Raw genomic sequence first — 103,571 nt, 5'->3', positions numbered from 1 at the left:
CAACAGCGCCCCCTGCCCCAGGGGCATTTTCCTTCCGCCTCTCCCCCCTCTTGCCCCCCGGCGCCCGGCCCCCCCCCCCCCCCCCACAACGCGTCTAGGCTGTGACGGCACCCCCGATCGTCCCGAGGAGCCCTCATGCCCGTCCCCACCCGCGTCGCCGTCGTCACCGGAGCCAGCAGCGGGATCGGCGCCGCCAGTGCCCGGGCCCTCGCGGCGGCGGGCTTCCACGTGGTCCTCGGCGCGCGGCGGATGGACCGGCTCGAGCGGGTGGCCGCCGAGACCGGCGGCACCGCCCTTCCCCTCGACGTCACGGACGACGCGTCCGTCGCGGCGTTCGCGGCCGCCGTCGACGAGAAGCTCGGGCGCTGCGACCTGCTCGTCAACAACGCGGGCGGCGCGCTGGGGACGGAGTCGGTGGCCGACGCCGACCTCGCCGACTGGCAGCGCATGTACGACATCAACGTGCTGGGCACGGTCCGCGTCACCAAGGCGTTGCTGCCGCGCCTGATCGCGAGCGGCGACGGCCAGGTCATCACCATCGGCTCCATCGCCGGCCGCGAGCCCTACAAGGGCGGCGCCGGGTACAACGCGGCCAAGCACGCCGAGGCGGCGCTGACCCGGGTGCTGCGCCTGGAGCTGCTGGGGCAGCCGGTGCGCGTCAGCGAGATCGACCCCGGCATGGTCCACACCGACTTCTCCCTGGTCCGCTTCAAGGGCGACCAGGAGCGCGCCGACGCCGTCTACGCGGGCGTCGAGCCGCTCACGGCCGAGGACGTCGCCGAGACGGTGGCGTGGATCGCCACGCGCCCGGCGCATGTCAACGTCGACCAGGTGCTGCTCATGCCGCGCGACCAGGCGGCGGCGCAGGTCGTGCACCGCCGCGAGGTCTGACGCGCGTCAGTCGGTGGGCGCCTCCGGGCGTTCGCGCCCCTCGGCCTTGTCGCCGACGAGCTTGAGGCCGATGGCGCAGCCGATGATCCCGGCGAGGAACAGCACCTTGAGGGCGGACGCCGTCTCGGCGCCGCTCGCCATCGCCCACGCGACGGTGAGCGCGGCGCCGATGCCGGTCCAGATGGCGTAGGCCGTGCCGATGGGGATGTGCTTCGCGGCGTAGCCGAGGCCGAGCATGCTCAGCGTCAGGGCGACGAGGAAGACGATCGTGTCGACCGGCACGGTGAAGCCGCGGCTGGCGTCGAGCGCCGTGGCCCACACCGCCTCGAGGACGGCGCTGGCCAGCAGGACACCCCAGGCCACCGAGGTCGGGTTCTTCTTCAGGTCCTTGCTCATGTCAGCTCACCACCTTGAGTCCCACGACCGACCCGACCAGGCCGACCAGCAGCAGCGCCCGGGCGACCGTCAGCCGCTCGTCGCCGCGCACGATGGCGACCAGCACGGTGAGAACGGCGCCGATGCCCACCCACACGGCGTACGCGGTGCCCACCTCGATGGTGAGCATCGCGTGCGCGAGGCCCCACATGCTCAGGGCCAGGCCCACGACGAACAACACGGTCGGGACCGGTCGCTTGAAGCCGTGCGACGCGGCCAGCGCGGTCGCCCACACGGCCTCCATCACGCCGGCCAGGATCAGGATCAGCCAGTCCACGGCAGTCGCGCCCTCTCGCTCGCAGGATGTTTTCGCACGATCGTGCGAAAGAAGTTCTATCACACCTCGCACGACCGTGCGAACATGGGGTCGTGCCCCAGAAGCTCGACCGTGACGAACGCCGCCGTCAGGTGTCCGAGGCCGCGTGGCGCGTCCTCGTGCGCGACGGTCTCGAAGCCCTGTCCGTCCGCAACGTGGCCGCCGAGGCCGGCCTGCCGCAGAGCTCGCTGCGCTACACGTTCCCCACCGTGGCCAGCGTGCGCGAGCGCGCCGTGTCGCTCGTCGTGGAGCGGCTGCGCGAGCGGGTCGACGCCGTGGACGTCGCCGCCCCCGGCGGCGCGCGCGCCGTGCTGGCGCAGCTGCTCCCGCTCGACGCCGAGCGGCGCACCGAGATGGAGGTCTACCTCGCGCTCGGCACCGCCGCCATGACCGACCCCGCCCTGCGCGAGGGCCACCGCGCCGCCCAGGACGCGATCCGCGGCGTGTGCGGCGACGCGCTCGCCGCCCTCGCCGGCCGCCCCGCCGCCGACGTCGAGGTGCGCGAGCTGCACGCCCTCGTCGACGGCCTCGCGCTGCACGTCGTGCGGCAGGACCCGGGCGCCGGCCCCGCGTGGGCGCTCGACGTCCTCGACGCGCACCTGGCGCGCGTGGCACCCGCGCCGAGGTAGTCCGGATCGCGCCGAGGTAGTCCGGGCTACGTCGCGGCGTCGCGGGCGCGGTCGGCGAACGGCGCCACCAGCTGCTCGACGGCGGCCCACGCCTCCTCGAGCGGGGTGCCCGACTCGATCATCCGCGAGGCGGTGTTCACCATGGCGTTGAGGAGCTCCGCCGTCCGGGCGGGCCGGGCCACCCCGAGCGCGCGCAGCGTGTCGGTCAGCGGCCGCAGCAGCTCGTCGTGCATGGACCGCACCCCCTGCGCGACGGCGGCTGCCGGCCCGACGTCGGCGAGCGCGGTCGCGAGGGCGTGCTCGCCCGCGGCCACGAGCTCGAGGTTGGCCCGCGCGTAGGCGAGGATGCGAGCGCCGTCGTCCTCGGCGGCGTCCATGGCCTCGGCGACCGTGGTCGCCCACCGGGGGAACACGTCCTCCACCATGGCGCGCAGCAGGTCCTCCGCGGAGCGGAAGTACTGGTAGATGCTCGGGCGGGCGAGCCCGGACCGCTCGGCGAGCGCGGCGAAGGTGGGCGGGCGCCCGGTCTCGGCGAGGAGGGCTCGCGCGGCGTCGAGGAGGACCCGCTGCTGCGCCGCGCGGTGCTCGACGACGGTGGGGGCGCTGATGCGCGGCACGGCTCTCCTCCTCGCGGGGCGCCCCGGGCCTGGTGGCCCGGGGCGTGACGGTCAGTCGACCAGTCTTCCATCCTCCATCCGCACCACCCGGTCGCAGTGCTCAAGCACGTCGTGGTCGTGCGTGACCATGACGGTCGCGACGCCGTGCTCGTGCGTCTCCGCCGCGAGCAGCTCGACGACGGCGTGGCTGCGCGCGCGGTCGAGCGCCGCCGTCGGCTCGTCGACGAGCAGCAGCGCGGGCGCCGTGACCAGCGCGCGGGCGATGCCGACGCGCTGACGCTCGCCGCCGGACAGCTCGTGCGGCCGTCGGTTCGCCTTGTGCGCCATCCCGACCTGCTCCAGGAGCTCGAGCGGCGACCGCGCCGAGGCCGCGACCTTGCGCCCCGTGGCGTGCAGCGCGAACCGCAGCTGGTCGACGGCGGTGAGCGCGGGGAGCAGGTTGCCCGACTGGAACACGAAGCCGATCCGTTCCCGGCGCAGCTGCGCCTGCCGGGACGCGGAGAAGGCGCCGACGTCCTCGCCGTCCACCAGGACGGTGCCGGAGTCGGGCCGCGTCAGGGCCCCGGCGACGGCGAGCAGGCTCGACTTGCCGGCCCCGGACGGGCCGACGACGGCGAGCAGCTCGCCCGCCGGGACGGCGAGGTCGACGTGGTCGAGCGCCGTCACGGTGGCGTCGCCGTCCCCGAGGGTCAGGACGACGTCGGTGAGGCGGAGGCCGTCGGCCCCGGTGGCCCGGGGTGCGGTGGCGGTGGTGGGGGCGGGCTGGGTCATCGCTGTCCTCCGAGGGCGGTGAGCGGGTCGACGCGGGCGATGCGGCCGACCGCGGCGGCCGCGCCGAGGAGCCCGAGCGCCACGAGCAGGACGGCGGCCGCCGCGACGGGCACGGGCTCGAGCGAGAAGGGCATGGGGGTGGACGTCAGGAGCGCGCCGAACCCGACGCCGACGGCCACGCCCACCGCCGTCGAGCCGACGAGGACCACCGCCGCCTGCCCGAGGGCGTCACGGACCAGGTAGCCCGTGCGGGCGCCCATCGCGCGGGCGACGGCGATCTCGTGCCGGCGCTGGATCGTCCAGACGGTGAAGAACGCGCCGACCACGAGCGCGGAGATGGCGTACAGGAACGTCTGGATGAGGTCGAGCGTGAGGGTCTCGGCCGCGTACCCCGGCGAGCCCTCGAACGAGTCCTCGAGCGACACGGCGGTGGTGCCGGTGCCGGCGGCGGCCGCCGCCAGGTCGACGTCGGCCCCGTCGGACTCGGCGAGCGCGACGGCGGTCGCCTCGTCGTAGGCGTCCGGCCGCACCTCGTCGCCGGGTCCGGCGCCGGCATGGATCTCCTGCCAGGTGGCGAGCGGCACGTAGGCGACGTCCACGTGCCCGTAGGTGTGCTGGCCGTCCAGCACCCCGACGATCGTCAGCTCGGTGCCGAGCCGGTCGACCGTCACCGTGTCCCCGACGTCGAGCCCGAGGTCGGTCACCGTCTCGCTGACGACGATGCCGTCGCGCGCGCCGAGGCCGTCGCCGCGCGCGACGAGGTCGGGGGCGGGGGCGAGGAAGGAGTCGGGCTCGACGCCGAAGAGGGCCAGGTCGACGGCCTCGCCGTCGGGGCCCTCGGCGTTGACGAGCTGGTTGCCGAAGAGGGCGGCGTCGTCGATGCCGTCCTGCTCGGCCCAGCGCTCCGCCTGGTCGCGCCCCACGGTGCTGCGCGAGAACGCCGAGTCGACGGCGGTGCCCTCGTCGAACGCGAACGCGGTCGCCGGCAGCTTCTTGAGGCCGGAGACGCCGTCGTTCACTAGGCCCGAGGACAGCCCGGACAGGATGACGACGAGGATCGCGACGAGGGCGACGACACCCCCCATCAGGCCGAACCGAGCCCGCGCGAACACCAGCTCGCGCCACGCCAGAAACATCGTGCTCCCTTCCGCGCCGGCACCAGTTGCCGACGTCATGTCGGGAACGATACCAACGCGGCGTCGGGAAACTGTCGGGAGACGGGAGCTCAGGCTGTGGGGTCGGTCACCGGGCCTCGCGGCCGCCGCCCACCAGCGCGTCGCCCACCTCGGAGCGCAGGTACAGCACCGACCGGCCGGCGCGCGCGGACGTCAGCAGGCCCGCGTCGCGCAGCACGCGCAGGTGCTGGTTCACGGCGCTCGCCGTCACGTCGAGGCGGCGGGCGAGGTCCGTCGACGACGCCGGCTGCTCCAGCGCGGTGAGCAACCCGGCCCGCGCGCGGCCCAGGACGGCGACGAGGGCGTCGTCCGCCACGTGCCGCGCCGCCTCCCACAGGGTGCCGGTGCCGCGCGCGCCGTACATGATCACCGGCGGCTCGGCGGGGTCGATGGGGCACGACGCGCCGCGGGTGAACAGGGTCGGCACCAGGGTGAGCCCGACGCCCGTGGTCGACCGGCGCCGGGTCGCGGGCTGCGTGGTGAGCTGCACGCTCACCACGCCGTCGGCGAAGGAGACCCGCTCGGCGAGGTCGGCGAACATCGCGCCCGCGCCGCGCGCCGAGATCACGGTGCCGCGGTGCACGACGTCGGCCTGCAGCACCGCGCGCATCCGCGGCCACACCGGGGCGACGCAGGCGTCCCAGTAGGCCGTCAGCGCGGCGTCGATCCGCCGGCGGACCTGCGGCACCGGGCCACGCAGTGCCGCGGGCAGGCCGTGCGGGTGGACCTCGGCGAGGTCGTGCGCCACCGTCGCGTCGTCGACGGCGGCCACGGCGGCCAGCTCGTCGTCGATACGCGTGAGCGGGCCGCCGGGCCGCGGCGTGAGGTAGTCCGGCGTCCACAGGGAGTCGTTCGTCAGCGCGAGCAGCATCTCGCCGTCGAGCGTCGGCCGCGCCTGCTGCACGCGCCGCAACCACGGCAGGTGCACGGGGTAGCGGCCCGGGTCGCGCCAGGCGCGTAGCGACAAGACCAGCTCGTTCAGCGGGGAGACGGCGAACCGCACGTCCGCCAGGTCCATGCCCGCGAGCTCGTAGTGCATCCATCCCACGGGTCGAGCGTAGATGTAGCGCACCGCTACATCTGTTCGTCGGCAGGCGGAGGGGGCTGCCTACTGGTGCCGTGATCCAGACCCTCCTGCCGCGGGACCCCGTGGCCCGCGCCCTCACCGTCTCGACCATGGCGTTCGCGGCGTCGACGGGCATCTTCTACACCGTCTCCGTGCTGTACTTCACGCGCGTGGTCGGCCTCTCGGCCGGCACCGTCGGGCTGGGGCTGGGGATCGCCGGCGGCGCGGGTGTGCTCGGGTCGTACCTCGCCGGGCGCTGGTCCGACCGGGCCGGCGCCCACCGGGTGCAGGTGTGGGGGCTCCTCGCGCAGGCGCTGGCGCTCGCGGCGTACTCGTTCACCTCCGACGCGGTGAGCTTCACGGCCGTCGCCATCGTCGTCAGCGCCGGCCGCGGGGTGCAGTCCACCGCGCGGCAGGCGCTGCTCGCCCGATGGTTCACGGGCCCCGAGCGCGTCGGGGTGCGCGCCCGGCTGCGCGTCGTGACGAACGTCCTCATCGGGCTCGGCACCCTTGCTGCCGCCGTCGCGCTGCTGGCCGACACCGCCGCGGCCTACCGCACCGCGATGGTCGCGACGGCCGTGCTGCTGCTCGCCGCCGTCGCGCCCCTGGTCACGCTGCCCCGCCGCGTGCCCGACCTGGCCGCGCGCCTCCTCGCCGAACCGCCCGCGCCCCAGGGCGTCGACGGCGACGACGTGGAGTCGCCCGCCCGCCACCCCCTGCGCGACCGGACGTACGTGGCCAGCGTCGCGCTCAACGCCGTCGTCGCCATGCAGTTCGGGGTCATGACCGTGGGCGTGCCGCTGTGGGTCGCGAGCACCGACGCCCCCACCGCCGTCGTCTCCGCGCTGCTGGTGGTCAACACGGTGCTGGTGGCGCTGCTGCAGGTGCGCGCGTCCCGCGGCACCCACGACGTGCGGACGGCGGGCCGCGCCGTGCGCCGCGGCGCCGTGCTGCTGGCCGCGGCCTGCGTGCTGTACGCGGCGGCCGGGTACGGCAGCCTCGTCGCGGCGACCGCCCTGCTGCTCCTGGCCGCCGTCGCGCACTCCCTCGGCGAGGTGGTGTCCGAGGCCGGCGGGTGGGGCATGGCCTTCGAGCTCGCCGACCCGCGTCGTGCCGGCGCCTACCAGGGCCTGTCGCAGACCGGCTACGCGCTCGCCGGCATGGCCGCGCCCGTCGTCGTCACGGCGCTGCCCGTCCGGTACGGCACCCCCGGCTGGCTCGTGCTGGGCGCGATCTTCGTCGCCGCCGGGGTGGGCGCGGCGGGGGTCGCGCGCCGGGCGGCAGACGCCCGGCCGGCCCCGGACGCCGCGCCAGTCGGAGCGTGACGGTCGAGGGGTGACGCTCGGCGCGGCAGTTTCGGCTCACCGCGGCAGTTCGAACTGCCGCGCTGAGCGCGAACTGCCGCCGTGACGGGTGTCCCGCCGCGCCGTTCGGCCCGGTTCGTCCGAGAATGCGGGAGTGACGGACCGGACGGGCAGTGCAGCGGGCGCGGAGGAGAGGCCGGCGGGCGTGGTGGAGTGGTTCGTCGGGACGCACGGCGCGCCGGCGCGGGCCGCGGACGACGACCACCCGGCGCGCTGGCTGCACGTCACGGACAAGGACGCGTTCCTCGCCGCGGTGCGGGAGGTCGACCCGGCTCTGGGGGAGCGGCTCGCGCAGGCGCACGTCGTCGCGCGGGAGGTGCCGAAGCGGCCGGCCGCCGCGGTGCGGTGGCTCGACGACGAGTGGGTGGCCGTGCTCACCCCCACGGTCTGGTTCACGGAGGACGACCGGCAGGTGCACACCGGCGAGCTCGGCGTCCTCGCCGGCAAGGACGCGGTGCTGACGTTCGAGGTGGGCGACGCCGGGGTGCACGACCTCGCGCTGGACCGGCTGAGCGGCCCGGGCCCCGCGCACGGGACGGGCGCGCAGCGGGTGGCGCTCGCCGTCGTGCTGGGCGTGGTGGGCGTGGCGTCGGAGGTGGAGGTGGCGCTCGGCAACGCCGTCGCGGACAGCGAGCGGGTCGTCTTCGACCGCACGATGGCGGACCCGGTGCAGCGGCTGTACGACCTCAAGCGCGAGATCACCGAGGCGCGGCGGGCGCTGCTGCCGGTGTCCGCGGAGCTGCCCGAGCTCACCGTCGACGACCGCCGCATGGTCGCCGACCGGCGCACGCTGGAGCGGGTGGCGTCCACGGTGGAACGCATCGACCGGCACCTCGACGCGCACGACGACCTGCTCTCCGACATGCTCCAGGTGCACCTGTCGCAGGTGTCGGTGCGGCAGAACGAGGACATGCGCAAGATCTCGGCCTGGGCGGCGATCCTCGTGTACCCCACGGTGATCGCGGGCATCTACGGCATGAACTTCCGGAACATGCCGGAGCTGCACTGGCTGCTCGGCTACCCGTTCGCCCTGGGGCTCATGGTGGTGGGCTGCGTGGTGCTGTACCGGGTCTTCCGGCGGGTCGGCTGGCTCTGACCTGGCCCGGTCCCGCGCACCGGTCCGCGGTAGGAGCCCGAAACGTCGCTCCGCTAACCTGTGCGCTCCAGGCGCCCGAGGGAGGGACGGTCCCGTGCAGCTGCTGGTGGTCGAGGACGACGACCACGTCGCGAGCGCGCTCGTGTCCGTGCTGCGGCGGCACGGCTTCGAAGTGGTCCGTGCTCGCGACGGCGCGTCCGCGCTGCGCGAGGTGAGCCCCCGCACGGACCTGGTGCTGCTGGACCTCACCCTGCCCGACATCGACGGCTTCGAGGTGTGCCGGCGCATCCGCCGCGTCTCGGACACGCCGATCATCATGGTCACCGCCCGCACGCGCCTCGACGCGCGCATCCAGGGGCTGGAGCTGGGCGCCGACGACTACGTGACCAAGCCGTACGACGTGCGCGAGGTGCTCGCCCGCATCGACGCGGTCCTGCGCCGCGGCCGCGGCCGCGAGTGGGACGGGCAGCGCGCCGAGGCCCCCGACGCGCGCATCCGGGTGCGGGGCGTCGTGGTGGACCTGGCCCGGCGCGAGGTGCGCCGGACCAGCGACGCCGTGGGCACCGTCGTCGAGCTGACCCGCAAGGAGTTCGACCTGCTCGCGCTGCTCGTGCGTCAGCAGGGGTCGGTCCTCACGCGCGAGCGCATCCTGCGGGACGTGTGGGGGTCGAGCTGGAAGGGCCTCGGCCGCACGCTCGAGGTGCACGTCGCCTCCCTGCGCCGCAAGCTCGGCGAGCCCGACCTCGTCGAGACGGTCCGCGGCGTCGGCTACCGGCTGGCCGCGCCCGACGGCGGGGACGCGGCCGCGCCGCGCGGCGCGGGGGCCTAGACGTCGATGCGGACCCGGCTGGCGATCATCCTGTTCGTGCCCTGCGTGCTGGTGCTGGCGCTGCTCGGCGCCGCGTACTCCGGCAACGTGGCGCGCGCCAACCAGCAGGAGGTCTACCTGGACCGCCTGGCCGACGCCGGCTACCTCGTGATCACGGCCCGCCAGTCGCTGATGGCCGACGACCCGGCGATCGTCGAGGGCGACCTCACGCGGTACCGCGACGTGTACGGGGTGGGCGCGGCCGTCGTCGACCAGTCGGGCGCCGTGTGGGCGTCCAACGGGCTCGACGTCGACGACCTGGACGAGCGGCACGCCGCCCTCGCGGGCCGGCGCGGCGAGGCGGTGCTGAGCACCCTGCCGTGGAAGGCCGACCGGATCGTCGTCGCCGAGCCCGTGTACGACGGCGGGGACCTGGTCGGCGCCGTCCTCACGGTCTCCGAGGCGTCGTCCGTCTCCCGCAGCATCTGGTCGAGCTGGGGGATCCTCGTGGCGGCCGGGCTCGTCACGTGCGTGCTCGCGGTCGTCATCGCGCACCGCACCGCGGGCTGGGTGCTGCGCCCGGTGCGCGCCGTCGACGCCGCCATGGGCGAGATCGGCCGCGGCCGCCTCGACGCGCGCATCCCGCCGTCCACCGGCCCGCCCGAGCTGCGCGAGGTCATCACCCGGTTCAACGCCATGGCCGCGCAGGTGGAGCACTCCATGCACCGCCAGCAGGAGTTCGTCTCCAACGCGTCGCACGAGCTGCGCAACCCGCTCAACGCGCTCATGCTGCGCGTCGAGGACCTGGCCCTCTCGACGCCGCCCGAGCACGCCACCGAGGTGGCGCACGTGCGCGCCGAGGCCGTGCGCATGGCGCACATCCTCGACGCGCTGCTGCTCCTCGCCGACGACGCGAACCTGGCCGCCGGCGCGCACCCCGTGGACGTGGCGGAGCTCGTCGCCCGGCGCGTCGAGAGCTGGCGCCTGCTCGCCGTCGGCCGCCACCTCGCCTTCGAGGAGGCCCCCGAGGGCGCGTGGGCGGAGCTCAACGAGATCGTCCTGGAGTGCGCCTTCGACGCCGTGCTCGACAACGCCGTGAAGTTCTCGCCCGACGGCGGCCGCATCGACGTCACGGTCGGCACCCTCGCCGCCGGCGACGAGGCCGACGATGCTGCCGGCATGGTCGAGGTCACCGTGCGCGACCACGGCGCGGGCGTGCCGCCCGAGGAGCTGGAGCGGCTGGCGGAGCGGTTCTGGCGCTCGCCCGGCCACGGCACCGTCCGGGGGTCCGGGCTCGGCCTCGCCATCGCGTCCGAGCTGCTGGCCACCGGCGGCGGGGGACTGCGCCTCGCACTGCCCGACGGCGGCGGCTTCGAGGTGCGCCTGCGCATGCCGGCGCTCGCGGCGGAGGCGGTGTCGTGAGCGACGCGCGGGCGGTGCGCCGCCGCGGCCCCCTGCTCGCGGTGCTGGCCGCCGCGCTGCTGCTGCTCCCGCTGCTCGCCGGCTGCGTCGGCGACGACGCGGCCGGCGACCCCTGGGGCGGGAACCGGCCCGACGCGCTCACCGTGGCGACCGGCGGCTCCACCGGTATCTACCACGCCTACGGCGTCGCCTACGCGAAGGTGCTGGAGCAGCGGTACGACCTGCCCGTGGAGGTCGACGAGACCGGCGGCTCGGTGGAGAACCTGAAGAGCCTCGACGCCGGCACGGCGCAGGTGGCGTTCAGTGCCGCCGACGCCGCCCGGGACGCCGTCGCCGGCGAGGGCGAGTTCGACGAGCCCCTCGACGTGCGCGCGCTCGGGCGCGTCTACGACGACTTCGTGCACCTCGTGGTGCCGGCGAACTCCGACGTGCGCTCCATCGCCGGCCTGGCGGGCAAGCGGGTCTCGCTCGGCGCCCCAGGGTCCGGCACCGCGCTCATCGCGCACCGACTGCTCGCCGCCGCGGACGTGCCCAGGGCCGCGCTCACGACCCGGAGCCTCGGCCTGGACGACTCGATCGAGGCCCTGCGGGACGGGGAGATCGACGCGTTCTTCTGGTCCGGGGGCCTGCGGACCCCGGGCCTGACGGCGCTCGCCGCGGACGTGCCCGTGCGCCTCGTGCCCCTGGGCGACCTGGTCGAGGAGGTGCGCTCGCGGTACGGCAGCGGCTACCGCCACGGCATCGTGCCGGACGGGATGTACGGGTCGCCGCGGGCCGTCGAGACGCTCGCCGTGCCGAACTTCCTCATGGTGCGCGGGGACATGCCCGACGCCGAGGCGCGCACGCTGGTCACCACCCTGTTCGACGCGCGGGCGGAGATCTCCGCCCAGGTGCCGTCGGCGGCGAACCTCGACCGCGTGCGCGCGATCTTCACCGACCCCGTCCAGCTGCACCCGGGTGCCCTGCAGTACTACCGCGAGACGAAGGACTGACCTGCTGGACCGACCTGCCGGACCGACCTGCCGGACCGACCTGCTGGACCGACCTGCCGGACTGACCTACCAGGACGACGCGGCCGGCACGGCGGAGACGAGCCGCAGCCGGTGCCCGACACCCCCGCGCCACGGCGTGGTCGGGGCGAGCGCCGCCGGGTAGCCGCCGGGGTTGCGCTGGTGCCACCGCCACAGGTCGAGGCAGATGTCCTCGATGCCGCGCGTGGCCCGCCAGCCCAGCTCGGCCTCCGCGCGGCCGGGGTCCGCGTACGACACGGCGACGTCGCCCACCTGGCGGCCCGTGACGCGGTACGGCACCGTGCGGCCGGTGACGGACTCGAACGCCCGGACCACCTCGAGCACGCTGGTGGGCCGGCCGCTGCCGAGGTTCCAGGTGGACAGCTGCTGGTCGGCGTCGTCGAGCCCGGCGAGGGCGGCCACGTGCCCCGCGGCCAGGTCGTCCACGTGCACGTAGTCGCGCATCGCGGTGCCGTCGGGCGTGGGGTGGTCGTCGCCGTGCACGTCGAGCCGGTCGCGGGTGCCGGCCGCCGCCTCGGCGACGGCGGTGAGCAGGCCCGCCGCCGCGCCCGGCCGGTCCGGCCCGAGCGTCGCGGACGGGTGCGCCCCGGCGGTGGTGAAGTGCCGCACGACGCCGACGCGCAGGGCCGGGCCGGCGTCGGCCACGACGTCGCGCAGGATCTGCTCGGTCATCGCGTGGCTGCGGCCCACCGGGCCGAGCGGGGCGAGCGGCGCGTCCTCGCGGTGCGGCAGGTCGCGACCCTCGCCGTACACGGCGGCCGACGACGACACGACGAGCCGGTCGACGCCGTACCAGGCCATGCATCGCAGCAGCGTGAACGTGGTGCCGAGGTTGGTCTCGTAGCTGTCCAGGGGCCGCACACCGCGCGCCCCGGGCCGCTTCACGCCCGCGAGGTGCAGGACGGCGTCGAAGCCCTCGGCGTCGAAGAGCCGCTCGAGGGAGTCGATGTCGGCGCTGTCGAAGACGTGCACGGGGACCGGCCGGCCCGCCAGGACCTCGACCCGCTCCAGCGCGGCGGGGGCGCCCCGGGAGAAGTCGTCGACGACGACGACGTCGTGCCCCGCGCCGAGCAGCCGGAGGACGGTGTGGGACCCGACGTACCCGGCGCCTCCGGTCACCAGGACGCGCATGGGACTCCTCACCTCAGCGATCACGGCAGATGATGTCGCGCCGTCATCATGCTGGCGGGCCCTCCGGCCGCGCAGGCGATTTGAGGAAGGTCAGAGGGAGCCCACCACCACCTGGCCGAGCTCCTGCGTGCAGCGGGTGAGCGCCACGTACAGCCCGTTCCACCCGCGCGGCTCCGCCGCGATCCCGTCCGGGTCGACGACGACGGCGCCGTCCCACTCCAGCCCCTTCGCGTCCGTGGCGGACATCGCCCGGGTGCCGTCCGGCAGGGCCGCGCGGAGCCCCGCGAGCCGCGCGACGGGCGCGACCACGCCCACCGAGCCGCCCTCGTACCGCGCCGCCATGCCCGCCACGGCCTCCGCGACCGCGTCGGCCAGCCCGGCCTCCGGCGTCGTGCGCCGCCAGGGCGCGACCGGGGCGGAGCGGACCGCGCGGGGCGGGTCGTTGCGGCTGCCCGCGCGGCGCAGCACCGGACCGGTGAGCTCCATGACCTCGCGCGGCGTGCGGTAGCAGATGGTGAGGTCGGCGCGCCGCCACCGGTCGCCGAGCGCGTCGCCCACGGCCTCGCCCCAGTCGGTCTGGCGGTGCGCCGACGACGCCTGGTCGATGTCGCCCACCGCCGTCACCGACCGGGTGGGGCAGCGGCGCACCACCATGTGCCACTGCATGCCGGACAGCTCCTGCGCCTCGTCCACCACCACGTGGCCGTACGTCCAGTCCCGGCGCGCGGCCGCGCGGGCGGCGACGAAGACGCCGTCGTCGGTCGGGTCGTGCATCGGGGAGCCGCCGCGGGCCGGGGCGTCGTCGGGGTCTCCGAGGAGGTCCGCGAGGGCGTCGAGCAGCGGGACGTCGCTGCTCGCCCAGCCGTGCGCGCCGCCCGCGGGCTCGGCCGCGACGCGCGCGACCTCCGCGTCGCTGAGGCCGGTGCTCGTGCCCGGGCCGGCGTGGGCGCGCAGCAGGTCGGCGTCGTCCAGCAGGCGCGTCAGCTCGGCGGCGGCGTCGCGGCGCGGCCACCACGCGTCGAGCGCGGCCGCGACGCCCCGGTCGACGGCCACGCGCTCGCGCAGGGCCTCGAGGTCCGCGTCCGACAGCACGCCGTCGACGTCGGAGCCCGTGGCGCCGCTGTGCACGGCGCGGTCGTCGGACCGCGCGAGCGCGGCGTCGAACCGACTGAGCACGTCCTCGAACCCCTCCTCCGCGCGGGCGAGCAGCTCGGCCTGACGGTCGGCGACGGCGTCGACGAGCAGGTCGTGCACCCGGTCGACCACGCGGTCGCGGGCGCGGTGGTACGACCCGGCCCCCGCCGCCGCGCGGCGGGCCGCGGCGAGCTGCGCGGCGGGGATCGCGTACTCCTCGCCGTCGAGCACGAGGGCGAGCGGGCCCTCCGCGGGCTCGAGCGAGGCGACGAACCGCCGCAGCGCTGGCAGCCACGGCGACCGGCCCTTGATCTCGGCGACGTCGCGGTCCTCGGCGCGCGTCGGGCGCACCCCGGGCACGAGCGTGTCGCACGTCCCCGAGACCACCGCCGTCTCGCCGAGCGCCGGGAGCACCTGGGCGATGTAGTCGAGGAACCGCATCGACGGGCCCAGCACCAGCACGCCGCGCTCCGCCAGGTGCGGGTGCGCGAACAGCAGGTACGCGACCCGGTGCAGCGCCACCACCGTCTTGCCCGTGCCGGGCCCGCCCTGCACCACCAACGGGGTGCGGGCGTCCGCGCGCACCACGTCGTCCTGCTCGCGCTGCAGGGTCGCGACGGCGGTGCCCATGCGGCCCGTGCGCCGCTCGTCGAGCGCCGCGAGGAGGGCGCCCTCGCCCACCAGCCCCGAGTCGTCGAGGCCGCCGTCGAGCGGCTCGTCGTCCACGGCCACCACCCGCGGCCCGTCCGTGCGCACGTGCCGGCGCCTACGCAGACCCTGCGGGTCCACCGGCGTGGCCGTGTAGAACGGCCGGGCCACCGGGGCGCGCCAGTCGACGACGAGCGGGTCGTCGTCCTCCGTGGCGCCCGGCAGGCCCACGCGGCCGAGGTGGCGCACGGAGCCGTCGTCGCCGTCGATCCGGCCGAACACCAGGCCGTGGTCCGCCTGGCGCAGCTCCGCCCGCCGCGCGCGCAGCCGCGAGACCCGCACGCGCGCCGCGGCGTCCTCCGGGCGGGCGGCGGCCAGCGTGGCCTCCAGGTCGTCGAGCACCGCGGCGCGTCGTGCCCACGCGGCGTCGAGCGTCGTCTGCTCCTCCGCGACGGCCTGCGCGGCGGGGTCGGTGGCTTGCTCGGATCCCGGGGTGGTCGTGGGGGCGGTCGTGGGGGTGCTCGTGCGGTCGGCGGGAGCGGCGTCGGACGTCGTGGAGGCGGTGTGCGGGACGGGCTGGGGCACGTGACCTTCTTTCGTACGGTGTACGGCGGCCATCGCCCAACGCGGGCCCCCTCGAGATTGTTCCCCGCGGCGCCGACCCGTCGCCGAACAGGCGGTTGCTCACGTTCTGAGCCGCGAGAAGGTGCACAACCGCCTGTTCGCCGTCCGTGGCCGGGGCGAACGCGCAGGTCGGGAGGGCGAGCGGTCGGCGCCGAGCCCTGGCGGAATACGTGCAGGGGGTATAGAGTTCCCGGCAGGAGATACCCCCTAGGGGTATCGACACGAGTCGCGAACCATCCGGACGAGACGAGGATCGAACCGTGGACCACACCACTCCCCACCAGCACCCGGGGCACCGCGGCCCCGACGACGCCGCGCGCGTGCTGGAGCACGGTCACGACGAGCACGCCGGTCACGACATGAGCAACCACGGCATGGGCACCCATGACATGAGCGGCCACGCCGGTCACGACATGGCGGGCCGCGACGCGCACGCGGGCCACGACATGAGCGGCCACGCCGGTCACGACATGGCAGGTCGCGACGCGCACGCGGGCCACGACATGAGCGGCCACGCCGGTCACGACATGTCCGGCCATGGGGGTCACGGCGGTCACGGCGACCACGTGGGCCAGTTCCGCCGGCTGTTCTGGATCATGCTGGCGCTGGCGGTACCGACGGTGGCGCTGTCGCCGATGTTCGCGATGGTGCTGGGCTACGACCTCCCCGCCGCGGCGTGGGTCGACTGGGTGTCGCCGGTGCTGGGCACGGTGATCTACGTGTGGGGCGGCAGGCCGTTCCTCACGGGCGCGGTGTCGGAGCTCAAGGCCCGCAAGCCCGGCATGATGCTGCTCATCGGGCTGGCGATCACGGTCGCGTTCGTCGCGTCGCTGGGTGCCAGCCTCGGGGTGCTCGACCACCAGCTCGACTTCTGGTGGGAGCTCGCCCTGCTGGTCGTGATCATGCTGCTGGGGCACTGGATCGAGATGCGTTCCCTGGCGCAGACCACCTCGGCGCTGGACTCGCTGGCGGCGCTGCTGCCCGACGAGGCGGAGCGCGTGGAGGGTGCGGACGTCGTCACCGTGTCACCCGCGGACCTGCAGGTGGGCGACGTCGTCCTCGTGCGGCCCGGTGGCAGCGTCCCGGCGGACGGCCGCGTCGTGGACGGCCGCGCCGAGATGGACGAGTCGATGGTCACGGGCGAGTCGCGCACGGTGGCCCGCACGGTGGGCGACGCCGTCACGGCGGGCACGGTCGCGACCGACTCCGGCCTGCGCGTCGAGGTCACCGCGACCGGCGACGACACGGCGCTCGCGGGCATCCAGCGGCTGGTCGCCCAGGCGCAGGCGTCGTCCTCGCGGGCCCAGCGGCTCGCGGACCGGGCGGCCGGCTGGCTGTTCTGGTTCGCGCTCGGTGCCGCAGTCGTCACGGCGATCGCCTGGACCGCGCTCGGCCTGCCGGACGACGCCGTCGTCCGGACCATCACGGTCCTCGTGATCGCCTGCCCCCACGCGCTGGGCCTGGCCATCCCGCTGGTGGTGTCCATCGCGACCGAGCGGGCCGCCCGCGGCGGCGTCCTCATCAAGGACCGCCTGGCGCTGGAGAGCATGCGCACCGTGGACGCCGTCCTCTTCGACAAGACCGGCACCCTCACCAAGGGCGAGCCGACCGTGGCCGACGTCGCGGCCTCGGCGGACCTGGACGCCGACGCCGTCCTGGCGCTCGCGGCGGCGGCCGAGGCGGACAGCGAGCACCCGCTGGCCCGGGCCGTCGTCCGGGCGGCCGGGGAGCGCGGCCTCGACGTCCCGCGCGCGACCGACTTCTCCTCGTCGCCCGCCGTCGGCGTGGTCGCGACGGTCGGCGGGCACGAGGTGCGCGTCGGCGGGCCGCGTCTGCTCGAGGAGCAGGGCGGCGGCGAGGTCGCCGAGGCGGAGTCCTGGCGTGCCGACGGCGCGATCATCCTGCACGTGCTGCGCGACGGCGTCGTCGTCGGCGGGCTGAAGCTCGCCGACGAGGTGCGGCCCCAGGCCGCGGAGGCGGTCGAGGCGCTGCACCGGCTCGGGGTCCAGGTCGTGATGATCACGGGCGACGCCGAGGCCGTGGCCCGGTCCGTGGCGGACGAGCTCGGCATCGACCGGTTCTTCGCCGGCGTGCGGCCGGAGGACAAGTCGGCGCGCGTGGCCGGGCTGCAGGCCGAAGGCCACAAGGTCGCGATGGTCGGCGACGGCGTCAACGACGCCCCGGCGCTCGCGCAGGCGGACGTCGGCATCGCGATCGGCGCGGGCACGGACGTCGCCATCGCGTCGGCGGGCGTCATCCTCGCCAGCGACGACCCCCGGTCGGTGCTGTCCGTGATCGAGCTGTCGCGGGCCAGCTACCGCAAGATGAAGCAGAACCTGTGGTGGGCGGCGGGCTACAACCTGCTGTCGGTGCCGCTGGCGGCGGGCGTGCTCGCGGGCGTCGGGTTCGTGCTGCCGATGTCCGTCGGCGCGCTGCTCATGTCGCTGTCCACCGTGGTGGTCGCGCTCAACGCGCAGCTGCTGCGGCGGCTGGACCTGCGGCCCGACGTCGCGGCGCGCGAGGCGCTGGGCCGCTGATCCCCGTCGTCGAACAGGCGGTTGAGCACGGAACGGGCCCTCGTTCCGTGCTCAACCGCCTGTTCGGCGGTCGCCGCGGCGCAGGACCGCGAGGTTGAGCGCCGCCGCGGCGAGCAGCACGACGGCGGTGGCGACGAAGACGGCGCGCAGACCGGCCTGCGCGGCGACGAGGCCGCCGAGCACCGGGCCGGCGACCTGCCCCACGTACTGCGCGGAGACGCCCAGCCCCAGCACCCGGCCGACGGCGTCCGGCGGGGCGAGGTGGCGCACGGCCGCGGTGATCGACGGGAGCAGGCCGCCGAGGCTGAGGCCCAGCAGCACGCGCAGCACGCCCAGCTGCCAGACGTTCGTCACGAGCGCCTGCGCCAGCGCCAGGACGCCCGCAGCGGCGAGGCAGGCGACGACGACGCGCGTGTGCCCGACCCGGTCCGCGAGCCGGCCGACGCGGGGCGCCGCGACGACGCTGCCGACGGCGGTCAGCGCGACGAGGATCCCCGCGACGCCCGCCGCGTGCGAGAGCTGGCCCAGGTCCTCGACGTACACGGTGACGATCGGCTCGATCGACATCGTCGAGAACAGCAGCAGGCTCGACGTGGCCAGCAGCGCGACGACGGCACCCGGGCGCTGCACCTGCGACCACACGCCGCGTCGTCGGGCGGCGGCCCGGGGCGCACGCGGGCCGGTCCGCGGCTCGCGGAGCAGGAACGTCGTGGCGAGGAACGCCAGGAAGATCACCGCGCCGCACACGACGAACGTCGGCCGGATGCCCACCCAGGCAGGCACGAAGCCGCCCACCAGCGGGCCGACGACGTTGCCGGCGAGGATCCCCGAGGACAGCACCCCGATCGCCCACGCGCTGCGGTCCTTCGGCGTCTGCGCAGCGACGAGGATCGTGGCGCCGGAGGAGTAGCCGCCGAGCAGGCCCACCAGCAGCCGCACCGCGACGAGCTGCTCGACGCTCTGCACGAACCCGAGCAGCGTCATCGCCACCGCCATGCCGAGGCTCGCGCGCACGAGCATGGACTTGCGGCCGAACCGGTCGCCGAGCGCTCCCCACAGCGGCGCGGTGAGCGCCGCCGTGAGGAACGTGGCCCCGTACGCGATCCCTGACCACCGCACGACGGCGCCCGGGTCGTCGACGCCGAGCTGCCGCACGTACTCCGGCAGGAACGGCACCAGCAGCGTCATCGCGACGAGCGTGGTGAACGACCCGGCCGTGCCGACGGCGAGGTTGCGCCGCCAGTGCGGATGCTCGACGGCGACGGAGGGGTCCTCGACGGCAGGGCTGGTCATGCCCCTGGTCTACACCCGGCGTCCATGAGACGGGATGATCCGTCTCACATAGCGGTCGCGCTGGCATCGACGTAGCGGTGGGTCGTCGTCCTGGGGCGGGACGACGACCCATCGCTACGTCACGCCGCGGCCTACGACCCGAGCGTGAGGCGCACCGTCGCGAACGCCGCCGGCGGCAGCTCCGCGGTGAGGACGCCGCCCTCGACGCGCACGCCGTCCAGCGGGCGCGGGGCGACGGCGTCGGGCGTGTCGAAGGTGTTGTGCGCGGCCGGGTCGTCGGCGGCGAGCACGGTGGCGACGGGGTCGCTCACCGCGTGGCCGCGCAGGTCGATCCGCACCGTGGCGGGTGCGTCCGGGTCGAGGTTGGTCAGCGACACCAGCACCGCGCCGTCCTTCGTGGACGCCGACGCCGAGACCGTCCCGACCGGAGTGCCGTCGACATCGTGCGTGGCGCGTGCGACGCGCTCGCGCACCGGCAGGCTCGCGGCGTCGTGGTGCCCCGCGCTCATGGCGAACGCGTGGAACGTGGGCGTCTTGATCATCTTCGCGCCGTCGGTGAGCAGCATGGACTGCAGCACGTTCACCGTCTGCGCGATGTTCGCGAGGCGCAGCCGGCGGGCGTGGTCGTGGAAGGCGTCGAAGTGCACCGCGGCGACGAGGGCGTCGCGCATCGCGTTCTGCTGGTACAGGAAGCCGGGGTTGGTGTCCTTCTCGACGTTCCACCAGGTGCCCCACTCGTCGAGCGCGAGCCCGATCCGTGCCTGCGGGTCGTAGGCGTCCATCACGGCGGAGTGGCCGGCGATGATGCGGCGCACGTCGAGCGCCTTGCGCATCGTGGCCCAGTACTCGTCGCGCGTGAACTCGGTGGCGGCGCCCTTGTCCCCCCACGTCCCGGCGAACGTGTAGAAGTGGAACGAGACCATCTGCCACAGGTCGCGCGGGTCGGCGTCGCCGAGCTTCGCCACCTGCTGCATGAGCGTCTCGGTCCAGGCGTAGTCGTCGTCCGACGCGCCCGCGGCCACCCGCACCAGCTTGTTGCCGCCGTGATCGCGCGCGTAGGTCGCGTGCTGCCGCGCGAGCGACGCGAACTGGTCGGCGCGCAGGTTGCCGCCGCAGCCCCACGGCTCGTTCCCGATGCCGAAGAACGACACGCCCCACGGCTCGTCGCGGCCGTGCTCGCGGCGCAGGCGCGCCATCGGCGAGTCGTCGCCGCGGGTCAGGTACTCGACCCAGTCCGCGGTCTCCTGGACCGTGCCCGAGCCGACGTTCCCCGAGATGTACGGGGCCGTGCCGAGCAGGTCGCACAGCGCCATGAACTCGTGCGTGCCGAAGGAGTTGTCCTCCACGACGTCGCCCCAGTGCGTGTTGACGATGCGCGGCCGGTCGGCGGCCGGGCCCACGCCGTCGCGCCAGTGGTACGTGTCGGCGAAGCAGCCGCCGGGCCAGCGCAGGTTGGGGATGGCGAGCTCCCGCAGCGCCTCGACGACGTCGGTGCGGATGCCGCCGACGTTCGGGATGTCGGAGTCCTCGCCCACCCAGAAGCCCTCGTAGACGCACCGGCCGAGATGCTCGGCGAAGTGCCCGTACAGGTGGCGGCTGATCGTGGGGCCCGGGACGTCGAGGTCGACGACGGCGTCGAGGGCGAGGGGGGTCGAGGTCGGGTCGCTCACGGGGCTCTCCTGCAACGTTGTAGGTGGTGGCCAGACCCTACCCGCGCCGGGCCCCGCCACCGCGAGGTGGTTCAGCTCTTGCCGAGGTAGTGGACCAGTCCACTACCTCGGCACGATCCGGACTACCTCGGCAGGGTGCGTACCACCTCGGCGGGCGGACGTGCTCAGATGCCGTCGAGGGTGAGCCGCACGACGACCTCGTCGCCGTCGTCCACGCCCTCGGGCCGGCGCACGGCGTCCTTCAGCGGCACGAGGTAGCCGCCGTCCTTGGGGAACAGCGAGGTGGTGAACGTGGTGCCGCCGAGGCGGCCCGTCACCGGGATGACGCCCCAGCCGTAGGTGACCAGGGGCGCGACCGCGGCGATCTGCTCCGCCTCGGCGTCCGGCACCGCGACGTAGTAGTACGGCGCCGGGCCGCGCCACTGGAACACCACGCCGCGCACCTCGAGCTCCATGCGCCCAGCGTGCCGCCCGCCGGTGACACGGGCGAGCGGCACGCTGGGCCGTGAGCTCAGTCCCGGCCGGCGGCGGAGAACCGCTCCATCGCCATGAGCGGTCGCAGGGCGGTCTCCATCGAGCCGTCGGAGACGTACCGGCGCATGTCGTCGTCCGCCAGCGCGTTGCCGAGGGCGGCCATGATCATGCCCTGGTCGAGCGCCAGGTAGCGCTGCGAGACCTGCCCGCTGCGCACCGCGACGGAGTCGTAGAACCCGCCCGGGCCGTACGCGTCGAAGTCCCGGGCGATGCGGCGCAGGTTCTCCACCGCCTGCCCGGGCGCGTACCGCAGCGCCAGGAAGGACGCGTGCGGCGTGACCACGCCGTCGCCGTACGACGTCGGCGCAGGAGAACCCTCGCGGCAGCCGGCGTACGGCTGGTCGACCGACGTGCGCTCCTGGTCGGAGGTGTAGCCCGCGCCGTCGAGCCCGAGCTGGTCCACGCCGTACTCGCGATAGCCGCCCGCCGGGTTGTTCGACGGGGAGAAGCCCCAGTACCCGTACCGGGCCTCCTTGAGGCCGTGCTCGATCTGGCCCCGCACGTACAGCGGGTGGTTCACCCCCCACGAGTCCGGGCCCCAGGTCTCCTCCGGCACGAACAGCGGCACCATGAGCGCCTCGAACATGCTGCCGCCCCAGGTGGGCACGACCTTCATGCCGCGGTACGGCAGCGCGCCCTCGAAGACCCGGACGCCCAGGTACTCCTCCCAGGTGCCCGCCGCGTCCGTCTCGGTCCACGACCAGTCGCAGCTCTCCGACGGGTAGGCGCGGACCGTGCCGAAGTAGTGCTTCGCCGGGATCTGCCCGGCCGCGATGCCGAGGTACGACGCGATCCGCGGCTCGGTGTTGAACGCGCCGTAGTGGTGGCCCGTGTACCAGACGTCGGTGCCCATGCCGCAGTAGTCGCCGGCGACGGCGGCGTCGTTCGCCCGCGTCTCCCAGAACCCGCCGCGGATCTGGTTCTCCGCGGGGTTGTAGTAGCACCCGAAGTCCATCCGGTCGCGGACGGCGTCGGCCTCGGCGGCGAGCGACGGCTCGGCCCGGCTGGTCAGCAGCAGGCCCGTGGCGAGCCAGCCGTTGTCCACGCTCGAGAGGAACTGGTCGATCGGCCCGCCCCCGGGGAAGGTCTCGAGCCGCTCCCCGGTCGCCGGGTCGTACCAGTTGTAGAACATGCCGCTCGGCTCGTGGATCTGCATCCGCGACACGGTGTCGAGCGTGGCGGTGAGCCGCGACCGGGCCTCGTCGGCGTCGATGAGGCCGACGTCGCGCGCCACGACCGTGCTCCACAGGTACGCGCCGATGTTGGTCGGCGAGGTGTAGCCGCCGCGGGTCCCGGGGTCGAGGTCCCCGCCGATGTTGTCGTCGGGCAGGCCGGTGTCCTCGTCGACCAGCGCCTCGAACGACCGCCAGGTGTCCGCGGCCCACGTGCGCAGCTGCGGCGTCGGACCGTACGGGGAGTCCTGCGTGCCCGGCTCGCCCGGATCCTCCGGGGCGGGGTCGGCGCTCGCGGCGCCGGGGATCGTGGCCAGCGCCAGGCCGGTGGCGGCCAGGGCGGTGACCAGGGTGCGTCGGGTCCTCATGGTGCGGTCCTCACTTCCTCGTGCGGTGTACCAGGTCAGGGGTGTGCGCGGCGGCGGCGCTCCCCAGCGACGCGCCGCCGCGCACGGATCAGGAGGCGATGGCGGCCTCGAAGATCGCCTCGGCCTCGGGGCGCGCCTCGGCGCGGGGCAGCACGTTGCGCTGCGCCAGGTCACCCAGCCAGGCGAGGCTGGGCTTGGGGGAGCGGACGAACGTCTCGCGGTCGACGGCGATGAGCCCGAAGGTGGGGCGGAAGGAGCCCCACTCGTAGTTGTCGAGCAGCGACCAGTGCAGGTAGCCCCGCACGTCGCAGCCGTCGTCGATCGCGGAGGCCAGGCCGCTCAGCGCGCCGGTCGTGTAGTCGATGCGGCGGGAGTCGTCGGAGGTGGCCATGCCGTTCTCCGTGACGATCATCGGCACGCCGCCGGTGACGTCGCGCGTGTGCCGCAGGGCGTGGCCGAGGGCCTCCGGGTAGTACTCCCAGCCGGTGAGGGTGCGCTCGACGCCCTCGGGGAAGTCCACGGGGCCGTCGGGGCCGATGATCGTGCGCAGGTACGACTGGACGCCGACGAAGTCGTCGCCGCGGGACTGCTCGAGGAAGAAGTCCTCGCGCCAGTAGCCCCACGCGTCGCGCTCGGCCTCGTACCCGGGCACGGCCTGGTACACCTGGTTCGCGACGGTCCAGCCGGCCTTGACGTGGCCGAGCCCGCGCAGCACGTCCGTCGACGCGTGGTGCGCGCGGGCGATCACCTCGGCGGCGTGCGGCGACGGGCCGGGGAAGTTCACGCCCACCTCGGTGTCGATCTTCGCCTCGGTCTGGTTGACCATCATGTTCGGCTCGTTGATCGTCACCACCCAGCGCACGTCGTCGAGGATCGCCGACGCCGTCTCCGTGAAGCGGCGGAACCGGTCGACGGCGTCGGGGGCGTACCAGCCGCCCTCGTCCTGCTGCCAGCGCGGCACGGTGAAGTGGTGCAGCGTCACGACCGGCTCGACGCCGAGGTCGCGGCAGGTGTCGATCATGCGGCGGTAGTGGTCGAGCTGGGCGCGGGAGACGACGCCCTTCTCGGGCTCGATGCGGGCCCACTCCAGCGAGAAGCGGTAGGAGTTCAGGCCGGCGTCGGCCAGCAGGCGCATGTCCTCGCCGTAGCGGTGGTACGAGTCGCAGGCGTCGCCCGACGGCTCCTCGACGTGGGTGTCGGGGGCGTGCTCGAGCACCCAGTGCCCGGTGTTGGTGTTGCCGCCCTCGATCTGGTGGCCGGCGGTGGCCGCGCCCCAGAGGAAGTCGCGGGGGGCGGGGGTGAAGTGCGTCATGGGTGGTTCCTTCGTGCGTCGTTGCAGGTGGTCCGTGGTTCTGGTGGTGCCGGTGGGGCGGTTCAGGCGAGGTCGAGGACGGCGTACCCGTGGCCCTCGAGGTGCACGACGTCGCCCTCGGTGCGGAGCCCGTGCGTCTCGACCGCGCGCGCCGCGCCCGCGCCGGGCACCGCGATCGACACGGGTGCGCGCCCCGGGTTGAGCACGACGGCGAGGGTGCCGCGCAGGTACGCGAACGGGTAGCCGGTGGCCAGCACCTCGACCGGGGCGGAGGCGTCCAGGCGGGGGTCGGCGGTGCGCAGGTGCGCGAGCCGCCGCACGAGGTGCAGCAGCGAGCCCTCGTCGTCGAGCTGGGCGGCCACCGTGGGCCGGTCGGGGTCCGGGTCCTGGGGCAGGTACCGCGACTCGGCGACGTCGGGGCCGAGGCGGCCCGCGGGGACGTCGCCCCACTGCATGGGCGTGCGGGAGCCGGCGCGGTCGTAGGTGGGGCTGAGCCGCGACCCCTCGAACGTGGGGGTCTCCGGCACGAAGCGCATGCCGATCTCGTCGCCGTAGTAGATCGACGGCATGGACGGCCAGGTCAGCGTGAGGACCAGCGCCGCGCGCGCCTGCTCGGCGTCGCGCGCCCCGGCCACGAGCCGCGTGAAGTCGTGGTTCGACGTCGGCAGGCCCGTGAGCCCGCCGCGGCCGGCCGCCTCGATCGCGCCCGTCGCCTCCCGCCACGCGGCGACGAACGTGGCGGCGTCGCCGCGCGCCTCGGCGTCGGCCCAGCTCGGTACCTCGCCCCACGACGGGTTGACCGTGCCGGCGCCGTTGTTCCACAGGGAGCGCAGCGGCAGGCCGTCGTCGTCGCCCCCGAACTGGAGGAAGAAGTCGGCGTGGAACCCGGACGGGACGGACACGCGCGGGTCGCCCCACTCGCTGATGAGGACCCGGCCCGGATACGTGGCGTCGAGCCACTCGCGGGTCTCGCGCCACAGCCTCCCGGTCTCGACGAGGCCCGGGTCGTCCTTGACGAGCGACGCGGCCATGTCGACGCGGAAGCCGGCGACGCCGAGGTCGAACCAGTGCGCCATGATCTCGCGCAGCGCGGCCCGGTTGGCCTGCGGGCCGGGCGCGTCGACGGGCTGGCGCCACGGCTCGTCCGGGTGCTGCCGTGCGTAGCCGAAGTTCAGCGCGGGCTGCACCGGGAAGAAGTTCGGCAGGTAGTAGCCGCCGCGGCGGCCCGGGCCGGGCTGGAACCCGTCGACGGGGACGTCGCTCCACACGTACCGGTGGTCGTCGGGGTCGTCGGCGGACGCGACGAACCACGGGTGCTGGTCGGAGGTGTGCCCGGCCACGAGGTCGAGCAGCACGGAGATGCCGCGCTTCCCCGCCTCCGCGGTGAGCTCCGCGAGGTCGTCGTTCGTGCCGTAGCGCGGCGCGATGGTGAGGAAGTCCGCGACGTCGTAGCCGGCGTCGGCGAACGGCGAGACGAAGCACGGGTCGAGCCACACCGCACCCACGCCGAGCCACTGCAGGTAGTCGAGGCGGGCGGTGATGCCGGCGAGGTCGCCGATGCCGTCGGCCCCGGCACGGCCCGAGTCGGCGAAGCTCTGCGGGTACAGCTGGTACAGGACGGTGCGCCCGAGGCGCGGGGCGAGGTCGGTGGCGGCGGTCATCGCGCGTTCTCCTTCTCTCCGGTCCAGGCAACGGTGGCGTGCGCGTCGCCGGGGCGCTGGACGAGCCAGGCGCCCGTCCGGCCGGACAGGGTCATCGGTGCGGGGAGCAGCGCCGCGCCGTCGCGCTCGGGCAGGACCTCGGCGTCCCACGGCGAGACGTTGAGCAGGTGCACGACGCGCGTGCCGTCGGGGGCGGCCGCCGGCACGACGACCACGCCGGGCACGGACGACGTGAGCCCCACCAGCGGCCGGGCGCCGAGCTCGGCGAGCAGGCGGTCCCACACCGGCGGCAGGCACGGGAGGTCCGCGGCCACGACCAGGACCTGCCCGGCGCCGTGCGGCACGCGCGCGACGCAGGCCTCGCGGGCGGCGGTCCCGCCGGCGTCGGCCACGCGGGCGAGCACGTCGGCGTCGTCGGGCAGGGAGAGCGGCTGGACGAAGCCGACGCGGACCTCGGCCATGTCGAGCCGGTCGTCGGCGGGCACGACCGAGGGGAAGAACGTCGGGCTGCCCTCGACCCGCTCGCCGGCGCCGATCCCGAGCGCGTCGACGAGGCGGGTGGCCGGGCGGCCCAGCATGTCCTGCGTGGGCAGCGGGCCGTGCAGGAGCAGGCGGCCGCCGGCGGCCACCCAGTCCACGACCTTCTGCTGGACGTCGTCGTCGAGGTACGGGGTGGGCGCGAGCGCGAGCACCCGGTCGTGACCGAGGTCGAGCGGGCCGTCCTGCAGGTTCACGGCGTCGGGCGCGAACCCGCCGACGACGAGGGCCCGCGTGAGGATGTCGCGCGGCCCGGAGCCGCGGAAGCGGTCCAGCTCGTCGACGAACCGCTGCTCGCGCTCGGAGGCGGGGTAGCGGTACTCGGTCATGTAGTGGTCGGGGACGAAGCCGAGCGTGACCGGCGGCGTCTCGGGCCGCGCGGCGCGCAGCAGGTCGGCCTGCGCGGCGACGCCCGTGGTCGCGGCGCGCAGCATCGGGTACGACGGCGAGGGCCGGCCCTCGGGGTCGATCGGTGCGGCGAACCCGTGGCGCTCGCCGGTGAACGCGACGCGGTCGTTGCCGTCGTACGCGGGCTCGAACAGCGCCGGGTTCCGGCCGCCGGTGAGCAGGTAGTAGTTGACGAACGTGTTGCCCTGGGCGAGGCACGTCTGGAGCTTGAGCGGCGCGGCCTCGGGGCCGGTCTCGACGCCGAGGGACTCGCCGTAGTCGCCCGTGCCGACCTCGAACTCGAGGCTGCCGGTGGGCTGGCCGGGCACGGTGGTGGCGGCGACGAAGGCGTTGGACGCCCAGAACCCGGGCAGCTTCTCGAGCGTGAGGTCGCCGATGTAGTAGTCGGTGCCGGGCAGCACGTCGGTGCGGCCGGCCCACGTGCGGTAGAGCTGGGAGATGCCGAGGGGGAACATGCGCGCCGCGCCGCCCCAGCACCCGTGGATGTTGACCAGGAACGGCACGTCGACGCCGAGCTCGCGGGCCCAGCCGGCCAGGGTCGCCACGTACGACGCGTACTTCTCGCGGGTGAACCGACCGAGGTCGCGGTGGAGGGCGAGGACCACGTCCTCGTCGGGGGAGCGCAGCGCCGGCCCCCAGGCCGCGGCGTCCTCGGGGTCCAGACCGTAGCGGTCCTGCACTGCCTGGGCGCCCTCGGCGGCGACGAGGTGCGCGACCAGCTCGGCGACGGTGCGGTCGGACAGGTCGGGGGAGTTCGTGACCCACGGCAGCATGCCGATCTCGTTGTCGAGCTGCACCCCCACGACCGTGCCGCCGCGGGACGGCGTGCGGGCCGCGAGCACGGGGATCACGGCGTCGTACCAGCGCCGGCAGGCGGCGAGGTAGGCGGGGTGCGTGTAGTCGACGACGGTCTCGGCCGGGGTGCTTCCGTCCCAGCTCGGCGGAACCACCTCGGGGTGGTCGCGGAACAGGCTGAACGGCAGGCCCTCGTGCTTCAGCTCGGCCATGACGAACGGGCCGGGCCGGGCGATCACGGCCAGCCCGCGCGCCGCGCACAGGTCGAGGAACCGGCCCAGGTCGAGGGCGGGCCGGGTGCGGCCGGCGAGGTCGAACGAGCCGTCGGGCAGCTCGTGCACGAGCCACGGGACGTAGGTGGCGATCGCGGTGACGCCGGTGGCGACGGCGGCGTCGAGCCGGCTCTCCCACTCGGTCGCGTCGAGCCGGAAGTAGTGGACCTCGCCGGACAGGACGAGGTCGTCGTGCAGGGTGCGGACGCGCGCCGACTGCGGCGTCGGGGTGGGTGCCAACGAGCTACTCCTTCGTAGGTCTGCGGGTGGCGTGGGTCACGTCGAGAGTTGCATGTAACCGGTACCACGCGCCATAGTAGGCAATGTAACCGGTTACATCTACCGGCCTCGACGACGAGGAGTTGAACCATGGCCAGCGCAGGTCGTCCGACGGTCCGCGACATCGCCCGGCACGCCGGCGTGTCCGTCGCCACCGTCTCGCGCGTCACCCGGGACGACCCGAAGGTGGCGCCCGCCACCCGGGAGCGGGTGCAGGCGAGCATCGACGCGCTGGGCTACACGCCGTCGGCCCTCGGCCTCGGGCTCGCCTACCAGCGGCACCACACGCTCGGCATCGTGCTGCCCGGCCTGGGCGGCCCGTACTTCGCGGACCTCGTCCAGGGCGTCGAGTCCGTCGCCGTCGAGGCGGGGATCGCCGTCAACGTGCTGGGCACCCACTTCCGGCCCGACGCCGCCACGTCCGTGCGCCAGCTCGCGCAGCGCACGGACGCCCTCGTGGTGCAGGGCGGCACCGTGGACGCGGACCTCCTCGTGGAGCTCGCCGCGGCGATGCCCGTGGTGGTCGTGGCCGCCGTCAACGACCGGGTCCCCACCGTCCGCACCGACGGCCGCGCCGCGGCGGACGAGATCACCAGCCACCTGATCGAGGTGCACGGCTACCGCCGGCTGCGCTTCCTCGGGTCGCCGCGGGGCTCCTCCGACCCGGCCGCGCGCTACCGCGGCTTCCGCGACGCGCTCGCGGCGCACGGGCTCGAGGAGTCCGCACCGCCGCTCGACTTCGGCTTCGAGGCCGAGTACGGCGCGATGGCGGCCCGCGAGCTGGACGCCGCGGGCGAGCTTCCGGAGGCGCTGGTGTGCGCCAACGACGAGCTGGCGTTCGGGGTCATGGCGACCCTGCCCGGCCTGGGGCACCCGATCCCCGCGGAGATGGCGATCGTCGGCTTCGACGACAACTCGCTCGCCGCGCTCGCCTCTCCCACCCTCACGACCGTGCACCAGCCGACCTTCGAGCTGGGTGCGACGGCGGCGCGGATCGCGCTGGAGCCGACCCGGGACGGGTCGGCCTCCACGGTCCCGCTGCCACCCGACGACCGGGTCCTGGAGACCCGTGCCGTGATCCGCGAGTCCTGCGGCTGTCAAGGCTGACGGTCCGCAGTCTTCAACGAGGAAGGTTGTTCATGACTCCCACCACCACGCGGCGGCGCGCCGCCGCGCGCTTCGTCGCCTGTGCCGGGGCGGCCGCGCTGCTGCTCACCGGCTGCTCCACGGCCAACCAGGGCGACGGGGACCGCACCACCGACGACGGCCGCATCGCCTACCTGACGCTGGGCAACTTCTCGAACGTGTCCAACCCGCAGGCGAACTACAACCCGTTCTCCACGACGGCGATCGGCCCCCTGTGGACGATCTACGACCCGCTGTTCGAGGTGAACAAGTACGACTGCAGCGAGGTGCCGCAGCTCGCGACCGACTACTCCTGGTCGAGCCCCACCGAGATGCACCTGACGCTGCGCGACGGCGTCACGTGGAACGACGGGAAGCCGTTCACGGCGAAGGACGTGGCGTACACGTTCACGCTGCTCAAGGACACCCCCGCCCTGGACCTCAAGGGCGTCGGCGCGCACGTGAAGTCCGCGGAGGCGACGTCCGACACCGAGGTCACGCTGACGTTCGACGGCCCGGCGTACTCGATCAAGGACAAGATCCTCGAGACGGTCATCGTGCCCGAGCACGTGTGGTCGTCGGTCGCCGACCCCACCACGTACACCGCCGAGGACGCGGTCGGCACCGGGATGTTCACGGTGAAGTCGCTCAACCCGCAGCAGTTCACGGTCGAGGCGAACCCCGACTACTGGCAGGCGGACAAGGTCAAGGTCGACGAGCTGCGCTTCACCAAGGCGGCCGAGGGCCAGGTGGACCAGCTCAAGCTGGCCCGTGGCGAGTACGACAGCAACGCGATGTTCGTGCCGGACGTCGAGAACTCGTACGTGGCCAAGGACCCGGAGCACAACAAGTACTGGTTCGCGTCCGGCTCGCCCATCTCGCTCTACATGAACCTCACGAAGGCGCCGTTCGACGACGTGGCGTTCCGCCAGGCGATCACGCAGGCGATGGACAAGGACCGCCTCACGCAGGAGGCCGGCTCCGGCTACGTGAAGCCCGCGAGCCAGAGCCTGCTGGTGCTGCCCGGCCAGGCGGACTGGCTCGACCCGTCGATCCCCGACCAGGGCATCGTGAAGTACGACCCCGACGCCGCCTCCCAGGCGCTCACCGACGCCGGCTACGCGCTCGACGCCAAGGGCAAGCGCCTCGGCAAGGACGGCAAGCCGATGAAGTTCTCGTTCGAGACCCCCAACGGGTGGTCCGACTGGACGGCCGCGGCCGACTCGATCAAGGCCGACTTCGCGAAGCTCGGCATCGACGTCGACGTCGAGACGCCGGACTACCCGACGGTGGAGCAGCACCGCCTCACCGGCAAGTACGACATGACGTTCGGCGTGCGCGGCGGCCTGTGCTCGATGTACCAGAGCTTCGCCGAGCCGCTCGACTCCGCCAACTCGGCCCCGGTCGGCAAGAAGGCCACCACCAACGAGGTGCGCTGGGACGACGCCGCCACCGACGAGCTGCTCGACCAGCTCGAGGTCACCGAGGACCCCGAGGCGCAGAAGCCGATCGTGCACCAGCTCGAGCAGATCATGATGGACCAGGTGCCCTTCATCCCGCTCTGGTACGGCGGCAAGTGGTTCGAGTACAACACCCAGCGCGCGACCGGCTGGCCCAGCGCCGAGGACCCGTACGCGGGCTCGGACAACTCCCGCCTCATCTACACGTCCCTGGTCCCTGCCCAGGGCTGACGCCGACCCGGCGGGATCCCGCCCGACCCGAGGTGGAAGCACCATGACCTACTTCGCGCGGCGCATCGGATTCTTCGTCCTGACCCTGTGGGGCGCCGTCACCCTCAACTTCCTCATCCCGCGCTTGTCCGCGGGAGACCCCGCCCAGGCGATGCTCGAGCAGGTCGCCGTCAAGGACGGCTACGTCGACCCCGCCCAGCTCGAGGCCGTCCGGGCCATGCTGGGCGTGCCCGACGCCTCCCTGTGGGCGCAGTACGTGGACTACCTGAAGAACCTGGCCGCCGGGAACTTCGGGGTGTCGTACACCTACTTCCCGTACACGGTCACCGACGTCATCGGCGACGCCCTCCCGTGGACGATCGTGCTGCTCGGCACCACGCTGATCCTGTCGTTCGTCATCGGGACGCTGCTCGGCGCCTGGGTGGCCTGGCGCCGCAACTCCGGGTTCGACGCCGTGATCACGGTCGGGTCCAGCTTCCTCGGCACCCTGCCGTTCTTCTGGCTGGCGCTGCTGCTCATCTACGTCTTCGCGATCACGCTGGGCTGGCTGCCGCCGTCGGGCGGGTACTCCGGAGCCGTCGAGCCGGGCCCGTCGCCCGAGTTCTTCGCGGACGCCTGGCAGCACTTCCTGCTGCCCGCCGCCGCCATCATGATCACCGGCCCGATCGGCTGGATGCTCGGGATGCGCAACAACATGGTCGCCTCCCTCGGTGAGGACTTCACGCGGTTCGGCCGCGCCAAGGGCCTGTCCGCGCGCGTCCTCGCGCTCAACTACGGCGCCCGCGTGGCGATCCTGCCGAACATCACGGGCTTCGCGCTCGCGCTCGGCGGCCTCGTCGGCGGCACCGCGCTCGTCGAGCAGGTCTTCAACTACCCCGGCATGGGCCGGCTGCTGCTCGAGGCCGTGGGCAACAAGGACTACCCGCTCATGCAGACGATCTTCCTGTTCTCCACGGTCGGCGTGCTGGTCGCGAACCTCGCCGCCGACCTGCTCTACGGCGTCCTCGACCCGCGGGCCCGACGGAAGGAGGCGGCATGACCGCCGCGACGATCGACCGGCCCGCGGCGTCCGCGCCGGCCGCGGGGCGCCGCCGGAGCCGCGCGCTCCGCACGCCCCAGTGGTTCGACATCCTGTGGCGCAACAAGAAGGCCCGCTTCGGCATGGTCCTGCTGGCCGCGTTCCTCCTCATGGCGCTGTTCGCGCCGTGGCTGGCGCCGTACGACCCGCACCAGAACGGGTTCCCCCCAGGGCTGCCGCCGTCGTCCGAGCACTGGCTGGGCACCACCGGCCGCGGGTTCGACGTCGCCTCGCAGGCGATCTGGGGCGCGCGGACGTCGCTGCTGGTCGGCCTCGTCGCCGGGTCGATCTCCACGGCGATCGCCCTCGCGATCGGCATGACCGCCGGCTACCTCGGCGGGCTCACCGACGAGGTGCTGTCCTTCCTCACCAACCTGGTCCTCGTGGTCCCGACGCTGCCGCTCATGGTGGTCCTCGCGGCCTACATGCCCGGCGGGGGCGGCGTCTGGATGGTCGTCGTCGTCATCGGGATCACCGGGTGGGCCGGCGCCGCGCGCAACAAGCGCGCGCAGATCCTCACCCTGCGCAACCGCGAGTACATCCAGGGCGCGCGGCAGGCCGGCGACGGGATCTTCCACATCGTGTTCCGCGAGATCGCCCCCAACATGACGTCGCTCATCGTCGTCGGCTTCATCGGGGCCGTCGGCGGCGCGATCGGCGCCGAGGCGGGCCTCGCGTTCATCGGCATCGGCGACCCGGAGACGATCTCCTGGGGCACGATGCTCTACTGGGCGAACCAGGACGGCGCACTCCTGACCGGCGGGTTCGCCCGCCTGCTGGTGCCCGGCCTGCTGCTCGCCCTCCTGACCACGGCGCTGACCTTCATCAACTTCGGGGTCGACGCGCTGAGCAACCCGCACCTGAGGGAGCAGTGATGGCACTCGTCGAGGTGGAGCACCTCTCCGTCGACTACCGGTCCCGCGACCTGCCGCCGTCGCACGCCGTCCGGGACGTGTCGTTCGACATCGCCGAGGGCGAGTTCGTGGGCCTGCTCGGGGAGTCCGGGTGCGGCAAGTCGACGCTCGGCAACGCGATGCTACGGCTGCTGGACAAGCCCGCGCACCACGCCGGCGGCTCGGTCCGGTTCGACGGCGACGACCTGTTCGCGATGAGCGAGCGCGACGTGAACAAGCTGCGGTGGCGGGAGATCGCGACCGTCTTCCAGTCGTCGATGAACGCGCTCAACCCGGTGCTGCGCATCGAGAAGCAGTTCCACGACGCGATGGACGCGCACGGCTGGTCCACGGCCGTCGACGGCGACCGGCACGCCCGCATCCGCGAGGTGCTCGGCGACGTCGAGCTGGACGCCGACCGGGTGATGCGCTCGTACCCGCACGAGCTGTCCGGGGGGATGCGCCAGCGCGTAGTCCTCGCGCTCGCGCTCGTGCTGCGCCCGCGCTTCGTGCTGCTCGACGAGCCCACCACCGGGCTCGACGTGCTGGTGCAGCGGTCCATCGTGGAGCTGCTGCGCCGCATCCAGCGCGAGCAGGGGTTCACGGTGCTGTTCATCAGCCACGACCTGGGCACGGTGCTGGAGATCGCCGACCGCGTCATGGTGATGTACGCCGGCGAGATCGTGGAGAGCCGGCCGAGCGCCGAGCTCGCCGCGGACCCGCTGCACCCGTACTCGCACGGCCTGCTGGGGTCGTTCGACGACCCGCGTGCCGAGGAGGTCTCCGTGGCGTACATCGCGGGCCGTCCGCCGGCGCTCACCGAGCCGCCGCCCGGGTGCCCGTTCGCGCCCCGCTGCCCCTCGCGGATGGCGGCGTGCGACACCGTCGTGCCGACGCTCGAGCCGGCCGGTCCGGTGTCGGTGGAGCTCGGCACCCGCCGGGCGGCGGCCGCGTCGTCGGGAGCGTCGGGCGAGTCGCTGGTGCGCTGCCACCTGCACACCGAGGTGGGCCGCGCCGAGCGCGCCGCCGGGGCCGAGCTCGTCGCGCCCCGCTTCGCCGAGGTGACGGCGTGGGCGTCCGAGCGCGTGAGCGACCCCGACCGCGCGCCGCTCGTCGTCGTCGAGGACCTGGTCAAGACGTACGACCGCCGCCGCGGCCTGCGCAAGGAGACGGTCGAGGCCGTGAAGGGCGTGTCGTTCACCCTCGCGCCCGGCCAGGTGCGGGCGCTCGTGGGGCAGTCCGGCTCGGGCAAGTCCACGATCGCGAAGCTGCTGACCCGCAACGAGCGGGCCACGTCGGGCACGCTGCTGGTCGACGGCGTCGACCCGGGCACCCTGCGCCGGGGTGCCCTGCGCGAGTACCGGTCGCAGGTGCAGATGGTGTTCCAGGACCCGTTCGCCGCGCTCAACCCGACCAAGACCATCGGCTACAGCCTCGGCCGGCCGCTGCGGAACTACCTCGGCCTGACCGGCGACGCCCTGCACGAGCAGGTGCTGGCGCTGCTGGAGTCGGTGGGGCTCTCGCCCGCCGCCGCGTACGTGGACAAGCTGCCGCACCAGCTCTCGGGCGGGCAGCGGCAGCGCGTCGTGGTGGCGCGCGCGATGGCTCCGCGGCCGCGGCTGCTCATCGCCGACGAGCCGATCTCCATGCTGGACGTGTCCATCCGGGCGGAGATCCTCGAGCTGCTCGCGGACACCGTGCGGGAGCAGGACGTGGCGATGCTCTACATCACCCACGACCTGCTCAGCGCCCGGCTGCTGGCCGACGAGATCATGGTGATGCGCTCCGGCGAGATCGTCGAGCAGGGGCCCACGGTGCGGGTGGTGCGCGACGCGCAGCACGAGTACACGCGCGCGCTGCTCGACGCGATCCCCAACCCGGAGCGCGGCGGCGAGCCGGCGGTGGTCGCCCCGTGACCGGAACGGTGAGGCGGCCGAACATCGTCCTCGTCCTCACCGACGACCACGCGGCGCACGCGATCGGGGCGTACGGGTCGGTGGTGAACACGACGCCGCACATCGACGCGATCGCGGAGCGCGGGGTGCGTCTCGACCGGTGCTACGTGACGAACTCGCTGTGCACGCCGTCGCGGGCGTCGATCCTCACGGGCACGTACTCGCACGTCAACGGTGTGACGACGCTGTCGACGCCGATCGATGCGAGCCAGCCGACGTTCGTCTCGCAGCTGCGCGAGGCGGGTTACCGCACGGCCGTCGTCGGCAAGTGGCACATGGGCCACGGCGCCGGGCACGACCCCGAGGGCTTCGACTACTGGGACGTGCTGCTGGACCAGGGCGAGTACCACGACCCCACGTTCCGGTCGGCCGTGGGCGAGCGCACCGTGCCGGGGTACGCGACGGACGTCATCACGGACCTGGCCCTCGGCTGGCTGGAGTCGCTGGAGGGCGACGACCCGTGGTGCGTGCTGATCTGGCACAAGGCGCCGCACCGGTCGTGGGAGCCGGACGAGGCGCACGCGGACCTGTACTCCGACCCGATCCCGGTGCCGGCGACGTTCACGGACGACTACGCGACGCGCACGTCGTCGGCCCGGCGGGCGGCGATGCGGGTGGCGGACCACCTCACGTCGACGGACCTCAAGGTGGACCCGCCGGCCGGGCTGTCCTACGACGAGCTGGCGCTGTGGAAGTACCAGCGGTACATGGAGGACTACCTGCGCTGCGTGGCGTCGGTGGACGACAACGTGGGCCGGGTGACCGACTGGCTCCGCGAGCGCGGCGAGGAGGACGACACCCTGGTGCTGTACTCCTCCGACCAGGGGTTCTTCCTCGGCGACCACGGGTGGTTCGACAAGCGGTTCATGTACGAGGAGTCGATCCGCATGCCCTTCGTGCTGTCCTACCCGCGGCTCGTGCCCGCCGGGCAGGTGCACGACGGCATCGTCACGAACGTGGACTGGGCGCGCACCGTGCTCGACGCCGCCGGTGTCGACCCGCACCCGCGGATGCAGGGCCGGTCGTTCTGGCCGGACCTGGTGGGCGGGGCCTCCGGGGGAGCGGAGCCGCCCGCCGACGGCTTCTACTACCGCTACTGGGAGCACCACGACGGCGTCCACCACGCGCCCGCGCACTACGGCTACCGGGACCGGCGGTACAAGCTCGTCTACTACTACAACGACGGGATGGGGCTGCCGGGCGCGGGGTGGCCGACGTTCCCCGGGGAGTGGGAGCTCTTCGACCTGCACGACGACCCGGACGAGCTGCGGAACGTCGCCGACGACCCCGCGTACGCCGAGGTCCGGGCGCGGCTGGAGGTCGCGCTGTGGAGGGCGCAGGCCGCCGTCGGGGACGAACCGCACCCCGGCCAGCCGGTGCCCGCGGGGGTGGTGGGCGCCCCGTCGTCGGGCACCTAGACGGCGCCGGTCGTCCCCAGCAGGGAGCCCAGGGCGAAGGTGACGCCGAGCGCCAGTGCACCGCCGATCACCACGCGGGCCACGGAGCGGGTGCGCGACGAGCCGCCGATCCAGGCGGCGAGGGCGCCGGCGGCGCCGAGGGCGGCCAGCACGACGACGAACGTCGCGCCTATCTTCCACGGCTCGGGGATGAGCAGCACCGCGAGCATCGGCAGGATGCCGCCGGTGAGGAACGCGAGCAGCGACGCCCACGCGGCGTGCCAGGGGCTGACGACGTCGTCCGGGTCGATGTTGAGCTCGGCGGACAGGTGCGCGCCGAGGGCGTCGTGGCGGGTGAGCTCGGTGGCGACCTGCCGTGCCGTGCCCTCGCTCAGGCCGCGCTCGCGGTAGAGGCCGACGAGCTCGTCGAACTCCTCCTCGGGCATGGTGGCGAGCTCGTGCTTCTCCTTGGCGATGAGGGCCTTCTCGCTGTCGGACTGGCTGGACACCGACACGTACTCGCCGAGCGCCATCGAGATCGCGCCACCGACGAGGGCGGCCAGCCCGGCCGTGAGCACGGCGGCGCGCTCCGGGGTCGCGGCCGCGACGCCCACGACGACCGCGGCGACGGACACGATGCCGTCGTTGGCGCCGAGGACGCCGGCGCGCAGCCAGTTGAGGCGCTGCGCGAGGCCGCCGACGTGCGGCTCGTCGGCGTGGCCTGTCGGGGTGGTCTCGGCGCGGGCGGACATGTGCCCAGCACAGCACCGCCGGTCACGGGGCGCCACGGGGACGGGCGCCCCGTGGCACGTCTCACGGGCGCTTCCCGAGCGACATCTCGCGGAACAGCGGGTTGCGCAGCGGGACCATCATGAGCACGGTCATCGCGGCGCCGAAGACGGCGAACGGCACCCACAGGGTGGTGGCCGACGCGAGCGCCCCGAAGGCCGCCATCGCCAGGGGCATGAAGACGTCGTCGCCCAGGCGGGTGATCGACGCCATCCGCCCCAGGTACGACGGGTCGACGGTGCCGGCGAACGTGGCGCCGAGCAGGGTGGAGGCGTACCCGGCCGTGAGGCCGACGACGAGGCACGCGGCCCCGGCGACGCCGACCGGCCCGGTGCCGAGGGCCACGATCGCCAGGCCCTGCACGGCCAGCGCCGCGAACCCGGCGCGGGCCTCGCGCCGCGGCCGCCAGCGGGCGACGGACAGAGCCCCGAGCGCGGCGCCCAGCCCGATGCACGCCTCCAGGATGCCGACGGCGCGGGCGCCCCAGCCGGCGTCGTGGGCCCGCAGGGCGATCCCGATGCCGACGGCGGGCCCGACGGCGAGGTTGAGGCCCGAGAGCGCGATCACGAGGGTGCGGGTGGTGGGCACGTCGCGCAGGTGGGCGAAGCCGCGACGGATCCCGCGGAACGCGGACTCCTTGTCGGCGCGGGGCAGGGCGAACCGCGGGCGCAGCCAGATCGCGACGAACGCGACGACGACGGCGAACGTGACCGCGTTCGCGCTCGCGCTGCCGAGGAGCCCCGACCGGGCGACGAGGAAGCCGCCCACCGCGGAGCCGCCCATCGTGGCGAGCCGGGACGCCGTCTGGGCGACGGCCGTGTACGAGGGGAGGTCCTCGGTCCGCACCAGCTGGCGCGCGATCGTGCTGGCCGACGGTTCGTAGAACGCGTCGCAGACGCCGAACGCGACGGCGGCGAGGGTGAGCAGGAGCACCGTCGGCGGCGAGGACAGCACCCACAGCGCGGCCCCGACCAGCACGGCCACCCGCAGCACGTTGCAGACGATCATGACGCGCCGCGCGTCGACCCGGTCGGCGAGGACGCCGCCGAAGAGCAGCACCACGGCGCGGGGCGCGGTCCCGGCGGCCACGACCAGCCCGGCGACGGCGGGGCTGGCCACCTGCACGGCGGTCCAGGCCAGGGCGATGGACCAGATCGCGTCGCCGGCGTCGGACAGCGCCTTGACGCCGATCCACGCGTGCACGGCGCGGTCGCGGCGGAACGTCGGCGGCTCGCGCAGCAGCACGGGCTGCGGGGCGCTGGTGGTCCCGCTCGTGGTCCCGGTCATGGCACCGTGGGGAAGCCGTGGGCGAAGACGAAGACCGGCATGCGCTCGGGGCTCGTCCTGGGCTCGCCGTCGCCGTCGCTGTCGGGGGCGAGGCCGGCCTGCCAGGCGGCGAACGTCTCGCGCATCGCGGCGGAGAGGGCCGCCAGCTCGTCCGGGGTGGCCCAGGCGACGGTGTCGATGCTGAACGCGGCGCGCGACCACTCCGGCAGCGGCGTGGTGCGGCGGTGCCAGGCGCGCAGCCGGCCGACGTGCGTCTCGACGTTCGCCCGCTCGGCCTCCCGGGCGAGCAGCGCGTCGGCGGGGGAGTCGGAGAAGTCGTCGGCCGACCAGCTCAGGCCCTGCCGTGACGCGCGCCACCAGCTGGTGCGGCGGTCTCCCGTGCGGTCGGGGGCCTGCTCGACGACGCCGGCCCGCTTCAGCATCCGCAGGTGGTGGCTGACGCTGCCCACCTGCTGCCCGAGCTCGCGCGCCAGCGTGGTCACCTGGGTGGTGCCGTGCAGGCTCAGATAGTCGTAGATGCGCCGCCTCGCCGGGTGGTGCACGGCGGTGATCGCCTCGATCTCTTCCATGCCGACGACGCTAGGCGCGCGCCGCAAGGAGTACAAGACTTCTTGTATATCGCGGAATCATGCGGTTTTCGAGGGCGTGGGTGGCTCAGGCGTGCGTGGGGTGCTCGTGGTCCGGGTGGGTGTCCGGCTCCACCTGGAAGGTGGAGTGCTCGACGGCGACGTCGAAGTGGGTGGCCACGCACTCCTGCAGCTCGTCGAGGATGCGGCCCGCGTGCCCGTCGGTGAAGCAGCCGGAGTCCACGACGACGTGCGCGGACAGGATCGGCAGGCCGGTGGCGATGAGGGAGGCGTGCACGTCGTGCACGTCGCGCACGTGCTCGACGCGCAGCAGGTGCGCGCGCACCTCCTCGAGGTCCAGCCCCGGCGGCGTGGACTCCAGGAGCACCGACCCGGCGGCCCGGGCCAGCCGCACCGCCCGGGGCAGGATGAGCGCCCCGATCAGCAGGGCCGCGACGGAGTCGGCCCGCTGCCAGCCGGTGGTGGCGATGACGATCGCGGCCACGATGACGCCCACGGACCCCAGCGCGTCGTTGACGACCTCGAGGAACGCCGCCCGGAGGTTGAGGTTCGCGTCCCGGCGCCCGGCGAGCACCGCCATCGACGCGAGGTTGCCCACCAGCCCGATGACGCCGAAGACGACGAGCTGCGTGGACGGGATCTCCGGCGGGTGCGCGAGCCGCAGCACCGCCTCGACCAGCACGTACACGCCGACCACGAGCAGCACCGCCGCCTGCGCCAGCGCCGCCAGCACCTCGGCCCGCCGGTACCCCCACGTGCGCTGCGGCGACGGCGGCCGCAGCGACAGGTGGGCCGCGAACAGGGCGAGGGCCAGGCCGCAGGCGTCGGTGAGCATGTGGGCGGTGTCGACCAGCAGCGCGAGGCTGCCGGTGACCAGCGCGCCCACCGCCTGCGCCACGAGGATGAGGGCGGTGATGGCGAACGCGATCGCCAGCCGGCCGCGATGGTCGGCGGCGGCGTGCGCGTGGTCGTGGCCGTGGCTCACGCGGCGTCCTCCGCGCCGGTCGGACCGTGCGCCGTGGCGCACGTGCAGTCCGGGCCGCAGCAGTCCGGGTCGACGACGAGCGTGAGGCGCAGCAGGTCGCCGAGCGCGTGCGCGAGGTGCGGGTCGGACAGCCGGTACTCGGTACGGCGCCCGTCCGGGCGGCCCACGACCAGGCCGCAGCCGCGCAGGCACGCGAGCTGGTTGGACATCACCTGCTTGGAGACGCCGAGCGTCGCCGCCAGGTCGGTCGGGTAGGCGGGCGCGTCGCGCAGGGCGAGCAGGATGCGCGTGCGCGTGCCGTCCGACAGCGCGTGCCCCAGCCGCGCCAGCGCCGCGGTGTGCGTGAGCGTCACGGTCTCCATGGCCGCGACGGTACATGGCCTCGTGTACTCACGCCAGGGCGTCCCGCGTCCGGACGCAGGAGCGGGGGCCACCTCCGTGAGGTGGCCCCCGCTCGTCACCGTGGAGAACGGCCCGGTCGGTCCCGATCAGGCCGCGGCGCGGTTACTTCGCGCCGGCCGGCAGCAGCGCGACGATGCCGTGGGCGGGGACGGTGGCCGTGAAGGCGCCGTCGGCGCCGACGGTGTACGTCGCGGCCGAGTCGTCGCCGGCGGCGACGTTCGTGTACTCGCCCGCGGGCAGCGAGGTCGTGTAGGTCTGCTCGGCCTCACCGTCGCCGTTGTTGAGGGCGACGAAGCCGGCGTCGCCGCGGCCGAAGGCGATCTGGTTGCCGCCGTCGTCCCACCAGTCGGTGAGCTCGGTGCCGTCGACGGCGTGGTGGAACGCCACCATCCCGGCGATGGCGGGGTCGCGCTGGATGCAGCTCCAGGCGTCGCTGCCGCAGTCGGCGTCGTCCACGCCGGTGGCGGTGGCGCCGGGCGCACCGGCGTCCTTGTCGCCGAACGTGTAGCCGGTGTAGAGGGAGGGCGACCCGTACGGGAACGCGAGCATGAACGCCGACGCGAGGGTGTAGGCGTCGCCGTCCTTGTACGTCAGGGTCTCGCCGTTGCGCTCGGTGTCGTGGTTGGTGACGAAGACGCCGGCCTCGTCGGACGGGAGCTTGCCGTCGGCGATGCCCTGCAGGCTCGCGAGCTGGCCACCGAACGCGCCCTTGAGCTGGCGGGCGTAGTTGAACTCGTGCACGTCGCCGTTGCCGACGTACTCCGCGGGCTGGACAGGCTCGCCACCGGCGCCGATGACCTCCTGGACCCAGTAGATGTCCGGGTTGCTCAGCTTCGCCTTGATGGCGGCGAGATCCTCGGCCGGCATGTGCTTCGCGGCGTCGATGCGGAAGCCCTGCACGCCCAGGTCGATCAGGTCGTTCAGGTAGCCCGCGATCTTGTCCTGCACGTCCGGGGAGCCGGTGCGCAGGTCCTGCAGCGACACGAGACGGCAGTTCTGCACCTCCTGCTTGTCGCCGTAGTTCGCGATGTTCTTGCGGCAGTCGTTGAAGTCGCCCGGGCCGTAGGGCACGCCGGGGAAGTCGTCGACGGCGAACGACGTGCCCGCCACCCCGGTCCCGGCGCCCTGATCAGCCCCGGTGGTGTGGTTGATGACGGCGTCCGCGACGACGCCGACGCCGGCCTCGCCGCAGGCGTCGACCATCGCCTTGAACTCCTCGCGGGTGCCGAGCTTGGACTCGATCTTGTAGCTGACCGGCTGGTACGACGTCCACCACTCGGTGCCCTGGATGTGCTCCATCGGCGGCGACACCTGGACTGCGTCGATCCCGGCCGGACCGATCGTGCTGGTGCACTCCTCGGCGACGGACGTCCACGTCCACTGGAACATGTTGAGGATGACGTCGCCGTGCGCGACGCCGTCGGCCGCTGCGGCCGGCTCGGCCGCGACGGGCTCTGCCGCGGCAGGCTCGGCCGGTGACGGCTCGGAGCTCGCGGAGGTCGCGGTCGTGACCAGCCCTGCGGCGGCGAGGCCCGCCGCCGCCGTGGCGGCGACCACGCGCCCGACCTTGCGGCCTCGGGTGCGGTGGGTCGTTGCTTCTGCGTGCTTCATTGCTTGCTGTCTCCTTCGTGTTCGAGCGGGTCCCGAGGGGCCCGCCGTCACCCCGGCTGCGATGCCGGGGCGTCGTGCACTGCGGAAAACCGCACCGACGACGTCAGGTCTGACGACATCGTCGACTCGAGCAAGGTTTCAGAGAATTGCTGCAACTGTCCAGTCCGCCATGTCGGAGGGACGTGATCGGCCGACGGGGCCCCGCACCCGCCGGTGGTGCGGGGCCGCGTCGGCGATGGTCACTGTCGCCAGGTGTCCGCCAGCGTGACCGTCCCGTCGGACGCCACCGTCGCGGTGCGGTTGGCGCCGCTCTCCCAGACGACGGTCCCGTGGTCGTCCCGCTTGACGTACTTGTACTCGAAGGACGTTCCGGCAGGGAGATCGAGGGTCGCGCTCCACACCGGGTACGTCGCCGAGGACAGGGGCACCCCGTTCGCCGGTGCCCAGGAGCCCAGCGCGGGGAGGTTGCCCACGACGTAGACCGCCTGGCCCCACGACGTGCTGGCGGTCACCGCGAACGACGCTTCGCCCTGGCCGTCGGGAGGATCGACGGGACCGGGGTCGCCGCCGCCTCCGTCGGTCCTCGCGCCGACGTGCAGGGCGAGCGCGCCGTACGCAGGCACCGTCGCGGTGAAGGTGCCCGCCGCGGAGACGGTGTAGGTCCTGCTGCAGTCCTTGGCGGCGACGACGTCGCAGTACGTACCGGCGGGGAGCGAGGTCTGGTAGGTGCGGGTGACGGCGCCGCCCGTGTTGTTGATCGTGACGTAGCCCTTGTCGCCACGCCCGTAGGCGATGTGGTTGCCGCCGTCGTCCCACCAGTTCGTCACGGCCGTGCCGGCGACCGCGTTGTGGAAGCCGACCATGCCGGCGACCTCCGTCCACCGCTGGGTGCAGGTCCAGGCGGCGTTCGAGCAACTCGCGTCGGGGACTGAGGTGCCGGAGGCGCCCGGGGCGCCGGCGTCCTTGTCGTCCCACGTGTAGCCGGAGTAGACGCTGGGCGAGCCGTAGGGCCAGGAGAGCATGAACGCGTTCGCCAGGACGTACTTGGCGCCCCACTTGTAGTTCATGGTCTCGCCGTTGCGTTCGGTGTCGTGGTTGTCGACGAAGACCCCGGCGCGGTCGGACGGGAGCTTGTTGTCGCCGATCGAGCGCAGGTCCTTGATCTGTCCGTCGAACCTGGACTTGAGGTCGCGGGCGTAGAAGAACTCGTGGGAGTCCCCGGAGCCGAGGTACTCCGACGGCTGGATCGGTTCGCCGGAGGCGCCGATGACCTCCTGGACCCAGTAGATGTTCGGGTTGCTGAGCCTGGCCTTGATGGCGGCGAGGTCGTTCGCCGGGATGTGCTTCGCGGCGTCGATGCGGAAGCCGGACACGCCCATGCCGATGAGGTCGTTCAGGTAGTCCGCGATCTTGCCCCGCACGTAGTCGGAGCCGGTGCGCAGGTCCTGCAGCGAGACGAGGCGACAGTTCTGCACGTTGCCGCGGTCGCCGTAGTTGGAGATGTTGGACCGGCAGTCGTTGAAGTCGGCGTACCCGAAGGGCACGCCCGGGAAGCTGTCGACCGAGTAGCCGGTGCCTCCGGTGCCCGTGCCCGAGCCGGTGTCGGCACCGGACATGTGGTTGATGACGGCGTCCGCGATGACGCCGACGCCGGCCTCCTTGCAGGTGCTCACCATGCGCTGGAACTCGGCGCGGCTACCGAGCTTGGACTCGATCTTGTAGCTCACCGGCTGGTAGGAGGTCCACCACGCGGTGCCCTGGATGTGCTCCTGCGGCGGGGAGACCTGGACGTAGCCGAACCCTGCGGGGCCGATGGTGCTGGTGCACTCGTCGGCGACCGAGTCCCAGGTCCACTGGAACAGGTTGAGGATGACGTCGCCCCGCCCGTTCGGGGAGTCGACGACGGGCGTCGGCGTCCCCGGGGAGGCGGCGGCGGGGGCCGCCGCAGGGACGAGGGCCGCGACGGCCGTCCCCAGGGCGACGGCCAAGGACGCCGCCGCTGCACCGAGCCGTCGCGGCCAGGTTCGGCTGGGTGGTGGCGAGGGATCGGCCGGGGTCGAGGACCAACAGTCGCTGTCGTGGGTGCGCGTCATTGCTTCTCCTTCGAAGTGCGGTACGCCGCCGACCTCGCACGGTGGGCGGCGTGCCGCTGACGATGCACGCCCGCGGGCTGCGGGCGTACGGCACTGCTGTCTTCACACACCCCGGCAGCCGGGCCGTGACGGCCGGCCGGTGCTGCCGGAGAACCAGGTGACGGCCTCGCGGCCGGCAGGTCGCGCTACTCGTGCCCGATGCGCGCGAGGGGGACGGAGAACGCGTCGGCGTCCTCCTTCTCCGCGGACGTGGAGGTGTCGGCGGAGTACGGCTCGGTGGCGTGGTCGAGCACGACCGGGTCCTGCGGCAACGACCCGATGGCCGACTCGCCGAACGTGGCGGTCAGCAGGACGCCGATGCCGTCGGTCGTGAGGGCGTCGGACGTCGTCCCGAGGGCCTTCAGCGGGATCTTCATCTCGTACGTGGTGTCCTGCGCGGCGTCGTGCCCCGCCGCGGCGAGGTCCTCGTAGAGGTCCTCGTCGAGCAGGTCCTCCGGGGCGTAGCCGGAGCCCCCGTTGTCGTCGATCCCGAGGACGCCCTCGGTCACGAGCCCGTCGGCGTGCTCGAGCTCGATGCCCGCCTTCGCGAACCCGAGCACGTTCTCCTCCTCGTAGTCGAAGGAGCCGGAGGCGTTGGGGAGGAAGAGCGACGGCTTGCCGACCCCCGGCTTGGCGGAGAACATCACCAGGCGGTCCACGCCCTGGGTCGGGGCGTAGGTGCTCTTGATGCCCCACACGCCCTTCTTCGTGCCGTCGACCAGGCCGTCGGCGGCGACCTCCGGGTCGACGTCCAGGGCGACCGACATCGGGATGTCGCCCGCGTACGGCTTGCCGTTGTCGCTGACCGGGTAGGTCTGGCCGGGGTCGACGACGTCGGTGACGTTCGTGATCTGCCACATCAGGTAGAGGTTCGCGTCGTCCCATGCCGCCGACAGCGAGTACAGGTCGTAGACGGGTCCCTCGTGGCTGCCGCGGAAGATGCGCGGGTCGTCGTTCGCCACGCCCTGGGCGACCACGGCCTGGGGCGACCACTCGGAGGCGTCGCCGTCGACCACGATGTCGGCGGCCTCGCCGACCTGGTCGCCGGGGTTGGTGACGTAGTACGGGCCCTGCTCGGCGGCCGGCGGGGGAGCGGCGTCGTCCAGGGGCGTCGCCGTGGCCGGGGCGGAGGCCACGAGACAGGTGGCTCCGAGGCAGCAGGCCGCGACGGGGACTGCCTTGAGGGTGCGCATGACGGACGGGTCCTTCCGGACGGAGGTGTGGACAGGGTGGGAGCGGGCTGCTGGAGGGATGAGCCGAGCGACCCGAGCTACCGGAGGTACGGGCCGTCGGCGCCGACCTTGCCGGGCGCGGGGTTGCCGGGCAGGTCGAGGACGTACGCGCGCAGGTTGCCCTTGCCCGGTGCGGCGATCGTGAGGGTGCCGTCGGTGACGGTCGTGGTGTCCCCGGAGACGGCGTCGGTGTACGTCCCGTCCGGGATGCCGGAGAAGGACGCCTTGCCGGACACGGTGACGAGCACGAAGCTGTCCGTCGCGCCGGAGGTGAAGCGCCGCTTGTACGCCATCGAGCCGTCGACCCCGTCGGTGGAGTACTGGCCGGACTGCAGCGCGGGGACGGCACGGCGGATCTGGTTGAGTCGCTGGACGTGCTTCACCAGCGGCTTGTCGAGCGTCGTGGCGACGGCGCCGGTCGCCTCGTCGACGACACCGAACTCGGACGCCTTCACCGTGCCGGCGAGGTGGTCGCCGAAGTACGCCCGCCCGGTCGTGGCCAGGGGGCAGGTGGGGCCGCAGTCGATCTTCTCGCCCTTCTGGAACTCGATCTCCGACCCGTAGAACAGGGTGGGGATGCCGCGGAACGTCCACATCAGCGACATGTTCTCGGCCCATGCGTCGGTGCCACCGGTGTAGCGGGTGGACGACTTGTTGGGACCGTAGTCGTGGCTGTCGACGTACACGGCGTTGTAGGTGGCGTCGTTGACGGAGTCGTCGGAGTCCTTGCCGTTCTGGAACGCGTTGACGGCGTCGGAGAAGTTCATGTGCATGCGCATGTCGATGATGTTCATGCCGGAGAACTTGGTGCGGTCGGGGGCGTGGTAGGCGTTGCCGTCGAGGAACGCGTTGTCGCTCGTGGGCTGGTTCGACGGACCCTGGGCCTGCTCGTACTCGTACATCTCGGCGGCGGCCTCGGTGTCGTCGGCGCTGTACTCCTTGCGCTCCTTCCAGGTGAAGAACTGCGCCGAGTGGTTCACCGAGCCGCGGTTCCACTTGTCGTTGACGAACGCCGCGACCTCGCCGAAGACGTAGAAGTCGTCCGCCTTCTCCGTGCCGTACTTCTCCACGAGCTTGTCGTGGATGGCGGGCAGGAACCGGCGGTTCCAGGTCGTGCGGGGGATGTGGACGGCGGTGTCGATACGGAAACCGTCGACGCCCATGTCGATGTACGTGTTGTAGGCGTCGATCAGGTACTCCTGGACCTTCGCGTTCTCGGTGTCGAAGTCGGCGAGGTCCTCGTGGATCCAGCAGCTGCGCGCGTCCTCGCCCTCCCAGTTGCCGATCCAGCACTGGTGGTAGAGGTCCGAGGGGAACATGCCCGAGGTGGGGTTCGGCCACTGGCACTGGTAGATCTTCTTGCCGTCGGCGCCGGTGCCTGCGGGCGCACCCCAGTTCTTGCAGGTGTTGTCCGCGGGCTCCGTGGTGGACCACCGGTCGCCGTTGTACGGGTTGCCGTTCGCGTCCTCGTCCAGCGGGTCGTACTCCTTGCCCGCGACCGGGTCGTCGTAGTAGTCGCCCCAGTCCTTGTCCTGCACGCCGTACGCCGTCGGGGTGAACAGGCCCTTGGCGCCCCACCGCGAGCTGTGGTTGTAGACCACGTCCTGGTAGATCTTGATGCCCTTGGCGTGGGCGCGGTCGATGAGCTGCTGGTAGGAGACCCCGTCGGACTCGAGCCGAGGGTCGATCCGGTAGAAGTCGTAGCCGTGATAGCCGTGGTAGTCGTAGTCGGACCGGTTCATCACCACGGGCGTGATCCAGATCGCCGAGAAGCCGAGCCCCTTGATGTAGTCCAGCTTCTCCGCCAGGCCCTGGAAGTCTCCCCGGAACATCGGGTCGTCGCCGGCGGCGTTGCCCGACTTCTCGTGCTGGTTCCCCCCGCGGTTGTTGGACGGGTCGCCGTCGTTGAACCGGGCGGTCATCGCGAAGTAGATCGAGTCCTGGCGCGGGTCGCCGCCGAGCATCGTCGCCGGCTCGGCCTCGGCCGTGGCCTGCGTGGCGCCCGGGGGCGTCGGTGCGGGGACGGCGGTCCCCACGGAGGGCACCAGGCCCAGGAGCAGGACCCCGACGAGCGGGGCGAGGAGGAGCCGACGGGCCCCGCGTCGCGGACGGGTGGCGTGGTTCCAGACCTGGGCTACCGATCGGCGTCGCCGGGTGACTGCGGGGTGGGACATGAGCTTCCTCTCGTCGTCGGGAGAAGCGCAGTGCACCGTCGGCACACCACCTGCAAGCAACGTTGCTGCAATTTGCTGACGCGTTTCGGGCGACCCTACGGGCGTCGAGCGCCCGGGTCAACAGCCCGTCTCAAGTGGCGGGAAACGGCGTGGTTCCGCGGGTTTCTCGGTCGACGCCGTGCACCGGAGGCCCTGACGAGCGGGCTCGGGAAGGGCCCGAAACGGCGTTGACGAGGGCTTTTGGGCGTCGGTTGCCTCTGCGCATCGTGGCGGGGCGTGTTACGGATGGGAACGGCCGTGTTCACGATCTGTAGAGGGGCAGACATGCGATTCCCGGAGCGGGCACGACCGAGGCAAGCTCGTCGGCGGCGCGTCGCCGCGACCGTGAGCCTGGCCCTCGTGGCCTCCCCCGTGGCGGCCGTGGGTGGCGTCGCGGCCGCCTCGCCCGCCCAGGCGTCGCCGGCGGCCGCAGCCGCAGGACCCGCGCAGGCGGCGGGACCGCTGGCGGCGGCGCCGGGCAACCCCGGAGTCCCGTCCGACCCGACGGAGGTCTTCCTCGAGACGTTCGAGAACGGCGCGGTCGGGACCGCGGAGGGGCTCGAGGAATATCCCGGGACGGACGGCGTGACCTACACCGCCGAGTACCCGTGGCTGGAGCAGACCGACTGCAACGGCACGATCCTGAGCTACTCGGTGGCGGAGTCGCCGTGCCCCAACGGGTCGACCCAGGCGTATCCACGGGACAACACGCGCCGGCTCGCCGACGTGCTCGGTCAGGTCCAGGCCGGGGTGCCCGGGGGTACGGACGACAACCCCGCGAACGGTTCGGACGCGACCACGCAGGCCAACCGCGCGCTCACGGCGTTCACGAACACGATCAACCCGCCCGCGAACTCGGTCGCGCTGCGGTCGCAGAGCGCCGGGGACGTCGGCACCCTGCCGCAGAACCGGTTCCTCACGTTCTCCGTGGACGTCGCCGAGCTGTCCTGCACGTTCCAGGGCGGGAACAACGTCTCGCGGCTGAACTTCTTCCTCACCTATGACGGGGTGGAGCACCCCACGCAGGACGCCCCGATCAGCGCGTGCACCGACCCGAGCGCGGGGTCGTACACGTCGCCGACCCTGCCGGACAGCGGGGGCTGGGGCACCGGCGGGCTGTTCGTCCGGGCGGGCACCTTCATCGCGAACGGGTCCCAGCTCGTCCCCGCCGGCACGGACCTCGGGATCGTGATGCGCAACGCCACGGGGACGGGCGTGGGGAACGACTTCGCGTTCGACAACATCCGCCTGCTCGACGTGACGCCGCAGCTCGACAAGTCGTTCGCGCCGGCCTCGGTCCCGGTCGGCGGGACGTCGACCCTCACGCTCACCGTGACCAACACGTCCGAGCTCGGCCCGAAGGACGGATGGGCCTTCACGGACACGCTGCCGGACGGCTTGGTCCTCGCGGACCCGACCAACACCGGCGGGACCTGCGACGCGACCACCGTCGCCAGCCCCGGGGGCAGCACCATCGCGGTGACGGACGGGTCCCTGGCCGAGGGCGAGGAGTCGTGCACGATCACCGTCGACGTCACGTCGGACACGCCGACCGGCGCCGACCCGTCCCCGAAGACGTACGCCAACTGCGCGGAGAACATCTCCGACCAGGTCGGCATCCTCGATCCCGACTGCGCCGAGGTGGAGTTCTTCAGCACCCCGGAGCTGGACATCGAGAAGTCCTCCGACGCCGACGCCGACACGCGCGTCGGGGACACCGTCACCTACACCGTCAGCGCCACCAACAACGGCAACGGGGACTACACCGCGGACGACCCCGCCGTCGTCATGGACGACCTGAGCGGCGTGCTCGACGACGCCACGTACAACGACGACGCGACGTCCGACGTCGGCGACGACCCGACGTTCGACGACCCGATGCTGCGATGGTCCGGTCCGCTCCCCGTGGGCGACACCGTCACGCTGACGTACACCGTCACCCTCACCGCCGGCGGCGACCGCCAGGTGCGCAACGTCGCCTGGGAGCCCGAGAACCCGGACGACCCGCAGCCGCCGGCCTGCGACCCGCCGACCGACGACGGCGTCGACCCCGACACGGGCGAACCGTGCGCGCCGGCGGAGTTCGAGCTGCCGGCCCTCGCCGTCACGAAGTCCGTGGACACCACCGAGCTCCCGACCACCGGCGGCGTGGTCACGTACACGGTCGAGGTGGAGAACGTCAGCGGCGTCGACTACACGGACACCGCGCCCGCGTCCGTCACGGACGACCTGAGCGACGTGCTGGACGACGCCACGTACAACGACGACGCCGTCGCCGACCCGGACGTCGGCACGCTGTCGTACGAGGAACCGGAGCTCACCTGGTCCGGCCCGCTCGCCGCCGGCGAGACGGTGACGCTGACGTACTCCGTGACCTTCACGGGCGAGGGCGGCGACGCCCATCTCGTGAACCAGGCGTGCGTCCCCGAGGATCAGGCCGCGGACCAGGCCGAGGCCTGCTCCGGCACGTCCGTCCCCGCCGCGCACCTCACGTCGTGGAAGGAGGTCTCGGCCGACCCCGCGCCCGCCGCGGCCGGCTCGGTGCTGACGTACACCCTGCACTTCGCCAACGACGGCACCGCCCCCGCCGACGTCGACCAGGTCGACGACCTCACGCACGTGCTCGACGACGCCGACGTGACCAGCGAGCCCGAGGCCTCCAGCGACGACCTCACCGCCGCACGCGACGGCGCGCAGATCGCGATCACCGGGTCCGTACCCGCCGGCGACGAGGTGACCGTCACCTACCAGGTCACGATCAGGGACGACGGCGACCGGGGCGACAACGTCGCCGCCAACTTCCTGCTCGACCCCGGCCAGGACCCGCCGCCGGACCCGGACTGCGACCCGGCCGACCCCGACCTGCCCGACTGCACCGTGACGCCCATCCCGGAGCTGGTGGACTCGAAGTCCGTGGACCCGGAGTCGGGGACCGCTGTGGCGGCCGGTGACACGGTCACGTACACGCTGACCTTCGAGAACACCGGGACCGCGCCTGCCACCGTGGATCGGGTCGACGACTTGTCCGGGGTGCTGGACGACGCGGAGCTCGTGGCGGGCTCGATCGTGGTGGAGCCGGACGGTGGGCTCGATGCCGCGCTGGACGGAGTGCAGCTGACGATCACCGGATCCGTGCCGGCTGGTGGCACCGTCACGGTGACGTATCAGGTGACGGTGCTGCCCGACGGTGAGCGGGGCGACAACAGCCTGGGGAACTTCCTCCTGGATCCGGGTGAGGATCCGCCGGAGGAGTGCGCGGACGACAACCCGGACTGCACGGTCAACCCGGTGCCCGAGCTCGTTGACAGCAAGTCGGTCGACCCGGAGTCCGGGACCGCCGTCGCGGCCGGTGACACTGTCACTTACACGCTCACGTTCGAGAACACCGGGCAGGCTCCCGCGACGGTGGACCGTGTCGACGACCTGACGGGTGTGCTGGACGATGCCTCGTTCGTCGATGGTTCACTGGTGGTCGATCCCGGCGATGCGGGCGTCGCTGCGGCGTTCGACGCCGACGCCTCGCAGATCGCGATCACCGGATCCGTGCCCGCGGGGGCGACCGTGACCGTCACGTATCAGGTCACCGTGCTGCCGGACGGCGAGCGGGGCGACAACAGCCTGGGCAACTTCCTGCTCGACCCGAGTCAGGACCCGCCGGACGAGTGCGCGGACGACAACCCGGACTGCACGGTTAACCCCGTGCCGGAGCTGGTGGACTCGAAGTCCGTCGACCCGGGGTCCGGCACGGTGGTGGCCGCCGGTGACACGGTCACCTACACGCTGACGTTCGAAAACACCGGGACGGCCCCGGCCACGGTGGACCGGGTCGACGACCTGTCGGGGGTGCTGGACGACGCGTCGTTCGTGGACGGGTCCCTGGCGGTCGATCCGGATGACGCAGGGGTCGATGCGGCGTTCGACGCGGACGCCTCGCAGATCGCGATCACCGGAACCGTGCCTGCTGGAGCCACCGTCACAGTCACGTACCAGGTGACGGTGCTGCCCGACGGCGATCGAGGTGACAACAGCCTGGGCAACTTCCTCCTGGACCCGGGTCAGGATCCGCCGGACGAGTGCACGGACGACAACCCGGACTGCACGATCAACCCCGTGCCGGAGCTCGTGGACTCGAAGTCCGTCGATCCGGAGTCCGGTACCGCGGTCGCGGCTGGCGACACCGTCACCTACACGCTGACGTTCCAGAACACGGGCGCAGCTCCCGCCTCGGTAGACCGGGTCGACGACCTGTCCGGGGTGCTGGACGACGCGGAGTTCGTGGCGGACTCGATCGTGGTGGACCCGGATGGCGCGCTTGACGCTGTGTTGGACGGCGACCAGCTGGCGATCACTGGCTCCGTGCCGGCCGGTGCCACCGTCACAGTCACGTACCAGATGACGGTGCTGCCGGACGGTGAGCGGGGCGACAACAGCCTGGGGAACTTTCTCCTCGATCCGGGTGAGGATCCGCCGGACGAGTGCGCGGACGACAACCCGGACTGCACGGTCAACCCTGTGCCCGAGCTCGTCGACAGCAAGTCGGTCGACCCGGATTCCGGCACAGCCGTCGCCGCCGGTGACACGGTCACCTACACCCTGACCTTCGAGAACACCGGCACCGCTCCGGCCACGGTGGACCGGGTGGACGACCTGTCGGGGGTGCTGGACGACGCGGAGTTCGTGACCGGGTCGATCGTGGTGGACCCGGAGGGCGGCCTGGAGGCAAACCGCGACGGTGACCAGCTGTCGATCATGGGGTCGGTCCCGGCGGGATCGACCGTCACGGTCACGTACCAGGTGACGGTGCTCCCGGACGGTGAGCGGGGCGACAACAGCCTGGGGAACTTCCTCCTGGATCCGGGTGAGGATCCGCCGGACGAGTGCGCGGACGACAACCCGGACTGCACGGTGAACCCGGTGCCGGAGCTGGTGGACTCGAAGTCCGTGGACCCGGAGTCGGGGACCGCCGTCGCGGCGGGGGACACGGTCACCTACATGCTGACTTTCGAGAACACGGGGACGGCGCCGGCCACTGTGGACCGGGTCGACGACCTCACGGGAGTGCTCGACGACGCCGAGCTCGTCGAGGGTTCGCTCGCCGTCGATCCCGATGACGCGGGGGTCGATGCGGCGTTCGACGCCGACGCCTCACAGATCGCCGTCAGCGGCTCTGTCCCGGCGGGTTCGACGGTCACGGTCACCTACGAGGTGACGGTGCTCCCTGATGGCGAGCGCGGGGACAACAGCCTGGCGAACTTCCTGCTCGATCCCGGTCAGGATCCGCCGGAGGAGTGCGCCCCTGATGACCCCGACTGCACGGTCAATCCCGTGCCGGAGCTGGTCGATGGCAAGTCGGTGGACCCGGAGTCCGGGACGGCGGTCAGCGCGGGGCAGAGCCTGACGTACACGCTGACGTTCGAGAACACGGGGACCGCGCCGGCGACGGTGGACCGGGTCGATGACCTGTCCGGGGTGCTGGACGACGCGGAGTTCGTCGCGGACTCGATCGTCGTCGATCCCGACGGTGGTCTGGACACGACCCTCGAGGGCGACCAGCTGGCCATCTCGGGTTCGGTGCCTGCCGGATCGACCGTCACGGTCACCTATCAGGTCACGGTCCTGCCCGATGGCGAGCGCGGCGACAACAGCCTGGGCAACTTCCTGCTGGATCCGGGTGAGGATCCGCCGGAGGAGTGCACCGACGACAACCCGGACTGCACGGTCAACCCCGTGCCTGAGTTGGTGGACTCGAAGTCCGTCGACCCCGAGTCGGGGACCACCGTCGCGGCCGGCGACACCGTCACCTACACCCTGACCTTCCAGAACACGGGCGCGGCGCCGGCCACGGTGGACCGGGTGGACGACCTGTCGGGCGTGCTGGACGACGCGGAGTTCGTGACCGGGTCGATCGTGGTGGACCCGGATGGCGGTCTCGACGCGACTCTCGAGGGTGACCAGCTGGCCGTCAGCGGCTCGGTGCCGGCCGGCGAGACCGTCACGGTGACCTACCAGGTCACCGTGCTGCCGGACGGGGAGCGGGGGGACAACAGCCTGGGGAACTTCCTGCTCGACCCGGGTGAGGACCCGCCGGACGAGTGCACCGACGACAACCCGGACTGCACGGTCAACCCGGTGCCTGAGCTGGTGGACTCGAAGTCCGTCGATCCCGAGTCAGGGACCGCGGTCGTGGCCGGGGACACGGTCACGTACACGCTGACCTTCGAGAACACGGGTGCGGCGCCCGCGACGGTGGACAGGGTCGATGACCTGTCCGGCGTGCTAGACGATGCGTCGTTCGTCGACGACAGCCTGGCGGTCGACCCCGACGACGCGGGAGTGGACGCGGCGTTCGACGCCGACGCCTCGCAGATCGCGATCACCGGATCCGTGCCCGCGGGGGCGACCGTGACCGTCACGTATCAGGTCACCGTGCTGCCGGACGGCGAGCGGGGGGACAACACGCTCGGCAACTTCCTGCTCGACCCGGGTCAGGACCCGCCGGACGAGTGCACGGACGACAACCCGGACTGCACGATCAACCCCGTGCCCGAGCTCGTCGACAGCAAGTCCGTCGACCCGGAGTCCGGCACCGCCGTGGCCGCCGGCGACACCGTCACCTACACGCTGACCTTCCAGAACACCGGGACGGCCCCGGCCACGGTGGACCGGGTCGACGACCTGTCGGGCGTGCTGGACGATACGGAGTTCGTGGCGGACTCGATCGTCGTCGACCCGGACGACACCGTCGCGGCCTCCTTCAACGCCGACCGGATCGTCATCGTGGGAGAGGTCCCGGCTGCCGCCACCGTCACGGTGACCTACCAGGTCACCGTGCTGCCGGACGGGGAGCGGGGCGACAACAGCCTGGGCAACTTCCTGCTCGACCCGGGCCAGGACCCGCCGGAGACGTGCACGGACGACAACCCCGACTGCACGGTCAACCCGGCACCGCCCGGTGACGAGGTCACGCCCCCGCCCGCGCCGGACGAGCAGCCGCCGGGGCCAGCGCCGGCCGAGCCCCAGGGGCCGTCGTTGCCGCGGACGGGCGCGGACCTCCTGCCGTTCGTGCTGCTCTCGCTCCTCCTCACCGGAGCGGGTCTGGTGATCTACCGGCGCACCAGGCCATCGGCTCGGGACGGTCGCAGCGGGCAGACGTCGTAGCGGACAGACGTCGCCGCCGGCGGACCGCGTCAGCTCGCGCGGTCCGCCGGCGGGGCGATCCCGTCGAGCGTGGCGAGGTCGTCGTCGGTCAGCCGGAGCGCCGCGGCGGCGACGTTCTGCTCCAGGTGCTCCAGGTCGCCGGTGCCGGGGATGGCGAGCACGTGCGACCCGCGGTGCAGGGTCCATGCCAGCCGCACCTGGGCCGGCGTCGCGCCGTGCTTCGCGGCGACGGCGGCCACCCGCGCGGCGCCGGTCTCGTCCGCGGTGCCGCCGGGGACCGCCCCGGGCACCGCCGCTCCCATGGAGAAGAACGGCACGAACGCGATGCCGAGCTCGCCGCACCGGGCGAGCAGGCCGTCGTCGTCCCGCTCGGTGAGGCCGTACCGGTTCTGCACGCAGACGACGGGGGTGATCTCCAGCGCCTCGTCGAGCTGTTCGACCGAGACGTTGGACAGCCCGACGTGCCGCACGAGCCCGGCGTCGCGCAGGTCGGCCAGGGCACCCACGTGCTCGGCCACCGACCCGCCCGCGGGTTCCAGTCCGACGCCCCAGCGCAGGTTCACGACGTCCAGCCGGTCCAGGCCGAGCTGGCGGAGGTTCTCCTCGACCTGCCCGCGCAGCTGGTCGGGCCGCGCGTACGGCTCGAACTCGAAGCCGCCGTCGCGCGGGCGGCTCGGCCCCACCTTGGTGGTGATGACGAGGTCCTCGTCGTAGGGCTGGAGGGCGGTGCTGATCAGCTCGTTCGCGGAGCGCCGGGGGACGAAGTAGAAGGCGGCGGTGTCGACGTGGTTCACCCCGAGCTCGACGGCGCGGCGCAGCACCGAGATCGCCTCGCGGCGGTCGCGGGGCGCCTCGTCCCACGGCATGCCCGTGGTCCGCATCGCACCGAAGCCGAGCCGGTGGACGGTGCGGTCGCCGAGCTGCCAGGTGCCGGCCGCGGCGGCGTCGGGAGCGGCGGTGGGGGTGGTGGTCGTGGAGGTCGTCATGTCGTCCAGCCTCCGCGGGGGCCCGGCGAGGATCACGCGGATGGCAGCTTGTTGCCGACCCTGGCAGCACCCTGCCACCGGGTGCAGGATCGAGAAATGCAAACCGGAGAGGCCGTCACCGTCGTGCAGGGCGACGAGGAGCTGCTCGCCCGCACGGCGCACCTGTTCGCGCACGCCACCGAGATCTCGTGCGCCGCGAACGACCTGGGCACGTGGGTCGTCACGCACGGCCCGCAGGAGGCCGTCCCGCCGCACCGCCAGGACGACCTGCGCCTGCGCAAGGTCTTCCGGCCGGGCGTGCTCCTCGACCCGGTGGCCGCCCGCGGACTGGTCCGCGCCCGGGACGAGCACGGCGCGCACGTCCGCATCACCACCGAGGAGGTCAACGAGACGATCCTCTTCGACCGCCGGCTGGCGGTCCTCGCCGGTGACGTCCGGGCGGGGCGCCGCAGCTACGGCGTCGTCACGCAGCCGGAGGCGGTGCAGGGGGTGGCGTCGCTGTTCGAGGCGGTGTGGCGGTCCGCCGTCGACCTCGAGGTCTTCGACGCCCGCATCGCCGAGATCCGCGCCATCGCGCCCCAGGTGCTGGACCTGCTCGGGCAGGGTGTCAAGGACGAGACCGCGGCGCGTGCCATGGGGATGGGCGTGCGCACGTACCGCCGCCGCGTCGCCGAGCTGCTGGCCGCGCTCGGCGCCACCTCGAGGTTCCAGGCGGGGGTGCGGGCGCGGGAGCTCGGCCTGGTCTGAGCGTGGCCGAGCCCTACCGCCCCGGCGTGACCAGCCCGGTCTCGTAGGCCAGCACGACGAGCGCGGCGCGGTCACGGGCGTCCAGCCGGGCGAGCAGCCGGCTGACGTACGTGCGCGCCGTCGCGGGGCTGAGGTACAGCTCGCGGGCGATCTCGTCGTTGGTCAGCCCGCGCCCGACGCCCTCGAGCACCTCGCGCTCGCGCTCGGTGAGGCGGGCGAGGAGGCCGTCGTCGAGCCGCCGGGGCGACGCCGCGACCGCCCGCAGCACGGTCGCCGTGACCGCGGGGGACAGCAGGGAGCCGCCGGCGGCGACGGTGCGGATCGCGGCGCGCAGGTCGCCGGGGGAGACGTCCTTGAGCAGGTAGCCCGCCGCACCGGCGCGGACGGCCTCGACCACGTGCTCGTCCTCGTCGAACGTCGTGAGCACCAGGACGCGCACGTCCCGCAGCGCCGGGTCGGCGACGACGGCGCGGGTGGCCTCGATGCCGTCCAGGCCGGGCATCCGCACGTCCATGAGCACGACGTCGGGCCGCAGCTCGCGCACCCGCGCCAGCCCGGCGCGCCCGTCGGCCGCCTCGCCGACCACCGTGATGTCGCCGTCGAGCTCCGCCAGCGGACGCAGCCCGGCGCGCACCAGCTCCTGATCGTCGACCAGCACCACCCGGATCATGGCTCCAGTCTGGCCGGTCGGCCCCGTCGGACCGGCAGTTCGCGCTCGGCGCGGCAGCTCGAGGTGCCGCGCCGAGCACGAACTGCCGCGGCGAGCGGCTGTGCTCAGCGGGGCAGCGTCGCCGGCAGGTCGGCGACGACGGCGAACCCGCCGCCCGGCGCGTCGCCCGCGGTGAGCGTGCCGCCCAGCAGCCCCGCGCGCTCGCGCATCCCGGCCAGGCCGGCCCCGGTGCCGGGGGCTGCGCCGGACCCGCGGCCGTCGTCCGTCACCGCCAGGCGCAGGTGCCCGTCGTCGACGCGCGCCTCGACCCGCACGTGCCGGGCGCGCGCGTGGCGCAGCACGTTCGTCAGCGCCTCCTGGGCGATGCGGTACGCGGCGGCGTCGATCGCGTCGCTCAGCGCCCCGGGCGCGACGGCGTCGACCACCTCGACGTCGACGCCGGCCGCCCGCACCGGCGCGACGAGACCGTCGAGACCCGCCAGGCCGAGGGCCCCGCGCGGCGCGGCGTCGGGTGCGGGCTCGCGCAGCACCTTCACCGTGGCCCGCAGCTCGTCGAGGGTGCCCGACGCCGCCTCCCGGACGCGGGCGAGCGCGCCGCGCGCCGCGTCGTCGTCCCGCCCGACCGCCTCGTCCGCGACACCGGCGTGCAGCGCGACGACCGACAGGTGGTGGCCGACGGTGTCGTGCAGGTCGCGCGCGATCCGCAGCCGCTCGGCCTGCAGCCGCTCCTGCGCGGCGTGCGCCTCCTGCTCCGCCGTGAGCTCGCGGACCAGCGCGGTGCGCTCGCGGGCCTCGCGCGCCAGCCGGACGGCGACGCCGAGCGCGACGGCCGCCGCCGTGAGCGCCACGTTGGTGACGAGGTCGTAGGCGGTGAGCGCGGCGGCGGGCTCGACGTCCTCGTCGGTCACGCGGAAGTACGTCGCGACCACGACGAGGACCCCGCCGGTGGCCACCGCCCACCCGGTGCGCCCTCGCTCCGCCGCCGAGTACAGCGCCGCCACCGCGGGCAGCACCATGCCGACCGGCGCCAGGCCGAGCGCGTAGTAGGCGCACACGCCCAGGAACGTGAGCACGAGCATCGTGCGCGGCGCGAACCGGCGCAGCAGCACCAGCGCGCCCAGCCCCGCCGCGAACGCGTACGCGGCCGGGCCCGCGTCGCCGTCGCCCGCCGGGTCCGCCGCGATGACCACCGCCACGACGAGCGTCGACGCCAGCGCGAGGACCACGTCGGTCACCCACGGGCTCGGCGGCGCCGTCGCGGACGAGGTCATGCCAGCCAGGCTAGGCGTCGCCCCCGCAGGGCGCCGAACAGGCAGTTGACACCGTGATGGGGCTCCGCGAGGCCCCATCACGGTGTCAACTGCCTGTTCGACATCGGGGCGCAGGCAGGGTTCGCTCAGGGTCGGTGTCGCCCCGGGGCGACAGCAGGAGACGCCCCCGGGCCGATGTGGCCGACCCCGGCGCGCGGGGATCGTCGGGGCATGACCTCGAACCAGCCCTCCCCGCAGCCCTCGCCCCGGCCCGGCCCCCAGCCCGCCGTCCCGCCCCAGCCCGCCCGCCCCGAGCGCGCGGGGATCTCCTGGCCGCTCGTGGCGGGGCTCGCGTCGATGGCGCTGCTCTGGCCGCTCACCGGCCTCACCGGCCTCACCGGCCTCGGCGGCACGGGAGCGCCGCGGGCGCTGGGCATCGTCGCGCTCACCGCCGTGGTGTGGATCGGCGTCGTCGGGTTCGGCCGGGTGCCCCGGCCGGTGCTCACCCTGACGATGACGGGCCTCGCGTCCGGCGTCGTCACCCTGCTCGTCTCGACGCTGTTCGGCGGCGTCGGCCTGGGCGGCGAGGGCGCGGCCGCGTGGACGGCGATCCCGGCGCTCGCGATGGACGCCGGCTGGGGCGCGCTCGCCGGCGTCGTCGCGCTCGGCGTCCAGAAGGCCCGCGGCGGCGCCCGATGACGACGACCCGACGACCACGACGGCCGACCCGCCGCGCGGTGCTGCGCGCGACGGCGCTCGCCGCCGTCGTCGCCCTGCTCGCCGCCGGGTGCGGCGCGATCCCCGGCTCCGTGACGTCGGTCGACGAGCCGGAGTTCACGCGCGAGCTCCCGGTGCCGCCGCTCGCGCCCTCGCGGGTGGTGGACGGCGTGCGCACCTTCAGCCTCATTGCCCGGGAGGGCACAACCGAGCTGCTGCCCGGCGTCGATACCCCGACGTGGGGTTACGACGGCCCGTACCTGGGCCCGACGCTGCGCGCGGAGCGCGGCGAGCAGGTCGCCGTCGAGGTGACCAACGATCTGCCGGAGACCACCACCGTGCACTGGCACGGCATGCACCTGCCCGCCGCGATGGACGGCGGCCCGCACCAGCCCGTCGAGCCGGGCGCTACCTGGCGGCCCACCTGGCGGATCGACCAGCCCGCCGCGACGCTCTGGTACCACCCGCACCCGCACGGCGCGACGGAGGAACAGGTGTACCGCGGGCTCGCTGGGCTGTTCCTGCTCGACGACGACGCGTCGCGCGCCGCCGACCTGCCGCAGGAGTACGGCGTCGACGACGTGCCGGTGGTCGTGCAGGACAAGGTGCTCGACGACGACGGCCAGCTCGTCCTCGGCCGCGACGGCGGCGAGCCGGGCACCCTGGGCGGCACGGTCGTGACGAACGGCGTCGCGGGCGCCTACCAGCGCGTCACGACCGAGCGGGCGCGGCTGCGCCTGGTCAACGGGTCGACGGCGCGCACGTACGCCCTCGGGTTCGCCGACCGGGACATGGACCTGGTCGCCACGGACGGCGGGCTGCTGGACGCGCCGGTCCGCCTGGACCGGGTGCGCCTGGCGCCGGGGGAGCGCGCCGAGGTGGTGGTCGCGATGGCGCCGGGCGAGACCACGCGGCTGCACTCCTTCGAGGCCGACCTGGGCGGCGTCGCCGTCCCGTTCGCGATGGGCGGCAACGACGCGTTCGACGTGCTGGAGCTACGCGCGGCCGACCGGCTCGCGCCGTCGCCGGAGCCCGCCTGGGGGCCGTCGGAGCACGCCACCGACGACGCCCTCCACGAGGAGGGGGCGACCGTGACCCGCACGTTCGACCTCGCCGAGCGCACCATCAACGGCGCGACGATGGACTCCGGGCGGGTCGACGAGGTCGCCACCGTCGGCAGCACCGAGGTGTGGGAGGTGCGCAACACCGTCCCCATGCCGCACAGCTTCCACGTGCACGACGTGCAGTTCCGGGTCCTGGCCGTCGACGGGAAGGCGCCGCCCCCAGAGCTGGCCGGCCGCAAGGACACCGTCTTCCTGGAGCCGCGCCGCACGTACCGGCTGCTCCTGCGGTTCGACGACTACGCGGACGACGCGATGCCGTACATGTACCACTGCCACATGCTGCTGCACGAGGACGAGGGGATGATGGGCCAGCTCCTCGTCGTCGGGCCGGGGTCCGACGCCCGGCCCGGGCCCTCGGAGGCGCTGTCGGGACACGACGGCGGGCACGACGACGGGCACGACGACAAGGGGCACGTGGGCCGCGTGGTCGGGGACGGGTACGGGCCGCGGCGGGCGGCGACGCCGCACGACCACGGCTGAGCCGGCGCGACGACCAGCGGGAACGTCCTGGCCGTGCGTCGGCCGGGCTGCCAGGATCGACGCATGCCCTCTCTCCTGCCCGTGACGTTCGCGCCCTTCACCGACGCGGAGCAACCCACCCTCGACGTGCCCGCCGCAGGAGCGCGGCTGCGGCCGTGGCGCGACGACGACGCGCCCGCGGTCCGCGCCGTGTACGCCGACGCGGCGATCCAGCGCTGGCACGTGCGGGTGCTGGACTCCGACGACGAGGCGCGCGACGTCATCGGCGGCTGGCGCGCCGGCTGGGCCGAGGACCGCGAGGCGAGCTGGGCGGTGGCCGACGCCGTCGACGACACGGTGGTGCTGGGCCGCATGGCCGTCAAGACGTTCGACCCGCACGGCGTGGGCGCCGTCGCCTACTGGACGGCCCCGGCCGCCCGGGGGCGCGGGGTCGCCCCCGCTGCGCTGGACGCGGCTGCGACGTGGGCGTTCGACGCCGGGTTCCGCCGGCTGGAGCTGGTGCACTCGGTCGACAACGCGCCGTCGTGCCGTGTGGCCCAGAAGGCCGGCTTCGCCGCCGAGGGCGTGCTGCGCCAGTCCGTGCGCCACCTCGACGGCTGGCACGACATGCACCTGCACGCCCGGGTGGCCGGTCCCGCAGCGGGCGGCCGCTGACGCCGCGCGGGCGCCCGCGGCTCGTGGAAGCATCGCACCCGTGACCAGCACCGACGCCGACCGGCTGCGCGACCTCGCGCTGCTGCGGCGCGTGCGCGACCGGATGGACCGGGAGTTCGCGCAGCCGCTGGACGTGGAGGCGCTGGCCCGCGGCGTGCACATGTCGGCCGGGCACCTGAGCCGCCAGTTCAAGCAGGCGTTCGGGGAGTCGCCGTACAGCTACCTCATGACGCGGCGGATCGAGCGTGCGATGGCGCTGCTGCGACGCGGGGACCTCAGCGTCACGGAGGTGTGCTTCGAGGTGGGGTCGTCGTCGCTGGGCACGTTCAGCACGCGGTTCGCGGAGCTGGTGGGGATGTCGCCCAGCGAGTACGCCCGGCGGGCCCGTTCGGCGGGGGCGGAGCTGCCGTCGTGCGTCGCGAAGCAGGCGACCCGACCGGTCAGGAATCGAGAAGCGGCCGACGGGGGCGCGCACCTAGCGTGACTTCCATGAGCGACATCGACATCACCATCCACACGACCTTCCTCCCGCACACCGACCCGGAGGCCTCCCTGGGGTTCTATCGCGACCTGCTCGGCTTCGAGCTGGTCCAGGACGTCGGCCAGGGCGAGATGCGCTGGCTGACCTTCGTCTCCCCGGCGCAGCCCGAGACGCGCCTCGTCCTCACCCCGCCCGCCGTCGACCCCGGCATCACCGACGACGAGCGGCGCACGATCCGTGAGCTCATGGCCAAGGGGGCCTACCAGTCCCTCATCCTCGGTACCAAGGACCTCGACGGCGTCTTCGCGAAGCTCCAGGCCGCCGACGCCGAGGTCGTCTCCGAGCCCACCGAGCAGCCGTGGGGTGTCCGCGACTGCGCCTTCCGCGACCCGGCGGGCAACATGGTCCGCATCGACCAGGTCGGGTGACGGCAGTGTGCGTCCCGGGTGTCCCGCGTCTCACCCGGACCACCCGAGAAGGCGAGGGAGTGGTCATGAGGTTTCGTGCCGTCGTCGAGCCGGCGGAGAAGATGCAGGGCCTCGAGGTGCCGCCGGAGGTCGTCGAGGCCCTCGACGGCGGCGCCCGGCCCCCGGTGGTCATCACCGTGAACGGCCACTCGTGGCGCAGCCGCGTCGCGATCATGCGCGGCCGCCACCTGCTGGGCCTCAGCCGGGCGAACCGGGAGGCCGCGCGCCTCGAGGTCGGCGCGGAGGTGGAGGTCGAGCTCGCGCTCGACACCGAGCCCCGCGTCGTCGTCGAGCCCGACGACCTCGCCCGGGCGCTCGACGCCGACCCGACCGCCCGCGCGGCCTACGACGCACTGCCGCAGGGGCGGCGACGGCGCATCGTGCTCGACGTCGACGGCGCCAAGCAGGCCTCGACACGGGCCCGCCGCATCGACAAGGCTCTGGCCGAGCTGCACGGCTGACACCCCGACCGAAGGAGACCGCGTGACCGTCACGGAGCCCTCGACCACTACCCCGTCGTCCCGGGCCGCGGCCCGCGTCGTCTCGGTGCACGCCAGCGCCGTGCACGGCTTCAGCAAGCCGGCCGTCGACGAGGTCGTGCTGGTCGAGGGCGTGGGGGTGGCGGGCGACGCGCACGCCGGCGTCACCGTGCAGCACCGCAGCCGGGTCGCGGCGGACCCGTCGCAGCCGAACGTGCGCCAGGTCCACCTCGTCCACGCCGAGCTCTTCGACCGGCTGCGCGAGGCCGGCCACGACGTGGCGCCCGGCGACCTGGGGGAGAACCTCACCACCCGCGGGATCGACCTGCTGGGGCTGCCGGTGGGCACGCGGCTGACGATCGGGGACGCCGTCGTGACGGTCACGGGGCTGCGCAACCCGTGCCAGCAGATCAACGACTTCCAGCCGGGGCTGCTCAAGCAGGTGCTGCGCCGCGGCGACGACGGCGAGGTGGTGCGCCTCGCCGGCGTCATGGGGATCGTGTCGCGCGGCGGCACGGTCCGCCCGGGCGAGCCGATCGACGTCGAGCTGCCCGCCCCGCCGCACCTTCCCCTCACCCGCGTGTGACCGCGCCGCCGACCCTCGGGCCCGATCCCTCCGCCACGACCGAAGGAGCCACTCCGTGACCACGACCGTGACCACGACCGACCACGCCGCCGACGCGCACGACCTGATCCGCGTCCGCGGAGCCCGCGAGAACAACCTGCGCGACGTGGACGTCGAGATCCCCAAGCGGCGGCTCACGGTGTTCACCGGCGTGTCCGGGTCGGGCAAGAGCTCGCTGGTGTTCGCGACGATCGCCGCCGAGTCGCGGCGCCTCATCGACGAGACGTACTCGACGTTCGTGCAGGGGTTCATGCCGTCGCTGCCGCGGCCGGACGTCGACGTCCTGGAGGGCATCACCACCGCCATCCTGGTGGACCAGGAGCGCATGGGCGCCAACGTGCGGTCCACGGTCGGCACGGTCACGGACGCGAACGCGATGCTGCGCAACCTGTTCAGCCGCGTCGGCGATCCGTACGTGGGCCCGCCCACGGCGTTCTCGTTCAACATCCCGACGTCGACGGCGAGCGGCGTGTTCAGCACGGGCAAGGCCGGGGGCGAGGTCGAGAAGAAGGTCGTGCGCAACCAGGTGTACCTGGGCGGCATGTGCCCCGAGTGCGAGGGGCGCGGCACGGTCTCCGACCTCGACCTGTCGGTCATCGTGGACGAGTCGCTGTCCCTCAACGACGGCGCGATCCTCGTGCCGGGCTACAAGGCGGACGGCTGGATGGTGAAGGGCTTCGCGGAGTCGGGCTTCGTCGACGGCGACAAGCCGGTGCGCGACTACACGGAGACCGAGCGGCACGACTTCCTCTACCGGGATAAGGGCAAGGTCAAGGCGCTCGGGATGAACATGACCTACCAGGGCCTCATCCCCAAGCTGCGCGAGTCGATGTTCAGCAAGGCACCCGAGTCGCTGCAGCCGCACGTCCGCGCGTTCGTGGAGCGGGCGGCCGTGTTCGTGCCGTGCCCGGCCTGCGACGGCACCCGGCTCAACGAGTCCGCCCGGTCGGCCAAGGTCAACGGGGCCAGCATCGCGGACGTGTGCCGGATGCAGATCTCCGACGCCGCCACCTGGGCCCGGGGCGTGGACGACCCGGGGGTGGCGCCCCTGATCGGGAGCCTCCTGCACCTGTTCGACAAGTTCGTCGAGATCGGTCTCGGGTACCTGTCCCTCGACCGGCCCGCGGGCACGCTGTCCGGCGGCGAGGCGCAGCGCACCAAGATGATCCGCCACCTCGGCTCCGCGCTGACCGACGTCACCTACGTCTTCGACGAGCCGACCATCGGCCTGCACCCGCACGACATCGAGCGGATGAACACCCTGCTGCAGGACCTGCGCGACAAGGGCAACACGGTGCTCGTCGTCGAGCACAAGCCCGAGGCGATCGCGGTCGCCGACCACGTGGTCGACCTCGGCCCGGGCGCGGGCACCGACGGCGGCACGGTCTGTTTCGAGGGCACGGTCGAGGGCCTGCGCGCCAGCGGCACGCTCACGGGCCGGCACCTCGACGACCGGGTGAGCGTCAAGGAGTCCGTCCGGGAGCCGTCGGGCGCGCTGGAGATCCGCGGCGCCGACCAGAACAACCTGCGCGACGTCGACGTCGACGTCCCCACCGGCGTGCTGGCCGTGATCACGGGGGTCGCCGGGTCGGGCAAGAGCTCGCTCATCCACGGCAACCTGGCCGGGCGCGAGGGCGTGGTCGTCGTCGACCAGGGCGCGATCAAGGGCTCGCGACGGTCCAACCCGGCCACGTACACCGGGCTGCTGGAGCCGATCCGCAAGGCGTTCGCGAAGGCGAACGGCGTGAAGCCGGCCCTGTTCAGTGCCAACTCCGAGGGCGCGTGCCCCACCTGCAAGGGCAACGGCCGCATCTACACCGAGCTCGGGTTCATGGAGACCGTCGAGACGCCGTGCGAGGACTGCGGCGGCAAGCGGTTCATGGCCTCGGTGCTCGAGTACACGCTCGGCGGCAAGAACATCGCCGACGTGCTCGACCTGTCCGTCGCGGCCGCGCACGCGTTCTTCCGCGAGGGGGAGGCGAAGATCCCCGCTGCGCACAAGATCCTCGCGCACCTGGAGGACGTCGGGCTCGGGTACGTGAAGCTGGGCCAGCCGCTCAACACGCTGTCCGGCGGCGAGCGGCAGCGGCTCAAGCTCGCCATGCACATGGGCGCCGACGGCGGGGTGTACATCCTCGACGAGCCCACCACCGGCCTGCACCTGGCCGACGTGGCGAACCTGCTCGCGCTGCTCGACCGGCTCGTGGACGCCGGGAAGTCCGTCATCGTCATCGAGCACCACCAGGCCGTGATGGCGCACGCCGACTGGATCATCGACCTCGGCCCGGGCGCGGGGCACGACGGCGGCACGGTCGTCTTCGAGGGCACGCCGGCCGACCTGGTCGCGTCTCGGTCCACCGTCACGGGCGAGCACCTGGCGGACTACGTCGGCTCGTGAGGTCTGGCGTCCACAGGCTGTGGACCGGCGCCCTCGACGGCGTGCGACGGCGGCCAGGCTGGGTGGCATGGACACCGACGGCGCTGCGCTCGAACCCTCCGGCTACACCGACCTGCTGACGGAGCTGAAGCAGCGCGTCCGCGCCACGCAGCTGCGTGCCGCCCGGGCCGCGAACACCGAGGTGCTGCGCCTCTACTGGTCGATCGGGCGCGACATCCTGGAGCGCCAGGAGCAGGCCGACTGGGGTGCGAAGGTCGTGACGCGGCTGGCCGCCGATCTGAAGCGGGAGTTCCCCGACCAGCGCGGCTGGTCCCGGCGGAACCTGCTGTACATGCGGCGGGCCGCGGAGGTCTGGCCGACCGAGGCCGAGTTCGTGCAACAGGCTGTTGCACAACTTCCCTGGGGGCACGTGACAGTGCTGCTCGACCGGCTCCACACCCGCGAGCTGCGCGACTGGTACGCCGAACGGGCGGTGGCCGACGGCTGGTCCGCAACGTCCTCGAGCACCACATCGCGTCGAACCTGCGCGGGGCGCTCGGCGAGGCCCCGTCGAACTTCGCGGCGGCCCTGGACGGCGCGGACTCCGACCTGGCCCAGCAGCTCGTCAAGGACCCATACGTCTTCGAGCACCTCGCGTACGTCGCGTCGACGAGGGAGCGGGACGTCGAGCAGGCGCTGATGGACCGGCTGCAGGACACGCTCCTGGAGCTGGGGCGCGGGATGGCGCTCGTGGGACGTCAGTTCCACCTGCCGCTCGGCGACGGGGCCGAGTTCGTCATGGACCTCCTGCTGTTCCACGTGGAACAACCGCGCTACGTCGTGGTGGAGCTCAAGGTCGGTCCGTTCGAGCCCGCCTTCGTCGGGCAGCTCGGTGCCTACGTCGCGGCTGACCGTCACGTTCTCGCCCGCCGCGTCGTCGGAGGGGCAGGACGCGCGGTGGTCGCGCGACGACGGAGGAGGACGGCATGGCACGCATCCTGGTCACCGGCGGCACGGGACACCTCGGCCGGCTCGTGGTGCCGCGGCTGGTCCGCACGGGCGCGTCGGTGCGGGTGGTCAGCCGCAGCCCGCACGCGGAGGGCGACGGCGTGCGGTACGTCGTGGCGGACTGGTCGACGGGCGAGGGACTGGCGCAGGCGGTGGGCGACGCGGACGTCGTCGTGCACCTGGCCGGCGACCAGCAGCACAACGAGCCGATGGCGGCCGCGCTGGTGCGGGCGGTCCGCGACGCGGGCACGCAGCCGCACCTGGTGAACATCTCGGTGGTGGGCGCGGAGAAGGTGCCGGTGCGGTCCGGGTTCGACCGGCGCGCGCTCGGCTACATGGCGAGCAAGCTGGCCCAGGAGCAGGTGCTGGAGGCCTCCGGCATCCCGTGGACCAACCTGCGCGCCACGCAGTTCCACGAGCTGGTGCTCATCGCCGCCCGGGCCCTCGCGAAGCTGCCCGTGGTGCCCACGCCCAGCGGCTGGCGGGCGCAGCCGATCGCGGCCGACGAGGTCGCGGCGCGGCTGGTCGAGCTCGCCCTCGGCGACCCGCAGGGCCGGGTGCCGGACGTCGCCGGCCCGGAGGTGCTCACGTTCCGCGGCATGGTGCGGAGCTACCTCGACGCCGTCGGCTCGCGACGCCCGACGATGCCGGTCCGCGTGCCCGGCGCCGCGTCACGGGCGTACGCGGCGGGCGGCAACCTCGCCCCCGACCGCGCCGTCGGCAAGCAGACGTGGGCCGCGTTCTTCGCGGAGCACGTCGAGCACCGCTGAGGGGGCCGGCCTCAGAGGTCGACACGCATCACCGCCCGGCGCGGCGTCGGGCGGCTCACCTCGCGGAACCCGGCGGCCTCGAACACGGACGCCACGCCGACGAAGAGCGTGCCCGTGTCGTCGGTCGCGCCCGGCTCCACGACCATCGGGTAGCCCTCGACGGCGCGCGCCCCGCGGGCACGGGCGTGCTCGACGGCGGCGGCGGTGAGCGCGGCGCTGACCCCGCGACGGCGGAAGCCTGCCCGGGTGACGAAGCAGACCACGGCCCACACGCCGTCGTCCTCCTTGTCCTCGTCGCGCCCCGACCACGGCACGCGCGCGGTGCGCAGGCGGACGTACGCGCTGCGGGGCTCGACGGCGCACCACCCCGCGGGCTCGCCGTCGAGCCAGGCGACCAGGCCGCTGGTGGTGGGGGAGCCCGGCTCGCCGCAGTGCGTGTCGCGACGCAGCTCGGCGGCGCGCTCCTCGCGTGCGGACTCCCGCCAGCGCGAGGACGGGGTCTGGAACCACCGGCACTGGCAGCGCGCGCCCTCGCCGCGCTCGCCGAGCACGGTCTGCAGGTCCTCCCAGGAGGCCTCGTTGGCCGGCCGGACCACGATGTCGGACGTCATCCCCTCATCGTGCCCCGAGCCGCCGACGGCGGTACCGAGCGCGGCCGCGGGGGCGTTCACTGGAGGCATGGGCGACCGCGAGGACTTCCTCGACTGGTTCGGCACCACGTGGCGGGCCGCGGAGACCGCGCTGCACGGCGGCGACGCCGCCCCGCGCGACCGCACCTGGTCCGAGCGCGCGCCCGTGACCCTCTTCGGCGCGTGGATGGAGGCGGTCGGCCCCGCCGAGGCGCGGAAGGTGTTCGCGCGGCTCGCGGAGTCGTTCTCCGACGTCTCCTCCGCCGAGGTCGAGCTGGTCGCCGCCGACGTGAGCGGCGACCTGGCGTACACCGTGCACCGGGAGATCACGTCCACCCGAGTCGACGGCCGCCCGCGCGACTACGTGCTGCGTGTGACGCAGGTGTACCGGCGCGAGGACGACGGGTGGAAGGTGGTGCACCGGCACGCCGACGGCGGGCCGGCGCACGACGCGCACCGACCCGTCGACGGGTGAGGGCTCAGCCCCCGGACAGCCCGAGCGACCGCACGATGCTGCCGAACCGCTCCTGCGAGGCCGCGCCGCGCGGCCCGCTGTACTCCAGCGAGACCGTGCCGTCGCCGCGCCGGAGCTCCACCGAGCCGAGGAAGCACGGCTCGCCGTCGTCCGTGGTGGAGTCGCCCACCCGGATCACGGCGGCGTCGGCGCCCGGGACGTCGTACCGGTACCCGGTCGGCGGGACCGTGCGGGGGGCGTCGCCCGTCCGGGTCGCGACCGTGACCGTCTCCCCGTGGCCGCCCGCCGACCAGGCGGTCCCGTCGGCCGCCGGCGTCTCGGCCCACCCGTCCGGCAGGGCCAGGCGCAGCCCCGTCCCGGCGGCCGACCGCTCGCGCCAGCCGTCCGGGACGGCCGACGTGTGGAGCTCCGGCAGGTCCCCCAGGCCCGGCACCCGCTCCGCCGCGGCGGAGAAGCCGAGCGTGCCCAGGAGCTGCCGCGTCAGCGCGCGCCCGTCCGCGGAGCCGGGCGTCACGATCGTGACGAGATACCCCGCCCGCCCTCGCGCCGCACGTGCGCGATGGTGCTGTCCACGCCGTCGTCGGTCCGGGTCTCCACCTGGACCACGTCCGCGCCGTCGAGCGGGAACGTGGACGCCGGGTCGAGCGGCGACGACGCGATCGAGCCCGGCCACCCCGCGAAGCCGTCGGACAGCTCCACCGTCAGGGCGGCCGACCCGTCGGCGCTCGCGGACCGCGACCGCTCACCGGCGGGGAACGCGTCGGCGGCGCCCTCGTCGGCGGCCCAGCCGCGCGGCACGGCGTACTCCAGGCCGGCGAACGACGTCCTCTCCCAGCCGCGCGGCACGCCGGGGGCGATCCCGTCGAGCGGCTGCAGCACGGCCTCGGCGTCCGGGTCCGGCAGGGGCGCGGACTCCGGGTCCGCCGACACCGACCCCAGGAGGTCGGAGAACACCCGCTCGCCCTCGGCGCCGTCCACCCAGACCAGGGTCACCTGCACCACCTCGCCGGACTCCAGGGTGATCTGGAGCTTCCCGACGAAGTCCTGGACGGCCGTCGGGTCGTGGTCCTGCTCGGTGACGTACCGGGCGGACTCCGCCCCCGGGACCCGGACATCCACGGGCGTCAGCCCCGACCCCGGCGGCGCGAGCGGTGCGTCCGGCGCCGGCTGCACCTGCACGAAGTCCCCGCCCTCGTTCGACGGCCCCTCCTCCCAGACCCCGGCGGCGCCGGGCTCGAGCCCGGGCGGCACCGCGAGCGCCACCCCGCCGACGGCGACCGGCGTCCACCCGTCCGGGACGTCGGAGGACGCCGGGCTCACGACGCCGGCCGGCGCCGCCACCTGCCACACCCCGGCGACGGCGCCCACGGCGGCGAGCGCCCCGACGCCGCCGAAGGTCGCCCGACGGGCCCGCACGCGCCGCACGGCACGGCGGCCCATCGTCGCTCCGTCGAGCGCGGGGACGGGGGCCACCTCGTCGGCCGCGTGCCGGAGCTCGGTCACGAAATCGTCCTGGAGGGTCATCGGACCGTCCCCTTCCTCGTCGGTGTCGCTTCGTCGTCGGTGCCGTCGGCCCCGAGCAGCTCCCGCAGGCGCGTCAGGCCGCGGGACCCGCTCGACTTCACCGAGCCGACCGAGATCCCGAGCTCGTCGGCGGTCTGCGCCTCCGAGCGGTCGAGCAGGTGGCGCAGGACGACGACACGTCGCTGCGCCTCCGGGAGCTGTCGCAGCGCCCGGACCAGCCGGTCGCGGTCCAGCACGGTGCGGGTGCCGTCGGGCACGGGCGCCGGGCGCAGGTCCGCGGGGTCGGAGAGGACGTCGCGGCGCGTGCGGCGCCACCCGTCGATGCGCGCCGTGGCGATCACGCGGCGCGCGTACGCGAAGGGGTCGCCGTCCTCGACCCGCCCCCAGGCGCGGTAGGTCCGCTCCAGCGCGAGCTGGACCAGGTCTCCTGCGCGGTGCTCGTCGCCGCTCAGGAGGTAGGCGATCCGGGAGAGTGCCGGCGTGCTCGCCGCGGCGAACGCGGTGAAGCGCTCCGCCGCGGACGTGCCCGCCGTCACGATCCCGAACCGCTCGTCGCTCGTCTCGTGGAGGCGCGGCATCGCGCCCTCGCTCGTCATGGGCACTGCCCTTGTCGTGGTGTCACGCCTCATAGACGCGCCCGGGCGGCCGGGGGTTGTCTGCGGGGCAGGACCGCCCGGCGGGTCAGGCGGCCCGGTCGCCCTTCAGCACCCCGTAGACGAGGGTGTCCGTCCACTCGCCCTTGGACCACCAGTCGGCGCGGAGGTGCCCCTCGCGCTGCATGCCCACGCGCTCGCAGAGCCGGGCGGACGCCTCGTTGCGGGCGTCGAGCTGCGCGACCACGCGGTGCATCCGGTAGAAGTCGAACGCGAGGTCGAGGACGGCGCGCACCGCCTCCGTCGCGTAGCCCTGGCCGGTGTGGTCGGGGTGGAAGACCCAGCCGATCTCGCCGCGGGAGACCGTGTCGCCCGTCGTCCACAGGGCGACGTCGCCGACGACCACCCCGTCGTGCTCCACGACCAGCGCGAGGGCGGAGCCTGGCTCGTCGATGGCGGTGCGGGCGAGGCGCTTGGCGAGCTGCGCCTCCGCGACGGCCGGCGTCCACGGCTCCTCGAGCAGGTAGCGGGCCACGGTGGGGTCGGCGTAGTAGGCGAGCAGCGGCTCGAGGTCCTCCGCGCGGTGCGCGCGCAGGACCAGGCGGCCCGTGGTCACCGGCAGGGGGGTCTCGGTCGTCACGGTCAGGCACCCTACGCGGCACGACGCCCGGCCCGCGACGGCAGCGGGCCGAAAAGGCGTGGCGCGGCGCCCGCCCCCGGCGGACCGTGGGGGCATGAGCACCCCCGCCGCCACCCCGACGTGGCGCCTCCTCGAGCCACCCCTCGCCGACCGCCTCGACTCGGCCCAGGCCTGGGCCTACCACGGCATCGCCGCGCTGGAGCGGGCCGTCGCTCTCGCGGACCTCGGCCACGACGACCTGCCTCCGCGCGCCCTGGACCTCCTGGCGGGCGACCTCCACCAGGAGCACACCCGGCGGTACCGGCTCGTCGCCGTGGAGGACGACGAGGGCGGTACGCCGCGCGTCGTCGGCCACGGCGTGCTGCTGCTGCCCGTCACCGACAACCGGCACCTCGTCATCGCGCGGGTCGCCGTCCTGCCGACGCACCGCGGGCGGGGCATCGGCTCCGCCGTCGCGGACCGGCTGCGGCGCGTCGCGCTCACGGAGGGCCGCGCCACGGTGCTCGCGGTCGTCGAGCTCGCCACCGAGCCGGCCGCGGACGACCCCGCGGCGCTCACGCCCGCCGAGGGCGACGGCCGGGTGTCCGCCGACCTCCCGGGCGTGCGCTTCGCCCGGCGCGCGGGCCTGGTGCTGGAGCTCGTCAGCCGACGGTCGGTGCTGGACGTCCCGCTGCCCGCCGCCGTCGTGGACGAGATCGTGGCGGGTGCGGCAGCGGCCGCGGGGGAGGACTACCGCCTGCACACCTGGCTCGAGCCGGCGCCCGAGGTGTGGGTCGACCAGCTGGCCGCCCTGGAGCAGAAGCTGTCCGAGGACGAGCCGAACGGCGGACTCGCGCTGGAGGCCGAGCACTGGGACGCGCGCCGGATCCGCGACGAGGAGGCGAAGCGGGCCGACCGGGGCATGGCCGGCCTCGTCACCGTCGCGGAGCACGTCGGCACGGGCACCCTCGCGGGGGTGACGCGGATGATGTTCGCCCACGACCGGCCCGAGCTCACCGAGCAGGAGAGCACCGTGGTGCTGCCCGCGCACCGCGGCCACCGGCTCGGGACGCTGCTCAAGGGCGTGAACCTGCGGGAGCACACGCGGCTGCGCCCGGCCACGCGGCGGATCTCCACGTGGAACAACGAGACCAACGCGCCGATGCTCGCCATCAACGTGGCCCTCGGGTTCCGCCCCGCCGGCGGCCTGGCGGAGCTCCAGGCGCCGCTGGCCGACGTCCTGCCGCTCAGCCGCGGCTGACCTCCAGCGGCTCGCCGAGGGAGAGGCGGCGGTAGGCGACGCCGTCGGCGAGGCCGCCGACCACCCGGTCGACGAGCGCCTTGCCGGCGTCGTTGAGGATCGCGTCGTGGATCGGGACGGCGGTGCGCGGCGCCACCTGGCGCACGTAGTCCACCGACTCCGCGAGCTTGAGCCACGGCGCGGCCACCGGCAGGGCCAGCACCTCCACGCGCGTGCCCGCGGGCGGCGGGGTGAACGAGTCGCCCGGGTGCAGCAGCGCGCCGTCCACCAGGTAGGCCACGTTGGCCGGCGGGGCCATGTCCGGGTGGATGGTCGCGTGCCGCTCGCCGAGCACCCGGACGGCGAACCCGGCCGCGTCGAACGCGTCCCCGCCGGCGACGGCGTGCAGCCGGTCGGCGGGCGCGCCCGCCTCGGCCAGCAGGTCGACGACGGGCTGCGGGCCCCACACGTCCGGCCCGGGGCCGGCGGTCAGGACGGGGACCAGTCGCGGCACGTCCACATGGTCGACGTGCTCGTGGGTGACGAGCACGGCATCGGCGCCGTCCAGGACGCGCGGGTCGGTGAACGTGCCGGGGTCGATGACGAGCGCGCGCTCGTCGCGCTCGAGGCGGAGGCCGGCGTGGCCCCAGGCGGTGAGGGAGAAGGAGGACATGACGCCCATCTTGCTCCTGCTACCCGCCCGCGCGCTCCCGGGTGTGCTCGACCAGGGCGGGCAGCAGCACGTCCCACGACGACGGCGGCGGGGACTGGTGGCCCACGCCGTCGAGCAGCAGCAGCCGCGCGCCGGGGATCTCGGCCGCGAGCGCGGCGCCGTGCCCGGGGAAGAGCGGGTCCTCGGTGCCGTGCACGACCAGCGTGGGCACGCGGAGGTCGGCGAGCGTGCCGGCGAACGGTTCGCCGGGCTCCGCGGCGAAGTGGTTCGTCCCGGCGGTCGGGTCGAGGGAGCGTGCGACGGCGCGGGTCGCGACGGCGCGGGTGCGCGCCTCGTCGAAGTCGCCCCGGCCAGTGAGCGCGCGGTCCTCCGCGACGGCGGCGTCGACCAGCGCGGCCGTGTCCGTCGGGTCGGGGGTGGGTCCGTCCCAGAGGCCGTGCAGCTCGGGCACCGACGGCGGGAGGTCCGCGTCGCCAGGGCCGCGGACGGCGCGGCTCGTGGCGACCAGCGTGAGCCCCGCGACGCGGTCCGGGTGCTCGAGCGCGAGCTCCTGGGCGATGACGCCGCCCATCGACAGGCCCACCAGGTGCGCCCGGTGCACGCCCAGGTCGTCGAGCACCCGCAGCGCGTCCTCGGTGAGGTCGCGGCCCGTGTAGTCCGGCGCGCCGGGCGGGCACGTGGTCGACCGGCCGGTGTCGCGGTGGTCGTAGCGCACGACGTACCGCCCCCGGGCCGCGAGCGCCGCGCACAGGTCGGCGGGCCACCAGTCCATCGACGACGCGACGCCGCCCACCAGCAGCACCGTCGGGTCGGCGGGGTCCCCGACGGCCTGGTAGCAGAGCCGCAGGTCGCCGTCCACGGCGAACCGCTCCGGGCCGAGGGCGTCGCCGTCGGCGGGGCCGACGTCAGCTGTCGTCGCGGGTGTCATGCACGGGTGGACGCCCCCGGGCCGCCGGACTCATCGGCCGCGGCGGCACCGGGCGAACCCGCGTCAGGGGAGGCGCAGCAGCGTCTGCACGGGCGTGTGGTCGCTGGGCCAGCGGCCGTCCTTCGTCCAGGTGTTGATGGTCGCGGCGAGCACGTCGGCGCCGCCGGTGGCGAGGATCCAGTCGATGCGGTCGTTGCCCGGCACGGGGGCGCCGTAGTTGGGGAACGTCCCGACGTCGGGGGTGAGCCGCCGGTCGGCGGACGTCCACGTGTCGAGCAGCCCGCCGTCGGTGACGAGCACGCCGTACGGCGCGGACCGGCCGGCGGGGGCGTTGCAGTCGGCGGTGAAGACGACGGGCAGGCCGAACCCGGCGACCAGGTCGCGCACCACCTCGGCGCTGCGCACGCGGGCGTGCTCCGACTGGTGGTCGAAGTGCGAGTTGACGTGCACGAGCTCGGTGCCGGTGCGCTCGTCGCGGAACCGGGCCCAGGTGACGATGCGGGTCACCGTGTTGCCCCACGTGGCGGAGCCGATGACGTCGGGGGTGTCGGACAGCCAGAACTGGTCCCACCACAGCAGCGTGAGCCGGCGAGCGTCGTAGAAGATCGCCGAGTACTCGCCGTCGGCGCCGCCCGACCGCCCGTAGCCCACCGTGCGGTAGTGCTTGCCCAGCCCTCGCTCGACGGCGGCGAGCTGCTGGAACTCGGCCTCCTGCACGCCGAGGATCGTGGGCTGCTCCAGCGCGAGGAGCTCCGACACGAGGGGTGCCCGGTCGGGCCAGTGGTCGGGCTCGCCGGGGTGCGTGGCGTCCTCGCGGTCCAGCCGGATGTTGAAGCTCATCGCGTGCAGCGTCGTCCCCTTGGCGGGGCCGATCAGCGCGCCCTCGCCCCGGCGGGTGGCGGTCGTGGCGGCGGCACCCGGGGCGGCGAGGGCGCCGGTGACGCCGAGCGCGCCGAGGGCGCCGGCGGCCGTGAGGGCGCTGCGTCGGGTGATGCCGGTGGGGGCGGCGGAGCTGCGGTGGTCCATGTCGTCCTCCAGAGGGTGGGCGGCCCGGGGTGGCCGTTGCCCGACCATCCCATCGGTCGCGCGTGACCGCCCGGCGGACGCCAGGTGGACGGCGGACGACGGCGCCGTGACCAGGCGGTTCCTCCGCCGGGCCACGGTCGCGCGGCAGGTCAGCCCAGGCGCAGCAGCGCCTGCACGGGCGTGTGGTCGCTGGGCCAGCGGCCGTCCCTCGTCCAGGTGTTGATGGCCGCGGCGTGCACCTCGCTGTCCGGGGTGGTGAGGATCCAGTCGATGCGCTCGGCGCCGGGCTGCGGCGTGCCGTAGTCGGGGAACGTCCCGACGTCGGGCCCGTGGCGGTCGGCCGCGTCCAGCCAGGTGTCGAGCAGGCCACCCTCGGTGACGAGCACGTCGTAGGGGGAGGAGGCGCCCGCGGGGGCGTTGGTGTCCGCGGTGAACACGGCCGGCAGGCCCGCGGCCTCGATCTCGGCGCGCACCACCCGCGCGCCGCGCTCCCGGGCGTCGTCGGACTCGTGGTCGAGGTGGGAGTTCACATGCAGCAGCTCGCGGCCCGTGCGCCCGTCACGGAACCGCGCCCAGGTGACCACCCGCGGGTACAGGTGGTCCCAGGTGGAGCCCGCGAGCCGCGGCGTGTCCGACAGCCAGTACTGGTCCCACCACAGCAGCTCGAGCCGGCGCGCGTCGTACACGATCGCCGAGTGCTCGCCGGCGGCGCCGCCCTCGCGGCCGTGCCCCACCCACCGGTAGTCGTCGCCCAGCGCGCCCGTGACGGCCTGGAGCTGGGCGAAGCGCGCCTCCTGGACGCCGAGGAGCATCGGGCGCTCGCGGGCCAGCAGCTCGGTGACGAGCGGCGCGCGGTCGGGCCAGTGGTCGGGCGTGCCGGGCAGCGTGTCGTCGATGGCGCAGCGCACGTTGAAGCTCATGACGTGCAGCAGGTCGTCGTCGGGCGCCCCGATGAGGGGGGTGTGGTCGGGAGCCATGTGGTGGACGGCGGGGTGGTCTGCGGAACGGTCGGCGGCGGGGAGGGTGTCGGGCACGGCCGTCACCGTACCCCCGGGCGGTGCCGCTGCTGGGTGCCGCTGCTGGGTGCCGCTGCTAGGTTCGGCCGCATCGTGATCCTCCCGCACCCCGAGCACCCGAACCCGCCCACCCCGTCCACCCCCGCCGGCACGTCGTCCGACGCCGCCCGCCTCGTCGCCTGGGGCCAGGAGCTGCGCTCCGTCCACGCCCGGCTGCGCGACGCGCTGGAGCTGGCGCGCGAGGCCGTGGCCCCCTCCGCCGACGACAGCGCCGACGACACCGCTGCCCACGCCGTCGACGACGGCGCAGCGGCCCCGTCGCCCGACCCGCGCCGCCGGCTCGGCCTGTACTGCCACGGCTTCTGCCAGGCGCTGGAGGGCCACCACCGCGGCGAGGACACCAGCGTCTTCACCACCCTGCTGGAGCTGCGCCCCGACCTCGCGGACGTCGTCGACGAGCTGCAGCGCGACCACGCGATGCTCGACCACCTGCTGGGCGACCTGGCCCGCGCCGTCGACGCGGAGGCCGACGCCGTCACCCTGGAGCGGCACCTCGACGGCATCGACGCCGTCATGGAGACGCACTTCCGGTACGAGGAGAAGCGGCTGGTCGACGTGCTCGACTCGCCCGCCCTCGCTGCCGCGCTCGCCGGGACCGACCGGCGCGCGGCCCTCGGCCCGCTGGCCTGACCCGGCCCCGAACACGCCGCGCCGAGCGGTGCCGACGGGCTGTCACCTCCTCGGGCGGGACGACGGCGCACGTCGGGCAGACTGAGCGCACCGCCGTCCCGCACCGCCCGAGAGGTCCGCCATGCCCGCCGCGTCCCCGACGCCCACCCGCCAGCCCCTATCCCGCACCGGCCGCGTGTACGCCGTGATCGCCGTGATCGAGGCGTTCACCTGGGCGGGCCTGCTCGTCGGGATGTACCTCAAGTACGTCACCGAGACGACGGACGCGGGCGTCTGGCTGTTCGGCCGGCTGCACGGCGCGGCGTTCCTGGCGTACGTGGTGGTCGCGCTCGTCGCCGCGGTGCGGCTGCGCTGGGGGTGGTTCCGCACGCTGGTGGCGCTCGCCGCCGCCGTCCCGCCCCTGACGACACTCCTCGCCGAGTGGTGGCTGCGGCGCACGGGCCACCTGAGCGAGCCGGCCGTCGAGCAGGTCGTCGCCCCGGCCCCGGCGGGCGCCACCAGCGAGGACGCCACGGTTTCCTGATCGTTACCCGGGTAGCCACGACGGCGTCGCCGGACGCCGCTACGGTGCCACTGATACCTCGGCACCGATACCGCCGCACAGGTATCTCCGCACATCAGGGAGCACCCATGCCAATCCTCCGTCCCCTCGCTCGCCGGCGGACCGCCGGCGTCGCGTGCGCCACCCTCGCCTTCGCGGGGATCGCGACCGCCGGCGCCGTGTCCGCCAGCGCCGACCCGATCGTCGACGTCCAGATCCTCGCCACCAACGACTTCCACGGCCGCATCCAGGCGAACGGCACCGAGGCCGGCGCCGCCGTGCTCTCCGGCGCGGTGAAGCAGCTGCGCGCCGAGAACCCGAACACCGTCTTCGCGGCGGCGGGCGACCTCATCGGCGCCTCGACGTTCGAGTCGTTCATCCAGCACGACAAGCCCACGATCGACGCCCTCAACGAGGCGGGCCTCGACGTGTCGGCCGTCGGCAACCACGAGCTCGACCAGGGCTACGACGACCTCCTGAACCGCGTCATGGCGCCCTACGACGCCGAGACGAACCCGTACGGCGGCGCGCAGTGGCAGTACGTCGCGGCGAACCTCAAGGTCAAGGCGACGGGCGACGACGCCGTCCCGGCCACGTGGATCAAGGACTTCGGCGACGTGCAGGTCGGCTTCGTCGGTGCCGTCACCGAGGAGCTGCCGGCGCTCGTCAGCCCGGCCGGCATCGCGGACGTCGACGTGCGCGGCATCGTCGACTCCGTGAACGCGGAGGCCGACGACCTCAAGGCCGAGGGCGCCGACGTCGTCGTCATGCTGGTGCACGAGGGCGCGGAGTCGACGAGCTGCGCCGCGATGCCGACGGCGGACAACGCGTTCGCGGACATCGTCAACGACGTCAGCCCCGAGGTCGACGCGATCGTCTCCGGGCACACGCACCTCGCCTACGACTGCAAGTTCCCCGTGGCCGAGTGGGCCGGGCGCGCCGTGACGGAGCGCCCCGTCGTCTCCGCGGGCCAGTACGGCTACAACCTCAACCAGCTCAACTACTCGGTGGACGCCGCGACCGGCGAGGTCGCCGGCGTGACGACGGCGGTCCTGCCGCTGGCGGGCAACTACCCGGCCGACCCGGCCGTCACGTCGATCGTGTCGGACGCCGTCGCCGAGGCCGACGTGCTCGGCGCGGAGCCGCTGGGCCAGATCGGCGGGGCCTTCAACCGGGCCAAGCTGTCGTCCGGCGCGGAGAACCGCGGCGGCGAGTCCACGCTCGGCAACCTCGTCGCCGAGGTGCAGCGGTGGGCCACGGAGGCCCCGGAGTCCGGCGCGGCGCAGATCGCGTTCATGAACCCGGGCGGCCTGCGCGCCGACATGGTGGGCACCGGCACCGGCGCCTTCCCGCGCACCCTCACGTACAAGCAGGCGGCGGCCGTGCAGCCGTTCGCCAACACGCTCGTCAACATGCGCCTCACGGGCGCGCAGATCAAGACCGTCCTGGAGCAGCAGTGGCAGCGCGACAAGGACGGCAACGTGCCGTCGCGCCCGTTCCTGCGCCTCGGCGTCTCCGAGGGGTTCACCTCCACCTTCGACGCGAGCCGCCCCGAGGGCGACCGCATCACCGGCATGTGGCTCGACGGCGTGGCGCTGGACCCGGCCGCGTCGTACTCCGTCACGGTGAACTCGTTCCTCGCCTCGGGCGGCGACAACTTCCGCGCGTTCGCGGACGGCTCCGGCGCCCGCGACACCGGCAAGGCCGACCTGGCGGCGTTCGTCGACTACATGGCCTCGCACACGGCCGACGGCGCGCTCGCCGTCGACCCGAGCCAGCGCGCGGTCGGCGTCTCGTTCCCGGCCGACGCCCCCGAGGCGTACACCCCGGGCGCGACCGTCTCCTTCGACGTCTCCTCCTGGTCGATGTCGGCGCCCGGCGACGTCACCGACCCCGAGCTCACCGTCTCGCTCGGCGACACGGTGCTCGGCACCGCCGCCGTGACCACCGCCGCGGGCACCACGCCCGACGACACGATCGGCACCGCGACCGTGTCCGTGCAGCTCCCGGCCGACGCCCCGACCGGCGCCACCGCCCTCACCCTCACGGGCGCCGCGACCGGCACCGAGGTGACCGTGCCGATCGAGGTGGCGAAGAACGCCGCGACGGTGACCGTCGACGGCCCGCAGGTCATCAAGCACAAGAAGGACCGCGCCCGTCTCGACGTCACCGTCGCGTCGGCCGGCGCCACCCCGACCGGCGCCACCCCGACCGGCACCGTCGAGGCCGTCGTCGGCGGCCGCGTGCTCGACAGCGCCGACCTCGCCGACGGCGCCGCGACGCTCGTCGTCGGGCCGTTCGACAAGGGCACCGTGAAGGTCGAGGTGCGCTACTCCGGCGACGCCGCGACCGAGGCGGCCAGCGCCACCTCCAGCATCGACGTCACCGCGAGCGGCAAGCCCGGCCGCGGCTGACACCAACACCACCACCGCCCGAGGTGGGTCGGTCCGAGCGGACCGGCCCACCTCGGGTCGTCTCCGGGGTCGCGGAGGCGCTAGTCCCAGCCGCAGGCGTCGTGCACGAGGTCGTAGGTCGCGGCGCGCTGCGCGTCGGTCATGGGCACGTAGATCTCCGGCTGCCGCTGCCTGTCCACCTCGGCGTGCACGGGCAGGAACGTTCCGCGCTTGTCCTCGGCGACGACGTGCGGGTCGCAGCGGGCGGGCACGAGCTCGAGGACGACGCGGCCGTCGGCGTCGGGGGTCAGGTCGTCGCCCAACCAGGCGTGCCCGGCGGCGGGGGAGAGCAGGGTGGTGCCCGCGACCTGCAGCAGGCGGACGTCGGGGCCGCCGGGTACGGGGTCGGCGGCGAGGGTGACGCGCCCACCGTCGGCGACGCCGTCGGGCGTACGGACCCGCGCGGCGCGGACGTCGATGACGCGCAGCGTGAGGCCGGAGGCGACGAGCTGCTCGGCGCACGTCTCCGCGTGCACGGCGGCGAGGCGCGCGAGCGGGTCGGTGACGTCCAGCACGACCTCGGTCCCCGAGCCGTCGCCCGGGCCCGCGTCGTCGTCCGCCTCGCCGGGCGCGAGCCGGACGGTTGCCGTCGCGACCGGGATGGTCTGGGCGTCCGCGCCGGACAGCCGCTCGGGCGCGGCGGCGTCGCAGTCGACGTCGCCCAGCCGGATGCGCACGTCGCGGCCTGCGCCGGGAGCGAGCGTGCGCGGGCGGTGGTGGCCGTCGGGGCTGCTCGGGCCGTAGCCGGGCGCATCGAGGGCGCCGCCGAGCAGCGTCACCGTGCTGCCCGAGCCGTTCGTCACGTGCACCACGGCGCGCCGGTCGGCGTACTGGGTGCGCTCCTGGCGCAGCTCTGCGGTCAGGTGCCCGGCGACGCCGTCGGGCAGGGTGTCGGACCCGTCGGCCCCGTCGGACGCGGTGCACGCCCCGGCGAGCGCCAGGGCGGCCGCGGCCAGCAGGCCGGCGACGCGCCGCGGCGCCCGCACGTCACGCCTCGCTCGTGGGCGCCGGCGCGATCGCCGCCGGGGAGCCGGCGCCGGGCTCGGCGGCGGGGGATCCGGGGCGCGGCGGCCGGTCGATGACGCGCGTCATGACCAGCGACGTGCGGGTCTTGTCCACGCGGGCGCTGGCGCGGATGGCCTCCACGGTGCGCTCCACGTCGGCCATGCCACCCGCCATGATCTGCACCATCGCGTCGGCCTCGCCGGTGACGGTGTCGACCCGCACGATCTCCGGGATGGTCGCCAGGTCGCGGCGCAGCGTGGCGGGCGAGACGTTGCCGCGGCAGAACAGCTCGACGTACGCCTCGACGCCCCAGCCGAGCTCCTCGGGCGCCACCCGCACCGTGAACCCGGTGATCTCGCCGCGCGCCAGCATGACGTCCACGCGCCGCTTCACTGCGGGCGCGGACAGGCCCACGTCGGCGCCGATGTCGGCGTAGGTCGCGCGGCCGTCGCGAAGCAGGTGCCCGACGATGCGGCGGTTCAGCGCGTCCATACCTCGGATTCTTCAGCCCGCGCGCACGATCCGCCAGGTCTGCTCCCGGGACGCGCAACGGATCGCCCGTCCGGCACAACGTCCGCGGCCCTAGCGTCCCGGACATGACGGCCCTCACCCCGACGACGACGTCGGCCACGGTTCCCCAGCCCGAGGAGCGCACGGCGACCCCGCGCCGCTTCCTCATGTGCCCGCCCACGTACTTCGACGTGGTCTACGAGATCAACCCCTGGATGGACCTCGGCGTGCCGGTCGACACCGGCCGCGCCCTCGCCCAGTGGGAGCACCTGCGGGCGACGTACGAGGCCTACGGGCACCGGGTCGAGGTGATCGACGCCGTGCCCGGGCTCCCCGACATGGTGTACGCGGCCAACGGTGGCGTCGTGGTGGGCGGCCGCGCGCTCGCGGCCCGGTTCACGTACCCGGAGCGGCGTCCGGAGGGCGTCGCCTACGAGAGGTGGCTCGCCGCCGCGGGCGACGGCGTCACCAGCCTCGGCCAGGCCGCGGAGCAGAACGAGGGAGAGGGCGACCTGCTGCTCGCCGGCGACGTCATGCTGGCCGGCACCGGCTTCCGCACCTCCCGCGCGGCGCACGCCGAGGTGGCCGCACTGCTCGGCGTCGAGGTCGTGACCCTGGAGCTCGTCGACCCGCGCTACTACCACCTCGACACCGCGCTGGCCGTGCTCGACGCCGGCACCGCGCCCGCCACGATCGCCTACCTCCCCGAGGCGTTCACCCCCGCGTCGCGGGCGGTGCTCGCGGAGCGCTACCCGGACGCGATCCTCGCCACGCCCGAGGACGCCGCCGTGCTCGGCCTCAACGCCGTGTCCGACGGCCGCCACGTCTTCCTCACCGACCGCGCCACCGGCATGCACGCCCGGCTGCGTGAGCGCGGCTTCGAGCCCGTGGGCGTCGACCTGTCCGAGCTGCTCAAGGGCGGCGGCTCCGTGAAGTGCTGCACCCTCGAGCTGCGCCCCGCCCCGACCACCACGACGACCACCACGACGAACCCGGAGGCCCGCGCATGACCACGGTCCCGTTCCTCGACGTCGCGTCCACCGCCCGCTGGGTGGCGCACCGCGGCCCCGAGGCCGTCGTCGGCCGCCTCGTGGACGCGCTCGCCGCCGACTTCGCCCGCTGGCCGGACCTCGACAAGCGGCCGCGGATCGCGTCGCACTCGCGCGACGGCGTCATCGAGCTCATGCCGACGTCCGACGACGCCACCTACGGCTTCAAGTTCGTCAACGGCCACCCGCGCAACCCGGCCCGCGGCTACCAGACCGTCACCGCGTTCGGCGTCCTCGCCGATGTGCACAACGGCTACCCCACGTTCCTCGCCGAGATGACGCTGCTCACCGCGCTGCGGACGGCGGCGACGTCGGCCCTCGCGGCCCGCCACCTGGCGCGCGCCGGCTCGCGGACCCTCGCCCTGATCGGGGCGGGCTCCCAGTCGGAGTTCCAGGCGCTGGGCATGCGGGCGGCGCTCGGCATCACGCACCTGCGCGTCTGGGACACCGACCCGGGCGCGCAGGCCAAGCTCGCCCGGCACGCGCGCGCCCTCGGGTTCGAGGTGCACGAGGCGGGCAGCGGGGAGGACGCCGTCACCGGCGCCGACGTCATCACCACCTGCACGGCGGACAAGGCGAACGCGACGGTGCTCACGCACGACATGGTGTTCCGCCTCGCCCGCCCGGGCGTGCACGTCAACGCCATCGGCGGCGACTGCCCCGGCAAGACGGAGCTGGACCCCGCGATCCTGCGCGCCGCCGACGTGTACGTCGAGTACGAGCCGCAGACGCGGATCGAGGGCGAGATCCAGCAGACTCCCGACCTCGCCGTCACGGAGCTGTGGGAGGTCGTGGCCGGACGGCGGGACGGCCGCCGCGGCGCCCCCGCCACCGCGGGCCCGGGCGGGGCGTTCACCCGGCACGCGGGCGACCGCAGCGCCCCCGACGAGCAGACCGTCACCGTCTTCGACTCCGTCGGCTTCGCGGTGGAGGACTGGACCGCGCTGCGGTTCGTGCGCGACGACGTGCCCGCCGGCCTGCTGCAGCACCTCGACATGGTGGCCGAGCCGGACGACCCGAAGGACCTGTTCTCCCTGGTCACCGCGGCGCAGGAGGACGACCGCGCCGACGAGATGCACGCCCTGGACCGCCTCATGGGCCTGGCCGGCCGTGGCCACGTGGAGGCGCTCGCGCCCGCCCGCGCCTGAGCCGTCGCACCGCTCGCACCCCGCCAGCACCCCGCCAGCACGGGGGCCGCGCCCGTCCCTCCGGGCGCGGCCCTCGGCGGTCGTGGTGGACGAGGGTGGCCTCCGCCCGCGGTTCGCTGCCATCATGACCCGCGAGCGCGGACCAGGGGGGGCGCGCCGACAGCTCAGGAACCAGGGACGGGGGCGCCTCGTGAGCGCGAGCCACGGCGACGACGCGCCCGTGCACCACGGCGTCGCCGACGACGCGATCCGCAGGATCCGCCTCGTCGACGCCGCGGCGGGCCGCGGGGGCGGGCCCGGCGCCGCCGGCACCGCGGACCCCGACGTCCTGCGCGCGGCGCTCGCGACCCTGCCGCCCGACGACCAGGGCCTGCTGCGCGACCGGCACCTGCGTCGCCAGGCGACGAGCGTCCTCGCGAGCGCGCACGGGTCCTCGCAGCGCGCGGTGGAGCGTCACCTCGCGCGGGCCGAGGAACGCCTGGGCGCCGCGCTCGCCGCCGCCCACGCCCACGACTGCCCGCCGGGCTGCCGCGACACCCGCCTCGCCCTGGACGACTACGCGCACCGCCGCCTCGCCCCCGCCCGCGCGACGGAGCTGGAGGACCACCTCGTCGGGTGCGTGGGCTGCCTGCGCGCCGTCGTGGACGTGCGGGACCCCGCCTGGGCGCTGCGCGACGCCGGCCCGGCGGCGGTCGCGGGCAATGCCGCCTCGGCCGCCCCGCTCGCCGCGGACCTGCCGGGGGAGCGGCGGCCGGGCGCGCGGTCGGTGAACGGCCGCCGGGCGTGGCTCATCGCCGCCGGCACCCTGGCCGCGGGCACCGTCGCGGCCGTCGCGGTCGCGCTCGGCGGCGGCGGGGAGGGGCCGGAGCTGCCGACCCCCACGCCGTCGTCGACGACGCCGCTGGCCCGGACGGAGCTCCCGGCGTCCCCCGGCGCGACCTCCGGGCCCGGGGCGACGGAGCCGGGCCCGTCGGGCGCGACCCCGGAGGAGTCGACCGGCGACCCGTCGGCGACCCCGACGCCGACCGAGGAGGCGGCCGACCCGGGCCTCGACGGCGACACCGTCGTCGAGCCGGCCGACGACAGCACCACCTCGGCGCCGACGACCTCCACGCCCACCTCGCCCGCGTCCACGCCGCGGCCCACGCGCACCACGCCGACGACGAGCACGCCGACGCCGGACCGCACCACCGAGCCCCCCGCGGAGCCGGACCCCGACCCGACGACCACCGCCCCGACCGACGAGCCGACGCCCGACCCGACGACGACGGAGCCGACGCCCACCGAGCCGACGCCCACCGACGACCCCACGACGACCGGGGAACCCGAGTAGAAGATCCGCCGGGCAGCATCGCCGCCAGGGGATTTGCCATCGCCCCGCACGACGCTGCGATCATGTCCCCCGGCGACGGGCCCGGGACCGCGCCGGGACCGCACACGGATCGGCAGGAACGAGGGCGCTGCGTGACCACGACGCACGACGGCGACGCGCCCGCGGGCCGGGCAGCCGTCGACGACGCGATCGCGCGGATGCGCGAGGCCGCGACGGCGGAGGGCCGCGCCGACGGGCCGGGCGCCGCCGGGAGCGTGGACCCGTCCGTGCTGCGCACCGTGCTCGCCACCCTGCCGTTCGACGACCAGCAGCTGCTGTGGGACCGGCACGTGCTGGGCCGCGAGGCCGCCGCGATCGCCGCCGAGCTGGGCGTGCACGCCCGCGCGGTGCTGCACCGGCTGCGGCGTGCGGAGGAGCGGCTGGCCGCGGCGTTCGCGGCCGCGCACGCCCGCGCCTGCCCGCCCGGCTGCCTGGACACGCGTCGGTCCCTGCACTCCTACGTGCGCCACCGGCTCTCGCCCGTGCGGCGCACGGTGCTGGAGGCGCACCTGTTCGCCTGCCAGGGCTGCATGCGCGCCTTCATCGACGTCCGCGAGACGGGCTGGGCCGTGCGCGACGCCGGCCCCCTCCTCCTGGCGGGGACGGCTGCGGGCACGGTCGCGGGCAGCGCCCCCCTGGTCGTGGGCGCGCTCGGCGCCGGCACGGCCGGCGCCGGGGTGCTCGCCTGGTCGGGCCCGGTCGGCGCCGCGTTCGCCGTCGTGGCCGGGTGGGCCAAGGCGGCCGTCCTCGAGCTCGCCCACCTCGGCAAGGGCGGACTGATCGCCGCCGGCACCGTCGCGGGGGTGGCCGTGGCGGCAGTCGCCACCGCCGTCGTGCTCGCCGGCGGCGGCGGGGGCTCCCCCGCCGCCGGTCCGGTCGCGCCGACCCCGACGTCCTCGGTCGAGGCCGCCGCCCCCGGCAGCGCGGCGACGCCCGCGGCCCCGGCCGACCCGGAGCCCGACGCCACCACCGTGCCCGAGGACCCGCCCCCGGCCGGCGAGACCGCGCACCCCGGAGACGCCGGGCCCACCGCCCCGGCCACGACGCCGCCGACCACGCCGGACACCACTCCGGGCACGACGACGCCCGCGACGCCGGGCACCACGCCGCCGACGACGCCGGGCACGACGACGCCCAGCTCGCCGTCGACCACCTCGCCGACGACGCCCACCACCACGCCGACGGCCGACCCGAGCCCGACGACGTCGCCGACGGGCGAGCCCACGCCGACGTCGACCCCCACCTCGACCCCCACGTCGAAGCCGACGACGACACCCACACCGACGCCCACCCCGACGCCGGACCCGGACCCGGTGCGGTCCACCGTCAAGGCGGACCTGCCGGGGCTGCGCGGTGTCTTCCGCGTGACGCCGGACCAGGACGAGGTGGACGTCGTCTCCGTCGCGACGTCGCGGGGCTGGCTGCGCGCGCGAGAGTGCCGTGACGGCAGCTGGTACGTCTCGTCGCGGCACTACCAGGCCGCCACGGTCGACGTGACGGTGGATGCCCCGGCCGACGTCGCGCCGTCGGTCTCCCTGGTGCGCACCGGTATCTGGCCGGGCTGGCTGCAGACCTGCTGACCCGGCACGCCAGGTCGGGTCGTCCGGGACCGCCCTCGCTCAGGCGGCCGCGGCCGCCCGTTCGAGCAGCACGAGCACCTCGTAGTGCCCGGTCTGCGGGAACATGTCGAGCAGGCGGGCGCGCCGCGGCCGCAGGGAAGGCATGCGGGCCAGGTCCTCGGCGAGGGTCACGGCGTTGCAGCTGGAGTAGAGCACGTGCGTGGCGTCGGAGGCCTCCAGCCAGCGCGACAGGTCGGCGCCGATGCCGCGCCGGGGCGGGTTGACCACGACCAGCTCGGGGGCGGGCGCCCCGCCGTCGCGGGCGAACGTCGTCGCGTCCCCGGCGGCGAACCGCACGTCGCGGACGGCGTCGGCCCACCACGCCGCGTCGCGGGCGCCGACGGCGGCGTCCGCGGGCAGGTGGGCGAGCTCGTCCCGCGTCGTGGTGGCGCTGGCGATCGCCTCCGCGGAGATCTCGATGCCGGTGACGGCGCGGCCCGGCGCCGCGCAGTGCAGCGCGAACCCGCCGACGCCGCAGTACAGGTCCCACAGCGACGCGGGCGCGACCTCGTCGACCCACTCGCGGGCCTGCGCGTACAGGGCGGTGGCGACGGCGGTGTTGGTCTGGAAGAAGCTCTGCGGGCGCAGGTGCAGGGTGATCCCGTCGAGCCGCATGGGCAGCGCCTGCCGCTCGGTGAGCACGATCTCCTGCTCGCCCTCGAGGACGGCCGCGTGCGCGGGCTGCACGTTGACGCTCACCACCGCGACCTGCGGCAGCTCGGCCAGCAGCCAAGGCAGGTGCTTGCGGAGTCGGGCGACGGGCTCCTGGCTGCGCAGCACGAACCGGACCATGAGCTCCCCGTCGGCGGACAGGGTGACGAGCACGTGCTTGAGCTCCCCGCGCCACGCCGACTCCCGCGGGGTCTCGCGGCGGCGGGCGCCGCGCGACGGCGACGTCGCGTCGTAGGGCTGCAGGCGCGCTCGCGTGACCAGCCCGGCGAGCGCGGGGAACGCGTCCTGAAGGGCGGGCGGGTAGAGGCCGCAGTCCGTGAGGTCGATTCCCTGGCCGGCGAACGGCCCGGCCGCGGAGCCGAGGATGCCGAGCACCGGCTCCTCCACGGTGCCGCTGACCACCATCTTGGCCTTGTTGCGGAACCCGGACTCGGGGCCGGTCACGGCGGGCAGCCACGCCACGCCGTCGTCGGCGAGCAGGGCCCGCACGTGCGCCTCCTTCTCGGCGACCTGCGTGGGGTACGGCGTCGCGAGGAGGGTGCACGAGTGGCAGCGGCCGGCGTCGAAGTGGGGGCACTGCACGGGACCATTGTCCCCCCACCTCGCCGCCGGCCGCTGCCGACCGCCGCCGTCAGTGCTTCTTCGGCGGCGTCACCCTCACGGGGGTGTCGACGACCGTCACGCCCGGCACCTCGTCGGCGACGAGCTCCGTGTGCACGACGCCGTCACCGGGTCGTGCGCCACGCAGTGTGACGTCGTAGGTGAGCGTGCCGCCCGGGGTCGGGTCGGTCGACGTGACCACCTTGTCCGTGCCGTCGGGCAGCTCGGCGACCATGTCGCCCGCGCCGGCGGCGTTCTCCGCCCCGACGAGGAACGCCTGACCGGCCGGGTCCGCCATGGGCCCGGGGTAGGTGAACGAGACGTCCTGGGTGCCGTTGGTGCCGACCCACACCTGGAAGGTGCGAGCGTCCTGGGTGCCCCAGACGTACATGTCCCACTGGAAGACGAGCCAGCTGTTCACCCCGTCGGTGAGCGACCCGACGCGGACGCCCTCGGCGGCGGTGCCGTCGCCCGCCACGCTGTTGAGGTCGGTCCAGAACGGCGCGAGGACGTCGTTCGGGCGTTCCGGCGACGGGCCGCCCGGCAGGTCGCAGCAGTTGTTGTCCTGCGACGTGCCGCCCCCGGCCACGAGGTAGCCGTTGGAGTCCACCGCGACCCTCGTGTACGTGCGCCCGTTGTAGACGAACGCCGGCACCGTGAAGTTGACGACCGACTCGTCGCCCACGGACGTCGGGGCGATCCCGAACGCCGCCAGGTCGAGGTAGCCGGCGGGGGACCCGTCGGGCACGTCGGCCACGCCCGGCACGCCCAGCTCGGCTCCGCTGAGCGTCGCGGTCACGGTGCGCGAGCCCTGGAGGGCGCCCTTGCCGGTGGTCGTGGACGTCACGGACTGGTCGTTGAACGACAGGTTCGTGGCAGTCACGGTGCACGTGACGTCCTGCTTCGCCCGGATCGACGCCTCGTCGCACGACTGGTCCAGGGTCACGTTGCCCTGGGTGGGGACGAACGCCACGGGGATCCGCGCGTCGCCCCGCGGGGTGCGAAACGTGACCGCGCCGAACTTCTGCTCGCCGCTCGCCGAGGTGTCCGTGATCGTGATGTCGAACGACACGCTCCCGCCGGCGCGCACCGTCGCCACGCCCGGCTTCACCGTGATCCTCGAGCCGTCCGGGGCCTCGGCCTTCGGGCGGACGACGATCGTGCGGCCCGACGTGTTCTGCAGGGTGCGGGTGGTGGTGACCCGGCCCGGCAGGGTCGGCGCGTTGACCGACGGGATGTTGAGGTCCACCGCGTGCACGGGGTCGGCGGCCAGCGCGGCGAAGTTCGCCGTGGTGTCCGAGATCGTCACGGGCGGGTTCAGGGACGCGGCGACGTCGACGCGCCCGGCGCCCATGTCGAACGGGTCGGCGGGCGTGGTCAGGTCCTCCTTGACCACGTCGGTGGTGGCCTGGGTCATGATGGCGGACTTGATCTGCCCCGGCGTCCAGTCGGGGTGCACGGCCTTGAGCAGCAGGCCGACGCCGGCGATGTGCGGCGACGACATCGAGGTGCCCGCGATGGCCTGGTAGTACTCCCCGGCCGGGCCGCCCTCGGGGGTCATCGGGGTCGGGGTCATGGCCGCGAGGATCTGCACGCCCGGCGCGGTGACGTCCGGCTTGACGAACGGGCCGGCCGGCCCGCGGGAGCTGAACGCCGCCATGACGTCGCCCTGGCCCTGGGCCGGCGCGCCGTCGGTGAACGACCCGCTGACGTCGGGGTGCGCGCCGAGGAAGGCCAGCAGGTCCGTCCCGTCCGCCACGTGCACGGCGGGCAGGAAGTGGTTGTCGGTGGCGACGTCGGCGAGCGACGGGTTGACCAGGATCATGCCGGCCGCGCCGCCCTGCGCGACGTTGTATCCCTTGAGCACGCGGGCGTTCTCGCCGCGCACGCACACCACGATCTTCCCGTCGAAGGTGCCGGCGGGGGCCGGCTCCCGGCAGAGCGCGTCGCCGTACGGCGCGGCGCTCGCCTGCACGACGGGGAGCGGGTCGTGCACGCCGGCCACGATCGACGCGCCGTCGGTCGTGAAGACGTCGCCGTTCCCGGCGGTGAGCGAGATCGTGGACGAGAACTCGCGGTCCTGCGTCGAGGCCGCCACCGTCGTCAGCCACGGGCTGACGTGGTTCGCCGTCGCGGCCCCCGGGCCGTCGTTCCCGGCCGATGCGGCGACGAAGACGCCCGCGTCGTACGCGCCGAGGAACGCGAGCTCGACCGGGTCGCCCACGGTCGTGCCGCCCGAGATGGAGTAGTTGATGGCGTCGACCTGGTCGACCACGGCCTGCTGGATCGCCCCGACCAGGTCGGACGTGTAGCCGCCGCCCGGGCCGAGCGCCTTGTACTCGATGATCTTCGCGCCGGGCGCGATGCCCTGGATCCGCGCGATCTCCGGCCCGATGGTCTGCACGTCCTCGACGACGCCGCCCGCGCTCGTGCTCGAGGTGTGCGAGCCGTGGCCCTCCGCGTCGCGCGCCGTGCCGCGGTAGAGGTAGTCGTCGGGGTTGAGCTGGTCGTACAGGTCGGTGAACGAGTAGCCGCCCACCAGCTTGTCGTTGCAGACGAACGGGTCGTCGCCCGGCGTCGTCGGGTCCTCGCCGAAGTCGCAGGGGACGGCGGGGCCGTCGTACGGGGCGAGGTCGCCGTCGTCGGCGAACGACGGGTGCTCCGGCCAGACGCCGGTGTCGATGTTGCCGAGCACCAGGCCGTCGCCGGCGGTGCTGTCGCCGCCGAGCGCCTCGTAGGCCGCGGGCGCGCCGATGAACGCGGGGCTCGAGTCCGTGAGCGGCTTCTCGAGCGTGTTCTCCTGGACGGCGACGACGCCCGGCACCTTCAGCAGGTCGGGGATCTCGTTGCCGGGGACCAGCGCGGCGACGCCGCCGTAGACCGTGTCGTACGTCGCGACGACGTCCGTGGCGGGCACGGCGGCCTCGACGTCCGCGGTGATCTCCCGCGCCTGGTCCTTGACGTACCCGCGGTACCGGCGCGTGTCGGCGTCCTTGCCGCGCAGCGCCTTCCCGGTGACGGACGGGCTGGTCGCGTCGTAGCCCGGCACGGTGCCCGTGTAGGAGGCGACGGGCTCCACGTCGTACTTCACCATCACCGGGATCTTCTTCGCGGAGTCCAGGGACAGCAGGCGCTTCGGCGTCGTCGCCAGGGCGCTCGAGGGCGACTTCGCGCCCTCGTCCCGGGAGGTGACCGTCGGCTGGGTGTCCGCCGGCCGGAGGTCGTCGGGGTCGGTCGACGCGGCGGACGACGTCGCCGCGGTGAAGGAGGTGAGGGCCAGTGCGACGCCTGAGGTGGCGGCGACGAGCCGGAGTCTGGAACGGTCTCGCAAGCGCATGGGTGCGCACCCTTCGTCTCGGTCCGGACGTGCGGGACCTCCGGGGCCGGGCCGCCACGACACTGTGGCCACGCCCGGCGTCGGGCGGTCACCGGGAAACTACGCCCGTTCCGGCGTCGTCACCCCTCGAGACGGACGCCGGGCGCGGACCTCACCCGACGAGACCTCACCCGACGAAGAGGCAGAACGGATGGCCCGCCGGGTCGGCGTACACCCGCAGCGGCTCCTCCGGGTCGTCGGACCGGTCCCGCAGCAGCCGCGCTCCGAGCGCGAGGGCGCGCGCGTGCTGGCGGTCCAGCGCGGCGACGTCGGGCACCGTCGCGTCGAGGTGCAGCTGCTGCGGCACGGCGCCCTCCGGCCACGTGGCGGGCGGCAGCGCGGGCACCTGCTGGAAGGCGAGCTGCACGCCGCCCGGGTTGCGCAGCACCAGCCAGTCCGCGCCCTGCGGGTCAGGCTCGCCGGGCGCCGGCTGCTCGTCGCCCGGCCGGTAGGCGAGCCCGAACAGCGCGCGGTAGAACTCCGCGAGCCCGCGCGCGTCGGTGGCGTCGAGCACCACCTGGCTGATCGTGGGGACGGTGCCATCGTCGGTGTCGTCGGTGGCGTCGGTCATCGGTCCTCCTCGGGGAACTGCTCGGCGATGCGGCGCAGCGCGGCGGTGAACGCGGCGTAGTCGAGGCCGGGGGCGAGGTTGTCGTTGTCGGGCCGCAGTCCGGCCGCGCCGTCGGCCTCCTCCCGCAGGATGTCGGCGTGCCCGGCGTGCCGGCTCAGCTCCGTGGTCACGTGCACGAGGATCTGGTGCAGCGTGACGTCCCGGCCGCCGTCGCCCCACCACCAGACGTGCCCGGGCGCGTCGAGGGGCAGGGCCTCGATGGTGGCGTCGGCGAACTCGGCCACCTGCCGGTACAGGTCCACGACCTGGGCGGCCGACTCGTCGGCGGTGGCGAAGAACTCGGCCTGGAGCGCGTCGGCGTCGGCGTCGGGGTCGTCGGCCGCCGCGAGCCACGGCGCGTCCTCGGGGCGGGGCCACGGCCGCCCGAACACGTCGCCGAAGTAGCCGATCTCCACCGTCGCCGCGTGCTTGACCAGCCCGAGCAGGTTGGTGCCGGTGGGCGTGCGCGGCATCCGCGCCTCCCGTTCCGACAGCCCCTCCACCTTCCACAGCAGCGCCTCGCGCGCCTCGCGCAGGTAACGGTGCAGCACGGCCTTGGCGTCCGGGGGCAGCTCGCTCGTCGTCATCGGCCCAGACTGCCCACCGCCACCGACAGCCCCGCGAGGGCGGCGCCCGACCACCGGCCGACATCAGGGTAGGCAACCCTAAGTCCTGCTGTTATGGTGACGCCAGGTCGTGACAACCCGTCATGACGACATTGCCGGACGCCCGGCCAGAAGGACCGGAGGTCCGTCCATGACCGTGCTCGCGGAGGTCGCCCCGCTCTCGACCCGGCTGCGCGAGGGCACGCGCGCCGAGCACACGGCGGCGGAGTCGGAGGGCTTCGTCGAGCACCTCCTCGCGGGCCGGCTCGACGTCGCCGCCTACGCCGACCTCGCCGCGCAGCAGCACGCGGTCTACACGGCGCTGGAGCGCGCGAGCGAGCGGATGCGGGCGGATTCCCGGGGCCGGGACCTCGTCTTCGACGAGCTCACCCGCGTGCCCGCCATCGAGCGCGACCTGGCGCACCTGTACGGCCCCGGCTGGCGCGACGCCGTCCGGGTCCTGCCCGCGACGCTCCGGTACGTGGCGCGCCTCGACGCGGTCGGCGGCGACGTCGCCTGCTATGCCGCGCACGCCTACACGCGCTACCTCGGCGACCTCTCGGGCGGCCAGGTCATCCAGCGCATGATGCAGCGGCACTACGGCATGACCACGGCCGGCCTCGAGTTCTACGACTTCCCCGAGATCCCGAAGGCGAAGCCGTTCAAGGACCTGTACCGGGAGCGCCTCGACGGGATCGAGCTGGACGACACCGAGGTGGCCCTCGCCGTCTCGGAGGCGCAGGAGGCCTTCCGCCTCAACCGCGCCGTCTTCGCCGAGCTGGGCGCCGCGCGCCGCTGACGCCGCCCCGCGGGCTCAGCGCACCCGTGCCGCGAGCACGGCGACGTCGTCGCGCTGCGTGCCGGGCACCATCCGGTCGACGATCGCCTGCGGCAGCTCCGCCGTCGGGCAGGCCCGCAGCTCCTCCAGGACGCCGATCAGCCGCTGCACCCGCTCCACGTAGCTGACGGTGCGCGACTCGACCAACCCGTCCGTGTACAGCAGCAGGGTGTCGCCGGGGCGCAGCTCGGCGGCGTGGTCGCGGCGCGCCGCGGACGGGTCCACGCCGAGCATGAGGTCGGGCCGGCCGGTCAGCTCCTCCACGTGCCCGTCGGCGCGGACGACCACCGGCCGCGGGTGCCCGGCGCTGGACCACCACAGGCGGCACGCGTCGTCACCGGTGCCGGGCTCGCCGGGGCCCGTGCGGTCGAGCCGCGCGACGGTCGCCGTGCCCGTCGCCGTGAGGCCGAGGCCCCGGTTGGCGCGGTCCAGCTCGCGCAGCAGGCGCGCGGGCGGCGCGTCCTGGTACCAGGCCAGCGTGCGCAGCATGCTGCGCAGCTGCCCCATCCGGGCGGCCGCCTGCATGTCGTGGCCGGTCACGTCGCCGATCATCAGCACCGTGGAGCGCGGGTCCAGCTCGACGGCGTCGTACCAGTCGCCGCCCACCTTGTCGGTGCGCGTCGCCGACGCGTACGTGGAGGCGAGCTCGAGGTACGGCACGTGCGGCAGGTCGGTGAGCATCGCGGCCTGCAGCGTCGTGGCCACGCGGTGCCGGTCCTCCAGGACCCGGATGCGCACCAGCGCCTGCGCCACGCACGACGCGAGCGTGGCGGCCGTGCGGCGGCTCTCGTCGTCGTGGTCGTGGGGCCCGCGCCACTGGAGCACGACGACGCCGAGCAGCCGGTCGTCCACCACCATCGGCAGCAGCGCCAGCCCGCCGAGCGTCGGGTCGACCCAGGGCTCGAAGGTCGGCAGGTCGCGCAGCGCGGCCGATCCGTCGCGGTAGAACGCCGGCCGGCGGGCGCGCGCGATCGACGCCACCCCCGGGTCGGAGTACTTCCACAGCCGCGGCAGGTACGGGTACATGCCGTCGCGCTCGACGAGGGTGAGCCCGGCGTCGTTGCCGTCGGCCACGGTGAGCGCCGCCCAGATGGTCCCCAGCCCGGGCCCGGACGCGCGCAGGGCGTCCACGATCTCGTCCAGGGTCGTCGCGGCGGCGAACCGGTCGGTGAGGTCGAGCAGCATCCGGGTGCGGCGCGTGGCGTGCACGGCGACCTGCTGGATACGGTGCGCCCGCTGCCGCTCCAGCCGCAGGCGCAGCTCGGCGGTGCACGCGGCGGCCAGGTCGGCCAGGGTCGCGAGGTCGGTGTCGCTCCACGCGTGCGGCTCGACGTCGAGCGCGCACACGGTCCCCACGGCGGCGCCGTGCCGGTCGAAGATGGGGAAGCCGGCGTACGAGCCCATGCCGAGCTCGGTCACCGTCTCCCGGCCCGCGAACCGCGGGTCGGCCCGCAGGTCCTCGACCACCAGGGGGAGCCCGGTCTGCACGGTCTCCCCGCACAGGGGCTGGGACAGCGTGGTGCGCCGGGTGGCCTGGTACGGGTCCGGCAGGCCCAGGGCGCCGGGGTAGACCTGGGAGTCGGGCAGCACGAGCGTCACGAGGGCGGTGGGGACGCCGAGCTGCCGCTGCACGAGGCGCGCGAAGCGGTCGAACGACGCGTCCGCCACGGGGCGCGCGAGCCCGGCCGCCACGAGGGCCCCGATCGCTGGTCCGTAGGTCACCGGTGCGCGCTCCCGTCTCGGTTGTGCGCACCGGGACCCGCGACCATGCCCCGGATTCTTCCACGCAGGCTCCCGGATATCCTCGCGAGACCATGGACGTCACCCGCCGTGCCCCCGCCACCGCCTGGCGGCTCGTCGCCGCGGGCCTCGTCTCGGGGGCGGCGGTGCTGCTGTTCGCGGTGCACGTGCGCCCGCTGGCCTACCTGCCGCTCGTGGCCGGCGTCGCCGTCGGGCTGGCCGTGGACCGGCGCCTCGGGCGCGACCTCGCGCTGGTCGCGGTCGCGCTCGGCATCATCTCCACGATCCCCCTCGAGGCGGACCTGTCCGACGCCGGGATGGCGCGCTTCGCCGTCGTCCTCTCCCTGGCCGTGCTGGTGCCCTGGGCGGCGTCGAGGTTCTGGTTCCGCGACGACGACGGCGCGGGCGCGGTGCGCTTCCCCGTCGCGACAGGCCGGCGCTGGTCGGGCGGCCAGTACGTGTACCTGGCCGTCGTGGTGGTCGTCGGCTACCTGGTGCTGCCCTGGTACTTCCTCGGCTCCGGCGCCTACCTCAACTGGCCGCCGCTGACCGGCGGCCAGGACGTGGCGCGGCTGTTCGTCGGCGTCAACGCCGTGGGCATCTGGGACGAGCTGTTCTTCGTGTGCACCGTGTTCGCCCTGCTGCGCCGCCACTTCGGACTGTGGACGGCGAACGTGCTGCAGGCGGCGATCTTCGTGTCGTTCCTGTGGGAGCTGGGCTACCGCGAGTGGGGCCCCCTGCTCACGGTGCCGTTCGCCCTCGTGCAGGGCTGGATCTTCAGCCGGTACAAGAGCCTGACGTACGTGGTGACCGTGCACCTGCTGTTCGACGCCGTCGTCTTCGCCGTCCTGGTGCACGGTCACCACCCCGAGCTCTTCGACGTCTTCGTCACCGCGCCCTGAGGCCGGTCTCGAGGCCGGAGCCGGCCGCCGGCTCGTCGTCGGCCTCGGGCACGGTCCGGCGCTCGGCCTCGCCGCCGGCCTGGCGTACCGGGCCGGTGGCCCGGGCGCGCCGTCGCGTCGACGCCGGGGGCAGGCGGTGCAGGTGGGCCGCGCGGTGCCGGGTGGACCCGCGCCGTCCGCCCCGCCCGGGCCCGCGCGGTCGGCCTGCTCGCACGTCGCGCGGTGCGGGGCGCGGCCGGCGCCGGTGCTCGCGTGCGGGGGCGACGGGCTCGTCGGCGAGGGCATGGGGCATGGGCATTCCTCCTGGTCCCGGGATCGGTGGGGGTTCCAGGCTCGGCCGCGCGGGGGCCCGGATCAACGGCCGTTCCCGTTACGCTCGTTCACCGCCGGGTTCACGATCGAGGGCCCCGGAGAGCGGGCGACGAGGGGTGACGAGGCGTGGAGCTGCGCGAGATCGAGATCTTCCTGACGCTCGCGGAGGAGCTGCACTTCGGCCGGACGGCGGAACGGCTGCACGTCTCGGTGTCCCGCGTGAGCCAGGCGATCCGCAAGCAGGAGCGGGCCATCGGGGCGCCGCTGTTCGAGCGGACGTCGCGCCGCGTCGAGCTCACGACGGTGGGCGGGGTGCTCCAGGCCGGGCTGCGGCCCGCCTACGACGGGATCGGTGCCGCCGTCGCGGCCGCGTCGGCCGCCGCCCGCCGGATGACGGGGACGCTGACCCTCGGCTTCATGGGCGCCCAGGCGCACGAGCTGGAGCCGGTGCTCGCCCGCTTCCACGCGCGCCACCCCGGTGCGGAGGTGCGCTTCCACGAGGTCGTCTTCAGCGACCCGTTCGACGCCCTGCGGCGCGGCGACGTCGACCTGCTCACCACGTGGCTCCCCGTCGCCGAGCCGGACCTCTCCGTGGGTCCCGTGCTGCGCGAGGAGCCGCTGCGCCTCCTCGTGGCGACGGACCACCCGCTGGCCGCGGAAGGCCGGGCGGACATCGAGGCGCTCGCGGACCACGCCGTCCCCGCGATCCGCGGGTCGGCGCCGTCGTCCTGGCTGGCCGGGGTGCTGCCCGTGCGCACGCCCGCCGGGCGGGAGGTCCCCCGCGGCCCCGGCGCCGCCACCTATCAGGAGATCCTCGCCCTCGTCGCGGCCGGGAAGGTCGTGTGCCCGGTGCCCGACGAGGGCCGCCGCTACTACCCGTGGCCGGGTGTCACGTACCTCCCGCTCGACGGCGCGCCCCCGGTGCGGTGGGCGCTGGTCTGGCGCTCGTCCGGGGCCACCCCGCTGCTGCGGGCCTTCGTGGCGGAGGTCGGCCGCGCCGGCTGAGCCGGGCTACAGCTCGTCGAGCAGCCGCGACATCCGGTCGATCTCCGCGATCTGGTCCGCCGCGACGTTCGAGGAGAACTCCTGGACCGTCTCGTCGCGCCCGGCGGAGCTGAGCTCCTCGACCATCGTCAGCGCGCCCGCGTGGTGCGTGATCATGCCCTCGAGGAACATCCGGTCGAACGTGGCGCCGTCGGCGTCCGCCAGGGCCGCCATCTCGGCGTCGGTGAGCATGCCGGGCATGGAGCCGTGGTCGTGGGTCCCGGGGGCGCGCGGCCCGCTCCCGTCGCCCGCGGCCGACGGCGAGGCCGCCGCGGGCACGGGGAGGTCGTGGTCGGTGAGCCACCGGCTCATGTACCGGATCTCGCCCTCCTGCGACAGGCGGACGCGCTCGGCGAGCTTCGCGACCTGCTGCGACGCGGACCGCTCCGGGACCAGCCGGGCCATCTCCACGGCCTGGGCGTGGTGGCCGATCATCCGCGTCATGAAGTCGGCGTCGGCGTCGGTCACCACGTCCTCGTCGCCCATGCCCTCGTACTCGTCGGGGGCGATCGTCCGGGCGGGCTCGCCGGGCTTCCCCGGTGCGAGCACGTCGGACGACGGCGTCGATGCCGCGTCGGGTGCCTCGGGCGGCGCGGCGGTGCATCCGGCGGCGAGCATCACGGCGAGCACGACCGCGCCGGTCAGGGCGGCGTGGCGGCGAGCGGTGCGGCGGCGGAGGGGCTGGGGGCCTGTGGTCACCTGACGATCCTCTCGTGGGGAATGTTGCCTTCGCGTAAAAAGATGCCCGCCCACCTGGTTGAGAGCATGCTTCCAGGCAACACTCAGTGTGACCTACCAAGGAGGTGTGGCGCCTGTGCGTCGTTCAACCCTGAGATCACGGATGAGAAGTTCACGGGCGAGGGGCGCCGCCGGCGTCGCCCTCTCGCTGGCACTGACGGCCGGGGCGCTGGGGCTCGTGGCCCCGGCCTCCGCGGCCGACGACCTGGCCCCCGACGTCCCACCGGGCGAGGTGGCGTCGTCGAACATCGAGCACCTCAGCAACAGCCCCAAGAACGGTGCCCTGCAGGGCACCGGCTCGGACATCGCGTTCCAGGGCAAGTACGCGTTCGCGGGCAACTACGACGGATTCACCGTCTACGACCTGTCCGACCCGGAGGAGCCCGTCCAGGCGCTCCAGGTGTACTGCCCCGGCTCGCAGAACGACGTCTCCGTCTACGGCGACATCCTGGTGCTGTCCACCGACTCGTCGCGCAGCGACGACTCGTGCGCCTCGACCACCCGCCCCGCCACGGAGAAGGACGCCTGGGAGGGCATCAAGGTCTGGGACATCTCCGACCCGCTCGAGCCCGAGTACGTCCAGTCGGTCGAGACGGCGTGCGGCTCGCACACCCACTCGCTGGCACCGACCAAGAACGGCAAGGACCTGTACGTCTACGTGTCGTCGTACAGCCCCAGCTCGTCCTATCCGGACTGCCAGCCGCCGCACGACATCATCTCGGTCGTGAAGATCCCGGTGCAGAACCCGGCCGGGGCGGAGCTCGTCGGCACGCCGAACCTGTTCCCCGAGGGCGGCTACGAGGGCGACCGGTCCCGCAGCGCCTCGGCGACGTCCGGCTGCCACGACATCACCACCTACGTGCAGAAGGACATCGCCGCCGGCGCGTGCATGGGCGACGGCATCCTCATGGACATCAAGGACCGCGCCCACCCGAAGGTGATCAGCACGGTCCGCGACACCGAGAACTTCGCGTTCTGGCACTCGGCCACCTTCAACAACGACGCCACCAAGGTCGTCTTCACCGACGAGCTCGGCGGCGGCGGCCTGGCGACCTGCACCGGGGAGTACGCCCCGGAGCTCGGCGCCAACGGCATCTACGACATCGAGAAGGACGTGAAGCAGGGCGGGAAGAACGGCAAGACGCTCGTCCTGAAGAGCTACTACAAGATCCCGCGCATCAACGACGCCACCGAGAACTGCGTGGCGCACAACGGCTCGCTGATCCCGGTCGAGGGCAAGGACCTCATGGTCCAGTCCTGGTACCAGGGCGGCGTCTCGGTGATGGACTTCACCGACTCGTCCCACCCGACCGAGGTCGCCTGGTTCGACCGCGGCGCGGGCATCTCCAGCGGTGGCACGTGGTCCACCTACTGGTACAACGGCTACGCCTACTCGAACGACCTGGGGATCGGGTTCGACACGTTCGACATCGACGACGCGATCGACGGGTCGGCGAAGACGAACCTGAAGTCCCTCAACCCGCAGATGCAGGAGAAGTTCTGACCTGCTGACGCACGATCCGGCGGCCGGTCCACCTCGCGGTGGGCCGGCCGCCGTCGTGCGGGGGCAGGGAGCAGGGGCTCAGCGGTGGCGGCGCAGCGCGCCCTCGACGAGGGGCACGGCGACGGCGACCAGGGTGAGGGCGGCGCCGGCGAAGGTCGCGGGCCCGGGCGGGACGGCTCCGGGGGACGCGAGGTCGAGCGCCAGCGCCCCGACCACCTGGCCGGCGATCATGCCCAGCCCGAGCAGCAGCACCCCGATGCGCTGCACGACCGCTGCCTGGAGCGCGATGAAGACGATGCCCAGCAGCCCGCCCGAGTAGAGCAGCAGGTCCGGCGGGAAGGACCCGGTGGGCGCGCCGTCGACGGCGAGCGACACCCCGAACACCACCAGCAGTGCCGCCGTCCCGACGAGGAAGCTGACGAAGGTGGCGGCGAGCACGCCCCCGTCGCGCGCGGCACGACCGTCCGACCGCGGCGCCGCAGGGCGCACCGACGCCCGGACCCGGCCGTTGAGCGCCTGCTGGAACGACTGCAGCACGCCGGCCACCAGGGGGAAGAGCGCCAGACCCAGCGCGGCCGTCGCCGCACCCGCGCCCGACACCACGACGACGGCGACCACCGTCAGCACCGGGCCGAGGGCGCGGCCCAGCGTCACGAGCCGCACGCCGCCCGGGGCGAGCCCGAGCCGGTCGATGACCAGCGAGCTCACCGACTGACCGGCCACGAGCGCGATGGTGAACACGGCCACGCCGAGCGCGTCGACCGTCAGCCCCTGCGACATCACGTAGAACGCGCCGCCGAGCCCGCCGAGGCACTCCCACCAGCGCAGGCCGCCGGGCCCGCCGCGGCGCAGGCCGGCCGCGACCTGCCCCAGCGCGGCCCGGCCGGAGCGGGAGAAGGGGAGCGCGAGGGCCAGCAGCACCAGTCCGGAGCCGAAGGACAGGGCGGCCGTGCCGAAGGCCGTGCCCGTCTCGGTGGCCAGGGTCCCGTTGACGCGGCTCTGCAGGGCGGCGGCGAACCCCGCGACGATCGCGAGCGCCACGCCCACGGCGCGCTGCCGCCCGGTCACGATGGTTGCCACGGTCACGGGAGCCTAGCCGCGGGACGCCACCGCGACCGCACGCGGGTCACGTGAGGTGGTCGAAGTCACCACGCACCCACGCCGCGTGCCGCTCCGCGGAGCGGAGGACGACGTCGCGCGCGTCCTCGGAGATCACGCCCTCGAAGTTGTTGTAGAGCCGGTCGAAGGGCCGCCGCGCCACGTGCTCGGCGACGCGCGTCACGACCGCCGCCGACAGGGGGATGCGGTTGGGGTAGCTGCGCATGAAGCTCGCCGTGCGGTCCGGGTTGGCGAAGATCGTGTCTCCCGAGAGCAGCACGCCGCAGCCGTCGACGCCCGTCCAGTGCACCACCGCGGAGCCGGGGAAGTGGCCGCCCGGCTGGCTCAGGAAGACGCCGGGCAGCACCTCCCGCTCCCCGTCCGCGCCGGGGGACCACGTCTCGATGACGGCGTCCGGCCGGGCGACCCAGCCGGCGTCCGCCTCGCTGACCAGCACGGGGACGTCGCGCCCCGTCGCCGCCGCGAGGCGCCGGCTCCACTCCACCTGCACGCCGAACATGTGCGGGTGGCTGGCGGCGATCACCACGTCCCCGCCGGCGGCGGCGTCAACCACCGCGGCCACCCCCGCGTCGTCGACGAAGCCGAGCGGGTCCCACAGCAGCGCGCCGGCCGTCGTGCGCACCACCTTGGCCTGCTGCCCGATGCCCAGGTGGGGCGCGGTGTGCAGGGCGAGGAGGCCGGGCTCGAGCTCGGCGACCTCGACGGCGCAGCCCTCCGCCGTCAGGTCCTCGAGGGTGGTCCAGGTCTGGCCGGTCGCGGGCACCCACTGGCGCTCGTCCGCGCAGATCGCGCAGACGTCCGGACGGGTGGCGTGCTCGACGGCGCAGGTGCGGCAGATCCAGAATTCCGCCGGTACGGGGAGGCTCATGGGCCCAGACTTCCACCTCGCGGCGGAGGCGCCCACCGCATTCCCGTCTCTAGGCTGGCGGGATGCCCCAGCCCCGCGCCTCGTGGACCGCGCGCCTCTCCGACTGGTGGGGGATCGACTCCGGGTGGGAGCGCGTGCCCGCCGACCCGGCCCGCGCCTACCGCAACGACCTGTGGCTGGGCGCGGCGTTCGTCGTCGCCTCGCTCGTGGGCACCGAGCTCGCCCGCAGCTTCGGGTACTTCGAGGACGAGACGGCCCCGACCTGGCTGCTCTACCTGCTCTCGGCCCTGGGTGCCGCCCCGCTGATGTGGCGGCGACGGTTCCCCCTGGCAGTGCTGTCCGTGGTGTACCTGCACTTCCTCGTGGTGGGGCTGACCGTCCCCATGGTGACGATCCTGGTGCCGCTGCAGGTCGTCTACTTCGTCGCGCTGTTCAGCGCGGTCGCGTGGGCGCGCGACCGGCAGGCGATGGCGGTCGTCGTGGGCGTCGCGCTGCTGGCGATGTTCGGCTGGCTGGCCTGGCAGTTCGCCGTCGGGGCGGGCATCGACGGCATCGTCGAGCAGATGGGGCTGGCCGACGAGCAGCCCGGCCTGGTCGACCCGGGCGTGGCGTTCACCGCGTACAACCTGCTCATCAACGTCGCCTACTTCTACGGGGCCGTCGTGGCGGGCCAGCTCATGTGGCACGGCGCCCGGCGGCGCGAGCAGCTCGCCGCGCAGGCCGCCACGATCGAGCGTCAGACGGCGGAGCTGCAGCGGCAGGCCGTCGTCACCGAGCGGCTGCGCATCGCGCGGGAGCTGCACGACGTCGTCGCGCACCATGTGTCCGTCATCGGGATCCAGGCCGCCGCCGCGCGCCGGATGCTCGCCGGCGACCCCGCCGCTGCGGCGACGCCGCTGGCCACCATCGAGGGGGAGTCACGGGAGGCCGTGACCCAGATGCGCGGCCTGCTCGGCACCCTGCGCGGCGTCGAGGACCAGGGCCGCGACGACGGCGCCGGCGGCGGGACGGGGCGGGCGCCGGAGCCGGGCCTGGCCGACGTCGCCGGCCTCGCGGACTCCACGGGCGGGCTCGACGTCGAGGTGCGCGTGGTCGCCGAGCCGGGCGCCGTCGACGACGTGCCCGGGCCCCTCGGCCTCAGCCTCTACCGCACCGCGCAGGAGGCGCTGAGCAACGTGCGCAAGCACTCGACGGCGCGGTCCGCGCGCGTCGTCGTGCGCGTGGACCGGCGCCCGGCGCGGCGCGACGACCCGGACGCCCACCGCTTCCCGCACGGCTTCGCCGAGGTCGAGGTGCTCGACGACGGCCGCCCCCGGCCCGGGTCCGCGGGCACGGGCCTGGGGCTCGTCGGCGTGCGGGAGCGCGTCGCGACGCACGGCGGGCTGGCCGACGTCGGGCCGCGCGCCACCGGCGGCTACCGTGTCCGCGTGCGCCTGCCCCTGCCCTCCGGCCGCCCGTGACCAGCGCGAACGCGCCCGTGCGCGTGCTCCTCGTCGACGACCAGAAGCTGGTGCGCTCCGGCTTCGCGATGATCCTGTCCGTCGAGCCCGACGTCGAGGTGGTCGGCGAGGCCGCCGACGGCGCGCAGGCGCTGGAGCAGGTGCGCGCCCTGCGCCCCGACGTCGTCCTCATGGACGTGCAGATGCCGGTCATGGACGGCATCGAGGCCACCCGCCGCATCGTCGCCGCCGACCTCGCCCGGGTGCTGGTCCTCACCACCTTCGACGACGACGCCTACGTGGACGACGCCCTGCGCGCCGGCGCGTCCGGCTTCCTGCTGAAGAACTCCGACGCCGACCGGCTGGTCGACGCCGTCCGCACCGTCGCGGCCGGGCACGCGCTCCTGGCGCCCGAGGTCACCCGGCGCGTCATCGAGCGGATGGTGGCTGGTGAAGGCTCGTCCGCCGACCCGCGACCGTCCGACCTGCGACCGTCCGACCGACCGTCCGACCCGCGGCTGGACCAGCTGACCCCGCGCGAGAAGGAGGTCCTCGTGCTGGTCGGTCGGGGGATGTCGAACGCCGAGATCGCGGCGGAGCTGTTCCTCGGCGAGGCCACCGTCAAGACCCACGTGTCCAACGTGCTGTCCAAGCTGCACCTGCGCGACCGCGTCCAGGCGGTCGTCTTCTACCACCGCACGCTGACGTAGCGGGGGGTCGTCGTCCGG

Annotated in this window: 88 protein-coding genes and 1 pseudogene; 42 read left to right on the top strand and 47 right to left on the bottom strand. The window is 74.2% G+C overall.

The features are described 5' to 3' along the window. Positions 1 to 135 precede the first annotated feature (135 nt). Positions 136 to 891 (top strand): SDR family NAD(P)-dependent oxidoreductase, encoded by a 756-nt coding sequence (locus ACWF41_RS02870; RefSeq protein ID WP_380322544.1) that lies wholly within the window; start codon positions 136 to 138, stop codon positions 889 to 891. A gap of 6 nt (positions 892 to 897) precedes the next feature. On the opposite strand, the gene ACWF41_RS02865 is transcribed toward ACWF41_RS02870, so the two are convergent. Then, complete coding sequence (locus ACWF41_RS02865; RefSeq protein ID WP_380322541.1) at positions 898 to 1,287, bottom strand: DMT family transporter; 390 nt, start codon at positions 1,285 to 1,287, stop codon at positions 898 to 900. A 1-nt stretch (position 1,288) separates the two neighbouring features. Next, entirely contained in the window at positions 1,289 to 1,603 is a 315-nt protein-coding gene (locus ACWF41_RS02860) for a DMT family transporter (RefSeq protein ID WP_380322538.1), read from the bottom strand. A gap of 92 nt (positions 1,604 to 1,695) precedes the next feature. Between ACWF41_RS02860 and ACWF41_RS02855 the strand changes: the two genes are divergently transcribed. Beyond that, a complete protein-coding gene (locus ACWF41_RS02855; protein WP_380322535.1) occupies positions 1,696 to 2,271 on the top strand; it encodes a TetR/AcrR family transcriptional regulator in 576 nt (191 codons plus the stop codon). A 26-nt stretch (positions 2,272 to 2,297) separates the two neighbouring features. Here ACWF41_RS02855 and ACWF41_RS02850 read toward each other — a convergent pair whose 3' ends face one another. The 4 genes from ACWF41_RS02850 to ACWF41_RS02835 form a co-directional block, all read right to left on the bottom strand. Further along, positions 2,298 to 2,888 (bottom strand): TetR/AcrR family transcriptional regulator, encoded by a 591-nt coding sequence (locus ACWF41_RS02850; protein WP_380322532.1) that lies wholly within the window; start codon positions 2,886 to 2,888, stop codon positions 2,298 to 2,300. 51 nt (positions 2,889 to 2,939) lie between these two features. Continuing rightward, the gene (locus ACWF41_RS02845; protein WP_380322529.1) at positions 2,940 to 3,659 is read right to left on the bottom strand and encodes an ABC transporter ATP-binding protein; all 720 of its coding nucleotides are present in this window, start codon (positions 3,657 to 3,659) and stop codon (positions 2,940 to 2,942) included. Continuing rightward, positions 3,656 to 4,834: an ABC transporter permease gene (locus ACWF41_RS02840; protein ID WP_380322526.1), complete on the bottom strand. Its 1,179-nt coding sequence runs from the start codon at positions 4,832 to 4,834 to the stop codon at positions 3,656 to 3,658. Before ACWF41_RS02840 ends, ACWF41_RS02845 begins: the two co-directional genes overlap by 4 nt. Before the next feature lie 67 nt (positions 4,835 to 4,901). Beyond that, complete coding sequence (locus ACWF41_RS02835) at positions 4,902 to 5,873, bottom strand: ArsR/SmtB family transcription factor (protein ID WP_380322550.1); 972 nt, start codon at positions 5,871 to 5,873, stop codon at positions 4,902 to 4,904. Between the two features lie 80 nt (positions 5,874 to 5,953). Between ACWF41_RS02835 and ACWF41_RS02830 the strand changes: the two genes are divergently transcribed. From ACWF41_RS02830 to ACWF41_RS02810, 5 genes are all read left to right on the top strand, one after another. Then, the gene (locus ACWF41_RS02830) at positions 5,954 to 7,225 is read left to right on the top strand and encodes an MFS transporter (RefSeq protein ID WP_380322523.1); all 1,272 of its coding nucleotides are present in this window, start codon (positions 5,954 to 5,956) and stop codon (positions 7,223 to 7,225) included. Positions 7,226 to 7,358: 133 nt separating this feature from the next. Next, on the top strand, positions 7,359 to 8,360 hold the full coding sequence (locus ACWF41_RS02825; protein ID WP_380322520.1) for a CorA family divalent cation transporter: 1,002 nt from the start codon (positions 7,359 to 7,361) through the stop codon (positions 8,358 to 8,360). Positions 8,361 to 8,454: 94 nt separating this feature from the next. After that, positions 8,455 to 9,189 (top strand): response regulator transcription factor, encoded by a 735-nt coding sequence (locus tag ACWF41_RS02820; protein ID WP_380322517.1) that lies wholly within the window; start codon positions 8,455 to 8,457, stop codon positions 9,187 to 9,189. Between the two features lie 6 nt (positions 9,190 to 9,195). Then, positions 9,196 to 10,590, top strand: a complete 1,395-nt coding sequence (locus ACWF41_RS02815) for a sensor histidine kinase (protein ID WP_380322514.1) — start codon at positions 9,196 to 9,198, stop codon at positions 10,588 to 10,590. Next, positions 10,587 to 11,582 (top strand): TAXI family TRAP transporter solute-binding subunit, encoded by a 996-nt coding sequence (locus ACWF41_RS02810; protein WP_380322511.1) that lies wholly within the window; start codon positions 10,587 to 10,589, stop codon positions 11,580 to 11,582. The genes ACWF41_RS02815 and ACWF41_RS02810 overlap by 4 nt, the downstream gene beginning before the upstream one ends. A gap of 66 nt (positions 11,583 to 11,648) precedes the next feature. Here the strand turns inward: ACWF41_RS02810 and galE are convergent, their stop codons facing one another. Then, positions 11,649 to 12,752: a UDP-glucose 4-epimerase GalE gene (gene galE / locus ACWF41_RS02805; RefSeq protein WP_380322508.1), complete on the bottom strand. Its 1,104-nt coding sequence runs from the start codon at positions 12,750 to 12,752 to the stop codon at positions 11,649 to 11,651. Between the two features lie 90 nt (positions 12,753 to 12,842). Then, on the bottom strand, positions 12,843 to 15,119 hold the full coding sequence (locus tag ACWF41_RS02800; RefSeq protein WP_380322505.1) for a HelD family protein: 2,277 nt from the start codon (positions 15,117 to 15,119) through the stop codon (positions 12,843 to 12,845). Positions 15,120 to 15,547: 428 nt separating this feature from the next. On the opposite strand from ACWF41_RS02800, the gene ACWF41_RS02795 reads away from it, so the two are divergent. Continuing rightward, the gene (locus ACWF41_RS02795) at positions 15,548 to 17,695 is read left to right on the top strand and encodes a heavy metal translocating P-type ATPase (protein ID WP_380322547.1); all 2,148 of its coding nucleotides are present in this window, start codon (positions 15,548 to 15,550) and stop codon (positions 17,693 to 17,695) included. 51 nt (positions 17,696 to 17,746) lie between these two features. Here ACWF41_RS02795 and ACWF41_RS02790 read toward each other — a convergent pair whose 3' ends face one another. The 7 genes from ACWF41_RS02790 to ACWF41_RS02760 all read right to left on the bottom strand — a co-directional run bounded on the left by ACWF41_RS02790 (position 17,747) and on the right by ACWF41_RS02760 (position 27,957). Then, complete coding sequence (locus ACWF41_RS02790) at positions 17,747 to 18,988, bottom strand: MFS transporter (RefSeq protein WP_380324106.1); 1,242 nt, start codon at positions 18,986 to 18,988, stop codon at positions 17,747 to 17,749. A gap of 131 nt (positions 18,989 to 19,119) precedes the next feature. Continuing rightward, positions 19,120 to 20,658, bottom strand: a complete 1,539-nt coding sequence (locus ACWF41_RS02785; protein WP_380324109.1) for an alpha-N-arabinofuranosidase — start codon at positions 20,656 to 20,658, stop codon at positions 19,120 to 19,122. Between the two features lie 164 nt (positions 20,659 to 20,822). Beyond that, on the bottom strand, positions 20,823 to 21,113 hold the full coding sequence (locus ACWF41_RS02780) for a DUF1905 domain-containing protein (RefSeq protein ID WP_380324112.1): 291 nt from the start codon (positions 21,111 to 21,113) through the stop codon (positions 20,823 to 20,825). A 56-nt stretch (positions 21,114 to 21,169) separates the two neighbouring features. After that, positions 21,170 to 22,732, bottom strand: a complete 1,563-nt coding sequence (locus ACWF41_RS02775; RefSeq protein ID WP_380324115.1) for a glucoamylase family protein — start codon at positions 22,730 to 22,732, stop codon at positions 21,170 to 21,172. A gap of 88 nt (positions 22,733 to 22,820) precedes the next feature. Continuing rightward, a complete protein-coding gene (locus ACWF41_RS02770) occupies positions 22,821 to 24,044 on the bottom strand; it encodes a glycoside hydrolase family 1 protein (protein WP_380324118.1) in 1,224 nt (407 codons plus the stop codon). 62 nt (positions 24,045 to 24,106) lie between these two features. Further along, on the bottom strand, positions 24,107 to 25,705 hold the full coding sequence (locus ACWF41_RS02765; RefSeq protein WP_380324122.1) for an alpha-amylase family glycosyl hydrolase: 1,599 nt from the start codon (positions 25,703 to 25,705) through the stop codon (positions 24,107 to 24,109). Next, positions 25,702 to 27,957: a beta-galactosidase gene (locus ACWF41_RS02760; protein ID WP_380324125.1), complete on the bottom strand. Its 2,256-nt coding sequence runs from the start codon at positions 27,955 to 27,957 to the stop codon at positions 25,702 to 25,704. The genes ACWF41_RS02765 and ACWF41_RS02760 overlap by 4 nt, the downstream gene beginning before the upstream one ends. 129 nt (positions 27,958 to 28,086) lie before the next feature. Here ACWF41_RS02760 and ACWF41_RS02755 point away from each other — a divergent pair, with 129 nt between their 5' ends. The 6 genes from ACWF41_RS02755 to ACWF41_RS02730 are packed head-to-tail and all read left to right on the top strand — an operon-like array spanning position 28,087 to position 36,156. Beyond that, positions 28,087 to 29,103 carry a LacI family DNA-binding transcriptional regulator gene (locus ACWF41_RS02755; RefSeq protein WP_380324128.1) on the top strand — a complete coding sequence of 339 codons (1,017 nt, stop codon included), beginning with the start codon at positions 28,087 to 28,089 and terminating at the stop codon, positions 29,101 to 29,103. Between the two features lie 32 nt (positions 29,104 to 29,135). After that, positions 29,136 to 30,812 carry an ABC transporter substrate-binding protein gene (locus tag ACWF41_RS02750; RefSeq protein ID WP_380324131.1) on the top strand — a complete coding sequence of 559 codons (1,677 nt, stop codon included), beginning with the start codon at positions 29,136 to 29,138 and terminating at the stop codon, positions 30,810 to 30,812. Positions 30,813 to 30,855: 43 nt separating this feature from the next. Then, on the top strand, positions 30,856 to 31,851 hold the full coding sequence (locus ACWF41_RS02745) for an ABC transporter permease (RefSeq protein ID WP_380325259.1): 996 nt from the start codon (positions 30,856 to 30,858) through the stop codon (positions 31,849 to 31,851). After that, complete coding sequence (locus tag ACWF41_RS02740; RefSeq protein WP_380325262.1) at positions 31,848 to 32,765, top strand: ABC transporter permease; 918 nt, start codon at positions 31,848 to 31,850, stop codon at positions 32,763 to 32,765. The genes ACWF41_RS02745 and ACWF41_RS02740 overlap by 4 nt, the downstream gene beginning before the upstream one ends. Next, entirely contained in the window at positions 32,765 to 34,699 is a 1,935-nt protein-coding gene (locus ACWF41_RS02735; RefSeq protein WP_380325265.1) for an ABC transporter ATP-binding protein, read from the top strand. The genes ACWF41_RS02740 and ACWF41_RS02735 overlap by 1 nt, the downstream gene beginning before the upstream one ends. Beyond that, positions 34,696 to 36,156 carry a sulfatase family protein gene (locus ACWF41_RS02730; protein ID WP_380325268.1) on the top strand — a complete coding sequence of 487 codons (1,461 nt, stop codon included), beginning with the start codon at positions 34,696 to 34,698 and terminating at the stop codon, positions 36,154 to 36,156. Before ACWF41_RS02735 ends, ACWF41_RS02730 begins: the two co-directional genes overlap by 4 nt. Here ACWF41_RS02730 and ACWF41_RS02725 read toward each other — a convergent pair. From ACWF41_RS02725 to ACWF41_RS02685, 9 genes are all read right to left on the bottom strand, one after another. Continuing rightward, on the bottom strand, positions 36,153 to 36,887 hold the full coding sequence (locus ACWF41_RS02725) for a VIT1/CCC1 transporter family protein (protein WP_380325271.1): 735 nt from the start codon (positions 36,885 to 36,887) through the stop codon (positions 36,153 to 36,155). The two genes, ACWF41_RS02730 and ACWF41_RS02725, sit on opposite strands and share 4 nt — an antisense overlap. 61 nt (positions 36,888 to 36,948) lie before the next feature. Beyond that, positions 36,949 to 38,211 carry an MFS transporter gene (locus tag ACWF41_RS02720; RefSeq protein ID WP_380325274.1) on the bottom strand — a complete coding sequence of 421 codons (1,263 nt, stop codon included), beginning with the start codon at positions 38,209 to 38,211 and terminating at the stop codon, positions 36,949 to 36,951. Next, complete coding sequence (locus ACWF41_RS02715; protein ID WP_452181959.1) at positions 38,208 to 38,807, bottom strand: ArsR/SmtB family transcription factor; 600 nt, start codon at positions 38,805 to 38,807, stop codon at positions 38,208 to 38,210. Before ACWF41_RS02715 ends, ACWF41_RS02720 begins: the two co-directional genes overlap by 4 nt. A 58-nt stretch (positions 38,808 to 38,865) precedes the next feature. Further along, entirely contained in the window at positions 38,866 to 39,783 is a 918-nt protein-coding gene (locus tag ACWF41_RS02710; RefSeq protein ID WP_380325280.1) for a cation diffusion facilitator family transporter, read from the bottom strand. Next, the gene (locus tag ACWF41_RS02705) at positions 39,780 to 40,145 is read right to left on the bottom strand and encodes an ArsR/SmtB family transcription factor (protein WP_380325283.1); all 366 of its coding nucleotides are present in this window, start codon (positions 40,143 to 40,145) and stop codon (positions 39,780 to 39,782) included. Before ACWF41_RS02705 ends, ACWF41_RS02710 begins: the two co-directional genes overlap by 4 nt. A gap of 142 nt (positions 40,146 to 40,287) precedes the next feature. Further along, positions 40,288 to 41,796: an alpha-amylase gene (locus ACWF41_RS02700; protein WP_380346987.1), complete on the bottom strand. Its 1,509-nt coding sequence runs from the start codon at positions 41,794 to 41,796 to the stop codon at positions 40,288 to 40,290. A gap of 239 nt (positions 41,797 to 42,035) precedes the next feature. Beyond that, positions 42,036 to 43,784, bottom strand: a complete 1,749-nt coding sequence (locus tag ACWF41_RS02695) for a carbohydrate-binding module family 20 domain-containing protein (RefSeq protein ID WP_380323788.1) — start codon at positions 43,782 to 43,784, stop codon at positions 42,036 to 42,038. Between the two features lie 290 nt (positions 43,785 to 44,074). Then, positions 44,075 to 45,121: a hypothetical protein gene (locus ACWF41_RS02690; protein ID WP_380323785.1), complete on the bottom strand. Its 1,047-nt coding sequence runs from the start codon at positions 45,119 to 45,121 to the stop codon at positions 44,075 to 44,077. Between the two features lie 77 nt (positions 45,122 to 45,198). Continuing rightward, positions 45,199 to 47,196 (bottom strand): alpha-amylase family glycosyl hydrolase, encoded by a 1,998-nt coding sequence (locus ACWF41_RS02685; protein ID WP_380323782.1) that lies wholly within the window; start codon positions 47,194 to 47,196, stop codon positions 45,199 to 45,201. Positions 47,197 to 47,733: 537 nt separating this feature from the next. On the opposite strand from ACWF41_RS02685, the gene ACWF41_RS02680 reads away from it, so the two are divergent. Further along, entirely contained in the window at positions 47,734 to 54,531 is a 6,798-nt protein-coding gene (locus ACWF41_RS02680) for a DUF7927 domain-containing protein (RefSeq protein WP_380346989.1), read from the top strand. 29 nt (positions 54,532 to 54,560) lie between these two features. Here the strand turns inward: ACWF41_RS02680 and ACWF41_RS02675 are convergent, their stop codons facing one another. After that, on the bottom strand, positions 54,561 to 55,517 hold the full coding sequence (locus ACWF41_RS02675) for an oxidoreductase (protein WP_452181955.1): 957 nt from the start codon (positions 55,515 to 55,517) through the stop codon (positions 54,561 to 54,563). A 96-nt stretch (positions 55,518 to 55,613) separates the two neighbouring features. Here ACWF41_RS02675 and ACWF41_RS02670 point away from each other — a divergent pair, with 96 nt between their 5' ends. Beyond that, positions 55,614 to 56,264 (top strand): DNA-binding response regulator, encoded by a 651-nt coding sequence (locus tag ACWF41_RS02670; RefSeq protein WP_380326895.1) that lies wholly within the window; start codon positions 55,614 to 55,616, stop codon positions 56,262 to 56,264. 13 nt (positions 56,265 to 56,277) lie between these two features. On the opposite strand, the gene ACWF41_RS02665 is transcribed toward ACWF41_RS02670, so the two are convergent. Together ACWF41_RS02665 and ACWF41_RS02660 are read right to left on the bottom strand one after the other, a co-directional pair. Further along, positions 56,278 to 56,934: a response regulator gene (locus tag ACWF41_RS02665; RefSeq protein WP_380326898.1), complete on the bottom strand. Its 657-nt coding sequence runs from the start codon at positions 56,932 to 56,934 to the stop codon at positions 56,278 to 56,280. Between the two features lie 104 nt (positions 56,935 to 57,038). Continuing rightward, positions 57,039 to 58,205 carry a sensor histidine kinase gene (locus tag ACWF41_RS02660; protein ID WP_380326901.1) on the bottom strand — a complete coding sequence of 389 codons (1,167 nt, stop codon included), beginning with the start codon at positions 58,203 to 58,205 and terminating at the stop codon, positions 57,039 to 57,041. A 210-nt stretch (positions 58,206 to 58,415) separates the two neighbouring features. On the opposite strand from ACWF41_RS02660, the gene ACWF41_RS02655 reads away from it, so the two are divergent. The 11 genes and pseudogenes from ACWF41_RS02655 (at position 58,416) to ACWF41_RS02605 (ending at position 67,366) form a co-directional block, all read left to right on the top strand. Continuing rightward, a complete protein-coding gene (locus tag ACWF41_RS02655) occupies positions 58,416 to 58,883 on the top strand; it encodes a hypothetical protein (RefSeq protein ID WP_380317091.1) in 468 nt (155 codons plus the stop codon). Continuing rightward, entirely contained in the window at positions 58,880 to 60,505 is a 1,626-nt protein-coding gene (locus ACWF41_RS02650; protein ID WP_380317094.1) for a multicopper oxidase family protein, read from the top strand. Before ACWF41_RS02655 ends, ACWF41_RS02650 begins: the two co-directional genes overlap by 4 nt. A 63-nt stretch (positions 60,506 to 60,568) precedes the next feature. After that, a complete protein-coding gene (locus tag ACWF41_RS02645; protein ID WP_380317097.1) occupies positions 60,569 to 61,159 on the top strand; it encodes a GNAT family N-acetyltransferase in 591 nt (196 codons plus the stop codon). A 40-nt stretch (positions 61,160 to 61,199) separates the two neighbouring features. Next, a complete protein-coding gene (locus tag ACWF41_RS02640; RefSeq protein ID WP_380317100.1) occupies positions 61,200 to 61,643 on the top strand; it encodes a helix-turn-helix transcriptional regulator in 444 nt (147 codons plus the stop codon). A 5-nt stretch (positions 61,644 to 61,648) separates the two neighbouring features. Next, entirely contained in the window at positions 61,649 to 62,068 is a 420-nt protein-coding gene (locus ACWF41_RS02635; RefSeq protein WP_380317103.1) for a VOC family protein, read from the top strand. A 65-nt stretch (positions 62,069 to 62,133) separates the two neighbouring features. Further along, the gene (locus ACWF41_RS02630) at positions 62,134 to 62,568 is read left to right on the top strand and encodes a YdeI/OmpD-associated family protein (RefSeq protein WP_380317106.1); all 435 of its coding nucleotides are present in this window, start codon (positions 62,134 to 62,136) and stop codon (positions 62,566 to 62,568) included. A 22-nt stretch (positions 62,569 to 62,590) separates the two neighbouring features. Then, entirely contained in the window at positions 62,591 to 63,172 is a 582-nt protein-coding gene (locus ACWF41_RS02625; RefSeq protein ID WP_380317110.1) for an MOSC domain-containing protein, read from the top strand. Between the two features lie 55 nt (positions 63,173 to 63,227). Continuing rightward, positions 63,228 to 65,609, top strand: a complete 2,382-nt coding sequence (locus ACWF41_RS02620) for an ATP-binding cassette domain-containing protein (protein WP_380317113.1) — start codon at positions 63,228 to 63,230, stop codon at positions 65,607 to 65,609. A gap of 67 nt (positions 65,610 to 65,676) precedes the next feature. Continuing rightward, positions 65,677 to 66,288 carry a DUF1016 N-terminal domain-containing protein gene (locus ACWF41_RS02615; protein ID WP_380317116.1) on the top strand — a complete coding sequence of 204 codons (612 nt, stop codon included), beginning with the start codon at positions 65,677 to 65,679 and terminating at the stop codon, positions 66,286 to 66,288. After that, positions 66,177 to 66,446 (top strand): annotated as a pseudogene (locus ACWF41_RS02610) (PDDEXK nuclease domain-containing protein); the annotation flags it as partial. The gene ACWF41_RS02615 and the pseudogene ACWF41_RS02610, both read left to right, overlap by 112 nt. Before the next feature lie 128 nt (positions 66,447 to 66,574). Further along, positions 66,575 to 67,366, top strand: a complete 792-nt coding sequence (locus ACWF41_RS02605; RefSeq protein WP_380317119.1) for an SDR family oxidoreductase — start codon at positions 66,575 to 66,577, stop codon at positions 67,364 to 67,366. An 11-nt stretch (positions 67,367 to 67,377) separates the two neighbouring features. On the opposite strand, the gene ACWF41_RS02600 is transcribed toward ACWF41_RS02605, so the two are convergent. Beyond that, the gene (locus ACWF41_RS02600; RefSeq protein WP_380317122.1) at positions 67,378 to 67,977 is read right to left on the bottom strand and encodes a GNAT family N-acetyltransferase; all 600 of its coding nucleotides are present in this window, start codon (positions 67,975 to 67,977) and stop codon (positions 67,378 to 67,380) included. A 67-nt stretch (positions 67,978 to 68,044) separates the two neighbouring features. Between ACWF41_RS02600 and ACWF41_RS02595 the strand changes: the two genes are divergently transcribed. Next, positions 68,045 to 68,470: a YybH family protein gene (locus ACWF41_RS02595; protein WP_380317125.1), complete on the top strand. Its 426-nt coding sequence runs from the start codon at positions 68,045 to 68,047 to the stop codon at positions 68,468 to 68,470. 4 nt (positions 68,471 to 68,474) lie between these two features. On the opposite strand, the gene ACWF41_RS02590 is transcribed toward ACWF41_RS02595, so the two are convergent. The 4 genes from ACWF41_RS02590 to ACWF41_RS02575 form a co-directional block, all read right to left on the bottom strand. After that, positions 68,475 to 68,984, bottom strand: coding sequence for a hypothetical protein (locus ACWF41_RS02590; RefSeq protein ID WP_380317128.1), 510 nt, complete (start codon positions 68,982 to 68,984; stop codon positions 68,475 to 68,477). Continuing rightward, entirely contained in the window at positions 68,981 to 69,973 is a 993-nt protein-coding gene (locus ACWF41_RS02585) for a hypothetical protein (protein ID WP_380317131.1), read from the bottom strand. Before ACWF41_RS02585 ends, ACWF41_RS02590 begins: the two co-directional genes overlap by 4 nt. A gap of 17 nt (positions 69,974 to 69,990) precedes the next feature. Further along, the gene (locus ACWF41_RS02580; RefSeq protein ID WP_380317134.1) at positions 69,991 to 70,590 is read right to left on the bottom strand and encodes a SigE family RNA polymerase sigma factor; all 600 of its coding nucleotides are present in this window, start codon (positions 70,588 to 70,590) and stop codon (positions 69,991 to 69,993) included. A gap of 85 nt (positions 70,591 to 70,675) precedes the next feature. Further along, complete coding sequence (locus tag ACWF41_RS02575) at positions 70,676 to 71,227, bottom strand: GNAT family N-acetyltransferase (protein WP_380317137.1); 552 nt, start codon at positions 71,225 to 71,227, stop codon at positions 70,676 to 70,678. A gap of 94 nt (positions 71,228 to 71,321) precedes the next feature. Between ACWF41_RS02575 and ACWF41_RS02570 the strand changes: the two genes are divergently transcribed. Then, positions 71,322 to 72,467: a GNAT family N-acetyltransferase gene (locus ACWF41_RS02570; protein ID WP_380317140.1), complete on the top strand. Its 1,146-nt coding sequence runs from the start codon at positions 71,322 to 71,324 to the stop codon at positions 72,465 to 72,467. On the opposite strand, the gene ACWF41_RS02565 is transcribed toward ACWF41_RS02570, so the two are convergent. From ACWF41_RS02565 to ACWF41_RS02550, 4 genes are all read right to left on the bottom strand, one after another. Then, positions 72,454 to 73,119 (bottom strand): MBL fold metallo-hydrolase, encoded by a 666-nt coding sequence (locus ACWF41_RS02565; protein WP_380317143.1) that lies wholly within the window; start codon positions 73,117 to 73,119, stop codon positions 72,454 to 72,456. The genes ACWF41_RS02570 and ACWF41_RS02565 overlap by 14 nt on opposite strands. A 19-nt stretch (positions 73,120 to 73,138) precedes the next feature. Next, positions 73,139 to 74,047 (bottom strand): alpha/beta fold hydrolase, encoded by a 909-nt coding sequence (locus tag ACWF41_RS02560; RefSeq protein WP_380317146.1) that lies wholly within the window; start codon positions 74,045 to 74,047, stop codon positions 73,139 to 73,141. A gap of 63 nt (positions 74,048 to 74,110) precedes the next feature. Then, positions 74,111 to 75,073, bottom strand: a complete 963-nt coding sequence (locus ACWF41_RS02555) for an endonuclease/exonuclease/phosphatase family protein (protein ID WP_380317149.1) — start codon at positions 75,071 to 75,073, stop codon at positions 74,111 to 74,113. 149 nt (positions 75,074 to 75,222) lie between these two features. Continuing rightward, positions 75,223 to 76,107 (bottom strand): endonuclease/exonuclease/phosphatase family protein, encoded by an 885-nt coding sequence (locus ACWF41_RS02550; RefSeq protein WP_380317152.1) that lies wholly within the window; start codon positions 76,105 to 76,107, stop codon positions 75,223 to 75,225. A gap of 36 nt (positions 76,108 to 76,143) precedes the next feature. Here ACWF41_RS02550 and ACWF41_RS02545 point away from each other — a divergent pair, with 36 nt between their 5' ends. The 3 genes from ACWF41_RS02545 (at position 76,144) to ACWF41_RS02535 (ending at position 79,734) form a co-directional block, all read left to right on the top strand. Next, on the top strand, positions 76,144 to 76,779 hold the full coding sequence (locus ACWF41_RS02545) for a hemerythrin domain-containing protein (protein ID WP_380317155.1): 636 nt from the start codon (positions 76,144 to 76,146) through the stop codon (positions 76,777 to 76,779). A 121-nt stretch (positions 76,780 to 76,900) separates the two neighbouring features. After that, positions 76,901 to 77,302, top strand: a complete 402-nt coding sequence (locus ACWF41_RS02540; protein WP_380317158.1) for a DUF3817 domain-containing protein — start codon at positions 76,901 to 76,903, stop codon at positions 77,300 to 77,302. A 107-nt stretch (positions 77,303 to 77,409) separates the two neighbouring features. After that, entirely contained in the window at positions 77,410 to 79,734 is a 2,325-nt protein-coding gene (locus ACWF41_RS02535) for a bifunctional metallophosphatase/5'-nucleotidase (protein ID WP_380317161.1), read from the top strand. A gap of 80 nt (positions 79,735 to 79,814) precedes the next feature. Here ACWF41_RS02535 and ACWF41_RS02530 read toward each other — a convergent pair whose 3' ends face one another. Continuing rightward, positions 79,815 to 80,759 (bottom strand): hypothetical protein, encoded by a 945-nt coding sequence (locus ACWF41_RS02530; protein WP_380317163.1) that lies wholly within the window; start codon positions 80,757 to 80,759, stop codon positions 79,815 to 79,817. Between the two features lies 1 nt (position 80,760). Further along, positions 80,761 to 81,270, bottom strand: coding sequence for an Lrp/AsnC family transcriptional regulator (locus tag ACWF41_RS02525; protein ID WP_380317166.1), 510 nt, complete (start codon positions 81,268 to 81,270; stop codon positions 80,761 to 80,763). 104 nt (positions 81,271 to 81,374) lie between these two features. On the opposite strand from ACWF41_RS02525, the gene ddaH reads away from it, so the two are divergent. The 4 genes from ddaH (at position 81,375) to ACWF41_RS02505 (ending at position 86,437) form a co-directional block, all read left to right on the top strand. Next, a complete protein-coding gene (ddaH, locus tag ACWF41_RS02520) occupies positions 81,375 to 82,298 on the top strand; it encodes a dimethylargininase (RefSeq protein WP_380317169.1) in 924 nt (307 codons plus the stop codon). Continuing rightward, the gene (locus ACWF41_RS02515; protein ID WP_380317172.1) at positions 82,295 to 83,485 is read left to right on the top strand and encodes an ornithine cyclodeaminase; all 1,191 of its coding nucleotides are present in this window, start codon (positions 82,295 to 82,297) and stop codon (positions 83,483 to 83,485) included. The genes ddaH and ACWF41_RS02515 overlap by 4 nt, the downstream gene beginning before the upstream one ends. A gap of 190 nt (positions 83,486 to 83,675) precedes the next feature. Next, positions 83,676 to 84,818: a hypothetical protein gene (locus ACWF41_RS02510; protein ID WP_380317175.1), complete on the top strand. Its 1,143-nt coding sequence runs from the start codon at positions 83,676 to 83,678 to the stop codon at positions 84,816 to 84,818. Positions 84,819 to 84,949: 131 nt separating this feature from the next. Further along, positions 84,950 to 86,437: a zf-HC2 domain-containing protein gene (locus tag ACWF41_RS02505; protein ID WP_380317177.1), complete on the top strand. Its 1,488-nt coding sequence runs from the start codon at positions 84,950 to 84,952 to the stop codon at positions 86,435 to 86,437. Positions 86,438 to 86,476: 39 nt separating this feature from the next. Here the strand turns inward: ACWF41_RS02505 and rlmC are convergent, their stop codons facing one another. The 4 genes from rlmC to ACWF41_RS02485 form a co-directional block, all read right to left on the bottom strand. Continuing rightward, positions 86,477 to 87,730: a 23S rRNA (uracil(747)-C(5))-methyltransferase RlmC gene (gene rlmC / locus ACWF41_RS02500; protein ID WP_380317180.1), complete on the bottom strand. Its 1,254-nt coding sequence runs from the start codon at positions 87,728 to 87,730 to the stop codon at positions 86,477 to 86,479. Between the two features lie 49 nt (positions 87,731 to 87,779). Then, the gene (locus ACWF41_RS02495) at positions 87,780 to 91,085 is read right to left on the bottom strand and encodes a S8 family serine peptidase (protein WP_380317183.1); all 3,306 of its coding nucleotides are present in this window, start codon (positions 91,083 to 91,085) and stop codon (positions 87,780 to 87,782) included. 166 nt (positions 91,086 to 91,251) lie between these two features. Further along, the gene (locus ACWF41_RS02490; protein WP_380317186.1) at positions 91,252 to 91,695 is read right to left on the bottom strand and encodes a VOC family protein; all 444 of its coding nucleotides are present in this window, start codon (positions 91,693 to 91,695) and stop codon (positions 91,252 to 91,254) included. Continuing rightward, positions 91,692 to 92,321 (bottom strand): DinB family protein, encoded by a 630-nt coding sequence (locus ACWF41_RS02485; protein WP_380317188.1) that lies wholly within the window; start codon positions 92,319 to 92,321, stop codon positions 91,692 to 91,694. Before ACWF41_RS02485 ends, ACWF41_RS02490 begins: the two co-directional genes overlap by 4 nt. Positions 92,322 to 92,490: 169 nt before the next feature. Here ACWF41_RS02485 and ACWF41_RS02480 point away from each other — a divergent pair, with 169 nt between their 5' ends. Further along, positions 92,491 to 93,138: a biliverdin-producing heme oxygenase gene (locus ACWF41_RS02480; RefSeq protein WP_380317191.1), complete on the top strand. Its 648-nt coding sequence runs from the start codon at positions 92,491 to 92,493 to the stop codon at positions 93,136 to 93,138. 15 nt (positions 93,139 to 93,153) lie between these two features. On the opposite strand, the gene ACWF41_RS02475 is transcribed toward ACWF41_RS02480, so the two are convergent. After that, positions 93,154 to 94,899, bottom strand: a complete 1,746-nt coding sequence (locus ACWF41_RS02475; RefSeq protein ID WP_380317194.1) for a SpoIIE family protein phosphatase — start codon at positions 94,897 to 94,899, stop codon at positions 93,154 to 93,156. A gap of 92 nt (positions 94,900 to 94,991) precedes the next feature. Here ACWF41_RS02475 and ACWF41_RS02470 point away from each other — a divergent pair, with 92 nt between their 5' ends. Beyond that, positions 94,992 to 95,819 (top strand): CPBP family glutamic-type intramembrane protease, encoded by an 828-nt coding sequence (locus ACWF41_RS02470; RefSeq protein ID WP_380317197.1) that lies wholly within the window; start codon positions 94,992 to 94,994, stop codon positions 95,817 to 95,819. Here the strand turns inward: ACWF41_RS02470 and ACWF41_RS02465 are convergent. Then, entirely contained in the window at positions 95,806 to 96,111 is a 306-nt protein-coding gene (locus tag ACWF41_RS02465) for a hypothetical protein (RefSeq protein WP_380317200.1), read from the bottom strand. The genes ACWF41_RS02470 and ACWF41_RS02465 overlap by 14 nt on opposite strands. Before the next feature lie 146 nt (positions 96,112 to 96,257). Here ACWF41_RS02465 and ACWF41_RS02460 point away from each other — a divergent pair, with 146 nt between their 5' ends. Continuing rightward, complete coding sequence (locus ACWF41_RS02460) at positions 96,258 to 97,136, top strand: LysR family transcriptional regulator (protein ID WP_380317203.1); 879 nt, start codon at positions 96,258 to 96,260, stop codon at positions 97,134 to 97,136. Between the two features lie 6 nt (positions 97,137 to 97,142). On the opposite strand, the gene ACWF41_RS02455 is transcribed toward ACWF41_RS02460, so the two are convergent. Then, the gene (locus ACWF41_RS02455) at positions 97,143 to 97,874 is read right to left on the bottom strand and encodes a DUF305 domain-containing protein (RefSeq protein WP_380317206.1); all 732 of its coding nucleotides are present in this window, start codon (positions 97,872 to 97,874) and stop codon (positions 97,143 to 97,145) included. A 142-nt stretch (positions 97,875 to 98,016) separates the two neighbouring features. Between ACWF41_RS02455 and ACWF41_RS02450 the strand changes: the two genes are divergently transcribed. Then, the gene (locus tag ACWF41_RS02450) at positions 98,017 to 99,417 is read left to right on the top strand and encodes an LVIVD repeat-containing protein (protein ID WP_380317209.1); all 1,401 of its coding nucleotides are present in this window, start codon (positions 98,017 to 98,019) and stop codon (positions 99,415 to 99,417) included. Between the two features lie 78 nt (positions 99,418 to 99,495). Here the strand turns inward: ACWF41_RS02450 and ACWF41_RS02445 are convergent, their stop codons facing one another. Continuing rightward, positions 99,496 to 100,497, bottom strand: a complete 1,002-nt coding sequence (locus ACWF41_RS02445; protein ID WP_380346968.1) for a DMT family transporter — start codon at positions 100,495 to 100,497, stop codon at positions 99,496 to 99,498. A 46-nt stretch (positions 100,498 to 100,543) separates the two neighbouring features. Beyond that, positions 100,544 to 101,404 carry an MBL fold metallo-hydrolase gene (locus ACWF41_RS02440; RefSeq protein WP_380326789.1) on the bottom strand — a complete coding sequence of 287 codons (861 nt, stop codon included), beginning with the start codon at positions 101,402 to 101,404 and terminating at the stop codon, positions 100,544 to 100,546. 62 nt (positions 101,405 to 101,466) lie between these two features. On the opposite strand from ACWF41_RS02440, the gene ACWF41_RS02435 reads away from it, so the two are divergent. Further along, the gene (locus tag ACWF41_RS02435) at positions 101,467 to 102,864 is read left to right on the top strand and encodes a sensor histidine kinase (RefSeq protein ID WP_380326792.1); all 1,398 of its coding nucleotides are present in this window, start codon (positions 101,467 to 101,469) and stop codon (positions 102,862 to 102,864) included. Between the two features lie 68 nt (positions 102,865 to 102,932). Then, complete coding sequence (locus ACWF41_RS02430) at positions 102,933 to 103,553, top strand: response regulator (protein WP_380326795.1); 621 nt, start codon at positions 102,933 to 102,935, stop codon at positions 103,551 to 103,553. Positions 103,554 to 103,571 lie beyond the last annotated feature (18 nt).

It is taken from the genome of Isoptericola sp. NPDC055063 (genome assembly GCF_053608125.1).
Note: the sequence above shows the minus strand (reverse complement) of the source record. Positions and strands in the feature narration are given on the sequence as shown.

Coding starts and splice junctions, on each gene's coding strand:
- ACWF41_RS02635 (WP_380317103.1), top strand. CDS start 61,649: ATGAGCGACATCGACATCACCATCCACACGACCTTCCTCCCGCACACC.
- ACWF41_RS02775 (WP_380324115.1), bottom strand. CDS start 22,732: ATGAGGACCCGACGCACCCTGGTCACCGCCCTGGCCGCCACCGGCCTG.
- ACWF41_RS02670 (WP_380326895.1), top strand. CDS start 55,614: ATGCAAACCGGAGAGGCCGTCACCGTCGTGCAGGGCGACGAGGAGCTG.
- ACWF41_RS02495 (WP_380317183.1), bottom strand. CDS start 91,085: ATGCGCTTGCGAGACCGTTCCAGACTCCGGCTCGTCGCCGCCACCTCA.
- ACWF41_RS02600 (WP_380317122.1), bottom strand. CDS start 67,977: ATGACGTCCGACATCGTGGTCCGGCCGGCCAACGAGGCCTCCTGGGAG.
- ACWF41_RS02755 (WP_380324128.1), top strand. CDS start 28,087: ATGGCCAGCGCAGGTCGTCCGACGGTCCGCGACATCGCCCGGCACGCC.
- ACWF41_RS02845 (WP_380322529.1), bottom strand. CDS start 3,659: ATGACCCAGCCCGCCCCCACCACCGCCACCGCACCCCGGGCCACCGGG.
- ACWF41_RS02435 (WP_380326792.1), top strand. CDS start 101,467: ATGCCCCAGCCCCGCGCCTCGTGGACCGCGCGCCTCTCCGACTGGTGG.
- ACWF41_RS02450 (WP_380317209.1), top strand. CDS start 98,017: ATGAGAAGTTCACGGGCGAGGGGCGCCGCCGGCGTCGCCCTCTCGCTG.
- ACWF41_RS02490 (WP_380317186.1), bottom strand. CDS start 91,695: ATGACCGACGCCACCGACGACACCGACGATGGCACCGTCCCCACGATC.
- ACWF41_RS02525 (WP_380317166.1), bottom strand. CDS start 81,270: ATGGACGCGCTGAACCGCCGCATCGTCGGGCACCTGCTTCGCGACGGC.
- ACWF41_RS02735 (WP_380325265.1), top strand. CDS start 32,765: ATGGCACTCGTCGAGGTGGAGCACCTCTCCGTCGACTACCGGTCCCGC.
- ACWF41_RS02655 (WP_380317091.1), top strand. CDS start 58,416: ATGACCTCGAACCAGCCCTCCCCGCAGCCCTCGCCCCGGCCCGGCCCC.
- ACWF41_RS02605 (WP_380317119.1), top strand. CDS start 66,575: ATGGCACGCATCCTGGTCACCGGCGGCACGGGACACCTCGGCCGGCTC.
- ACWF41_RS02815 (WP_380322514.1), top strand. CDS start 9,196: ATGCGGACCCGGCTGGCGATCATCCTGTTCGTGCCCTGCGTGCTGGTG.
- ACWF41_RS02470 (WP_380317197.1), top strand. CDS start 94,992: ATGGACGTCACCCGCCGTGCCCCCGCCACCGCCTGGCGGCTCGTCGCC.
- ACWF41_RS02765 (WP_380324122.1), bottom strand. CDS start 25,705: ATGACCGCCGCCACCGACCTCGCCCCGCGCCTCGGGCGCACCGTCCTG.
- ACWF41_RS02705 (WP_380325283.1), bottom strand. CDS start 40,145: ATGGAGACCGTGACGCTCACGCACACCGCGGCGCTGGCGCGGCTGGGG.
- ACWF41_RS02465 (WP_380317200.1), bottom strand. CDS start 96,111: ATGCCCCATGCCCTCGCCGACGAGCCCGTCGCCCCCGCACGCGAGCAC.
- ACWF41_RS02690 (WP_380323785.1), bottom strand. CDS start 45,121: ATGCGCACCCTCAAGGCAGTCCCCGTCGCGGCCTGCTGCCTCGGAGCC.
- ACWF41_RS02485 (WP_380317188.1), bottom strand. CDS start 92,321: ATGACGACGAGCGAGCTGCCCCCGGACGCCAAGGCCGTGCTGCACCGT.
- ACWF41_RS02750 (WP_380324131.1), top strand. CDS start 29,136: ATGACTCCCACCACCACGCGGCGGCGCGCCGCCGCGCGCTTCGTCGCC.
- ACWF41_RS02615 (WP_380317116.1), top strand. CDS start 65,677: ATGGACACCGACGGCGCTGCGCTCGAACCCTCCGGCTACACCGACCTG.
- ACWF41_RS02430 (WP_380326795.1), top strand. CDS start 102,933: ATGATCCTGTCCGTCGAGCCCGACGTCGAGGTGGTCGGCGAGGCCGCC.
- ACWF41_RS02770 (WP_380324118.1), bottom strand. CDS start 24,044: ATGACGCACTTCACCCCCGCCCCCCGCGACTTCCTCTGGGGCGCGGCC.
- ACWF41_RS02535 (WP_380317161.1), top strand. CDS start 77,410: ATGCCAATCCTCCGTCCCCTCGCTCGCCGGCGGACCGCCGGCGTCGCG.
- ACWF41_RS02700 (WP_380346987.1), bottom strand. CDS start 41,796: ATGAAGCACGCAGAAGCAACGACCCACCGCACCCGAGGCCGCAAGGTC.
- ACWF41_RS02835 (WP_380322550.1), bottom strand. CDS start 5,873: ATGCACTACGAGCTCGCGGGCATGGACCTGGCGGACGTGCGGTTCGCC.
- ACWF41_RS02555 (WP_380317149.1), bottom strand. CDS start 75,073: ATGGACCACCGCAGCTCCGCCGCCCCCACCGGCATCACCCGACGCAGC.
- ACWF41_RS02780 (WP_380324112.1), bottom strand. CDS start 21,113: ATGGAGCTCGAGGTGCGCGGCGTGGTGTTCCAGTGGCGCGGCCCGGCG.
- ACWF41_RS02440 (WP_380326789.1), bottom strand. CDS start 101,404: ATGAGCCTCCCCGTACCGGCGGAATTCTGGATCTGCCGCACCTGCGCC.
- ACWF41_RS02665 (WP_380326898.1), bottom strand. CDS start 56,934: ATGATCCGGGTGGTGCTGGTCGACGATCAGGAGCTGGTGCGCGCCGGG.
- ACWF41_RS02580 (WP_380317134.1), bottom strand. CDS start 70,590: ATGACGAGCGAGGGCGCGATGCCGCGCCTCCACGAGACGAGCGACGAG.
- ACWF41_RS02540 (WP_380317158.1), top strand. CDS start 76,901: ATGCCCGCCGCGTCCCCGACGCCCACCCGCCAGCCCCTATCCCGCACC.
- ACWF41_RS02570 (WP_380317140.1), top strand. CDS start 71,322: ATGAGCACCCCCGCCGCCACCCCGACGTGGCGCCTCCTCGAGCCACCC.
- ACWF41_RS02480 (WP_380317191.1), top strand. CDS start 92,491: ATGACCGTGCTCGCGGAGGTCGCCCCGCTCTCGACCCGGCTGCGCGAG.
- ACWF41_RS02560 (WP_380317146.1), bottom strand. CDS start 74,047: ATGACACCCGCGACGACAGCTGACGTCGGCCCCGCCGACGGCGACGCC.
- ACWF41_RS02515 (WP_380317172.1), top strand. CDS start 82,295: ATGACCACGGTCCCGTTCCTCGACGTCGCGTCCACCGCCCGCTGGGTG.
- ACWF41_RS02645 (WP_380317097.1), top strand. CDS start 60,569: ATGCCCTCTCTCCTGCCCGTGACGTTCGCGCCCTTCACCGACGCGGAG.
- ACWF41_RS02870 (WP_380322544.1), top strand. CDS start 136: ATGCCCGTCCCCACCCGCGTCGCCGTCGTCACCGGAGCCAGCAGCGGG.
- ACWF41_RS02650 (WP_380317094.1), top strand. CDS start 58,880: ATGACGACGACCCGACGACCACGACGGCCGACCCGCCGCGCGGTGCTG.
- ACWF41_RS02660 (WP_380326901.1), bottom strand. CDS start 58,205: ATGACCTCGTCCGCGACGGCGCCGCCGAGCCCGTGGGTGACCGACGTG.
- ACWF41_RS02795 (WP_380322547.1), top strand. CDS start 15,548: ATGAGCGGCCACGCCGGTCACGACATGGCGGGCCGCGACGCGCACGCG.
- ACWF41_RS02790 (WP_380324106.1), bottom strand. CDS start 18,988: ATGACCAGCCCTGCCGTCGAGGACCCCTCCGTCGCCGTCGAGCATCCG.
- ddaH (WP_380317169.1), top strand. CDS start 81,375: ATGACGGCCCTCACCCCGACGACGACGTCGGCCACGGTTCCCCAGCCC.
- ACWF41_RS02840 (WP_380322526.1), bottom strand. CDS start 4,834: ATGACGTCGGCAACTGGTGCCGGCGCGGAAGGGAGCACGATGTTTCTG.
- ACWF41_RS02675 (WP_452181955.1), bottom strand. CDS start 55,517: ATGACGACCTCCACGACCACCACCCCCACCGCCGCTCCCGACGCCGCC.
- ACWF41_RS02740 (WP_380325262.1), top strand. CDS start 31,848: ATGACCGCCGCGACGATCGACCGGCCCGCGGCGTCCGCGCCGGCCGCG.
- ACWF41_RS02865 (WP_380322541.1), bottom strand. CDS start 1,287: ATGAGCAAGGACCTGAAGAAGAACCCGACCTCGGTGGCCTGGGGTGTC.
- ACWF41_RS02745 (WP_380325259.1), top strand. CDS start 30,856: ATGACCTACTTCGCGCGGCGCATCGGATTCTTCGTCCTGACCCTGTGG.
- ACWF41_RS02630 (WP_380317106.1), top strand. CDS start 62,134: ATGAGGTTTCGTGCCGTCGTCGAGCCGGCGGAGAAGATGCAGGGCCTC.
- ACWF41_RS02725 (WP_380325271.1), bottom strand. CDS start 36,887: ATGTCCGCCCGCGCCGAGACCACCCCGACAGGCCACGCCGACGAGCCG.
- ACWF41_RS02720 (WP_380325274.1), bottom strand. CDS start 38,211: ATGACCGGGACCACGAGCGGGACCACCAGCGCCCCGCAGCCCGTGCTG.
- ACWF41_RS02595 (WP_380317125.1), top strand. CDS start 68,045: ATGGGCGACCGCGAGGACTTCCTCGACTGGTTCGGCACCACGTGGCGG.
- galE (WP_380322508.1), bottom strand. CDS start 12,752: ATGCGCGTCCTGGTGACCGGAGGCGCCGGGTACGTCGGGTCCCACACC.
- ACWF41_RS02565 (WP_380317143.1), bottom strand. CDS start 73,119: ATGTCCTCCTTCTCCCTCACCGCCTGGGGCCACGCCGGCCTCCGCCTC.